Here is a 112,350-nt window from a genome sequence, read left to right as displayed (position 1 = left end):
GGTGTCGAATGGGATGTAGCCGACTTCGTCGATGACGATGAGCCCGTAGCGGCTGATCTTGCGCAGTTCGGCCTCGAGGCGGTTGGTGCGGTGGGCTTCGGCCAGGCGGGTGATCCAGCCGGTGGCCGGGGCGAACGCGACACGGTGCCCGGCGTGGGCCGCAGCGATCGCCAGCGCGGTGGCCAGATGGGTCTTGCCGGTGCCAGGTGGACCGAGTAGGACGATGTTGCGAGCTTCGGAAAGCCATCCGCCGGCTTCCAGTCGGGCGATCTGAGCGCGGTCGAGTGCGGGTTGTGCGGTGAAGTCGAAGTCGGTGATCGTCTTGATCGCCGGGAAACCGGCGTATCGGATGCGTTGGCGTGCTCCGGATTCCGCGCGGGCGTTGGATTCCACGGCCAGGACCGCGCCGAGGTAGTCCTCCAATGACCAGCCGGCGTCACGGCCCTGCTCGGCGAGCCGGTGGTAGTGCGCGGCGATGCGTGGAGCCTTGAGAAGACGTGCTTGATGGGCGATCAGCTTGTCGGCGTCACCCGGCGCTGACGGGGAGCGTTTAGCGGGCATCAGGCGACCTCCCCGGTCCCGAACCGCGCGTCATAGGCGCTCAGATCGGCTACCTCGACGTTTACCGTCAGATGCGATCCCGCGGCGGGACGAGCTCGGAACTGCTCCCGCAGCACCGCAGCGGCCCGAAGATGCTCCGGATCAGTGACGAGACCGGCTGTGCCCCAGAGTCGTTCGTGGTCGGCAACCAGCCGGTCGCCGCAGTAGGCGGTGATCCGGTCCAGACCGGTCCTTACGGTGATCATCCGGCCGATCACCTCCGGGTGCACCGAGTAGGCGTTACCGCCGCAGCTGACGTAGTAGTCGCGACCAAGCCGTGTCGCGACCGTGGTGCCCGTGGTCGGGGCCACCGGAGGCAGCGCGGTCATCGCCACCCGATCGGCGGACAGCGTTTCGGCCGGGATCAGGCCGGTGGTCGCGTGGATGCGGCAATTGGCGACCGAGTTCAGCCACGCCCACAACTGCGTGTTGAAGTCCGCCGCTGAGGCGAACGTCCGACCGGGCAGGAACGAGGTCTCCAGGTATCCGTTGGCCCGCTCGACCAGCCCCTTGGATTCGGGATCGTAGGGTCGAGTCTGGATCAGCCGGGTGGCCAGCACACCGCAGAACCCGGTGACACCCTCGGCCAGGCGGCCGCGTTGACCGATGCCGGACTCGTTGTCCCACAATAGTGTTCGCGGGACTGCGCCGACATCCTGCAGCAGGTGCCACATCCCGGCCAACAGATCCCCGGTCACCCGTGACGGGATCATCATCGCGGCGATGAACCGCGAATAGGCTGCGACCATCACCAGCACCGGGAACGACCGCAGCGCCCCGGCGTGATCGGGTACCAGCGCACCGGGGAACCACAGGTCGCACTGCACCTGCTCACCGGGCAGATGAACCAGCCGATCGCAGGGATCGGCCGGGGCGTACTCGGGGCGGATCCGTGCGACGTTCTCGGCGAACCAGGAGTGCCCGCCAGTCCAGCCGACCCGCTGGGCCAGCACCGTGGCCGGCATCGTCGGGAACTGCCCGAGCAGCGCCCGCACCGCCATCTCGATCTGCGCCCACGCTGACGTCATTGAAGGTGCGCGTTCATAGCGTGGTGGCGCCTCAGCGTTGATCGCCTTGGCCACGGTGTTGCGCGACAGAGACAACCTCCGCGCGATCGCAGCCTGCGACAGGTTCTCCGACCGATACAGCCGGCGAATCTCCGCCCAATCCTCCACAGTGATCACTCTCCAATCAGAAGGGTGCTCACTTTTCGACCGGAACTACCTGCTCACTTCTCGACCGGAGCCGACACTTTGTCTGAAACTGGCCGTCTGAGGCTGGCGCGCTGCATCGTCGATGACGGCTGGGCGTTGCGACGCGCAGCTGAACGCTTCCAGGTATCGGTGAATACAGCCTCGCGCTGGGCGAACCGCTACCGCGAGCTCGGCGCGGCGGGGATGGCCGATCGCAGCTCGCGGCCTCATCGCAGCCCGAATCGCACCCCCACGCGCACCGAGCGACGCATCATCGGCGTGCGGGTGACCCGTCGCTGGGGACCAGCCAGGATCGCCTACCTACTGCGGCTCAACGTCTCCACAGTGCACAACGTGCTGCGCCGCTACCGCATCGCCAAGTTGCGTTGGCTCGATCGCGCCACTGGGGCCGTGGTGCGGCGGATGGAGTCCGCGGCGTGCGGGGATTTGGTTCACGTCGATATCAAGAAGCTCGGCAAGATCCCCGCAGGCGGAGGCTGGCGGATGCTGGGCCGCACGGTAGGCAACCGCAACGCCCAGGCCGACAAAAGTTCGGGACAACGCTCGGCGCGCCGCCATCCGCTGCGCGGCTATCACTTCATCCACACCGCCATCGACGCCCATTCACGGCTGGTCTACTCCGAACTGCTGCCCGACGAACGCAAGGACACCGCCGCCGCCTTTTGGTTACGCGCCAACACATGGTTTCAGGAGTGCGGCATCATGGTGCGAAAAGTGTTGACCGACAACGGTTCCTGCTACCGATCACATACCTTCCGAGATGCCCTGGGTGATATCGAACATCGTCGGACTCGTCCATACCGGCCCCAGACCAACGGCAAGGTCGAGCGCTTCCATCGGACTCTGGCCGACGAATGGGCCTATGCCCGGCTTTACACCAGCGACGCGCAACGCTGCCAGGAGTACCCACGCTGGCTACACACCTACAATCACCACCGCGGCCACACCGCACTCGGCGGTCAACCACCAGCCAACCGTGTACCTAACCTCTCAGGTCAGTACAACTAGCTAGGCGGTTGTCGACTCGTGCCTGACCGGGGTAGTCCATAGCGAGTTGGGCCTGCTTTCGGCCTGAAATCGTGGCTAGCCATAAGCGCCAAGTGGGCAGGCGTGCTGACGTGCGGCAAACGGACCCATCGTCGAGCGTATCGGTAGAGCTGCTTGGTGGGATCGTGGTGCTCGCGCACTGAGACGCTAGCTCGAAGCGTTTCCGAGAAGCTGCCCGAGTCGTGCTGTCGGTAGGTGAATCCATCCTTCGCTTTGCACGCGTTCGAGTTGGTTGGCATCTGGGTGAATGGTCTGTCCAAGGGCGGTGGCTCGAGCAACGACGGATGCGACAACGGCATCGAGAGCGTGATCGCTGAACTTGCACTCTTGTTCGAACCGGCCGAAGTCGAGCAGTGGTGCTGACTCGCGGAACTGGTCGAGAAGGAGTGAGCGTGCGGGGAGTGCGTTGGCTCCCTTGTACCCCCGTGATGGGAGTGACCAGCAGGCAAGGGCAGAAGCGGGATAAACCTCGACCACGGGCCCGTTGACTCGGTCGACGACACCGAGTAGCTGCAGCAGTCCAGCGCACCTCATTGCCACGATGGCTATCTTCTCGGCTGCCACGCTTAACGGGTTCAGTCCGGTGTGGCTCTTCACGTGAAAGTCCGTAACGCGCCACAGCAGCGGACGTCGATGATCGACGGAGTCGAGTCTGGTGTCGTGAGGTTGTCCCGTTCGGTGCCGGCTGACGAAGTCCACGAAGGTACTGGGCCAACCGAACGGCGAGTCGATACCCGTCTTATCCGCCGCTGCGGTGAGATCAGCTATTCGACGATCGTCGGCTCCGACGACGAGGTCGGTGAGCGTTGCGCCGCGATCATGCCAATCGATGGTCGCGACCGCCGTTTCCTTGGGTTGTGCGGCCAAGTCGACGCCTACGGTGCGCATTGGTTTCGATTCGTCTCTTGCCTGACCTTCACTCGCGATTCCTGGAGATTGCGCTCACTCATCGCATTCACTCTTGCAGGATCGCCGCCTGATGGCGATGGGCGCGGACGCGCCCCGGTCCTCAATCGCGGGATTTGGACGTGCGTGTCGGTGACTCTCGGTATTTTGGGCAAACCTCGGCATCGAGGCAAGGGGAGGGGAACCCATGGGGGTAGCTGCTGGCTGGTACGACGATCCGTGGAGTCAGGCGGATCTGCGCTGGTGGGACGGTCGACAGTGGACGGGGCGGACGGCGACAACAAGCCGCGAGTCAGCGAGCACGGCTAATCCGGCGAACACGGTCGCAACGGGCATCGAGCATCTGATCGGTCGGGATGGCCGTATCGCGGTGATCGACGTCGAGACCACCGGTGTGTACAACAGTGACCGGATCGTCGAGATCGCAATCTTGACGCTGGACTGCGACGGCCGGGTTCACGATGAGTTCGAGACGCTCGTCCAGCCGCTGCGCGACGTCGGGCCGACATGGATCCATGGCATCGAAGCGAGCATGGTGCATCCCGCACCGACCTTCGCCGACGTCGCTCATCACGTCGCAGCGCGACTCAACGGCGCCGTAATCGCCGGACACAACGTCCGATTCGACATGCGGATGATCGGCAACGAACTTCTGGCCGCAGGCATCGACATCGAGTGGGGGATGGGCCTCGACACGCTCCGCGCGACCGGGTGCAAGCTCGGTCAAGCGTGCGAAGAGTACGGGATCGTGCTCGACGACGCACACCGCGCGATCGCCGACGCGCGCGCCACCGCGCGGTTGCTGTTCGCAACCCGCAGCCAGTACCTCGACGGGTGCTCGACGGCGACCGCCAGACCGCTGCACGTCACTCCGCTGCGTGTGCACGCCCGCGAAGGCCGTGTCGAGGTGCTCCCACCCGCGCCGTACCTGGCCGAACTCGCGCGCGGTATGCACACGAGCATCGACGTGGCTCCCTACGTCCAACTGCTGGACAGCGCGATGGCCGATTTGAAGCTGACACCCGACGAGCGGGAGGCGCTGAGCGAACTCGCGGGCGATCTCGGCCTCGACGCGCGTGGCGTCGCGCGTGCCCACCGCGAGTTCGTGAACGGTCTCATCGACGCCGCACTCGAGGACGGCGTCGTCACCGACGACGAGTACGACCAACTGTGTCGCGCGGCCGCGCTGCTGCAGGTCGACACGGAGTCGGTGATGAGCCGAATCGACCCGTTCCGGGCTGTCGTCGATCACCTCCAACTCACGCCGGGCATGACCGTGTGCTTCACCGGACAGGGACGCCTCGACGGCGAGTGCGTCAGCCGTGCGGAGCAGGAGCAGATGGCGCAGACGCACGGGTTGATCGTCGCGAAGTCGGTGACGAAAAAGGGGCCCGATGTCGTGGTCGCCGCGGATGGGGAATCGCGGTCGACGAAGGCGCGCAAGGCCCGACAGGCCGGCATTCCGATCTGCTCCTTCTCGGAGTTCGTCGCCGCACTCACCAACGGGACCGCTATGCCCTCGGCCCGAGCGGCCTCCAGTGGGGTGGCAATGGTGTGCATCAAGTGCGGAGGATCGTGGATGGCCCCGCGGCAGTCGATCGGCTCGATCTGCGTCGACTGCTCACGCGATGGTCTCCTGCAGCGCACGACAGGAGCAGCGCAACGGGTTCCGACCATCGCGGCGGTTGCCGTCGCGGCCGCCGTGGTGATGCTCGTCTGCGCCGATTGCGGGTCCGAGTGGGAGCGACCGAAGATGCGGGGTCGTAGACCGACGGTGTGCCCCGACTGCGCGCCGAAGCTGCAGACCTCGTGACGCCCGGGTATCAATCGGTCGCCGTGGTCGACGCCGCTGACGATCAGGTCGTGGTGTGGCAGGTCGACATCAGCGCGGACGCCGGGCTGACCCGCATGTGCGGGGCATGGATGATCGATTCGAGCGAGACCGACACACTGAAGAACCTGACGCAGTCGAGATATCTCGTCGCAACACCAGCGGGAGCGAAGGCCTGTGCTGGTGCTGGCGCGGAGGGCCACACAGGCGTCATCGATCTTCGACTCGTCGTTGAATCTGTCGAAGCCGAGATCCACTGTTTGCAAACAGCTTTCGATACGGCAATGGCGAAGTCGAAGTCAAAACTGATTGCACCGACATGGCCGCGGCTGCCTAACCCGATCGATTTGGGAGATCCGCCGCGAGACCGGAACGCACCCGACGACGTGGCGGCAGCGCTCGGCATCGCACGCTGGCTCGAAACCGTTGCGCTGGCGTGGGAATCGCTTGAGCAGCAGCGCCTGACCAGACGTTATCTGAGGGGCAAAGAAACGAGTCAGCGGCCGCTTCCAATACAACTCGCAAGCTGAAGGCCGCGCTGAGACGAGCGGACTGCGGATCTAAGAACCTCCGGCGTCGTCGACCAGAGACTACGGTCGCGAGCTGTAGCGCTGACTGACTGACTCGGGTGTTATCGGTCGCGGCGGCGGTTGTTGTAGCAGCCATCCGCCGATTAAATTCCGGGACCAATCGGCCACCCGCTACCCGATCGAGTCCATTGCATAGATCATGCGCGAGAATTTAAGGATGCTGCTCTCCGACTCGGCGCCGTGGTCCCGCCGAGCCCGTGAATCCCGATTTGGGTTTGCCGAGTTCCGTAGTTATCCGGAAGTTGCCGCTTTGAGCTGGCCGGATGATGTATTGGAGCAGTGGCTGTACGACCATGGCACCAATGGTTCATTCCTCGATGATTACAGCGATCTCGACCTTCGGATAATCCGGTGGGATGTCGAAGCCGTTCCTTTTGAGGCATTTCTTGATATACCGACCGGACCGTCCGATGCCGATTACATAGATGAAGTCGCATTGGACCCTGATCACTGGATTCGCGTTCGTTATCAAGGGGTCCACATCGGTGTATCGCAGTGTTGGAACGCGCACGGCACCTGGAAACGATGGCCCATCCTTCTTGACCGTCAGCTGCTGATCTCTGAGGAGCATGGTCTGCAAGTGGTAGAGGGTCGGACGCGGGTGGGGATTTTGAGGGGACGGCACCGGCTCGGGCAGCGAGTGGCTGAACACCACCTAGCTTGGGTTGGACGAAGGATCGACCGTGCTGCGTCGCGGGACCAGCAGAGCGCGTCGCTTGGATGAATCGCCCGGAAGGCGAGGTCCTCCTGCTCCGCTGGCATCCGTCGTCGCCCATCGTCTGGGCGCGGCGATTCGTGGCGCTACTAACGGTTTGGGCGTGGCGAAAGGTTGTGACGCGCGATTAGGAGACGGCCTGAGCTGGCCAGGCGGCAAACCTGCTTGCTGGCAAATGGAATTGGGGTGAATCGGTGACAGGTCCAGATGCGTTGGCGGGCAGGGCGCTTCCGCATGCGATCAAGGCGATCCGCGAGCTGGGGAAACCTGCCACTCAAGACAAGTTAGTGACTTCGCTGAAGCGCTACCTGGAGATTCCGAAGCTGACGTGGCGGCAGCGGGGCCGGCTGACAAAGGTGATCGGCAGTGAGGCTGCCGAGTACGCCTTGATGGATCAGGATCCGGTGGCGTTAGCGGCGGTGGTGGCAATAGCGCTGAGGGAGCCCGCCTCGGGACGTCCGCGGGCTGTCGCCGAGGCCCTGATCGCTGAGTATCCGGGTTGCGTCGACGGAGCTCAGCAGGCGATCGCGCTGGCCTACCAGCTGCGGTTGGTTCGCCATGCGCTCGACATGCACGGCGAGCAGCTCGACGGAATCGGCCAGACGGTGGCTGACCTCTACCAGCTCAGCGCGTCCGACCCTGGCCGGATCGACCCGGAGGTGTTGCTCAACGGGCCGCTCGATGGGCTCAAACTCCACGCCGATTACCGGCGGGTTGGCGAGCTTGCGGGCTCGGATTCTGGTGGTGCGGCCGAGTGTCTTTCGGTGATGATCGATCGGATTGAGGACGCTAATTATCCGCTCTTGACGCGGCGGTTCCGGCGCGAGCTCGCCGATCTGCTTGCTCAGGCGGGCCAGTATGAGCGTGCGGCCGACGCGTGGCTGCCGATGGTCGAGGACTCACTCTCCGGGGGATTCGGTTTCGGCCACGTCGATGCCTGCAACTCCTGGGAGGCCATGGCCACCTGCGACGGCGCCCCGGGGTGGCTTGCCTACCGGCGGGCGGTCGTGATCGTGTTGGACCACTGCATAATGGGTGACCGGTCGGCCGCCTCGGCGATTGAGGTTGCGGTCGCCGCGGCTGATGCCGGTGACCCCGCTGGGCCGGTGTGGTTGATGCATGCTGCGGAGGCCTGTCTTGCCGACGATGAGACGGCGGTCGTCGAGGAGCATCGGCAGCGGCTGCTCGCGGCCGCCGCTGCTGCAGTCGAGCCGATGGTGGCCGCGCGTCTGCGTTTGGCTGTTGCGGACGCGACGGATGATGCAGCCCTGTGGGAGCAGCTGATGGGGGGGACGGTTCCGGGCAGTGCGGGTACCCCGTCGGAGGTGGCCGCGCTGATTTTGGCGCGTCGTGGGCGAAAGTTGTTTCAGGACGGACGTCTTGATGATGCTGTCACGTCCTTTCGCATGGCGGCCGGTCGCGGCAGTCAGGTGCAGAATTGGCAGGACGCCGCGAACTGGGCCGCTTCAGCATCGGTGGCGCTCAAGCAGACCGAGGCTATTGATGTTGCCGTGTTGTCGACGCTGAGCGAGCAGCAGTCTGCGTTGCGTGACGCTGGCCCGGGAAGTCTGCTTACCGCGGGTTATGACATGCGTGGCTCGGCGACCGAGAAGCTGTTGGAGATCGCTGGTGGGAATACGAATCGTGCACGGACCGCGCGCATTCACCTGCGCCGCTACCTGAGACGGGCGATCGCGCTCGGCGAGATCAACGATGAGCTCGAAGCGCACGAGCTGCTGGCGCAGATGTACCTGCTGCTCGGCGATGCCGCGGCGGCGCTGGGGCATTCCCTGGCCGCTGGTGACGTCGCGCGTGCGGGTGAGGCCGCGGCGAAGCTGAGTACGTATTACGACTGTTTTGCCGCGGCCCAATCGCCAGTGCCCAATATTCGGGCGGCGGGCCTGCGTGCCGCCTTCAAAGAAGCCGATCTCGTTCCCGATGACCAGGTCGCGAGGTGGGCGCGGGCGGCACTCGACGATGCGCAGGCTCGCGTGACCGCGGCGATGGGGGCTGATCCGTATGTGGAGGCATACAGCACGCTGCGGGGGTTGGCCAATCGGTTTCCCGACGACCTGGTGCCCGAACTTCTCGATCTGGTGGCTGGGCGGTTGCCGGACAAATATGCGCTGCTTAGTGAGCAGATCACTCACATCTTGATCGAGCTGGGTCGCCACAGCCGGAATCACCAGGCGAGGATCGCCGGCCTGATAGCCACCACATTTGAGGACGCCGATGACATCGCGTATGACATCAGCGACGCCGCCCGATCCCTTACCGCGCCGCTGACGATGGTTGCCGACCGTCTGCGAGCACTCTTGAAGCCTGGCGAATATCGGCTGGGACGGCGTTCTGCCGCACTGACATTGGCTATCATTGGTGATAGTTCACCGCAGTTCGTCGAATACGCTGAGGCTGCGGTCGCCGAACAGCTTCCCGACCCATCCACCGGCCGGCCCGCGGGCGCCCCGGGGAATTGCGAGGATGCCGCGATCCTGGCCGCTGTGCTGCCGGCAGAGCGCCGCGCTGAGCTGGCCCGCTACTGCAGCACTCGGGTCGCCGACAGCAGCGCCGATGAGAACACTCGGATGAAGTATGCGAACGCTTGCCGGCTGGCTGTCGATGGGCTGCCTGCCGAGATCCGGGCGGAGCTGTTCGACCAGCTGTTCCCGCAGCAGGCATCCGCCGAGAGCCAGCATCCTCACGACGTGGCGCGGCGACAGCTTGAAAGCCCGTTCAGTTTCATCCGGGTGACTACCCACAGCACCGAACGGCTTCGCCGGCATATCGCAAAGGCCCTCGCGGCGCTGGCCACCGATCATGACCGTCAGGACCGTCTGTGGAAGGCGACGCAGCAGATTGCGGTGTCGGGCAGTTCAATTGATGTGAACACCGTCGGCGATGTCGGGTTCGTCCTGGCCAGGGCCGGATACGCAGCTCAATTACCGTGGGTGGCGATGACATGCAGTTCGAACGCGAACATGAGATCTCTTGCTGCAGCGCTGATTCCATACATGCCCGAGATTGATCCGGAGTTGGCGACAAATCTGGCCAATGATCCCAAACCGCCGGTACGGCGCGAGCTCGCCCAAGCTGTCGTCAACATCCGAAACAGCACTTCGGGCGGTGACGCCAGCCGACACGACGATTGGATCGGTCCGGTGGTCGAGATCCTGAGCGGTGATCCAAGCTATCGCGTGCGCCAGATAGTGAGCCGGTTGAGCGAGTAAGAACGCCTGCCGATGATCCTTGGCGATGTCGTGGCACGCCGGGGACAGCCCGTCCCGCAGCGCCGATGTCAAACCTCAGAACCACGCCAAGGTGCAATCCAGACTCGTCGAGGGCGACCGTTTGATCCCGAGTTATGACTTTGACCTGCACTTCTGCAACGAAGATTAACAATCTCTCGCGACACGCCTGCCCGAGTCTTGTCAAAGTACCCAGGCGTGTCCTGCCAATCTTCGATGCATTTCGACATCGGTAGGAGTAGTAGTGCGCATCAGTCAGTACGGGGGCAACTGGCGGCGTAGAACTAGCACCAGTGAGGTGGAACGCGGTTCTACCAATCCGAGTTTGCGCGCTCCCGATTCTGCACCCTGAGCTGGTCACACGAACGTGGCGGATGTGGCGCACGGTCTCGAGTACACGGGTGCATTTGCGGGTCGATTGGGGTCCAATGAGCGTTTTACTCTGTATACGTTGTATTGCTTTCCCGTAGTTCCCGGACGTTCCGCTCTAGAGTGCGGGCATCTTCGAGCATACGCAGCGGGATCGGCGCGCCACACCCCAGTGCGTCAACGAATTCGCGAATCGATGAGGGGAACGTTTGCATCCGCCAACCCCCTAACAGATCGGCAATGTCGCGTCGTTGCGCGTAAAACTCAGCGAGTCCTTCTAATAGTGCGAGTTCGCTGATCGTAAGCGGAACAGGCGGTTTGGTGTGGCCCCGTAGCGGAGCGAAAGGGTCCGCAGCCCGTATTCTCCAGTCCACCTGCACCGTCGCCAAACTCGACAACCCGTTATTGGGCACCACGACGAAAGGGAAAAAAGATGGGTTGGCCTCGACACCGAACGATAGGTGGTCGAGCAACAGTAAGGCGGTCGATACTAGCTGCTTGAACTTTGACTGTACGAAAGCCGACTCTGCATCGTCGTCGTAGTCGTCAACAGTCGCAAGGCCTTGCGCCAGTGTCGCGCCGAGATGATGGTTGGTTGCATCGAATAGGAAGCACGCACGTCCTGCCGGAAGGACGAAGTCGCATACTGACGGCGTTTCGCCGCGCTTCTCTGTCCACTCCTTCTGCATCTCGCCCTCCCGTACCACCCGCGTGATCTTGGCGCTGTAAGAAGCGATCTGATCTAAGGCGTCACCAACAATTCGCTCGAAGGCGTAATTCATTGCTTGGCTGAAGGATTCGGCGAGCGAGCCGGGCTCGGGAGCTCCCAGGCTGAAGAACGTCTGCCAGTACAGTTGTTCTCCGAAGAATCGGTCGATCATCCACTGATACCGCAGCACAAACAAACTGCCGTCGTCGCGGAGAAGAAATGGTCGCTCAGTGAAGACGTAGCGTTGATCGGCAACTGACCCCTGCCTGCGATCTCTCTTAAGGCGCCGGCGAAACGTCTGCGCATTCAATGCCATCTGCTGGAAGACGAACTCGACCGCTGCGGCAGTGGCGCCACCCTCGATCAAACCTTCTTTGGTGTACGCGTACTTACCGCTTAGAGTGCCTTCGGTGATGATGTGACCCACCACCATCACGTCGAGCAGCGGAACTGAATTTGCGATCGCCCACGTCGCTGCGGGAGCATCGCCGACTCGTGCGTCGCTTACTCGGTCAGGCCATGCCGTGAACCACAGGTCATACGTCGAAGCCAAGATTAGTTCAAGCTTGATTGGCGAGTTGCTCTGCAAGTTGGCGAGCTCTTGGACAACCATTTTACGATTCGCAGCTATCGACTCTTCCGGCGCTAGGGCTGCGGCATCCGCGAGGGCCTTCTCAACATCTGCCGGATCGGGATTTGCCAAAGCATCGAGAGGGTGCCCGGCGCCCAGTTGTTCAGTGGTGATCGACATTATTAGTTCGAGGATGACCGTTAACCCGATAGTGCGCGTCGCGGGTTCGGCAGGGTCTTGCTCAAGCACCTCACGCACGAGTTGGGTCATCGATCTGGGTGGAATCAGCCGATGCGTCTGTCCAACCATTGCCGTGAGTTGGGGCCCCCACGGTCCGGCTGCCTCGGCGAGCAATTCGCGCTCGAGTTGGCCCTCTGACCAGTCTGACGTGGTGGCGACGTCAATTCGAGACTGAATTGAAACCAGTTCCTGCAGAGTGGAATCCACGTCGAAAGTCGCCAGAAGCGCAGTCCGCGCCGAGCGGTCCATAGGTTCCAGATCGGCATGTCCAGAGATGACAGGGAATCTAGGTGGGTCGGGTTGTGACATCACAGGGCGGGTACTGGGCCGACGCAGCTGTCGAGCCTGTCCTTTCGACTTCTTGCGCGGCTTTCGGGTGCGCTTTGATCCTTGCCGATTCTTCTTCACAAGTAACTCGACCCCTTCCGGTCGCCCGCTCGAGCCACCGCTGTGTCCGAAAATTTCACAAGGCGATTCGCGACATATGGCACCGCCGGTGGCCCGACTTACGGCGAGCGCACTTGGCGCGGCGGCGATGTGACCTCGCTGCGACCCAAGTTTGGTTCCTCTAGTCTCAGACTCGGTTACCTCAATTTCGAGGCTAGCTAAGCTAATGCCCTCTGCCCGTCCATTCCCCTGTCGCCAGCCAAATTTCGTAGTGTAGGAGCCACTCGGCGGTCCAAGGCAATACCGTGGCCGAGAGGAGGAGGTCGGACCTCCACTGGCTCGGATAGTAGAGGCAGAGTTCATCGCCGGGGTATACGTGTGGCAGCTTCGGTTCCCCTTCGTATAAGTCCAGTGGCGGGTCGACCACAGTCACGCGGGGGTGATCTCCTGCTTGCTGCTTTATGCGGACTGTATAGACCCGGCTTGCCGTGGTTGGTTGAATTTCGATTCGGCAGTCCAGCACGCCGCGTCGCGCCGTACCAGCCGTGGGTGTTACGGCGCGCAGGGCGAGCAATTGGGTCTGCTGCACGAATAGGTGACATCTGAGTTGGCTTGCCCAGCGTGGGCAGGCTGGAAGGATGTCCCCATGGCAAGGCCCTACCCCCGCGAGTTTCGCGACGACGTCGTGCGGGTCGCGCGCAACCGCGACGACGGCGTGACGATCGAGCAGATCGCCACCGACTTCGGTGTGCACCCGATGACGCTGCACAAGTGGATGCGCCAGGCCGACATCGATGAGGGCAACAAGCCCGGCAGGAGCACCACCGAGTCCGCTGAGCTGCGCGAGGCACGGCGTCGGATCAAGCTGCTCGAGCAGGAGAACGAGGTGCTGCGCCGAGCCGCGGCCTATCTGTCACAGGCCAACCTTCCGGGAAAAGGCTCTACCCGCTCGTAAGTGAGCTCGCCGCCGACGGGATCCCCGTCGCGGTGACGTGCCGGGTACTCAAGCTCGCCCGCCAGCCCTACTATCGCTGGCTGGCCGAACCCATCACCGACGCCGAACTCGTCGAGGCCTACCGCGCCAACGCCCTGTTCGACGCCCACCGCGACGATCCGGAGTTCGGCTACCGCTACCTGGTCGAGGAGGCCCGCGACGCCGGCGAGACGATGGCCGAGCGCACCGCCTGGCGGATCTGCTCACACAATCGGCTGTGGAGCGTGTTCGGAAAGAAGCGCAGCAAGAGTGGAAGGCCGGGCCCACCGGTGCACGACGATCTGGTCGAACGCGACTTCACCGCCGGTGGCCCAAATCAGCTGTGGCTCAGCGATATCACCGAACATCGCACCGACGAAGGCAAGCTCTACCTCTGTGCCATCAAGGACGTGTTCTCCAACCGCATCGTCGGGTACTCGATCGACTCCCGGATGAAGTCCCGGCTGGCCACCACAGCGCTCAGTAGTGCGGTGGCTCGCCGCGGTGATGTTGCCGGTTGCATTCTGCACTCCGATCGTGGATCTCAATTCAGGTCAAGGAGATTCGTGCGCGCACTCGGCCGTTACGAGATGGTGGGATCGATGGGCCGCGTCGGCGCGGCCGGCGACAATGCGGCCATGGAGAGCTTCTTCGCCCTGCTCCAAAAGAACGTGCTCGATCGCCGCCGCTGGCGCACCCGAGAAGAGCTGCGGATCGCGATCGTCACCTGGATCGAACGCACCTACCATCGGCGCCGCCGACAGTCCGGTCTCGGGCGATTGACCCCGATTGAATTCGAAGCAATCATGACCACACCGGCCAGTCAGGCCGCGTGACCGAAACTGTCACCTGATCGTGCAGCAGACCCATTGGTGAGCGGCGTTAAGTACGCGTCGCTTATTCGCAACCATAGAACTGATGCTCGGGGAGGATTACGCCCGCGGAGCCCGTGCTGAGGAGGCCGCCTGTTCGCATCCGGAGTGTTCCTGTGGAGCGCTTGTCGGCGAGTTGCTCTCCAACTTTGACCGCCGCGCGCCGGCTGGGTTCGAGGCCGAAACTCTTTGCGAGACGTGCTGTGACTGTGGGTAGGCCGGCACCTCGCATGCTCGACAGGTCATCGAGGGTGTGGCAGAGGTCGGAGTGCCAGTCGAAGTACGCCCGCCTCCGCTCGGGGTAGTCGTTCCATTTGTCGGCGAAGTTCTCACCGTCAACCGCCGGGTTAAGGACGCACCACTTGCCGTCAACCTTGGTGATCTTCGAGTTCATGTCGGCGGCTGTGGCTGTAGTTGCCGTGAAGAGATCGGTCTGCCCGGAGTAGGCCCGCGAGGCGAGTGTGGTGATGAGGATGGATGGGGGGCGGAGGTCGGGGTCACTTTGGAAGTAGTACATGCAGTGCCACTTAAGAACCTGGACCAGTCGCTGAAGTGTGCTGCGGACTGCCCACTCGGGAACGTCGGCGACGTCAGCCTTTCGTGCCTGGGCTGCTTCAATCAGTCTGCGCTGCAATTCTTCTGAGCGGGTACGGAACCATCGGCCGTATCCGATGGGGTCACTGAACTGCCAGTGATGCAACTGCTTGTCGGTGAGAATGATCCCAGTTGGGGGATTGTCGGTGTCGGGTAACGCCGGCAGCACGTCGAGATGGAAGCCGAGTGCGGTGTAGAGCAGCGTCCAGCAACGGCGTCGAACCTCGATTTCGTCGGGACCGTCGTCATCGCCGCGCGCGTTCTTCCATGCGATGTACTCGCGCAGCAGCTGACCGACTTCAGCTTTAAGTTCGGCTTGGCTGACATCGTGTTTGGAGATCAGAAGGCGACACACGAGGTCGATGTCGTAGTCGAAGCCGCCCATCGGGCGGACTACGGTACCGAGGCGAAAGGAGCCCTGCGGATAGATCTCGGAGTCGTACCCGGCGTGCTCGGAGAGGTACTCGCCTACCTCTCGGTAGCGGTCGACAGCCACCTGCTGGAGGGCTGGGGAGATGTCGAGAGCCTCGACGCCGCCCCCGAGGAGCATCGACAACATTTCGTCCATCGTGTCCACGGTCATACCTCGCGAATCGGGTGACGAGGAATGTACGGAGAGGCCCTATGCTCAAGGAACTTCCGGTAGAACTCAGGTGCGCCGTCGCGACTGACGTGGCTCGCTAGTCCGATCAGGTAGTCGCTGTCGACTTTGTCGAGTTTGAGCGCACCGGTGGGAACGGCAGCGTCGATACGCAGAACGTTCTCCTTCCCAAGAAGATGTCGCGTCTGCTTTGTGACGCCGTCACTCTGCGCCCGCATCAGAACAGGTGCCGCGGCGGCTGCCCAGGCCAAACGCCCACCTCGGGTGAGCAGTCGGCTGCGCTTCGGCTTATCGGTCATCGTCCCGATGCTGCACACCTTGACGCTGTGGAGTGGCAGTCCGAGAGGTCCGACGGCTTCCGCCACCGCAACCATCGCGGGGTTGTTGGCAAGGATCCCGCCGTCGATGAGCCGGGCGCCTCGTAGCGACATCGCCGGAAAGTAGGTTGGCGCGGCGGTGGTGGCCAGTGCTACGTCGACTGCGCGCTCACGCCAGTCTCGTTTTAGGTGCGGCAGATGCGGCGTTCGGAAGAGGTATGTGTCGCTGGCGTCGAGGTTGTAGCTCGTGATGACGAGCCGTTTGGTGCTCTCGCCGAACGTGCGTTCGCCGAGCGCTTTCACGAGCGCCTCTTCGAGCGGCGAGGCGCTGTACTTCGAGCGAATCCAGTGCCGCGCACCCCGAACCCCACCGTGATCTCGAAAGATGTTGGGACCGTGGTCGATGTAGAAGTCGACAATCTCTCGTGGCGTCATCCCGAGGCCGAGTCCCATCGCGATGATGCCGCCGGTCGACGTGCCGGCGATCAGGTCGAAGTGATCGACCACGCGCGTGCCGTGGTCTTCCTCGAAATGCGCGAGGAGGGCGGCCGAGAACATCCCCCTGAGGCCACCGCCGTCCAGGGACAGGATCTGGAATGGGTTGTGCTCGGCGCCGTCGTCCGCACCTGGTGCGTGCATCGACGCTGCCTCCTCTTCCGCCTCGGGGATCGGTTCTGAATGCACTTTATATCACGACATCTATTTCCGACAGTACTTCCGCGCTTAAATGTGCGTACGATTCGGATCAACTCGACACGACCCGCGCCAAGAGATCAGCCACCGGTGCGGGTCCCGACACCAGGAGAGTTAGTTGGAGCTCTCGGCGTTCGTACCGGCCCGACTGAAGATCGCCCGCGAGCTGGTCGGTCTTAGCCAGGGACAACTTGCCGCTCGAATCGGACTCTCGGCGGCCGCCGTGAGCCAATTTGAGAGTGGAGCCGCCCGTCCGAGCGCGGAGAGTGCGACCGCTCTGAGCGAGGCTCTAGGTATCCCCCCTGGGTTCCTCCTCCAGCCAGTGAATGACACGCACGAAGGATTCTTCCGATCGTTACGAAGGACATCTGTCGCGGATAGACGTCGAGCTCGCGCGATCGCGTACGTCGCGCATGACCTCGCCCGAGGTGCCGCGAGGAATGGGATGTTCCCTTGCAGCGATGTTCCGACATTTCCGGTCGGCGGCCTCGACGCGACTAGGCCTGAGATCGAGGCGATCGCACGAAAGGTTCGGCAGCTGTGGCGAATACCGTCAGGGCCGGTCGCCGGGATGGTCGACGTTTTTGAGCGGCATGGGATCGTGGTGATACGCCTTCCTTTGGAAACCGCCGATGTTGATGCGTTTTCACTTCCTTTCGCGGACCATCCCGTTGTCGTGCTTGGAAGCGAGAAGAACGATCGAGCCAGGTCACGTTTCGACGCGGCACATGAGCTCGCACACTTAATCATTCACGGTAACCAGATCTGGGGCATCAAGGCGGTTGAAGATCAAGCACATCAGTTCGCAGCAGAGTTCTTAATGCCAGCGGATGAAATCTGTGATCAGTTACCGACGACTGTTGATTGGCCACGGCTTTTTGAGCTGAAGCAGTACTGGCAAGTATCGCTTGCAGCTCTCCTGATGCGAGCGCGCACTCTCGGACGGATGAACGAGCGCACCTATCTCACCGCGGTAAAGGCCGCTTCAGCCCGAGGATGGCGGCGTGTCGAGCCAGTACCGCTGGGGCGGCCAGAAGAACCTGCCTTACTCCTCCGCTTCCTCGAGTCAGACGTGAGCTGGCCGACTCGGAGCTCACTGCCAGCGGATTTGATTGACCGCATTCAATCGGCTGCACATGTAGCCTGAAGGCCGCGTTTCCCGGCGACCGACAAGGGTTGCGCCGCAATGATTGCCGCGGTAGGTCGACACGGTCTTGGTGGACAGGACACGCCCTGAATGTCACTTGGCATAACTCTTACACCGCACGGAAATAGACCGAGCACTCTCGCCGGTCCACTTCAGCCGCCCGTAGCGCAGCGACGAGGAAGTGACACGAACCTGAGACTGTACCCAGATGACACGAAGTGAGACTCCACGCATCGTCGCATGTCAGGGCGCCGTGATATGACACCTGAAGTGAGAACCTACAGGCACGCGGTTTGTCGATTCTCAAAATACGTGTCACTTTCTCAAACGGACTGTCATCCGTATGTCATTTTGGACATCGGAGTGAGATAAACGGACTTATCCCGCTGTGCCTGCTGCTGTTGCCTGCGGCGGATGATCGTCGAGGGTCCGGTCGGCGGTTGAAAGTGGCCGCCTTCTTCGTCGTTTCGTCGCGGGGCCCTACCGAGTTCAGTGAACGTTCTCGAAGTCCGGCATCTGATAGTTGCCGGCTTGGATCTCCTGCCCTGGCCCGTATAGGCGCAGAATCAGGTAGACGTCCTTCTCCGGAATAGGCAGGAAGTTGGGGTTGTCCTGGTTGTGGTCGACGTCGGCGCTCATCTCGATCGTGTAGGAGCCCTCGGAATCCGGTGTGAGTGTCCGGTCGCCACGGCTGTGACGGTTGATCGCATTGTGGGCCATGAGCCGGTCGTCGGTGCCGTACACGGTGAACGACCAGAACTCGCTGACGTCGGGGGGCTGGAATCGTGCGCGATATGTCCTGCCGTTCGAACCGTTGATGGGGTTTCCGTCTGAATCGGTCTCGACCTTCAGATAGATGGATTCGGCCGGCGGCAGTCCCCATTGGCCGATGTAGGTTCCCTCGGCGAACAGGTCGCGGGGATCGTCCTGCAGTTCGGCTCGGGTTCCGAGGAGTTGTGCGCTGTTGGTCATCTGCGGCGCGAGTGCGGCCAGGTGCGCCATCCCGAGCTGCTCGCCCCGGGCGGCGGCCGCGGCCTGTTCGTCAGTCAGGTCGGTCTGGCCCGGGTTCAGTCCGATGGCCCCATACCGCGCGAGCCAGTCGGCGTCGGCCTCGGCCATCGATCCGTCGGCCAGCACGAAGTTGACCCGCTGCACCCAGTTCGTGGATGCCGGATCCGGGAATCTGCGCGTGACCGGCGGCGGCCCCGCAACTTGGTTGAACGCCGAGAGTGTCTGCAGTGCCCATTGGTCTTGGTACGCCTGAGCGAGCGGGAGGTCGTCGCCGCCGGTTGTCATGATCCGTCCCATCACCTTGATGATGTTGGAATCCGAGCGCACCACCTCGTCGATCCCGTCGGGGACCGATCCGCTCCAGTGACCGGCGGCGAAAAGGAATCGTCCCCCTCTGGTCCCGCGCGTGCGCGACCCGATCATGGCGTTGGTGTAGTGCCCTAGGTCCATCGTGTGCAGGATCCAGTACCGGCCCTCATCGAAATCGGGCACGGTCACGACCACGGGCTGGGCGGCGACGTCGAACCATCCCTGCAGGTGCAAGGTGTCGTTGTTGATGGTGGGATGGTCGGTGTACGTGTCATCGGCGAGTTCGCGCAGCCGCTGAAACTCGTTGAGCGCGGTGCCCGGCTTGATGGTGGTCTCGTAGAGGAACTTGTAGGCCTCGTCTATTGAGTACCCGTAGAGGAATGCGGCCTTGGCGAGTTCATCGGACAGCGGCATACGGCAAGGCTATCGGGTGATACGACCGCAAACAGCCGAACGTGTCCCGCAGCGAAGGCCACCCGATAGTTGTTGGCGCCCTGCAGTTGTGTGCCGGTGGAGAACCGATGAGTCTAGGTTTCTCCTGGTCGGGTTGGCCGGGGCTCGACCAAAACAGCGCGGTCCCGCAGACGCCTAAATATGGTGGGGTGATGAGCCAGACGCCAGATCGGGACGGTCGGGACCATTCCACAGCTGCGCTGCAAGCCGGTGAACGTTGGCCGGGGGTAACCCGGCGTACGGCGATCAGCTCCCTGGCGGGGCTGGGGGTGGGCGGGGCGGCATCGGTGTCGCTGTTGGCGGCGTGTGACAGCGGTGGCGGGCAGGCGCCTGGGGCGGCCCCGTCGGCGCCTGCGGGGCCGCCGGGTCGTGAGCATCTACCGATGAACGATCCGCCATTCACCGGCAAGGTCGCAAAGACGTATCAGGATTCGGTCGAGGCGTGGCCGGAGCTGCCGAAACCGCCCGCCGGCGCGCCGAATGTGGTGATCGTGGTGCTTGACGACGTGGGGTTCGGCCAGACGGGCACCTTCGGTGGGCCGGTTCCCACCCCCGCGTTGGATAAGTTGGCGGCAAAAGGGTTGAAGTACAACCGGTTTCACACCACGGCAATCTGCGGCCCCTCACGAGCGGCGTTGCTGACCGGGCGTAATCATCACAACTGCGGGTCGGGGTTTCTGGCCGAGTGGGCGACCGGCTTCCCCAGCTACACCACGATGCTGCCGAAGTCGACTGCCACCATCGGCAAGATTCTGAAGGAGAACGGTTACAACACGGGATGGTTCGGCAAGAACCACAACACCCCGGATTGGGAATCGAGTGTGGTGGGTCCGTTCGACCGGTGGCCCACCGGGTTGGGGTTCGACTACTTCTACGGCTTCAATGCCGGTGAGACCAATCAGTACTACCCGGTGCTGTTCGAGAACACCGTGGCCGTGGAGCCAGACAAGTCGCCCGAAGAGGGCTATCACTTCATGACCGACATGACCGACAAGGCGATCGGTTGGATGCGCTACAGCAAGTCGGTCAACCCCGATAAGCCGGTGTTGATGTACTTCGCTCCGGGTGCGATGCACGCTCCGCATCTGGTGGCTCGGGAGTGGCGGCAGCGGTTCACCGGCCAGTTCGACCGCGGTTGGGATGTGGTGCGAGATGAGACATTCCAGCGGCAGCAGACGTTGGGGGTCATCCCGCCGGAGGCGGAGAACACGCCGCGTCCGGATTGGTGTCCGGCATGGGATTCGCTGAGTCCGGACGAGAAGCGGTTGTACGCGCGGTTCATGGAGAACTATGCCGGCTACATGGCGTTCGCCGATCAAGAGATCGGCCGGCTACTCGAGGCCGTCGACGCGCTGCCCGACGCCGACAACACGTTGATCCTTTACATCGTCGGGGACAACGGCGCCAGCTCCGAAGGCGGCGTCACGGGTACCGTCAACGAGATCATGGCGCTCAGCGGGATCGACGCGACGCTCGAGGACAACCTGGCGCTTATCGACGAGATCGGTGAGCCGGGAACTGAACCGCACTATCCGCTGGGTTGGGCGTGGGCGGGTAACGCGCCCTTCCAGTGGGTCAAGCAGGTGGCCAGCCATCTCGGGGGTTCTCGTAATCCGATGGTGGTGTCGTGGCCGGCGAAGATCAGCGAACACGGCGGTGTGCGTTCGCAGTTCACTCACCTGATCGATCTGGTGCCGACCATCCTGGAAGTGGTGGGCATCCCGGCGCCCAAGTCGGTCAACGGGATCGAACAGAAGCCGATGGACGGGGTGTCAATCGCGTCGACGTTCGGCAGCGCCGACGCCCGGCCGGTGCGGCAGCGTCAGTATTTCGAGATCTTCACCAACCGCGCGATCTATGACGACGGGTGGATCGCCTGCGCGCAACACACGCTTCCTTGGCGCCAGGATCTGGCACCGGGCCATTGGGAGAACGACCGCTGGGAGCTGTATCACCTCGATGAAGACTTCAGCGAGAACCACGACCTGGCCGGCCAGCACCCCGACAAGTTGGACCAGTTGAAGAAGTTGTTCGACGACGAGGCCGAGAAGTACGGGATCTATCCGTTCGACGACCGCGGGGCGGCCCGACTGGCGGTCCCGAAACCACCCCCGGGTGGCGGCGACCCCAACCGCCGAAACTTCACCTACTATCCGGGCGCGATTCGGCTGCCCGAAACCGCGTCACCGAACACCAAGAATCGCACGCACCGCATCACCGCCCACATCGTCGAACGCGGCGACGGCGTCCTGCTGGCCTCGGGCGGATCGTCGGCTGGATTCGTGCTGTACGTCCAGGACGGCAAACCGCACTACGAGTACAACTGGTTCGACCGCGAACGCACCACGCTGGCCGGGTCGGCACAGCTGCCGGAGCATGCGTCGACGGTGACGTTCGACTTCCTCTACGACGGCGGCGGCGGTGGTAAAGGCGGAGAAGCGATCCTGCGCGTCGACGGCGCCGAAGTGGACCGCAAACGCATCGAGCACACCGTGGCCGGGCGATTCGGCATCGATACCTTTGGTGTCGGGATGGATACCGGTGCACCGGTCAGCAAGGCCTACAAGCCGCCGTTCCCCTACACCGGCCGGATCGAGCGGATCGACATCGAGATCGGCGAACCCGGACTCGATCCCGCCGAAGAAGCCGAACTACACGCCCGCTTCACCGCCGCCAAGGAATACTAACCAGACAGGATCCGGATGTGACTGACATCGAGCTCGCCCCCCGCACGCACCTGTCCCGACGAAAGGCGTTGGGGGGCTTGGCTGCAGCGGGTGCGGCGGCCGCAGCGCTGCCTCCCCTGCTGTCCGCGTGTAACAACAACACCCCCTCCGACACCTCCACGTCGGGAACACCGCAGCAGCCCGCCGGTGAATGGCCGGATCGCACCACGCTGCCGATCGAGCCCTACCAGAAGGTCGGCAAGATCGACCGGACCGTGGCGGGATCGGATCCGATCGACTGGCCCAAGGAGATCGCGGCTCCCGAGGGGGCGCCGAACATTCTGCTGGTGATGACCGACGACGTCGGGTTCGGCGCCTCGGAGGTGTTCGGCGGCCCGATCCCGACCCCGACGTATGCGCGGCTGGCGCAACACGGCCTGCGGTACAACCGCTTTCACACCACCGCGCTGTGTTCACCGTCGCGGGCGGCGCTGCTGACCGGTCGTAACCATCATGTGGCGTCCACCGGGATCATCATGGAGTTCTCCACTCCGTTTCCCGGCTATCACAGCATCGTGTCCCGCAGTGTCGGCACTCTCGGCGAGGTGCTCACCGGAAACGGTTACGGGACAGCTTGGTTCGGCAAGAACCACAACGTGCCGGACTGGCTGACCACCCCGGCCGGGCCCTTCAACCTGTGGCCCTCGGGCCTGGGATTCGAATACTCCTACTGCTTCCTGGGCGCCGACGCGCACCAGTTCCGGCCGGCGGTCTACGAGAACAACCTGCCGGTCGATCCGTATCTGGGCCGCGAGGACACCTACCATCTGGACGCCGACCTCGCCGATCGGGCCATCCACTGGATCCGGATGCAGAAGGCCGTCAACCCGGACAAGCCTTTCCTGGCGTACTACACCCCGGGGACGGCGCATGCGCCGCATCACGCCCCGAAGGAGTGGATCGACAAGTTCAAGGGCAAGTTCGACCACGGCTGGGACCGGCAGCGGGAGATGACCTACGAGAAGCAAAGGGAACTCGGGGTCATCCCGCCGGATGCGGTGCTGAACCCGACGCCTGCGGACTACCGGCGCTGGGATTCCCTGTCGCCGGACATGAAGCGGGTGTGCGCCCGACAAATGGAATGCTACGCAGCGGCGTTGTCGCACTGCGACTTCCAGATCGGCAGGGTGGTGGACGCCCTGGCGGAGATGGGCGAGCTGGACAACACGATGATCGTGTACATCCAGGGCGATAACGGTTCCAGCGCCGAGGACCCGTCGGGTCGGGGAATGACCAGTGAGATCGTCACCCTAGGAAACGGCATCGACGACCGCGACGACTTCATGGTCGAGAACATCGACCAGTTCGGCGGCATGTGGTTCCAGAACCACTTCTCGCACGGCTGGGCCCATGCCATGAACTCGCCGTATCAGTGGGACAAGAAGATCGCCTCCCACCTGGGCGGCAGCCGCACCTCGATGGTGATCTCCTGGCCCAAGGGCATCAAGGAGCCCGGCGGGCTGCGTTCGCAGTTCACCCACATCACCGACATCGTGCCGACCATCCTGGAGGCCGCGCAGTTGCCGATGCCGAAGACCATCGACGGCATCGAACAGGTGGACCTAAACGGCACCAGCCTGGTCCCGACGTTCGACAATGCGGATGCGCCCGAGACGCACACCACGCAGTACTTCGAGGTTATCGCCAACCAGGGCATCTACCACGACGGCTGGATGGCCAACACCGCGCCCAAGCGGCTGCCCTGGCAGGGGCGCGGTCCGACCAATCCGGACCCGTTCGAGGAATACGAGTGGCAGCTCTACCACCTCGACGAGGATTTCAGCCAATCGAAGAACGTCGCCAAGGACAATCCCGACAAGCTCGAGGAGATGCGCCAGCTGTTCCTGCGCGAAGCGGAGAAGAACAAGGTCTTCCCGCTCGACGACCGCTACCTGGAGCGGTTGAGTCCAGAGAATCGGCCGCAGCACAACGCCGGCCGTACCATCTACACGTACTTCGACGGCGTCACCCGGATCACCGAGGGCATGGCACCGAACATGAAGAACACCTCGTATTCGGTCACCGCAACCGTCACCGTCCCACCCGCCGGGGCTGAAGGCATCTTGATGACGCAGGGCGGCTGGTTCGGCGGCAACGCGCTGTATCTTCTGGAGGGCAAGCCGGTATTCGCTGTTGCCGCTTCGCATTACCCCGAACACAAGTTCCGGGTCGAAGCGCCGAGCGCCCTGGCCCCCGGTAAGTACGACGTTCGGGTGGACTTCGCCTACGACGGCGGTGATCCCGGCAGCGGCGGGACGGCGACATTGTTCGTCGACAACGCCCAAGTGGCCCAGGGACGCATCGACCGCACCGTCCCGGTTCGAGTGTCCGCCGACGAAACCTTCGACGTCGGCGAAGACAGCGGCACACCGCTGAACCGGGACTATGACGTACCGTTCCGGTTCACCGGTGAACTGCACAAGCTCGTCGTCGAACTCAAACCCACCAAGCCGTGAGGCGGCTCGACTTCTACCGAGATGGGTCGAGGAGGATCCTGGCCTCGTGCGGGTTGTTGCTCAGGCGCTCAAAGGCGTCTGCGACGCCGTCGAGACCGACGGTGCCGGTGAGTAGTGGAGTGACGTCGAAATCCCCGGCGGACAGGTGGGCGAATGTGGCGGCGAACTCTTCGGCGGAGTAGAACAGCGAAAACCGGATGTCGAGCTCTTTGAGGTCAAGCCCGCAGCGCCGACGCACTCGAACGCCACTGTCGGCCGCAGCGGCAACTGGCCGAGCACCGTGCTCGGTGGCGCCATGAGCGGGGGATCTTCGGTGGCCGCGGCCGCCGTGAAAGCCTCGAACGGCGAGTCCTCGCCTGGATCGACGACGATTCGTGATTGGCCCGGCACGTCACGTTGTGACCCCACCGGTGTCATGTGACAGAACTATGGCTGACTTGGCCTGATCGGTGTGAACGATCTCGGTCGCCGGCTAGGCCGGTCACGGGGCGCCGCTGGAGGAAATGACACGAATTTGAGACGAAGCCCCGATGACACGACGTGAGATGACCGGAGACACCGCAGTTCAGAGGATCGGGGTGTGACACGCGAAATGAGAAGCTACAGCACGCCTCTCCCGATGCCTGCCGCTTTGGCGAGAGCAGCACTAGCAGTGGCCACCAACGATGTTGTTGCGTTGCCGATCTATCCACGCGCCAAGGACATTAAGCATGGCCTGACCCGTTTCAAAGGTACCGTCGGTGGGTCTCGCCGCAAGTGAGACGCCGAAGCTGCCGGTGCTGTTGGTGACAAGTGCGAGTTGGCGAACCAAGTATCCGCCGTCGGTTTCTGGTCCCCAGCCCCCCTTGGCTGCGACGTCTGCGAACGATGCCAAGCCCCATTGCTGGCTGCCACCAAGGTTTCGCATCTGGTCAACGACGGGCTGGGCGCCCGCTACGCATGGCAGTCCGAAGGCGAAGATGGCAGCTTGATCATTGGACCACTCCGTCTGCCCGTAGGGACTGTAGGGGGGACGGACTTGTTGAGATTCAACGATGACTGCGGTGTTGCCGCCCTCACTTAAGACCGACTCCACAGCCGACGCAGCCGTCTGCGGGTCGCCAAGAAGCCCCCATAACTGTTCGGCCGCGGCGTTGTCGGATTGCGAGATGGTCTGCTGCATGGCAGCTTCTGCCGCGAGCCCATCGGCAGCTAGGCCAGCTATCGACAGCGGCACCTTGATGGTCGACCAGGCGGCACCGCTGGTCCACGGACCGTACGAATTGACCTGAAGGCCGTTGAACATCGCGACGCCGACCTCCCCGGCCGGCAACGTGTTAGCCAGTACATCAAAGCTCGCGGCAAGGTTGTCAATGGCCAACGGCGCGGGCGTCGAACTGAGATCCGGCACAGGCGCCGCGGGCGTGACGATGGTGACGGATACCGAAGATGACGGCTCGGGGGAAGTGGCCGGTGTTTGTGCGTTCCTGCCGGGTGCGTCGCTGGAGCTCGATGAGCACCCCGCGAGAGCTGTTGCAACGCAGGCTATGACGAGAACACGGCGTCTAGTAGATGTGAACGACAGCATTCACTCCGCCACGGCAGGTCACCCAGTCGGCGACACCGAACGCGCTACATTCCAGAACAAATAGATTGCCTTTGCAACGAGTTGACTGTTGATTGCAGGGGACGCCTCCGGCGGCGTAGAGCGTGCGCGGTGATGCGTTCGGACCGCCGGCGTCCCAATACGCACTCAGGACGTTATCGACGAATTGGCAGCTCGTCTCGGTGCTTCCGCGCACTGCCCGGCTTGCTTGGTCAAGGTTGCCAAGCACTTCGAAACCGTCGTCGCAGCGTTGCCCCAGCCCGTCGACGCCTCTTACGGCTGGCGGCGGGGATACTGGTCGAGTTGGCGGCTGCGGGGCGAGCGTGGAAGGCCGCTGCCCTGCAGGGCGCGAAGGCCTGTCGGGTGTTGGTAGCCGAGTGAGGGACGGGCCTTGCGCGGAGGTACCGGTATCGCCTCCGTCAGATTGCCTAACTAGCAGCCCGATGGCGATGCCGCCCGCTGCGAGGAACAGTGCTACACACACCGCTATCGCGATCAGCATTGTTTTGGGCATACCTTCGCGATCACGGGCCGCGGCGGCGGGCAGGGGATCTGCTGCGGGTGGCGGTGGCGGAGCGGGCCGAGTGTGCTGCGCGGTCGGGCTGTTTACGTGGGCCGCGGCCATGGTGACATTTCGGTCAGTGACCGTTGGGGCGGACAGTGCACGTTGCGCGGCGCGGGCCAATGCACCCGCGCTCCCGTAACGGTCGTCAGGCTCCTTGGCCATGCCGCGTTCAATGACGCCGTCAAGTGGTGGCTGAACGTGGGGATTGGCCAAGCTCGGCCGTGGTGGTGGGGTGTGCAGATGCGCGTTGATGACCTGTTGCATGCTGTCGATGGCGAATGGTCTTGCGCCGGTGAGGGCTTCGTAGAGGACGCAGGCTAACGCATAGATGTCGACGGCCTTTGTGGTGGGGTCGCCGCTGAGGCGTTCGGGCGCCATGTAGGCCCAAGAGCCGATGGTCATACCGGCTTCAGTGAGACGGGCGTCGCCGACCTTCTCAGCGATGCCGAAGTCGAGAAGATGGGCGAAGTCGTCACCGGAGACGACGATATTCTCCGGCTTGACGTCGCGGTGGATCAGACCTTCTGCATGCGCAGCGTCTAGGGCGGCGGCTATCTGGGCGATGATGTGAACTGCGCGGCCGGGTTCGAGTGGTCCGCGCTCGGTCAACCTTCGAAGGTCGTTGCCCCGAACGAGCCGCATGTCGATAAACAGCTTGCCGTCGATCTCGCCCCAGTCGTGGATGGGGACGACATGCGGTTCTTGCAGACCGGCGGCTGCATTGGCCTCGCGGGTGAAGCGGCTGCGGTAGTTGGGGTCCTGGGCGTACTGGTGGAGCAAGATTTTCAGCGCAACGACGCGCCCCTTCTCGGTGTCACGCGCCTCGTAGACCTCGCCCATGCCCCCACGCCCGAGCAGCGTCATGAGCTCGTACTTACCGAAACGCCTGCCGGCTCGTGACCGGCCAGACGACGCCACCATTCTCAACACCCCCTTGGTGCGCTTTCCCCCGTTTGCCAGTGAACCACAGGCCGTCACTCGAAAGGTCTGCTCAGAGGAAAGTCAGTATTGCTGCTGACAGGCCTGCTCTGAGCCTCCGAGGCCAGCACGGAAAGCCTCAATGCGCGTGAAACCGGCAGGCACGGTCAGCCCTTCAACAGTTGCGGCAGCTAGGCCGTTTGTGAGCAGCCCTACCTCTTTGACATTCGATGTACTGCGCGGCGACACAGTATTCGGTAGCAGATAACCGAGGCGCGGCAATGTGATCGCTCAGTCGGCAGATCACTTCAGCCGGCCATGCGGAGTCAGGTGAAACACTCCTACGGTCCAGAGGCGATTGCGGGTTCTGTATAGACGTCTCCCTCGGTATAGATAATGAGCCCGCTGCGACTAATGTCGTATCGAGTGCCGTTGTTGATTACCGAGAACCCGGTTGCAGTCGGCACGACCCCAGGCAGGTCGATTCGCGCGTTGTCTTTAAGTCGCAGGCCTTTATAGGTGTAAATATTCGAGCCCTCATCACAAACAACGACTGCCGATTGAGACGTCTGAAGCGTCAGCGCTACGGCGTAAGGACAGAACATCCCCGCGTAGCTACCGGGAGTCGCCGGGAGCGCTGGCCGTGCCGGTGGCTGCCAAGTGGTTTGTGTCGATTGTGGCTCTCCGGAAGGCAGCGCGGGGCGACCTGGTGTTGGTAGCCGAGTGAGGGACGGGCCTTGCGCGGAGGTACCGGTATCGCCTCCGTCAGATTGCCTAACTAGCAGCCCGATGGCGATGCCGCCCGCTGCGAGGAACAGTGCTACACACACCGCTATCGCGATCAGCATTGTTTTGGGCATACCTTCGCGATCACGGGCCGCGGCGGCGGGCAGGGGATCTGCTGCGGGTGGCGGTGGCGGAGCGGGCCGAGTGTGCTGCGCGGTCGGGCTGTTTACGTGGGCCGCGGCCATGGTGACATTTCGGTCAGTGACCGTTGGGGCGGACAGTGCACGTTGCGCGGCGCGGGCCAATGCACCCGCGCTCCCGTAACGGTCGTCAGGCTCCTTGGCCATGCCGCGTTCAATGACGCCGTCAAGTGGTGGCTGAACGTGGGGATTGGCCAAGCTCGGCCGTGGTGGTGGGGTGTGCAGATGCGCGTTGATGACCTGTTGCATGCTGTCGATGGCGAATGGTCTTGCGCCGGTGAGGGCTTCGTAGAGGACGCAGGCTAACGCATAGATGTCGACGGCCTTTGTGGTGGGGTCGCCGCTGAGGCGTTCGGGCGCCATGTAGGCCCAAGAGCCGATGGTCATACCGGCTTCAGTGAGACGGGCGTCGCCGACCTTCTCAGCGATGCCGAAGTCGAGAAGATGGGCGAAGTCGTCACCGGAGACGACGATATTCTCCGGCTTGACGTCGCGGTGGATCAGACCTTCTGCATGCGCAGCGTCTAGGGCGGCGGCTATCTGGGCGATGATGTGAACTGCGCGGCCGGGTTCGAGTGGTCCGCGCTCGGTCAACCTTCGAAGGTCGTTGCCCCGAACGAGCCGCATGTCGATAAACAGCTTGCCGTCGATCTCGCCCCAGTCGTGGATGGGGACGACATGCGGTTCTTGCAGACCGGCGGCTGCATTGGCCTCGCGGGTGAAGCGGCTGCGGTAGTTGGGGTCCTGGGCGTACTGGTGGAGCAAGATTTTCAGCGCAACGACGCGCCCCTTCTCGGTGTCACGCGCCTCGTAGACCTCGCCCATGCCCCCACGCCCGAGCAGCGTCATGAGCTCGTACTTACCGAAACGCGTGCCGGCTGTCAGCCCGCCGAAAGACGACTCCACCCCGATACCCCCTCGGTGCACTCACGGGTTTGCTAGTGAATCACAATTTCCCCGGTTACCGACCAAGACACCTGCTTTATTACGAGTCAGTATTGCTGGTGACAGGCCTGCTCTGAGCCTCCGAGCCCAGCACGGAAAGCCTCAATGCGCGTGAAACCGGCAGGCACGGTCAGCCCTTCAACAGTTGCGGCAGCTAGGCCGTTTGTGAGCAGCCCGCCGACGGCTTCATCCATGTCGCCGGCGGCGAGCTGCAAGCTGTTCCCGCTGGGGAGCTCAATCGGCTCGGCCATCGCGGCTTGCCCCACTCCTGTCAGGCAGGCAGTCAGCAGCGCGGTGCTGGGCTCATCGAGGGGCTCACCCCGTGCGTGCTGAAGGGACAGCGCGTAACGTGAGGTCACGATCGACAGACCACTGTTGTCGCCTTGTGGCAGAGAGTAATCCGAAGTCCCAGCGGGCACGGACATGGCCTGTAGCCCGGGTAGGTCGACCACGACGGTATTGGTGCTGGGGCAATACGACGCCGGGGGACTGGCTGCCCCTTCAGGGCATGATTGGCCGTCAAAGGACAGCCCGGGAGGACTCTGCGGTGCATAGATCTGATCGAGGAGTTCCATGAGCGTCGATAGCGTGGACTCGTCGAGGGGCAGCTCGCCAGTTTGCATCTGGCCGGAGAGGTCCTGCTGCAGCAGGATGGGTAGATCACCGCGCTGCTGTTCGATCGATGCGAGGTCGATGCCGGTACAGGAGGCAGTGCCGTCAACGAAACCTTGCTGGAATGCGCGCGTGCGGTCCAGAGCAGTGCCGTGGCCTTCCTCCACCATGTCGGCTTCTTGTTCTGACCACACCGGGTCAGCCAGGCTAATTGCTCCGGCTAAGACCTTGTTGAGGCCGTCTCCAGTGCTGAGGGTGAAGCGCGGGGAGTGTCCTTCGGCGACCCAGCGGCTGTAGGCGCCGGCAAAGCAGTCCGCCTGCTGCTCTCGGACGATGGTTTCAGTGAGTGAGTCCACGATGCCGGCTTCGTGTTGCACGCCGTGGCCGTATTCGTGCGCGATCAGCGCGGCAACCGACGTGTCTCCGAAATACTGCCGCCCCGTCGGCACGAGGAATCCGCGGTCCCAGGCAATGAGGTCTTTGTCGGAGAACAAAGGAGAACACCACATCGCGTTAGGCATATCGTACGTTTCGGTGCCACAAACTTCAGGACTGGACAGGTCTAGAGAATCGTAGGAGACGAGTTCGTCAACAGGCTCGAATCCTGCGCCGAAAGTCGCGGGATATGCTTGCTGCCAAAACATCTCGACGTCATCGACTGCCGCAAGTGCCAATGCGTCAACTGGCCCGCCGTCGCTGTTCCCGGCTTCGCGGCGTGGCGGTGGAGCGTCGTCACGTAGACCGCTGGGGCCCTCGACTACCGGCAGACCTCCCACGCGGTATTCCACCTGTTCCATCGCCGGACCGGCCGGGGTGTCTGGTCCTGAAGAGCAGGCCGTGAGCATCGCTGTGGCGAGGGTGACAGCGGACAAAAAACGTCCCATGTTGTGCAAGGCACCCCCGTTCTCAACGCTCGATCGGAAATAGACGGTCAGCACGGAATCCTGAAACTGGGATCGGTGGTGTAGTCCAGCCACTTGCCGTACGCATCGCCACCGGAAGAACGCACGGCGGCGCACACCTCGGCTTGGGTGTCACCCGCCGGGCGATAGACGGCATAAATGGGGTTGCCCTCGTCAGTTGCCGCGCGCAGCGAGGGGCAGGCCTGATCGGTGCGCAGATAAGAGGCGCCGGGGTGTGCGGCCAGAAGGCGCTGTACTCCAGCGGCGTAGTGCCCCGGCGTAGTGACCGACCCGAGGACGACAATTCCCTGGCCATTGCAGCTCGGCTTGCTCATCGGTTGACCGAGCCCGAGATCGCCCGCTGGTGCGGACGGGGCTCTGGGCGCGGGCGCAGGTGCGCGGGGTGGCGTGGGTGCCATATGTGGTGGTCCACCGGGTTGAGTCACCGTAACCGGAGGTGCAGTGCGCGTGATCGTGCGTGGAGGGGCGACTGTCTCCGACCACGCTGGACGAGTCAAAGTAGGCGTCGGTGCAGCACCAGGAGATGCCGCAGGTGATTGTCCGAGTTTCGCACCAACGAAAGCGATCATGCCGACAGCTAGTAACGCCACGGCGACACCAACGGCCATCAGCGCCGTGCGGTTGTTCCCTCGCGCACGCTCTGGTGGTGTTGACGAAGCAACACGCTGCTGCGTGGCAGCGATAGCAGCAGTAGTAGGACGCGGCGCCAGTTGTGTGGGGTCGTTCGGACCCACCGCATAGGCGGTGCCGCCCACAACGTGAGCGGTGTCGCGGGCAGTGAGAGCCGCGGCGAACTCGCGGCAGGTGTGAAATCGATGGTGCGGCTCCTTGGCCATCGCTGTCGCGAGCGCCGAGTCCATCTGTCCGAGATCGTCACGCAGTTTGGATAGGGTCGGCGGCGGTGAGCTGAGGTGGTTGCCGATGACTACGGCGGGATTGGAGTTCCCGAAGGGCACTGTGCCGGTAAGAAGATGAAAAGCGGTCGCAGCCAGGGAATATTGATCGGCACGACCGTCAAGGAAGCTACCGGTGAGCTGTTCGGGTGCCGCGTAGGCCACCGACCCAACTGTCATATTGGTCGCGGTCAGACCGTTGCTGTCGTCGACGCCGCGAGCGATCCCGAAGTCCGCGAGGACGATGCGGCGCTCGCCCTTCTGTGGATCGCTGAGCAGGATGTTTGCCGGCTTAACGTCGCGATGGAGCAGAAAGCGTTCATGCGCGTAATCGAGGGCATCAGCAATGGCGGCGACAACGTCGAGGACATCCTTCGGCGGCATTCCGTGCGGATAGCGTTCGCGCACCAATCTGGCTGCGTCGGTGCCTTTGACGTAGTCCATCGTGATCCACAACTGGCCGTCATGCTCACCGCGATCGTGAATAGCGACGGTGTGCGGATGCCACAGCGACGCGGCGATGTCAGCTTCACGGGCGAACCGTTGGCGGTAGTCCGGGTCGGCGCTTATGTTCGCCGGGAGAATCTTCAGCGCCTCCTGGCGGGGCAGCCGGGGGTGCTGCACAAGATAGACCTCGCCCATCCCCCCGCTGCCCAATAAGCGCTGAATTGTGTATCCGGCAAAGACCGCCCCTTCAGCAATGGGCATGCGCGAATCTTAACCAGCACCATCGACAAAAATGGCGCTATCTGCCTGTTAGGCGATCAGCGAGAGCAGCAGCCTACCTCGATTCGCGAACTCACCACTGATTCGTTGGATTGGAGCTGCACCGGTAGACCACGAGGGATGGTTCCAGCACCTGCCGCTATCCGGTAGAAGTCGCACCGTAACCGCATTGGCCTCCGTATCGTGACGGGCATGCGTGCACGGGGGGCGGCCAAGTCCGGTGGTGTGTTTGACAATCCGTTCAACCGGCGACAGCTGCTGGCTCTCGCCGGGACGGCCGGTCTAGCCACCGCGCTAAGTGCTTGCTCGCAACCGCCCGAGATGGCGAACTCCGCCACACCAGAAAACCCTCCCGCCCCGCCGTCAGCCCCACAGACCACCATCGCTCAGGCAGCGCCACCGGAGCCACCGCCGCCGATAGAGCAGGCGGTGCCGTCGTCGACAGTCGTACCGCGCATGATTTCTCGAGACGGTTGGGGTGCTCAGCCGGCTCGACCCGGTGGCATTCCGCACACCCCCACGCGCATGACTGTTCATCACACGGGAGTGGTGCTCGGTGATAACCGCAACGCCCCCGCCCGATTACGTCAACATCAGCAGCTGCACCAAAACCAACGTGGGTGGATCGACATCGCCTACCACGTCGGCGTTGACCGCAACGGCAACATCTACCAACTACGCGACCCGTCGATTAAGGGCGACACCGCCACGGAATACGACACCACGGGCCACTTCCTGGTCCTCTGCGAAGGCAACTTCGAGGAAGAGGTCGTCACCGAAGAACAGCTACAGGGCGCTGCGATGGCGTTCGCCTGGGCCCGATCCGAATTTCCCATTGGCTTGCCCGAGGTCGAAGGACATCAGGATTACGCCGCCACCGCGTGTCCTGGTGCCGACCTGTATGCCCACGTCGAGTCGGGAGATCTCACTCGCCGTGTGGATGCATTACTCGCCGCTGGACCGTTCAGCTTGCCGTTGATCAGCGGCCCCCAAGCCGCGCAGCTTGTGGCCGCAATAGAGGCCGGGCAATAGGACGCAAATACGGATGATGAGGGCTTTCGGGCGATGGCACTGAGCGAGGGGCAGCACTTCGCGGGCTACACAATTCTCCACCAGCTCGGTAGCGGCGGGATGGGCGAGGTGTATCTCGCGCAGCATCCGCGGTTACCTCGGCGTGACGCCATCAAGTTGCTCCCTCCCGAATGGTCCGCCGACGAGGAGTACCGTGCACGATTCACTCGCGAAGCCGATCTGGCGTCAACGCTGTGGCATCCAAACATCGTTGGCGTACATGACAGAGGAGAGGCCGACGGCCAGCTGTGGATCTCGATGGATTTCGTCGACGGTCTTGACGCGGCCAAACTGGCAGCAGAGCGCTACCCCGCCGGAATGCCGGTCGACGAAGTGGCGCGCATCGTGACAGCCATCGCCAGCGCGCTCGACGCAGCCCACAAGCGAGGTCTACTTCACCGAGACGTCAAGCCTGCCAACATCATGCTGACCCATGTCGACGACGACGAAGAACAGCGTGTGCTGCTAACTGATTTCGGAATAGCCCGCAACGCAAACGACATCAGCGGACTCACTGCGACGAACATGACTGTCGGAACCGTCGCCTACTGCGCGCCCGAACAGCTCCTAGGAGAAGATGTCGATGGGCGTACCGACCAATATGCGCTCGCAGCGACCGCCTACCACCTGCTGACCGGTGCGCCGCTCTTTGCGAACTCGAACCCCGCCGTCGTCATCAGCCGCCACCTCAACAATTCGCCTCCCGCACTCGCCGACACCCGACCCGAGCTCAAGAAGCTTGATGCGGTACTGGCTACGGCACTTGCCAAGCAACCTAATGACCGCTTTCAACGATCCAGCGACTTCGCACGCGCGTTCGCCGAGCAGGCGGGTGCAGCTCGGGTACTAGCAGCTGCCACGACAACGCCGGCACCAATTCATACTCCCAAACATGATGCTGGAGAGCCGGACCGCCGGCCCACCGTCGCCAAGCGGCAACACTGGATCTTGGTAAGCAGCGCGATCGTCGCGGTTATTGCCATCCTTAGCGCCGTTCTCGTGTGGCGAACTTGGCGTTCCGAGACGCGCGCAAGCCTGCCCAGTTCTAGTTCGTCGCTGACAACAAAGGTTTCGGCTTCCGCGTCCGGATTGACCTCGTTAGTGCGTCCGCCGCCGCCCCCGCAAACCCCACCGCCCCCGCCGACCTTTTCGGCGTCAAACATCGACGCATTACTGCTTAAACCGGCGGAAATTACAGCGTTATCGGGTGGCGCGTTTACCGGAGACCCCGCCTCGACCCCAGGCCCCGTGGAACTGCTCAGCTCGTCTCAGGGCACATCGGACAACACTCGAACCGTGGACCCGCCCGAATGCGCGGGGGTGATCTACGGGGCTGAACAACAGGTCTACAAAAACTCCGGCTTCGAAGCCATCCGTAACCAGACGCTTGGAAAGACCGTCTCCGACATCGACGACCTCGTAGAACAGACCGCCGTCGTCTTTCCGACGGCTAAGGCAGCACACGCGATAGTGGTCAGCTCAACTACGCAGTGGCAGCAGTGCGCACTTGGGCATCCAACGACCTACAGCTCGGAGTCATCAGTTAGCCAAGACTTGGGGTACGAGCGTGGTTTCGGCTGGTACTTCACGAGCGTCACTGACGCCGCGGGCCTCATCACCCTGAGAATGTCTGCAGTAGATAACTTGAACGGAAGTGCGCCCGCGTGCCAGGTAGCCATGGGTAGTCGAGACAACGTCATCATCAAGGTCAAGACATGCTTCGACACTGACGCTAACCCACAGCGATCGGATCCCGCGGTGGCAGGCGACTACGCGGAACGTATTGCCATCGCCATGAGGGATCGAGTCATTACCTAGTGGCACGGCGGGTCGCATGCATTGTCACCGCCGCCCTGTTGCCGACAGTAGCGCCTGGCGTCGCGCTGGTAGTGATAGCTTCCTGACGCTCTCGGGTGTTATCGGCGGTTGTTGCGCAGCGGTCGGCCTAGCCCGCGGCGAGGTGGCGTGTTGACCGTCGAACGTATGTCACCGCGGATGACCGAGAGACGAGAACCCAAACCTTCAGACACTCCCTTCCCGTCGCGAAGAAATGATCTGAGTCGGATCCGCTGGTAGATCTGGAAGTTCATGACCTCGTGGCGCCTGTGAGAGCGACTTTCGTAGCAATTGCGCTGCCAAAATCACAGCCTCGGGCTAACGTTTTCTTGGACAGATACCACCCGGAAGAGTGATGCAGAGCCTTGGCCAAGTACGGATTCGATCACTTGATCTCAAGGCAGCCGCAAAGTGAGGCTGACTACGCCAGCCTTCGATCCGTTGATCGCACCTATTTCTCTAGACCATTCCTAATACGGCCGCCCTCGCGAGACGCTAATTATCCGGGCAGGTTCGTATACAAGGTGTTCGACGAGCCAAACATTTCGAGCGAGTCTCAATACGACGAGTGGTCGGAGTCGATCTTGGTAGATGGATCCAGGAGGCAGATAAAGCTACTTGTTTCGCGAGAAGCCGGGCAGCTCAAGGAAATCAAGATCCAGCGCATTACGAATGGGGCCGACGCTGAGGATCTGTTGGTTCTGGACCGCAACCAGTCGGCGAAGCTTGTAGAACTTATCAGGCTGGTTGGCGAGGTGCCCGTTGACGGAGATGTTCCGACAAGGATCGATGACGACTTGATCAGTGCCTTATTCAACGACCCGGGTAGCATCCGCCGCGCGTATGAGGCTAATCCGCAAGCCTTCAGAGAGATGATAACTACTGACGCTGCGTCCGCCGATGTCATCGCTCTCGCCCATAGGCGTCAGCAGATCGAAAGATTCAGAAAGCTCCTAGATGATCGCGAATATTTCGAAGCGGCAGCAGCTTCCGCCACCGGACCGGAGAACGTTTGGCAGAAGTTCCTTGAGGACAACCCGTGGATTCTAGGCGTGGGCCTGACAGGTCAACTACTGACGGCGTGGAACTCAGACAGGCTGGAGCAAACGGTTGCCGGGTTCTCAATCCGTGACGCAGGGAAGCGCGCAGACGCACTGCTCCGGACTGTGGGAGCCTTCCGTTTGATGGTGTTCGCCGAAATCAAACACCATGGAACACCTCTGGTGCGCGAGTACCGTCCGGGTGTCTGGGCGCCGTCATCGGATCTCAGTGGAGGCGTGACTCAAGTTCAGCAGACGGTCAGTCGAGCTGTTTCAGAACTCGGCGAGCGGATTGCCGATACTGACAGCGATGGTGCAGAACTAAATGAGTTCACATTTCTTATCCGACCCCGCTCATACCTGATCGCAGGGCATCTTGGATCGCTCGGGAATGATGTGGGCGGCGTCCATATTCAAAAGCTGAGGTCCTTCGAGTTGTATCGCCGAAATTTGTATGAACCTGAAGTCATCACATTTGACGAGCTTCTAGCTCGCGCCGAGTGGAGCTTGAATCTTGCTGAACAGCAGGACCAGCACTAGCAATGAGTACAAACGACTCCGTCGAGATTGCTTGCGACGAGTGAGAGGCAGAGGGCGAGAACCTGGTTAAACGGCGGCTCTCGAGTGTTCGCGCACGGCAGCACGACACGTCTCAGGACGAAGCGCGTGAGTAAATTTCGCTGTTGGAGAGCGGAGTTTGATTCTCTGGTAGGGAGCTTAAGTTCTCGTGCCTCTTGACCCGTCGGCATCTCAAAAAGACCTTAGAACTGTTCGAGCATCGGTACCCGCAATGGTTCCCGTGACGTAGCCGGATTCGTCGGACACGAGGAACAGCGCCACGGCGGCCGCTTCGTCGGCCGTACCCATTCGCACCCAAGCGGCGCCCGTGGAAGGGCGCCTTCCTCGAAGTCGCGGCGTTCATCGTGAGGCATGAAGTTCCGTAGCCCAACCTGAATTGATTGCACCCGACGTGGGGTCGAGATGTCGACGCGATCCGCGCGACAACGCTTTTGGCGATGCTTGCTGAGTGCGTTTGCAACGGGTCGGCGCCGCGCCCGCCCTTGCCGGTCCAAGGACACGCGCGAGAGTCAGTCGGCTCTCAGCTGATCCCAGATGGTGATGTCGCGTGGCCGCTCCAGCATTTCCTCTAGTGCGTGGTGCCAGGCTGCCCGGTAGCGCCGGTGCAGCTGCACGTCCACGACGTCAGTGTGGCTCTCCCAGGTCTCGTGCAACTGGAAGCAGTTCGCGTCGCTCGGATCGACGTGTAGCGCAGCGTATTCGAATGTCGACTCGTCACGCATCGCGTCGAGGACGGGGTTGAGCAGTGCTAGGAATCGGCTCCGTTCGCTCGGCCGGACGACGAAAGTGATCACGTAAGTCGTGGACAACGGATGACTCCTCGGATCGAGACGCGAGTTCAACTCAGGGTGACCGTGACGTGGCACTCCGCCACGGACTGCTCGCTGGGGTCGGTGACCGTGACGCGTGCGACGTTGTGCCGTCCGCCGCCGTGGAGAAGACGCGCCCGTGCGGTGAGCGTGCCCATGGCCGCGGGGCGCAGGTAGCTGATGCTGAGGGTCGTGGTGGCCCCGCCGGTCGGCAGCTGACGGGCGTTGGCGATCGACACCGCTACGCCGGCGGTGTCGGCCAGTGTGGCGATGACACCGCCGTGGACGACGTCGCCGTAGGTGCAGTTGCCGGTGTCGGCAGGCAAGGTGAGTCGCACCTCGGACGGCGAGAAAGCACCGACTGCTATTCCCAGCCGACTGGCAGCCGGTGCTGAGACCAGTTGCTGCACAAGCGTTTGTCGCGCCGCGTCGAGCAGGGTCACGAGCGTGCGACGTCGATGATGTCCGCCGCGAGCCGTTCAGCGTGGGTGAGCACGAGCCCGTGCGCAGCTCCGGTGTACACCCGCAGACACGACCCGGGAATGAGGTCGACGTAACGGCGGGCTGTCTCGTTCAGCGGCGCGCTGACGTCGTGGTCTCCGTGGAGGAGGGTGACGGGAACGTCGACGGTGGCCGCGTGAACCGTGAAGTCCGTGGTCATGATCGCGTGCTGGAAGTCGACCAGCGCCTGCCGGGAAGTATCCAAGGCCATGCTCGCCAGCCAACGGTTGACGGTGGGTGGAGCTTCCGGCGCGAACGAGGGGAGCGTCTCGTCGATCCAGCCTGGCAAGTCGCCGATGAGTGTCGAGATGGTGGCGTCCACAACGTCGGGCGAGACGGGCTCACCGCTGGCAGGGTCGCTCGCCGGTCGCGGTCCGGTCGCGGCCACGAGCACAACGGCTTTGACACGGTTCGAGCCGTAGCGGGCCAAGTATCCGATGATCTCGCCGGCCGCCCCGGAATGCCCTACGAGGACGGCTCCTTCGACGGCGAGCGCATCGAGAACTGTCGCGAGATCGTCGACGAGGACGTCGTAGTCGTAGCGACCTGGGTCGGTGGAACGACCGTGACCACGGCGGTCGACGGCGATCGCGCGAACGCCCGAACGCGTCAGCCGTGTCATGACCTCTGCCCAGCCGCGACTGTCCATGGCCCAGCCGGCCAAGAGCACGACGGGCTGACCGGTTCCCCAATCGCGGACGAACACCTGGTGCCCGTCGCCAATGTCGACGTACGGAGGACTCATCGTCGTGAGCTAGCGTGCTGCGTCACCGAAAGTATCTGCATGGCAACAGCATCACAAAATCCGGGACTAGCTGCGATTACCCCCGAGGTAAGGCGGGCAGGGCACCCTCAGCACTCGATGGGCCGCGCGGCGGCGAGGCCAGAATCGGACCGATCCGATGGCAGGCTCTGGCCCGACAGCAGCGCGTTGATCTTGCCGCGCTTGACGGCGAGGTCGTTCAGTTGGTCGTCGATACCGTGCAGCGTCTCGCGGATCACGCCTGCTAATTGCGGGCACATGTCCACATCGTCACCGTTGAGGCACGGCAACACTTTCCGGATGGTGTCAGAGCTGAACCCGGCATCGATGAGGGCCCGAATCCGCCGTACGGACTCCACAGCCGACTCGGGGTAGTCGCGGTACCCGTTCGCGTGCCGGCGTGATTGCAGCAGTTGCTGCTCCTCGTAGTAGCGCAACGACCGCGTGGACACGTTGCATCGTTGTGCGAGTTCGCCGATTCGCATGAACCCTCCCGGTGTGACCGCCGTCCCAAACGCTTGACCTTCACGTAGATGTGAAGGTTTAGCGTCCAGGTTATGGCAGGCCCACACCTCGTCGCAGATCCCGACGTCATCCAGATCGGATCCGGCTCGCCCCTGGTACTCGCCCACGGCGCCGGGGGTAGCGTCACCGCCAATTTCGGGCAGGTGATCGAAGCCCTGTCGTCGACCCGCACCCTCGTCGGAATGAACTACCCCGGATCGGGTGGCACGCCCGAAGACGTGGGGGCCCTGGAGCTCGGCGTCCTCGCTGACTCGTTGGTGGGGGCGGCGGTCGACGCCGGTTTCGAGAGGTTCCCGATTCTGGGGCTGTCGTTGGGGACAGCTGTGGCCGTGACGGCGGCCGCCCGCCATCCGGACCGGGTGAGTGGGCTGCTCCTCACCGTCGGGTTCGCTCGTGCCGACCAGCAATTGCGGTTGGTGGTTGACACATGGACCGCACTGGCGGCGAGCGGTGATCGTCACGCTCTTGCCGGTTACCTGGTGAGCCTGTCGTCCCCGGCGGTGCTGGGGAGTCTCGACGCTGCGGCAGCTGATGCGGCCGTGACGACGACACAGGACAACTATCCGGACGGCGGGGCGGATCAGGCCCGATTGGCTGCATCGATCGACACATATGATGCATGTCGCGAACTTGCCGTGCCCGCAGTGGTTTTCGTTGCCGGGCGAGACCGCATCGTGCTACCGGAGTCCACCCGTCGACTGGCCGCGGCCATACCGGGTGCGTCGATGATCGAATTCCCCGATGCCGGCCACATCTTCACCCGCGAGGAGGCGTCGGTGTGGATCGACGACATCAGTGAATTCCTTGGCACACACGAGCTGTGACGGCGAGGAAGGCGCCCGCCCCGCTGCAGACGGCAGTATTGGCGGGGGCGCTGTTCGTGTATCTCACGGCCGAGATGTTCCCGATCGGTGTGCTGACCGATATGACGCGGGATCTGCATACCACCGAGTCCGGTGGCGGTCTGATGCTCACCGTGTACGCACTGGTTGCCGGCGCTGCGATCTTGCCAACGGTGGCGCTGACTCGGCACGTCGACCGCCGTGCCGTGCTCGTCGGAGCACTGATCGTGCTCGCGGTGTCGCAGGCAGCGCTTGCGCTAGCGCCGAACCTGCCCGCGGCGTTGGCGGCGAGGGCGGTCGCCGCGATACCCCACGGACTTCTGTGGTCGACCGTACCGATCGTCGCAGTGTCGCTGGCGCCTGAGGACCGGCAGGGGCGGGCCACCGCGCAGGTCTTCCTCGGGGGTTCTGCCGCGCTGGTGGGGGGCGCACCACTGATGACCGGACTTGCGTCGTGGATCGAATGGCGCGCCGCGGCCGGCGTGGTGGCGGTGGGGGCTCTCGCGCTGGCCGTTCTGTCGTGGGTGAGCCTGCCCGCGTTGTCGCCGGATTCGAGGACCTCCCAGAGGACGCCTCGGGAGCCGTCCTGGCTACCGCGCGTCGTAAAGGTCTGCGTGCTCACGGTATTGATGGTGACTGCGACCTACGCTCCGTACACGTTCTTCGCGCTCATGGCGCAGCCGTACGGTTTCCGCGCGTGGTCCCTCGGCGGTCTGCAAATCGCCTTCGGCGTAGCGGGGTTGATTGCCGTTGCCATGATCGGCAAGCAGATCGATCGCAGTCTCGATGTCGCCGTGGCGCTGACCATGGTGGGACTGATGGTGGCGTTCGGTGTGATCGCTCTGTCACCGCCCGCACCCGTGTTCGTCGTCGGCGTGATCCTCTGGGGCGCGGCGCAGGCGTGCGTGGCCCCGACGATGCAGAGCGCGGCGCTGCGTGGCGGTCCGGGCGCCCGGGTGATGGCGTCGGCGCTGTATGTCCTGGCGTTCCAGATCGGGATCAGCGCAGGCTCGTCGCTGGGTGGCGTGGTGTTGGACCGCGCAGGGCTCCAGTGGCTACCGGTGTGCGCGCTGCTCGGGCTCATGCCCGTCGTGGCAGCGCCTGTGGCGCAGGGTATTCGGTCGCGACCGTTGCTTCAGTGACGAGGGGGGTTTGACCCAAGACGTGCTCGTCGAGCAGTCAGTGCGGTGTCGAGATCCCGGCGAGCAGGACATCGGCGACGTGGTCGGCGACGGTGCTGGGGTCGAGCGTGGGATCAGAGTGCAGATAGTCCAGCATGGAGTCGACCATCCCCTGGTAGGTGACCGCCAGGAGGTGTGGATCGAGGCCGGGGCGCAGATGTCCGTCGGCTTGTCCCCGCGCGATGAGCGCAGCCTGACGGGCGTGTAGCTCGCGATATTCGTTGGCGCGCAGTGTCGTTTCGGGCACGTGCGGACGCAGACCGATGGCGATGTGCCGGATGGCCTGAAGTTCAGCGGGGTGGGTGGCAGGCAACGTCGCGGCGCGGTGAATGGCTGATCGGAACAGTGCGGTCACGTCCGCGTCCATGTCGGTATCGGAGGCGACGGCCGCCTCCAGCGTCGCCAATGCCCGCCGTCCGGCGCTGAGCAACAGATCCTCGAGGTCGTTGTAGTACCGCCAGAGCAGCCCCTTGGACACACCCGCAGCACGCGCGATCGACTCGGCAGTGGCCGCGGACAGCCCGTCCTGGCCGATGATCTGGATCGTCGCGCTCTCCAGCTGCTGGCGCCTCACATCGGCGCTGAGTCGTTGTCGCGGTGCAGAACTCATCGCTCTGTCAGAGCCGCTCGCGGATGACCAGAGCGATGACACCCAACATCAGCGCGGCGATGACCCACATCTCGCCCCGCATCCACATCGGGACGAAGCCAGGCCAGAGCGCCTCGACCACATTGACCAGAAACACGGCGGCAGCGATCAGACCGACCGCCCTCAACGCGGCGACGCTACCGCGACTGGCCGACCGCAGTCGCATCGGCAGCAGGGCGGCGAAACCGGCGACGATCACCGCATGCACCCATGCTGTCTGCGGCGCGGCCACCGGATCGACCAGTGACAACACCAGCAGCGCGACGAGTGTCAGCACGGCAAGTACCAGATACAACCGCAGCAAGGTGGCGATGCCCGCCAGGTTGTTCGCAGGAAACCGATCGGTGAGCGACATGCCCACCACGCTAATGACCAATCGGTCATTAAGCAAGTCGACGCGATAAGACCTTCACCGAACAAGACGAATTGGGCTTGCAATCAATCTGATTGGGGACTCGGAAAACTCCGCTGTCCGGATCGGGCGCGGGACATAGGATCGATGAAAGCATCCGCACCGCCGGTCACAGCGTGCCGTCCGGGGCGGAGCCGCGGTTGTTGTGATGGGAGGTTCGGATGGGCCCGTTCGACGTGTTGGTCGGCGATGAGCGCACGCAGCTCGACGCGTTCGTCGAGGAGTATCGCCGCGCTATCGAGGCCACTGTCGGCGGCCTCACGGAGGAGCAGGTGCGCATCCGGCTCGTGCCGTCGGCGACGACACTGCTCGGCTTGCTCAAGCACGTCACCTGGATGCAGCGAGTGTGGTTCGAGCAGTGCGTCGGTGGCACCTCGCGGCGGGAGCTCGGCCTGGTTCAGAGTGTGGATGAGTCGTTCAGTCTCGCCGACGACGACACGATTGCCACTGTGACCGCGGCTTTCCGCCAGGCCTGCGCTACGGCCCGAGAAGCGGTTGCCGGCCTCCCACTGGACGCTGTTGTGACGGGTCACGAGGCTGGCCAACGCACAGTGCGCTGGGTGTATCTGCAGGTTCTCCGCGAACTCGCTCACCACTGCGGTCACGCCGATTCTGCGCGAACAAATTCTGGCTGGCGCACACGCACGATCATGACCTAGCTAGCGACACCAATTCATCTGCCCGATGGCTGCTTTCGCGTCCTACGTCGGCGTTTGGAATCCGCCGATCTGCTGTTCGAGCAGTTCTGCCAGCCTCAACGGTGTGCGGTCCTCGAACATCGGACCGATGAGCTGCACCCCGACCGGCAATCCCTCGGCGGATCGCCCTGCAGGTATGGCGGTTGCAGGTAGGCCGGGCATCGTGGCCAGACCGGCCCACACCAGTTGGTCGAAGAACGCATAGTCGATGCCGTCGATGTCGATCCGGCATCCCAGTAGATCCGGGTTGTGGTCGTGCGGGAACGCGGGAGTCGGGGTGATCGGACACACCACGGCATCGAACGCCGCGAACAGCTGTCGCCAACGGTGCCGATGGAGGTCGCGACTGTGGGTGGCTTCCATCCACTCGCGATGGCTCAGCACCATTCCGCGCAGCCGCGCCGCGTTCAGACTGAGGTCCTCCGGTCTCAGGCGCGCCACGCGGATGCGCAGGAGTTCCTGATCGTCGACGGGAAAACGCGCCACCGCACCGGAGAAGAGCAGGAGCGTGTAGAGCGAGGCGGCGTCGGCCAGATCGGGGAGCAGCGGGCTGTGCCGTTCCACTCGGGCGCCACTGGAGACGAGTGCACGGGCCACTCGATCGACGCCGGCACGCACCGCGGATCCGGTGGCGATACACGGATGGTCCTCGAGAACGAGTACTCGGAAGTCGCCGAGCCTCTCGTGACGCGGGGGAGGCAGCGAGACCGTGTGTGCCACGCCGTGCGTCAGTGGGTCGGATCCGACCATCACGTCGAGCAGAAGCGTCAGGTCACCGGCGGTGCGAGCCATCGGACCGACGACGGCGAGGTCGGAGTCGGTCGGTAATGCCGGCGTCCGCGGCGGGGTCATGCCACGCGTGGCCGCCAGCCCGAGTGTCGGCTTGTGCCCGTATACACCGCAGAAGTGCGCGGGCGTGCGCAGTGAACCGGCGAGGTCGGATCCGATGGACAGCGCACCGAACCCGGACGCCAGGGCAGCCGCCGATCCGCCCGACGATCCGCCCGCCGTACGACTGTGGTCCCACGGATTGGTGGTCACGCCGTACAGCTCGTTGAAGCTCTGCAGACCCTGTAGACCCGCCGGCACGTTCGTCTTGCCGAGCACCACCGCGCCGGCGGCCTTGAGCCGCGCCACCTGGACCGCGTCGTCGGACGGCACGAACCCCCGGTGCTCCGGCAAGCCCCAGGTCGTGGGCAGTCCGGCGACGTTGTAGGACTCCTTGACCGTCACCGGAATGCCCAGCAGCGCCCGATCTTCACCACGTGCACGGGCCTCATCGGCGCGACGCGCAGCCTCCTGCGCCCGCTCGAAGTCCCGCACGCAGATCGCGTTGATCGCCCCATCGCAGCGCTCGATTCGGGCGATCGTCGCCTCGGTCACCTCGGCCGAGGACACCTCCCCTGCGCGCAACGCGACCGTCAACTCTGCGGCTGATCGAAAGTCCACTTCCACGAATCGGACGCTAACGACTCGCCTCGTAGGCCATAAAATGTTGCTTCACGCAACCCAGACATCATGGATGACAACAGGTCTCGGACCAGCGCGGGGTCCTGACGGAGGTGGTGTCGCAGCGCGAGTCCGATCCGGATAACGGGTTGTCCCACGGTGGCGCGATGTGTCAGGCTGCGGCGGTGCACATGCGCCACCATCAGCTGACCGTGTCACCGCTCCCCATCGTCGACGCCGTGGTCGCCCTCGCATGAGCCGCATCTTCGAAGTCGCCATCGATGGCGGGCCGTATGCGTTGGCTGCCGGCCGCGACGGCGCGATGTGGGTGACGCTGGTCCATCGCGGCGCGATCGCGCGGGTGGGTGCGGGCGGAGACCTCGAGGTGTATCCGGTGGCCGAGGGAAGCAAGCCCTCGATCATCACCGCCGGACCCGACGGCGCGCTGTGGTTCACCCGCGCGGGCGACGACCGGATCGGCCGGATCTCCACGGACGGTCTACAGACCGACTACCAATTGCCAAGCGGCAGTGCGCCCTTCGGTATCACCGCCGGACCCGACGGCGCGCTGTGGTTCACGGCCATGGGAACCGGTGTCATCGGCCGCGTCGACGTCGACGGTGACCTCAGCGAGCAGGCCGCCCCGGGCGGCATGCCGTCGTCGATCATCACCGGACCGGACAACGCCCTCTGGTTCACGTTGAACCAGGCCAACGCCATCGGCCGCCTCCATCGCGGCCAACTCGAGGTGCGGACGCTGCCGACCCCCAACGCCGGTCCAGTGGGCATCGCACAGACCCACGACGACGCGGTGTGGTTCACGGAGGTGCTCGCCGACAAGGTGGGCCGTATCCCGCTCAACGAGGCGATCCAGGAGCTCGACCTGCCGGGAAAGCCGCACGCAGTGGTCGCCGACCCCTCCGGTGGGGTGTGGGTCAGCCTGTGGGGCGCCGATCAGATCGCCCACGTCAGCGCTGACGGTGAGGTCGACACGATCGACCTGCCCGCGGGCAGCGAGCCGCACGGGTTGGCCATCGGACCGGACGGTGCGCTGTGGGTGGCGCTGGAGGCGGGCTTCGTGATGCGGTTACCCACGGCCTGACCAATCAGCCGAAAAGAACTCCGGGCGGTCATAGTCCGGTTCAGCGAAGTTTGCCGAACGGCAGCGTATGCCAAGTTATGATCTGGGCTCGTGAAAGAGACGCGGTGAAGACGGCGCCGCTACAGCTCAATATGTGGGGGGCGCGCATGTCGCACACCGAATTCCCGGTACCCGGGAACGAAGACCAGCGGATGAAGGTGCTCGCCGACTACCACATCCTGGACTCGCTGCCGGAGCAGGCATACGACGATTTCGCCAAGCTTGCGTCGGCGATCTGCGGCACGCCGATCGCGCTCGTCACGCTGGTGGATGACGATCGCCAGTGGTTCAAGGCGAACGTGGGCCTGGACGTCGATGAAACACCCCGCTCGCAAGCCTTCTGTGCACACGCGATCATGGATCCCGGAAGCGTGATGACGGTCGAGGACGCCACCACGGATCAGCGCTTTGCCGCCAATCCCCTCGTGACCGGTGATCCCGGTATCCGCTTCTACGCGGGCGCACCGCTGGTGGCACCGACGGGCGAGGCGCTGGGCACGATCTGTGTGATCGACCGTGAGCCGCGCAGTCTCAGCGAGACGCAGCGAGAGGCGCTCGAAATCCTTTCCCGCGAGATCATCGTGCAACTCGAGCTTCGTCGAAGTATCGCGACACTCGAACAGGCCGTCTTGGATCAGGAGAAGTACGTCGAACTCCTGCAGGAGTACCAGCGTGACATCGAAAAGGTGAGGGTGCACCTGGAGTCACAATCGGTCACCGACGTGCTGACGGGCGTGAAGAACCGTCGTTCTTTCGATCTCACGATCGAAGAGGACTTCACGCGGGCACGAGCGAGACGCACGACCCTGTCGCTGCTCATGATCGACGTCGACCACTTCAAATCCTTCAATGACGACTTCGGCCATCCCGCCGGTGACGAGGTGCTCCGATCGGTCGCGCAGCTCTTGCAATCGGAAATGCGGGAGTCGGACAGCCTGTTCCGCTACGGCGGTGAGGAATTCGCGGTCGTTCTGCCCGAGACCACCTGTAAAGGCGCGTTCGTGCTCGCCGAGAGGTTCCGGCGCACCGTGCAGAGGGCGCCCTGGCCGAAGCGTGCGATCACGATCAGCATCGGGGTGGCGGCGGTCGATGCCGATACTGGCTCGCCGCGGGACCTTCTCCAATCCGCCGACCAAGCGCTCTACAGCGCCAAGCAGATCGGCCGCAACCGAGTGACGATGGCGCCCAGCGGAACGTGAGTGCCCGCGTGCTCCCTCCCAGGCGGTGGGCACTGCGGAACGTCTGAGAAGCTGCTCGGTAGCGATTGACCGAGGAGAACGATGTCGACACCGCAGGACGCCGCGCGGCACACCGAGGCCGCGCACTCACCGACGCGCGCCTGGGGCGCCGTTGTGGTGCTCGCGCTGGTCGGCACCCTCAATTACGTCGACAGGTTCTTACCCGGTGTACTGGCGGAGCCGATCAAACAGGATCTTGCGTTGTCCGACAGGGCAATCGGTGTCATCAACGGCTTCGGCTTCCTCGTCGTGTACGCCGTCGTGGGCATTCTGATCGCACGTGTCGCCGACCGCGGTGCCTTCGGTGCGGTGATCGCCGGCTGCCTGACGCTGTGGGGCGCGATGACCATGCTCGGTGGTGCTGTCCAGTCCGGTCTCCAGCTGGCATTGACGCGCGTCGGGGTGGCCGTCGGCGAGGCCGGTAGTACGCCGGCGGCGCATGCCTACGTGGCGCGCAACTTTCTCCCGGACAAGCGGTCGGCTCCGCTGGCGGTGATCACCATGGCGATCCCGCTGGCCAGTGCGGCCAGCCTGCTCGGCGGCGGACTGCTCGCCGAAAGCATGGGCTGGCGGGCAGCTTTCGTGACGATGGGAGCCATCAGCGTGCTGTTGGCGCCGGTGGTGCTGTGGGTTGTCGGGTTCCGCCAGAGCCTGCCGACTCCACCGCCGCGGCAGGACAGCGACGCGCTGAAGTGGTGGGATCTGCTGCGCAAGACCAGCTTTCTGGCCATGGTGGCCGGTACCGCGCTGGTGTCCGCAGCGGGCTATTCGTTGACGACGTTCGCGCCTGCCTTTCTGATGCGGACCCGGGGAATGACACTGGGCGAGGTCGGTGTCGAATACGGCCTGGCCACCGGCGCATTGGGGGTCCTCGGATTGCTCGTCGTCGGACGAATCGCAGACCGGCTGGCCGCTCGAGACGCACGCTGGTTGCTGTGGATCGTCGTCATCTTGATCGCGGCGCTCCTGCCTGCATCTGCGTTGGCGTTTGTCGTGGAGAGTCGTCTGTGGAGCGTCTGGCTCCTGGCGCTGGCCTATCTGATCGGCGTCGCCTATCTGGCGCCGTCCATCGCGGCGATCCAGCGCCTGGTCCTTCCCGAGCATCGCGCGACGGCGTCGGCCGTGTTCTTGTTCTTCAATGCGACGCTGGGCGCGGTCGGCCCGTTCCTGACCGGCGTGGTCAGCGATTCACTGACTGGCGCCCTGGGCTCCCAGTCACTGGGAAGGGCACTGCTGATTCTCGTGCCGACGATGCAGTTGGTGGCGATCGGGTGTTATGCGCTTGCTGCGCAATGGTATCAGCGCGACATCGTCGTGGAGCGCTGACCGGAGGCCAGTCAGCCACCCCAGGGGTTGTCTCCGGCGTCCCAACGCTTCTGCAGCCCAGGATAGAGGGTCTGCAGGTGCACCGGGATCGTGCGCTTGGCCTCACGGGTGTGCTCGTCGGTGAGAACCTCCGGCTGCCCGGCGCGCACCGCGTCGAGTGTCTGCGCGGCGACCTCTGCCGGATCGATCTTGGCCTCGCTCACGGTGGCGGTCATGTCGGTGTCGATGAATCCCGGATGCACACCGACCACCAGCGTGCCCGCTGCATGCATCTCCAGGCGCAGTGCGTTGGTCAGGGACCACTCGGCGGCTTTCGACGCACAGTAGGACGCGTTGAAGGGCAGGGAATAGAAACTCGCCACCGACAGCACATTGACCAGTGCCCCACCACCGTTGGCCGCCAGCACCGGGGCGAAGGCGCGCGCCATCCTCAAGGTGCCGAAGTAGTTGGTCTCCATTTCTTTGCGTGCGGCTTCCGGGTCCATCGCGGACAGGAACGGTGACTCGAGCATCGCGCCCGCGTTGTTGACGACCACTGTCGCGTCGGCGGCCAACGCCGAGACTGACGAGACTGCGCCGGCGTCGGTGATGTCGAGGCCCACCGCGATGACTCGTGGGTCGTCGGCCACGATCGAATCGGGGTTACGCGCTCCGGCATACACCCGAGCGGCGCCACGCTCGAGCAGTGCAGTCACGTACGCGCGACCGAGTCCGCGGTTGGCTCCGGTCACCACTGCCACCGCACCCGCGATGGGCACGCCGGTTTCGTATGGCATGGGGCTCATGTCACTCTCCTCTTTCATCGGTATGGCTGTCGATCAGAACCGGCGGGCTGCCGGAGTCGGGCGTAGCCCGATGCCGGCGTCGACGTCGGTCACTGGTGAATTCCCCTGTCTCGCAGGGATATGTGTGGAACGCATCAGGCGCCGCCGATCGAGCCGCCACCATCGGCGCGCAGAATGTGCCCGGTGATGAACGCCGCGTCGTCGGACAGCAGGAATGCCACGGCGGCCGAGATCTCGCGGGGTGTCGCGAACCGACGCATCGGCACCTTCACCAGGTAACGCGCCTCGCCGTCGGATCCGGGTGCGTTGTTGGCCCGAAACAGTTCGGTCTCGGTCGGGCCGGGAGCCACCGCGTTCACTGTCACACCGGTCCCGGCCAGCTCGGCTGCCCATGCCCGCGTGCAGAATTCGAGCGCGGCCTTGGCGGAGCCGTACGCTGTGCGCTCCGCCATGCCGACCGTGACAAGGCTGGTGATGTTGACGATTCGTCCCCACCCGGTCGCGAGCATTCCGGGCAGCACTGCCTGCACCGCTTGGACGGCGACCCGGACGTTGACGTCGAAGACCGCAGCGAGATCGTCGAGGTCGACCTCCCCCAGTGTCGCCGGGCGGACCAATCCAACGTTGTTCACAAGGGCGTCGACCGGACCAGCGTCGAGGATCTCGGCGAGTGCGTCCGCCGTCTGGTGACGGTCGCTCAGGTCGGCGGCGACGAATGTGCCGGGGAATGCCTTGGGTGCGGTACGTGCTATGCCGACCGGATGGTCGCCGGCGTCGGCGAGAAGGCCCGCCAATGCGAGACCGATTCCTTTCGATGCGCCTGTGATGACGACGCGGGCGCCGGTCATCGGCGGTAGGCGAGGTCGGCTGCAGTGAGGCCTTCGAGAGCCATCCCGAACGGGACGCCCTCGACGATTCGGCGCAGCAGATGTTGGCTCAACGTCTGCTTCTGTAACGACCGGTACGCCGCAGGCTTGGCCGCCAACATGCGGGCGAGCTCCAGGCCGCGGGCGTATACCCGGTCGTGCTCGACGATTTCGTTGACGACCCCCCATCGTTCGGCGGTGGCGGCGTCGATCGACTCGCCGGTCCATAGCAGCCACTTCGCCCGCGCGGGGCCGGCGATCTCCTCCCAGACCACCTGCAGCCCGTCACCGGCGGTGATACCGAAGGCGGGGTGCGGGGAGTCTCCGTATGTCGCGCGGTCGGAAGCGACGTGAATGTCTGTGAGTAGTAGGTATTCCGAGTGCACTGTGGCGGGGCCGTTGGCAACGCCGACCACCGGAATCGGCAGGCTCAGGAGGCGTTGCAGAACTGCCAGTCCCTCTCGCCGGATCTTCTCCCAGACGAGGGGTTTGAAGATCTCGCCGAGGCTGTCGCCGTCGATGCTGTCCATAAAAGTGTCGCCAGTCCCGGTGAGAACCATCGCGCGGTTGTCGGTGTCCAAGGCGATGTCCTCGAGCGCCCGGGGGAGGTCTTCGTGCGTTTGTCCGGTGAAGGTGACCGGTCCGCCGTCGGTGTGGAACCGCATCGTCAGGACACCGTCGTCGGTGCGCTCGAAAGCGAGATTCTCATAGCGAGTGAAGTACGTGGGTGTGGACATGAGTAGTGGTCCTTCCTTCGACACACACGACCCAACGCGTCCTGGCCGCGCGTTGCCCCCGTCGACCCATTGCGATCGGGAAGGTCGACATAGGACGCACTTATGGCTGCAGGTGATGTGATGGATCCGTGGAGCTTCGAGAGATGCGCATGTTCATCGCCGTGGTGGAGGAGGGCAGCGTCACGGCAGCGGCGCGCCGCCTGCACATCAGCCAGCCGGCGCTCTCCCAGGCAATGGTGGCTCTCGAACGCCGGCTCGGACTGGACCTCCTCGTGCGACATCGCACCGGCATCACGCTCACCGACGCAGGGACGACCCTGCTTGCCGAATCGCGGGCGGTGCTGGCGCGATATGACCAAGCCCTGGCAGCGCTGTCACGGCACGACCCACCCGACAACGTCCTCCGACTCGGAATACCCCTGGAGCTACCGCCCGACCTGCTCCCCGGGCCGTTGGCACAACTGGGTGCTGAGTATCCCGAGACCCGTGTTCAGGCGCGGCACGCGACGACAGCACAGCAACTCGAGGGCCTCCGCAACGGCGAGATCGACGTCGGGCTCGTGCGAGAACGGCCGGCCGGAAGCGATCTCGATGCGACTCTGGTGTGCCAAGAGCAGCTGGGCGTCTTGTTGGCCCGGCACCGGGCTGACGCTGTGGCCACCGCTCGTGGTGTGCGGCTGGATGGACTCGCGGGACTCGAATGGGTGGGCTTTCCGCGTTCCGGTAGTCCGGCCTGGTTCGACGAACTCACCGCCATCCTGCGCAGCCACGGCGTGAGCCCGGGTGACGATGTCCGCGGTGGCGACCCCCTGATCGCGGAGGTGAAGATGGCGGCAGTCACGACCGGACACGCCTTCGCCTTGGCGCCGCCGCACTGGTCTCAACCGATGCCTGATGAGGTGAACTTGTACCCGTTGATCGGCAGCCCCCTGGTGCGGCGTACCTGGGCGGCCTGGCGGGCCGACTCCCGGCGGCGGGATCTCGCTCTCTTCGTCGGCGCCCTCGAGGCGACGGCTGACCAGTTGCGCTGAGTCCCGGAGACACCGTCACATCAGTGGCTCGGGCGTGAAGGTGACGTCCACTTCGCCCACGGTCATCGTCACCTGACCCTCGATCACCATCACCTGCGCCGTCACCCGTCGATCGACTGTCTGAGCCAGCTGTTGTACCGGCTGGTGTGGTATCTGGATCACCGACAAATTCTGCAGCCCAGCCACTTTCGGGCCAACGGTGCGCCACCAGGTGGCCACCCCGGCGGCGAACGGGAACAGCACAACCTGGCCGGACTGGCTGGCCGCTTTGCTCAGGACACGTTCGTCGGGCTGGCCGACGACGATCCACTCCAGAATTCGCCCCGTGTAGTCGGCGAGTCGCACGTCCGGCACGCCAGGGGTGGACAGGCCCGGTCCGAACTCCAACTCACCGTCGACGTCGCTGAGCCGGTGTGCGCGCAGGCCAAAGGCCAACAATCGCACCACCATCCGCTCATCGGTCTCACTGGGGTGGCGAGCCACGGTCAGAGTGTGATCGGCGTAGTAGCCATGGTCGACATCGGAGACACCGAATTCGACTTTGAACACCGTTGCAGAAAGAGCCACACCATAGTGTCCACCGTTGCGCTGGCCGCTCCACGCCCCAGACCGTCATCCATCATTGTCCGAGGACGCAGATTGTCGGTGGTCGAATGTATGTTCGAAGTATGTCGGAGGTGCAGCAGGCGGTCGCGGGGCTACGCGCCGCTGTCGATGCTGTGCTGGCCTGCAGCCTGGATCGGTCCACCGCTGGCGAGGTGGTGGAGCTGCTCGACGAGCTCGAAAACGCGGGCTGCCGGCTGCCCGCGGCGCAGCATCGGGCGTTGGCGCGGTTGCAGGTCGAGACGTCTGCGGTGCAGATGGGGGCGAAGAACTGGAAAGACGTGCTGGCGATCCGCTACCGGATCAGCGGGTCGGAGGCTCACCGCCGGTTGACCGAGGCCGCATTTCTCGCCCCGCGGCAGTCGATGACCGGAGAACCCCTACCGCCGGTGCTGCCCGCGACCGCAGCCGCCCAAGCCGAGGGGCGGATCACCCCCGAGCATGTCGACGTCATTCGTAAAGCGGTCAAGAAACTTCCCGCGTTCGTCGACGCTGCGACCGCTGAGCAGTTCGAGGCTGAGGTGGTCCGTATCGCCCGTGGTGCCGGTCCGAAGGCCACCGACGATGCCGCAGAACTGGAGTTGTTCCTGCTCGATCAGGACGGGCCCGAACCCGACGACGCCGAACGCACCCGCAAACGGGGGTTGACCAAGAGCCCGCAACGTCGCGACGGCATGACGCAGTGGCGGGCCGACCTGACCCCGGAAGCGGCAGCCGTGTGGGAGGCGATCTTCGCCAAATATGCCGCCCCGGGCATGTGCAACCCCGACGACGACGAGCCGTGCACCTCCGGCACACCGACGCAGGCGCAGATCGACAACGACCACCGCAGCCTCGCCCAACGCCAGCATGATGCGCTGGTGACGGTCGGACGCATCGCCCTGATGAGCGGCGAGTTGGGTCAGCTGAATGGATTACCCGTCACCGTTATTGTGCGTACCACCCTGCAGGACTTGGAGTCGCGGGCGGGGATCGGGACGACGGGCGGCGGCACTCGGCTGCCCATCAGAGACGTGATCCGCATGGGGGCGCACGCCAGCCACTACCTGGCGGTGTTCGACCGCGCCACCGGCTCCGCCCTGGACCTGTTCCGCACGAGGCGAGTGGCCTCGGCCGCGCAAAGAATCATGCTGATCGCCCGCGACGGCGGCTGCACCAAACCCGGCTGCCCCGTCGGCGCCTACGGCTGCCAGGTCCACCACGTCACCCAAGATTGGGCCGACGGCGGGCTGACCAACATCGACGACCTCGGCCTGGCCTGCCCACCCGACAACCGCTCCGTCGCACCCGGCGGGTGGAGCACGTCGATGAGCCCCCGCCACGACGTCGAATGGACCCCACCACCCAACCTCGACACCGGCCAAACCCGGATCAACACCCACCACACCCCCGAACGCTTGCTGCGTCCACCTGACGAGGACGAGGGGAATGACGCCGCCGCGCAAACACATCCGATTGGTGACGCCACCGAGGCTCGATCACCCTCGACCAGCGACCCGTCACAGCCCGGCGGACCCGCACCACCCGACAACGAAGCCGCCTGAGAGCGGGGCCTCAGTCTGCGCGGGCGCTCGATGCCTCAGAACTGACTGACACCACCGTCGACATACACCTCTGACCCGGTCATGTAGGAACTGGCATCGGAGGCCAGGAAGGCGACAACAGCGCCGATCTCCTCGGCGCGGGCACGACGCTTGATGGGCACGGTCGCGGTCAGGTCAGACAATGCGCTGTCCGATCCCGCGAAAAGGTATGCGAGGCCAGGTGTTTCGGTGAGTCCTGGGGCGACGACGTTGACGCGAATCTTGCGATCCAGGAGTTCCGCGGCCCATGTGCGACCGAGCGAGCGGATCGCAGCCTTAGACGCGGCGTAGACACTTGCACCGGGGGCGGACTTCACGTCGGCGTTGGAACCACACAGGATGATCGACGCGCCATCGCGCAAGAACGGAAGCGCAGCTTGAACAGCGAAGATCACCCCGCCGACGTTGGTGTCGAAGATCCTCCTGTGGTGCTCCCAGGTAAGAGCTCCCAATGTCGCGAATTCGTTGATGCCCGCATTGGCGAACACGACGTCCAACGGGCGCCCCGAGGCCTCGATGATGGCTGCCAGCCGGTCAAGATCTGCGGGCGCGGTGACATCAGCGCGTACTGACGTCGCCTGCGCTGCACCGATTGTCGCGACAGCCTGGTCGAGTGCGTCCTGGCGGCGGCCGACCAGCAACACGTGGGCACCCTCGTTCGCCAGAGCACGTGCTGCAGCCAGCCCGATTCCGGATGTCGCTCCGGTGACGAGAGCGGTCTTCCCAGCGAGATTGGGCACGATTCCTCCAGTTTTGTACCGATCGGTCAAAAACGACCATACCAGTTTGGTACCGATCGGTAAAAAACCACAGTCCTCGGACTAGAATCGGTTGCATGAGCGCAGATCAACGGCACGCGGGAGGCCGCCCGCGAACCTTTGACGAGAAGCACGCGCTCGATGCGGCCATCGATGTGTTCTGGCGTCTCGGCTACGAAGGCGCGTCGCTGACCGAGCTCACCCAGGCGATGGGAATCAACAAGCCCAGTTTGTATGCGGTGTACGGCAGCAAGGAAGAACTCTTCGTTCGCGCGCTGGAACGTTACCGTCAGCGCTACCACGGACATCTGAATCAACTGCTGGCACAACCCACCGCCTACGACGTGCTGGAGGCGTATCTCCGCGACACCGCCCAGGCTGTGCGGACCGGCAGCGCGCCCGGATGCTTGTCCATCCAGGGCGGCATCTCCTGCGGGCCGAACAACGCTCACGTGCCGCAGATTCTCGCCGAGTACCGCCGCGGGATCGAGGATGCGATCGCGAAAGCGCTTGCAGCGACTGAAGATGCATCCGGAACCGATGCCGTCTCACTTGCGGGGTATGCCGTCACGATCGGGCAGGGTCTCGCGGTCGACGCCGCCGCGGGCGTACCGCAGAGCCGGCTCGATGCCGCCGTCGACGTGGCACTCACCGGACTCGCGGCAACACTCACTCGCGATCAGAAGTCGCTCGACGGCAAGCGCTAGTCCGGGAAGTCGGCACTACGGGAGAGCTCCTCGTTGGACCGGATGTCGGCCAGCGCACCCTCGAGCGTGTCGACCACCGCATCGAAGCCACCGTTGCCGAGCACAAGTCGCCGGGGAGGCGAGTCCTGGGCCATGGCCGCGAGCACCGCACGGGCCCCTCGTCGCGGATCGCCGGGCTGCACGCCGTCCATCTCGACGAACGTCGCCTTGACCTGTTCGAGCATGTCGCGATACTCCGGAATCGGCTCCGCTACAGGTTCATCCGCGAAGCCGGCGTATGCGTTGGTGCGGAACGCTCCCGGCTCGACCGTCAACACGGAAATACCCTGCCCGGCCACTTCCTCACGCAGCGTCTCGGTGACGGCTTCGATGGCGAACTTCGTCGCGCTGTAGTAGCCGAACCCGGTCGCTGCCACCAGACCCGCCACCGACGACACGTTGACGATCCACCCGCTGCCGCGTGCCCGCATTCCCGGCAGCACCGCACGCGCCACCGACAACACCGCAAAGAAGTTCAGCTCGAACATGGCGCGCACAGTCGACTCCGCCATCCCCTCGATCGAGCCGAACCATCCACGGCCGGCGTTGTTGACCACCACGTCGATGCCGCCAAACTCATCCTCGACTGTCTGCACCGCGTGTCGAACCTGGGCGGCGTCGGTGACATCGAGCGGCACGACGAGAACGCGGTCGCCGTACTCGTGAGCCCACGCGGCGAGCTCTTGTGGCCGCCGCGAGGTGAGCGCCACACGGTCGCCCGTCTCGAGCGCCGCCTCGGCGAACGCCACCCCGAGCCCGCCGTGCGTACCCCCTGTGATGAACCACCGCCGCGTCATGGCTCGATCACCAACCGGGCGATCAGTGCGCCGTCCAGCGTGAACCGGTAGTGCAGGTCGGCTACTCCGCCGGGGAAGTTGCCTTCGAGGTGTTGTCCTACGACGATGGTGCTTTCGGTGATCGTCACGCCAGTCAACTCGGTGGTGTAGGTGTACTCGCTGGCCGCGGTCGCGATCCACGCCCCGATCTCGTCATGGCCCGTGAGGTCGTGGCCCTCGTCGGTCACCACGGCATCGGTGGTAAGAGTGGCCAGCGCATGATCCACCTGACGGGCATCGAGTGCCGTCATGAAAGTTCTGATCGTTTCGGGGAGCTCATCCCATGCTGTTGTCATGACACGACGGTGGGCCTTCCCCGTGGGGCAAGGTCAAGCCGCCGATCCGATGTTGACCTTGCCCCTACGGGAAACTGCACAATCGTCTCAACTGAATGCAAGACCAAACGCAAGACCATGAGGGGGACGCGATGGGCGTGCAGGTGTCGATCGGCGACTTCTCGTTGATGACCAGCCTCACCAGAAAGGCGCTGCGGCACTACCACGACCTCGGCATCCTCGAGCCCGTCCACATCGACCCGCACACCGGCTACCGCTTCTACGACAGCAGTCAGGTCGATCACGCCCACATCATCCGGCGGTTCCGCTCGCTCGGTATGTCCATCCCCGACATCAAGGCGTTGCTGAGTACCGAGGACTCCGCGGCACGTACCGAGATCATCACGACGCACCTCGCGCAGATGGAGCAGCAGCTACAGCAGACGCGCGACACCGTCAGCGCGCTGCGTGAGTTGCTCGCTCCCGTGCACACCGCAGCAGTGGAATTGCGCCAGGAGCCTGCTCTCGCGGTGTGGTCGATCACCGCGACCATCGACGTCGACGAGATCGACACCTGGTTCGTTGCGACGCTTTCGACACTCGGTGAGGCGTTGTCCGCGGCTGCAAGTGCACCCGACGCTGCCGTCTACGGCGGCCTCTACGACCGAGCGCTGTTCAGTGAATCCCGCGGAGAGGCAACACTCTTCGTCCCTGCGCCGCAATCCACGATGGTGCCGCAGGGAATTCGGGCCCATGTCCTGCCTCAAGCCGACTACGCGGTACTCACACATTCGGGCAATCACGAGGGCATAGACCGCAGCTACGCGGCGCTGGGGAAGTACGCCAACGAACAGTTGATCAGCGACCAAGGTCCGACCCGCGAGCACTATCTTGGCGGCTCGCTGTTCGAGCCGACGCACTTCACTGCGACCGAGATCTGCTGGCCCATCTTTCGCACCGCGTCACCAACCGGGTGAGATACCTCGGGCGGTCGGACCGCTATCGTCAGCCCCGATGAGTACCCGAGCATTCTTCGCGTTGCAGACAGAGGCCGGCGGGCGTGAACACTTCGCGCCCACGCACTGGGCTCGAGGTCCGTGGGGTGACACCATCAGCGGCAACTATCTCGGTGGATTGCTGGGTCTCATCGGAGAGCGCGACCTTACGGAACGCACTGCCGGGATGCAGCCGGCCCGTTTCACCGTCGACCTGATGCGGCCCGCGGCGATGACGCCGGTGTCGGTGAGCACCGAGATCGTCCGCGCGGGGCGCCGGCTCCTGCTGGCCGACGTCGTGATGACCCAGGATGGCAGACCGGTCGCCCGGGCCAGCCTGCTGTATCTGCGACCGGGTGAGCAGCCTGTGGCCCCGCGCTGGTCTGCCGATGTGGTCATGCCACCGCTACCGGTGGTACCCGAGACGTATCCTGACGACGCGCCGATGCTGATGTTCACCGCGGGCCGCGAGGATGCAGCTCCCAGCGACGGTCTGGCAGCGTGGGCGCACAGCGGTCCCAAGTTCGTCTGGGTGCATGATGTGCTGCCGCTCGTCGATGCGCTGCCGCGGACACCGTTCGGATCCGCCGCGATGGCAGGCGATGTGGCGAGTTCGCTCACGGGCTTCGGCGAGGACGGCCTGCCGTTCATCAACGCCGACTACACGGTCTCGCTCAGCCGCCTTCCCGCCGGAGAATTCATCGGCCTCGCCGCCCTCACGCATCACAGTCATGGTGGGATCTCGACGGGCACAGCCATTCTCGTCGACGAGGCGGGTCCGATCGGGACGGCATCTGCCACGGCGCTGGTCAACCCTGGCTTCGAACCTCCGAACCTGCCGCTGTCCTGAGGCGAATGAGACACCTACTGCCTGAGTAGTGGGGCGCTGCGATAACTCCACATCCCTATGGAGCTGAACGCATCGCGATAGATGGAGAGCAGCTCATCGGGAGTCGCGGTGGCGAGTTCGGCAAGCGGCTTGTCGGCACTACCGCTACCCGAGAAGGGAAAGTCTCTGCCCAGGGTGTCGGCGGCGGCCAGTTGGAACAGCGTCAACGCACGGCGAATGTGGCTGGCCGAACTGATGATCAACGCGTGCGAGGCGCGCAGGCTTGCCAGCACCTCCACGCCGTAAGAGGCGTTCTCGACCGTCGAGCGCGCGAAGTTCTCGTCGTGAATGCGTTGGGCTGCAACGCCGTTGTTGACGAGCCATTCCTTCATCGACTCGCCTTCGGTGCGCCCGGATTGCTCCACCCCGCCCGTGACCACGATCGGTGTGCTCGGCCAGCGCTGCGCGGCAGCCTTGGTCTGCTGGAGGCGAGCGATCAGGATGTCGTCCATCGATCCGTCGTCCTTCAGTGCATAACCCAGAGTCACGATCGCGAGCCCCGGCTCTGGCAGCGCCGGCAGTGCATCGGTCAGCGGCGTCGAGACCTTCTGGTCGATCGTGGCGAACATGGCCTCCAACTGCTCTGCGCGTGCGGGGTCCAGGGCGCGGATCTGATCGACGTAGTTCTCCGATTCGGTCCGTCGGCCGAGATGACGGGACCAGCCGGCCAGATACGACTGCGCATCAACGTCATTGGGCGCTGTGGCGAGCGCAGTCTTGTAGAGCGCGAGCGCGGCGTCGACGTCCTTGCGGGCGATCTGCGCGGACGCAGCGCTGAAGAGAAGGTCGTTGCGGTACGGAGCGAGCTCGTGCGCCTGCATCAACCGGTCAGCGACGATCGACATGTTGTCGACTGTCTTGTCGGTGTTGCCGGCCGACGATGTTCTCGCCGGCGCGTCGAACGCTTCCTCCGCCTCGTCCAGCAACTTCTCGACCTGATCGTGCGTGCTCCCGCCTGCTGCCGAGCTCCTCTGCGAGGTCGAGGCCGAGGTGTCTGTGCGGTCGTTGGTGCAGGCGGCGCCGCCGAGGACGAGTGCTGCGGCGACGGGAATGATCAGCGCTTGGCGCGCGCATGAGTGGTTCATGAAACGGTGCCCCCTGGCGATCGGCTGTGAACTCCACCGTAGGCGACGAAGAACGCGGGCCGTGCCGAACGAGCTCGGTCAGCGGCCCGTCAACCAGTCCTCGAGGCGCGTCGTGCCCAGTTCGGCGTCGTCGTCTGTGACGAGCGTCGTGAAGTCGATGGACAACCCGCTGTAGGTCGCTGACGGATCGTCGATGACGTCGAGCGTGCGGCCCTGGTGTCGTAGGACGGTGCGGGCCATGTCGGCGAAGGACATCTTCTGTGGTCCGCCGACGTGATGGATGGCGTTGAGCGGGGGACCGACAGCGATCCTGGCCAGGACCGTCGTCACCTCAGCGGAGTCGACAGTCTGGATCAGTGCCACCGGTGCGCGCACCACGTCCTCAGTGATGAGGGACTCGGTGATGGGTGCGGCCAGTTCGTGAAACTGAGTGGCACGCAGCACCGTCCACGGCACACCCGAGTTCTCCGCTGCAGCCTCCTGCGCCAACTTGCCTCGGATGTAACCGGAATGGGTCGCCATACGATCCGCTCCGACGATCGAGAGGACGACATAGTGTCCGACGCCGGTCCTCGCTGCGGCCGCGGACAAGTGGGCCGACGTGTGCTCGAAGAATGCCTCGGCGGAATCGTCCGGTGTGGTGGAGTTGATCACATCGACGACGACGTCCGCGCCGGCCAGGGCGTCATCGAGGCCGTCGCCGGTGAGCAGATCGACACCCGACGCGCGGGAGGCCGCTGTGACGTCGAGGCCGCGGCCGCTGAGGAGGGTGAGGAGTTGACGGCCGATCAGGCCGGTGGCTCCTACCACGGTGATCTTCTGCGGGGTACTGGTCAGCACAGATCCCACGGTGGCATCGGCAATGGGTGTGTGCGCCCTGGAAACCCCGTGGTATCCCAACACCGTTGACATGCAAGTAGTGGCTTGCCTATGGTGCGGGAGGTGGGTGATGTTTTCAAAGCTCTGGCTGATCCCACGCGACGGACGATCCTCGACGAGCTGACCGAGCGGAGCGGGCAGACGCTGTTCGAGATCTGCGCACGGCTGGCGTCCAAGCACGGCCTCGGATCGTCTCGGCAGGCGATCTCGCAGCACCTCGACGTCCTCGAAGCCGCCGGCCTCGTGACCACCCGGCGGGAGGGCCGCTTCAAGTTCCACGACATCGACACCACGCCACTGGAACCGATCGTCGAGCGGTGGCTGAAGCGCAAGAACGTCGACCACGGAGAGGAATCACCATGAGGATCAGCCTGACGAGCGTGTTCGTCAACGACCAAGAGAAGGCGTTGACGTTCTACACCGAAGTGCTTGGCTTCCAGGCGAAGCATGACATCCCGATGGGTGAGCACCGGTGGATCACCGTCGTGTCACCGGAGGATCCCGGCGGTACCGAGGTGGTGCTCGAACCCGACGCCCACCCTGCGGTGAGACCGTTCAAGGAAGCGCTCGTCGCCGACGGCATCCCGTTCACCGCGTTCGCTGTCGAAGACGTTCGCGCGGAGTACGAGCGGCTCCGCGCGCTCGGGGTCTACTTCACGCAGGAGCCGACGAGCATGGGACCGGTCACCACGGCCGTACTCGACGACACCTGCGGCAATCTCGTCCAGATCCAGCAGATGGATTAGGCCCGTCATGGCCATTGCGATCGACGGGCTCTTCCCGAACAGTTGACGTATCGACGAGAAGGGATGACCGATGACCACCAACTCTGAAGCCCCGAGCCGCGAGCCCCGTCCCGACGAGGCCGAAGACAACGCGTTCTTCCCGTCGCCGTATTCGCTGACTCAGTACGTTCCACCGCGCAGCGACTTCGACGGGGTCGAGCACGAAGGTGCCTACACCGAGGGCTGCTGGAAGATCCTGGCGATCGCGACGGAGGAACGGTATCTGTTGTGCCGGAACGGAAAGATGTTTTCGACCGGCAACCATCCCGTGGAAACCCTCCTGCCGCTGATCCACCTGATGAAGGCGGGTTTCGAGGTCGAAATCGCCACCGTCGCGGGTTACCCGGCCAAGCTCGAGTGGTGGGCGATGCCTGGCGAGGATGAGGCCGTCCGGCAGGCATACGAATCCCTGAAGCCGAAGTTCAAGGAGCCGAAGAAGCTGTCCGATGTCGTCGCCGGTGAGCTCGGGGACGACTCCGACTACCTGGCAGTCTTCATCCCCGGTGGGCACGGAGCACTTCTCGGGCTGCCGGACGCTGAAGCGGTGGCGCACACCCTGGACTGGGCCATGGACCGCGACAAGTACATCATCACGTTGTGCCACGGGCCGGCTGCGTTGTTGGCAGTCGGCCGCGGCGGTCGTCAGTCACCCTTCGAGGGCTATTCGATGTGTGTGTTCCCCGATGCGCTCGACGAGGGCGCCAACGTCGACATGGGCTACATTCCCGGACATCTGCCGTGGCTCTTGGCCGAAGCGCTGCAGGCACAGGGCATCACGGTGCTCAACGACGACATGACCGGTCGAGTCCATCGAGATCGCACGCTACTCAGCGGCGACAGCCCGCTCGCGGCCAACAACCTCGGACTGCTCGCCGCCGACGTCTTGGTGCAAGCAGTGACACCTCAGAGCTAGAGGTCCATGCGGTCGATCGTCCAGTCGATGTTGTCGAAGTCCGGCATTTCGCGGCCGTCGTCGAGCCCGATCTCGTGTGTGATGAGCGCTTCCAGTTTCGCGCTGGAGGCCATCACCAGATCAGCGTGGTCCCCCTTATTTGCCGCGAGATTCGTCATCTCCGCCGGATCGGTCTGCAGATCGAACAGCTCGACGTCGTTGAAGCGGTAGAGCTCCTCGATGTCGCGCGGAACGTTGCGCTGGGTCGGCGCGAAGTATCGCGTGAATTTGTACCGCCCGTCGAACATGGTGCGTAGGCTGCCTCGCTTGCTCAGGTCTGGCTTGTAGCCGGCTATCGCCATGGCCTGCTTGGGATCCTGGTTCGCAGCTTTGGCATCCGCGACGATCCGAATCACCTCGCTGTCATTGGTCGCGAGCCCGCTGTAGGTGAACAGCACTGCGTCTCGCACCGAGTGTTCATCGGCACCCGCGGGGTCGCTCAGTACAGGGCTGAGGTCCTTTCCAGGAAGGTCCCGCCCGGCGATCTCGCCGACGGCGCCGGTCGGCACGCCGGCGAGAGCGAGAAGGCTCGGTGCCAGGTCGATGTGTCCTGTCAACGACGTGACCTGTTGTCCGCCAGACACATCGGGATGCTTGATGTAGAGCGGAAGGTGGATGGCTTCCTGGTAGGCGAAGGGGCCCTTGCCGCGCAAACCGTGCGCTCCGCCCATCTCTCCGTGGTCGCTGGTGAACACGACCATTGTGTCGTCCGCGAGCTTCAACGCATCGAGTTCGTCCAGAAGCAGCGTCACCTGCTGATCGACACTGCGAATGCTGTTGAGATAGAAATCGGAGAACCGGTTCCAGCGTTCCTGCTCGGGCGGGATCGTTCCGAGGGTATAACCCCATGCCTTCAGGTACTCGCCATGGGCAGCAGGACGTCCTGGCTCGGTCATCGACTGCGTGAGACTGGCGGGAAGCCCTACATCCCAGTGCTTTTCGTACAGCGCATTCTTCGGCGCGCGCGCTGCGTGCATCAGCAGACGGCCGTTGTCCTGCACCTGCTCACCGGGTGCATCGGTGTTGAAATACATGATGTCGTGAGGATTGACCAGGCTGACGAACAATGCCCAGGGCTTGTTGTCGTCGGCCAGTGAACGCCCCTGGTCGCGTAGCCACGACACGACGCTGCCGCCGATCATGTTGTCGTAGGTGTAACCGCCGAGAGTGTGTGTGAGCACGTCGCCGGGCCACACATAGTCGGAGAAACCGTAGGCTTCCATCTCCTTGGTGAACAGGTGGTCGGGCTGGGCGGTCTCGAAATCGCTGTTGAGATGCCACTTTCCCTTGTAGGCCGTGTAGTAACCCGCTGTGCGCAACATGTCGCCGACGGTCGGGATCTCGGTGCTCATGGACTTGACGTAGGGCAGGTCGACGTTCTCGAACATGCCGTTGTCCGCTGTCTGGAGACCGGTGAGGATGACCGACCGGGAACTCGTACACATCACGGCCGGGCAGTAGTGGTTGGTGAACTCGACGCCGTCGGCGTGGAGGCGCTCCCGGCCCGGCAGGGACATCCCGCTCGGCCACTGGGCGAAGTGGCGCTCCTGGTCGGTGAAGACGAACACGATGTTGTGTTTCGACGCCGAAGGCAACCCGGTCCTGCTCGGCGCGGGGGTAGGTGCGGACGAAGGTTTGGCCGAGCACGCCGCCGCGGTGGCTGCGATCGAGAGTCCCGTCATCGCCAGGAACCGTCGACGGCTTGGTGTCGAGAAGTCTTCGCCGGACATTGCATGAACCATCCCATCCTTGATGTAGCGATCCCTACAATAAGGAGTATTGCATGATCGTGGGGCAGGGGAGGAGTGGTCATGCCCACCAAAAAGCAGAATTCGGGCGCGCAGCGCCGCACTCGGGCCAACGGAGACATCTCGCGTCAACGGATTCTCGACGCAGCGACGGCGGTGGCAGCGGAGCGCGGATACGACGCGACCACCATCTCGGCGGTCAGTGAGCTCAGCGGGCTGCCGCCGACATCGATCTACTGGCACTTCGCCGACAAGGACGATCTGATCGCCGCCGTGATCGACCGTAGTTTCGAGACGTGGTCGCAGGCCTTGCGCCTGCCGGAGCACGGCACTGCCGGCGAGCGCGCGCGCGAGATCGGCGCTCAGGTCGCCGCAGCGCTGCGAGAGACCCCTGATTTTCTGAGGCTGGGGCTCAAGCTGGCGCTGGACCGCCGCCCCGTGGAGCTACAGGCCAAGACCAGGTTCCTGCACAGCCGCAATACCGCGTTCGACCGGTTCGCCGACGCCATTCGAGCCGTCGCGCCCGGGCTTGCTGCCGACAAGGTCGAGCTACTGACCACCTATCTGATCGCCGGGGCCGACGGACTCTTCATCGCCAACGAGATCGACGACAACTCAGAGCGTTTCGCGCAGCTCTTCCAGTTGCACGCACGCTTGGTTTTCGAAGAGGCCGCTGCCATGGAGCGCTGAGGGGCCGTGTCCGCTTCTCATGCGCGCGCCGCCTCACGGCGGAAGTCCCGAGGGTTGACGCCCCGCACCCGCTTGAACGCGGCACTGAACGCGAACGGATCGGTGTAGCCGACCGCGCGCCCCACCTGGGCGATGGACAAGGCGGGGTGATCGGTCAACAGGTCCATCGCGAGCGTCATCCGCCAGTGCGTGAGGTAGGTGAGAGGGGCTTCGTCCATCAGCTCGGTGAAGCGTTTGGCCAGCGTCGATCGGGACACCCCGACCCGTTCGGCCAGGGTCGCCACTGTCCACGGTGCCGCAGGATCGTCGTGCAGCAGGCGTAGTGCATCGCCGACCACCGGATCGCGCTGCGCCACCCACCAGGTCGGTGGCTCACCGCCGGGCCGGTCGAACCATCCGCGGATGGTGCACACGAGCATCCAATCGAGGAGCCGGTCGAGCACCACCTGCTGCCCCGGCACGTCGACGGCGACCTCCTCGGCGAGATGATCGAGGACGGCGTCTCCTGTGCCGCCGGCGCCGACGTGCATGACGACCGGCAGGGTCTCGAGCAGTCGTCGGCTGATCTCGCCTTTCGCGGGGTAGGAGCCCACTATCAATGTCGTTGCGCTCGAATGACTTCCAGGGTCTGCCCACCCGCGGCGGTGTCGGGTTCCCCCCTGTTCGGCGGTTGCGCAGAATTCGCCGCAGGCGATCGCCTCGGCTGCTGTGTCGAGGGCGTCGACGAATGTGAAGGTGCCCGGGCCGCGTACGACGACCGTCTCGTAGGAGTCGAGGCGTTGCGGCGCGCCGTGCTCGGGAACGATCCATCCGCCAGGCGAGGACGGCGTGCCGAGAACCGTGCACAGCGTCAGTGGCGCGCCGTCGACGAAGTGCAGCGACCACGGCGGCGTCAGCAGAGAACTGCCGAACAGCGAGCCATGTGCTCGCACGCCGCGGAACAGATCACCGAACGCGTCCATGGGCCGCAGGGTAGACGATCACACAGGTATGGCGGATTCCAGCCCATGTACTCGTCCCTGAAAGCGGGGTTAGCTGAACGGCATGAACCAGCTGACGGAGAACGATCTGCAGTTGCTGAGCCGCCCGCTCTACGGATTCCTGACCACCGCCGAGGGATCGCTGCCACCCCAGCCGAGGCCGGTGTGGTTCGAAGTGACCGAGGCCGGTAACATCCAGCTCTTCAGCGCACCGGACACCGCACGCGTACGCCGGCTTCATCGGAACCCCCGTGCGTCGCTCGTGGTGACCGCACCGGTGGGGGAGCGGGAACAGTGGGTGTCGGTGACGGGGACCGCGACGATCGCCACCGACGGCGCGCACGCCGTGCTCGAACGGCTCGCACCGCGCTACTGGGACCTCGACGATCCCCGTCGCGCAGGCGATCTCGCGGCGATGTCACGAGAGCAGTGGGTGCGCATCGTCATTCACCCGCAGACGGTCCATCGTTACGCGATGTGACCGCGGTGTCACACCGCGGTCGACGCCAACTCTTCGGCGAACAGCTGGGCGCGGGCTGCAGCGTACTGCCGACCCAACCGCGCGACGAGCTCCGCCGTGGGAACCACCTCCTGGATGGGGCCGATTCCCTGTCCGGCACCCCAGATGTCTTTCCACGCCTTGGCGTCGGTGTTTCCGCCGGAGCCGAAGTCCATCGCCGACGGATCGGACTGCGGAAGGTTGTCGGGATTGAGTCCAGCCGCCTCGATGGAACCGCGCAGATAGTTGCCGTGCACACCGGTGAAGAGATTCGAATACACGATGTCGCTGGCACCGCTGGTGGTGATCATCTGCTTGTGCGCGTCTTCGGTGCGCGCTTCGGTCGTGGCCAGGAACGCGGACCCGATGTAGGCGAGATCAGCTCCGGCGGCCTGCGCGGCCAGGATGGAGCGGCCGTGTCCGATGGCTCCGGAGAGCAGCAGCGGCCCGTCGAACCACTCTCGGATCTCCTGCACGAGTGCGAACGGCGAGATGGTGCCTGCGTGCCCACCGGCTCCGGCGGCCACGGCGATCAGGCCGTCGGCCCCCTTGTCGATGGCCTTGCGCGCGAAGGTGTTGTTGATGACGTCGTGCAGCACGATGCCGCCGTACGAGTGGATCGCGTCGTTGACATCGGCGCGCGCACCCAACGAGGTGATCACGATAGGCACCTTGAAGTCGATGCACGCCTGCACGTCCTCGCCGAGGCGCTCATTGGACCTGTGCACGATCTGGTTCACCGCGAAGGGAGCCGTCACCAGTTCGGGATGCTCGCGGCGTCGGGTGTCCAACGTGGTGGAGATCTGTTCCAACCATTCACGCAGGACCGAGGCCGGACGAGCGTTGAGCGCCGGGAAGGAGCCCACGACGCCGGCACTGCATTGCGCGATCACCAGTTCCGGACCTGAACAGAGGAACAGCGGGGACCCGACGACGGGCAGTGCGAGGTTGTCCCGCAGGATCTCGGGCAGTGTCACGGGGCCATCACTTTCGTTCGGGGGGCAGGGCTGACGTAGGGGACAGGTCGGTGCGGCCGCGGGCTCCTGGCCGCGAAGGCGCCAATTGCTCTGTGCTCTCGGCGATGTCGCGCCAGAACGCGATCGACGCCTTCTCGATCATCTGGCCCGCCCGCAACGTCGCCAAGGGATAACCCAGGTCAGGGCGATCCTGATAGCGGCGCTGCAGATCCGTGTAGTAAGCCAGTCGAGCTTTGCGTTCGACGATCTGATTCTCGGCGAGCTCACGCATGCTCGCCACGTCGGCGAGCTCACCGAAGTGGAGCTTGAGCAGCGCCTCGTCGTGCAGCTCCGAAGGCTGGGAGGTGCTGGGGTCGCGAAGCCAATGGCGAAGGGCGGCAAGCCCTTCGGTGGTGATCGTGAAGAACTGGCGCCGTCGGCCCCCCTCTTCCGTCTCGGACTGCAACAACCCGCAGTCCTCCAGGCGGCGCGGCTCCCGATACAGCGTCGCGTGCTGGAGTGGCCACAGATAGACGATCGACTCGGCGACATACTGCTTGAGCTGGTACGACGTGGTGGGACCGCGCACCGCGATCACACCCAGCACCACATAGGAGAGGTGATTGAGGCGGGAGCCTTCCGTCATGGTTCTGCACCGTATCATTGATACGGTCAGGTCAGCAGCGGAGCGGGGTCGTCTATTCTTGTGCCGTGCCTCACGATGTCGGCGCGATGCGGGATGGGTCACATGCAGGGCATGATGGCCAGCTGACCGCGGTACTCGACGGGTTGCGGAGCCTCGTCGCGTCCGACCGAACTGGGTCAGGCGAGTTGTCGCCCCGAGAGGTGCGGGCGGTGCTGTCGGAGTCCTGGTCGGCGCTGGCCGATGCCCTTGCCGGCGACACCGAGGCGGCCGCGATCCTGGCGGCGCTACAGACGCTGGCCGGCAGGGAAGCCGCCCTCGCGCAGGTGAGAGACAGGACCCGCGGACTCGCAGATGCATTGGCGCGGTTGGACGCCGCTCCGTGCGCCGTCGACGACCTGATGGAGTTGGCCCCACAACTGGTCACGCGGCTCGGGTTCGATCGGGCCATCTTCTCCCGCATTGTCGACGGTGTGTGGGTGTCGCATTCGGTCTGTGTTCCCGACGACCCGGATTGGGCCGCCGAGATCAACAGGGTGGGACAGGAGCAGCCGCAGCCTCTGGTGCGCGGACTGTTCGAGACCGAGATCGTGCGACGTCGCGAGGCCCGGGTGGTGACCGACGTGCAGCACGACGCGCGGGTACATCGACCCATCGCCGACGCATCACGCAGCAATTCCTATGTCGCCGCACCTGTGCTCGCCGGCGACCGCGTCGTCGCACTGCTTCACGCCGATCGGTACCGGCAGAATCGCGACACAGACGACATCGACTGCGAAGTGCTCACCGCTTACGCCAACGGGCTGGCGCTGGCCTTCAGCCGGGCGCGCGCGGCCGAGCGCCTGCAGGCGGTGAGTGCGGCGTTGCAGGCGGCTTCGCGTGACTGCAGCGACGCCGCGGCCGGCATCGGTGACTACACGCTCGGTTCGGCCGCCGGCGACCACGGACCGGCTGTGCCGGTACGCGCCGTCCAGCGCTCGGTGCGGGCCCTACTCACCTCGCGCGAGGCGGAGATCCTCGAGCACATGGCCAACGGCCGCACCAACGCCGCCATCGCAGCCAAACTGTTCATCGCCGAAGGCACCGTCAAGCAGCACGTCAAGCACATCCTGCGCAAACTCGGCGCCGAGAACCGCGTGGAAGCCGTCTCGATGCTCTATCGCGGTGACGACGTCTGATCTACTCGGTCTGCATCCGCTCGATCGACAGCGACTGCGTCGGACAGCTGCGCACCGCCTCCTCCACCTGCTCGAGCAGTGATTGGTCGAATCCGTCGGTGAGCGCATGAACGTGTCCGTCCTCGCCCACCTCGAGCGTGCCCGGCGCGAGCGCTTCGCACAGCCCGATGCCCGAGCAGCGGCCGGTGTCAACGGTCACGCGCCACCCGCTCACGCCGAGGCTCCCGCATCGAACGGCATGCTCAACACGCCGCGAATGAAGTTGGTACGAACCAGTTCTGGATCGCCTGTGCGGAAGTTCGGCGCCTGCGCGTAGATCTCGCGGAACAGCGAACGCAGCATGACCTTGGCGAGCTGGCTGCCCAGGCAGTAGTGGATTCCACCTCCGCCGAAAGCCATGTGCGGATTGGGACTGCGGCTGAGATCGAACGTGGTCGGATCGGTGAAGACGGCCTCGTCGCGGTTGCCGGAGGCGTACATCATCACCACCTTGTCACCGGGCAGGATCTGCTGGCCGCCCAGCTCATAGGGAGAGACGCAGGTCCGGCGGATGTTCTGGACCACCGAACCCCAGCGCAGGAACTCCTCGACCGCGAGGTTGATCCGTGAGTCGAAGTCTGCCCACAGCCATTCGCGCTGATCGGGAAAATCGTTGAGCGCCTTGGCTGCCAGGCTGGATGTGTGGCGCGTGGTGTCGTTCGCCGCGACGGAGAACAGCACCATGGTGGAGCCGATCTCGAAGTCGGAGAGCTTCTGGCCGTCCACCTCGGCGCTCACCAACGCAGACAGCAAGTCCTCCCGGGGATTCGCGCGGCGTTCGTCGATGAGTTCCTGGGTCATGTCGTGGATGCGCAACGCCGCCTCGATCTGGACCTCGGCAGGATCGCGTCCTGCGAGCAACACCGGATCGGCCCACGCCTGCGTCTCGTCGGCGGCGTGCACCACCTCGGCACGCAATTCCTCCGGGAAGCCGAACATGTCCCCGAACATCTCGGTCGGCAGGTGCCTGGCGATGTCGGTCACGAAGTCCACCGCCTCCCCGGCGCGGCTCTTGGCCACCGCCGCCGCGACGATGCGCTGCGCCCGCGAAGCGATGTCGCCCTCGATGCGCCGCACCTGGCGCGGGGTGAACACCGAACTCACCAGGCGTCGGATCTTGTGGTGCTGCGGATTGTCCATCGCGAGGAACGACATGGCCATTTCCAGGAACACCGGGGGCAGCATGTCGAACATGACGCCGTAACGGCTGACGAATACATCGCTGTGCTGGCTGATTTCGACGATGTCGGCATGTCTGACCACTGCCCAGTAGCCGGGGTCGTCGGGATCGGGGGAGACCGCCGTTTCGATGGGCGGTTGCCAACTCACGGGCCGACGGGCGCGCAGTTCGGCGAAGATCGGCTCGCGCTCGGGCAGATCCATGTCCCAGAAGGCATCGGTGGACACGTTGAGGGAATCGTAGGCGCGAGTCGCGGCGACATCATTCGTCGGTGGAACGTCGACCGTATCGTCGTCCTCGTCGAACGACAGGTCGGCACTGAAGAGTTCGTCGTCCATGGTGGTCATGTGTGGGTCCTCATTCGTCGGCGTGGCTGAGCAGGATGTCGTAGGGCTTGCTGTCGCGGCCCCCGGACAGGTCGAGGTGCACGGTCTTGACCTCGGTGTAGGCATCGAGTGCATCGGGGCCGAGCTCGCGCCCCATGCCGCTTTGTTTGAACCCGCCGAACGGCACCTGGCAGTTGATCTGATGGGCGTCGTTGATCCACACACTGCCGCTGTCGATCCGCGCGGCGAGATCCAGTGCACGCGAGTTGTCCGAGCTCCAGATGCTGGCCGCCAGACCGTAGTCGGAGTCGTTGGCGATCGAGACGGCCTCGTCGTCGTCGGAGTAGGCGATGACGACCAGGACGGGCCCGAACACCTCCTCCTGGGCGATCCGCATGCTGTTGTGCACGCCGGTGAGGATGGTGGGGGCCACCCAGTAGCCGGGTTGATCGATAGCCTGGCCGCCCAGCGCGACGGCGGCGCCCTCGGTGACGGCGCCGTGGATGTAGTCGACGATGCGGGCCTGCTGGCGGGCATCGATGACCGGACCCATGTCGGTGTCCCAGTCGCGGGTGGGTCCGAGTGCGATGGTGCTCGCCCGCGTCACCAGGCGGCCCACGAAGTCGTCGTAGAGGTGTGCGGGAACCAAGGCGCGCGTGCCGGATTCGCAGACCTGGCCGGAGTAGACGAAGCATCCGTAGAGCACCCCGTCGACGGCGAGGTCCAGATCGGCATCGTCGAGGACGATCGAGGGTCCCTTGCCGCCGAGTTCCAGCGTGACCTGCTTGACGGTGCCCGCGGCGAGCCGCATGATCTCGCGACCCACCGCTGTGGAGCCGGTGAAGGCGATCTTGCCGACATCGGGGTGGCTGGCCAGGCGCGCGCCCGCATCCGGTCCGTCGCCGGTGACGACGTTGAGCACGCCTGGAGGCAGCCCGTTCTCCTCGGCGATCCGGGCGAACGCGAGGATCGACAGAGGGGTGTGCTCGTCGGGTTTGACCACCACGCTGTTGCCGGCAGCCAGCGCCGGACCGACCTTCCACAGCGTCAGTAATAGCGGGAAGTTCCACGGCGCGATCGCGCCGACCACACCGATGGGTTCACGGTGGACGACGGCCTGACCCAGCGCCGGGAACGTCGTGATCGGGGCGGGACGCTGCCAGGCGTAGGTCTCGGCGAGATCGGCGAAGTAGCTGAAATGCGCAAGGGCATAACCGATGTGGAATCCGGTGGCCTGCCGGACGGTGGCACCGTTGGCCGAGAGCTCCAGCTCGATGAGCTCGTCGGCGACGTCGTTGGCCGCCACCACGATCCGGCGCATGACCGCGGCACGCTCCTGCGGCGTGCGATGGCGCCACACACCGGAATCGAACGCAGCGCGGGCAGCAGAGACGGCCGCGTCCACATGACCGGCATCGCCGTGCGCGACGGTCGCGACGGTCTCGCCCGTGCTGGGGTCGACGACGTTGCGGCGGCGTTCGGTGTCGACCTCCCGACCACCGATTCGCATCGGGAAGTGTTTGATGTCAACGCTTGTCACGTCAGTTCCTCGGATCCATGACGATCTTGGTGGCCTCGCGGGCCTCGAACATGCGGTACGCCTCGGCTGCCTCGGACAGGCCCATCCGGTGGGAGATGATCGAGCCGGGTCGCAGCTTGCCGGCGCAGGTGAGAGCGATGACCTCGTCCATGTATTCGGTGATGTGAGAGACACCCATCTGCAGCGTCACGCCCTTCAGATAGAGCTCGCCGAACGGCAGGGTGATGGCGTCCTCGTTGTAGACACCCGGGATCGACAGGGTGCCGCCCGCCCGGACCAGTGCGATCGACGACAGCAGCGCCGACTCGTGCCCGACCGCATCCACGACGACGTCGGCGCCGCGCCAGTCGGTGAGATCGAGCACCGCGTCGGCCGGATCGTCCTGGTCCGCGTCCACCGCGACGGCACCGAGGTTGGCGGCCTCCTTGAGCCTGGCGGCGACCTTGTCGACGACGATGACCTGCGCAGCGCCCAGGACGTCGGCGGCCATCGCCGCGCACAGGCCCACCGGCCCCGCGCCCACCACGGCGACGGTGTCGCCGGGGGTGATGGCCCGGGCCACCGCCTCATAACCGGTGGTCATGATGTCGCCGGCGAACAGGATGTCGTCGTCGCAGGCAGAAACTGTGTCCGGGATGGCGCGCGCGGTGCTGTCGGCGTTGGGCACCACGACGAATTCGGCTTGTCCGCCCGCCAGATCCCCCAGCGCCAGACCCAGGCCGAAGATGCGTGATCCGGCGCAGTTGCCGGGCTGATGCCGGCGACACTGGTGGCAGGCTCCGCAGCTGACCACACAGGAGCTGACCACCCGGTCGCCCTCGCTGAAGCGGGTCACCGCGGAACCGGCCGCGACGACGGTGCCCAGGAACTCGTGGCCGAGGACGATGTCGGCTTCGAGCTCGAGTCGACCTTCGTAGGGGTGCAGATCGGTACCGCAGATGGCGGTCTGCTCGACTCGCACGAGAATGTCGGTGGCACTGCTCATTTCGGGCCTCGGTACGTCGGCTACCTCGACCCGGTGCGGTTCGCGCAGCACCACCGCGCGCATGGTCTCAGGCATGGGTGCCGGCCTGGGCGTCCTTGGTGGCCACCTTTTCGCGGTACATCGGGAACAGCGGCTTGGTCAGCGGAACGAGCTTGAGGATCTTGTTGACCGGTCCCTTCGCTTTGACCTGGCCCTTGGCCAGGCCGATCGCGAGGTTGTACTCGCCGCGCCAGAACTGGTCGGCGGTGTCCCCGCGCATCAGCAGCGTGACATCGGCCTTTTCATCGCTGGGGCCTGCGATGACCCCGCTGTCGTCGCGGAAGACCATCGTCATCTCACAGTCGGGATCGGTGTAGATCACCCGCATGACGAGGTTGGCGCCCTTGAGCTTCGGCCCCGATTCCGGGTGGTCGAAGGCATCGCGGAAGACGCCCCCGATGTAGGTGTCGAGTTCGGCGGCATCGGTGAAAAAGCCCATGTGCTGACGCTCCGTTGTTCGGTGTTGTGATGGCCGTCACTCATGCAATCACCGGCACCGTCGCGGGGTCAGCCGTCGTTGGTGAGCCTTTCGTACCCCTTTGGGGATAGGCGCGCGAAAGATGACCACTTTTCGAAATGTGTCTACCTGCTTTGCGGTCTGTCCTATGGTGTCGGCGACCGCAGTGACGCAGTCGTCAATATCGAGGGAGTCGAATGTCGCAACTGTCAGCGTGGATGGGTGCTGGTGTGGTGGCCGCCGGGATGTCGGCGGCGATGATCGCGGGTGCGGACGCGGCCTGCGCGGATACGGGAACCGAGGCGGGCAGCACCTCCTCCTCTACCTCCGAGGCGTTGAACCGCGGCCCGCGTGTGTCGCATGTAGCCGACGCCGAGAAGGAGGTCACCAAGAAGGCGGACCGCAGGAAGACGGACCGCAAGAAGACGGACACCACCGAGACCGACGCTGACGGCGGCACCGGCAGCACCGACACCGACGTGAACGACGCGGATACCGGCGACACGGCATCCGATGGCACAGGCGCGGCCGACGATCCCGACACGGGAGCCGTCGATTCGGATGACCAGTCGGAATCGGTCGACGCGGATGCCGACGAGACGGAGGTCCGATCGGCGGCCATTCGGACGCCACGCCGCGGCGTCACCAGCAAGCCCGCACGTGCACCCATCACTGAGCTCGAATCGCCTCGCGTGACCGCGTACACGACGACGGCACAGGAACTTTCGCCGACACGTGCTGCAGCGGAGATCGCGTCCGCGCCGCAGCGCAAAAAGCTCGAGGACGTCATTCAGTCGCTGGTGACGGACATCGTCGGTGCGGCGATCCGCGTCGTGGCGGGACCGCCCGTGGTACCGCCAGGCGTGGACGTGACCGTGCGCAGCTCGAGGTTGGAGATCACAGAGGGACGGTTCGTTCGAGCGGACTGGTATTACCCCGACGGCGAAGAACTGCCGGAGCGGTTCATCTACCTACAGCACGGCTATCGCGGTGTCGGTGCGATGTACAGCTACACCGCGTCGTGGTTGGCCGAACGCACCAACAGCATTGTCGTCGTCCCCACATTGTCATCCAATCCGTATGTGCGCGACGGCTTCTGGCTCGGTGACGACCAGGTGTACCGCGCGACCGCAGAGCTGTTGCTCGGTGATCGTGACGCACTGACGGCCAGCGCGGTGGCCGCCGGCTTCGCGAAGCGTTACGGCGTGACCGCAGCCCTGCCGGATCGGTTCACACTGGTCGGGCACTCGCTGGGAGCGGGTGTTGCCGCAGGCGCGGCCGGCTACTACGCAGAGGCGGTGGCAGCCAGCGGTGGGATCAATCAGCTGGCGGGGATCCTGACCCTCGATGGAGCTCCTCCGGGAACGGTGCTGGCGGACGCGCTGGACAAGCTCGAGGGCCTGGGCACCTACATCCCGGTCTTTGAGCTCGGGGCGCCCCGGGAGGACGGGTCGCCCCGCCGGGTCGACCAGGCCCTCGACGAGCATCGGCCGGGGCATTTCAACGGGGTGGTTCTCGACAACGGTCAGCACCTGGATTCCATGCAGGGTGGCAGCAGGGCGATTCAGCTGATCTCGTATCTCAATCAGGGTTTCCCGACGGAGCAGAACAAGTCGGCCGCGCAGACGCTCATGGCGGGCTGGCTGAACGACATTTTCGCGGGCCGGATCGATCCGTCGACGGGGGCGTGTGAGGGCTCCACGTGCGCGGGAATCTACGGTGCGCCGGGGGATGCGATCACGGTTGCGACGCCGAGCGGCACCGCGACCGGGACCGTCATCGGGACGCCGGTTGCAGTGATGCAGAGAGGATTCCGACCGTCGCTGGTGACGTCGCTGCTGTCGGCGCGCTCAGCGTCGGTGCGCCTGGCGATCGCGGGCTGATCACCCCTCCCACTCCAGGTTAAGCGAGGGTACGGGGCTTGTGGCAAGACCCCGGTCGTGCGGCATGCTGGCCCGGCCCCGTACCCGACCTGGAGGTTTCCGATGTCTCGATCGGCCGAGCCCGGCCCGTTCTTCCACGGCACGATTGCGGATCTGACAGTCGGCGACCTGCTCACCGCGGGCCGGCCGTCGAACTACCGTCCGGAGATCGTGATGAACCACATCTACTTCACCTCGCGAGTGAACGGGGCCGGGCTGGCTGCCGAGATCGCCGCCGAGCTCGGCGGTGGTGCCGCCGCGCCCAGGGTCTACGAGGTCGAACCGACGGGCGGGTTCGAGGACGACCCGAACGTGACCGATAAGAAGTTCCCTGGAAATCCGACCCGGTCCTACCGCAGTACCGCTCCGTTGCGGGTGGTTGCCGAGGTCACCGAATGGGAGCGGCTGACACCGGACCAGCTGCAGATGTGGCGGGAGCGGTTGTCAGTGCTGCTCTCCGATGACGGCGGAGAGATCATCAACTAAAGCCTCGCGGACGTCGACTAGACATCGCAGAACGCACTTCGTAGCCTTGCCCGGAACGCTGATCGCCCGGCCGGGCCACTCTCGAGAACAAGGGATCGTGACTATCCGCATGCGCCACGCCTCCCGGGGAATGCTCTGCGGTGCCACGGGCATCCCGGTGGTGGCCTTGCTGGCGGCGGCGACGATCGGCTTCGCGCACGCCGAACCCGCCGACGAGGCGCTGGCCAGGCTCAACGAGCTCTCCGCACAAGCGGTGCAGAGTCGTGAGGCCGTCACCGCGGCCCAGCGTGACGTCGACGCGAAGCAGGCGGAGCTCGCCACGGCAGACGACCGTCGGCGCTCTGACCAGGGTGCGCTGGATGCCGCGACCGCACAACTGGCACCCCTTCAGGACGCGGTCGACCGCCTCTCGGCGATGACCTACATGAGTGGTGGCGACAGCCAGCTGGCGACGGTGCTCACCGCCTCGTCGCCGCAACGGCTCATCGACAGGTTGTCGCTGCAGCAGGTGATGGACGCGACGACGGCCGACCGACTCCGCGCGTATCGCCAGATGCGCGAACAGGCCGAGAGCGCTGCCCGCGCCTCCGAGCGCTCGGCCGCAGATGCCCGTGCCGCCGCCGAGCGCGCCGCAGCGATCCGCGCCGAGCTACAGGCCAAATGGCAGGATCTGCTGCGCCGGATCGCCGCCGCGGAGGCTCAGTACGCGGCGTTGACGCCGCAGCAGCAAGCCGTGATCGACGCGGCGGTTCCGCCGCCGGCCGCGCCTCCCGCCCCGCAGGATCCGGCTGTCGTCGCCATGCCCGCCCTGCCGCCCGGGGATCTGGCGCCCCCTCAGGTTCCGGATGCCCTACCCGTCGGCGTCGCCAATGAGGCTGGCCTGCAACCCAATACGGTCCTGGTCGCGCGAGCCGTCAGCGCCCAGTTCCCGCAGATCTCCACCATCGACGGGGTGCGGCCGGACTCGAAGCCCTGGCACCCGCGGGGTCTCGCGATCGACATCATGATCCCCAATCCCGATAGCTCCGAGGGCATCGCGCTCGGTGATCAGATCCGGGCGTTCGCACTGGCCAACGCGGGTCGCTTCGGTTTGCAGGACGTGATCTGGCGCGGCACGTACTCCACACCGGCCGGGCCGCAGGCGTCGGGCTACGGTCACTTCGACCACGTGCACATCACCACCACGCCGCGCGGCTGACCGAACGTCTCCGATCAGGAGGTGGCGTCGATCCCCGTGATCGTGATGGCGAAGGGGCCCTGCTGCTTGTCGAGGATGTAGACGGCCACTTCGTCGATGGTCGACGGATCGAGCAGCCGTGGCGCATCGGGTGCAGGATCCAGACGCATGCCGACCGGCTCGAAACTCTCGACGGGCAGCGCATAGCGTCGTGCGACGCCGGCGTCGGTCCGGAACCGCTGGATGTAGGACCACGGTCGCCCGGCGACCCCGGCCTTCAGCACGTAGGTCTTTCCGTCGCCGGTGGCCTGCACGTTCAGCGCCGTGGCGCCGATCGCCTTCTGCCCGATGCCGGGGTCCTGCGGGCTGCGGGCCGAGGCGAACCCGCCGTTGTTCTCCAGCGACAGGGTTCCCGAGAACTCGAGGCCGCCTCCGCTGAACGCCACGCGTGAAGTGGACTTGCCGCCCATCACGGGATCGTTGACGGTCGTCCAGCCGGCCACCGCGCCGGCATTGCCGACATCGATCAGGCTTACGAGGGGCACGCCTGTCGCGGTCGTTGGTTCGTCGGCACTGGCCTGCTGTCCGCAGGCCACCAGCATCAGGGCCGAGACCGCAATCGCGACGCCGGCGAGCCACCGTCGATTAGCAACCATGTCAGCATCCCTCCGAGCCGGCGTTCATCTCACGGCTCCGCATCGGCATGCCGTCGATCACCGAGTACACGACCTCGAGATCCGGAACCTCGTCGGTGCGCCACTTTTCACCGCCGTCCTTGCCGACCAACACCACGGTGAAGGCGTCGGGCGCGACGCGGTAGCGCTGCCTCAAGCGGTCCGACTCACCCGGGTCCGTCGCCGCGCCGTCGAGCGTGGTGCTGCCGCCGGCCACCACCACGGCGAGCACCATGTCGCGGTCGGCGAATGCGCACTGGCTGTCGTCGATTCTCCGGAGGGTCTCGGTCAGCCTCGGGTCGTTTCCTGCGGGTGAGAACACCACGAGGGGACGACGCTCCCAGATGTAGTCGCCGAGTCCGCCGGCCCACGCGGTGGCCGAGGAGAGCGCGGCGCACAGCACCGCCGAGGCGGCGACGAACGCCGACCGCACCACACTGCGCTGTCGAGCCATAGTGGCTTCCACGGTACCGACGATTCGGCAGGCGAGGCTGCGCGCAGCGAAGGGCGTCAGAACCGATCGAAGATCGAGTTGACTATGTCGTCGCCGATCCCGATGCCGGCGCCGGTCACCATCGCCTGCCCGAAGCGGCCGCCGAGGAACCGCTGCAGCGCACCGCCGCCCTGCGCGGGCTGCGCGTACTGCGAATACTGCGGAGGTTGGTACTGGGCTGGGGCGTACGCGACAGGGGGAGTGGAGTATGCCGGCTCAGGGACCGCCGCGACGTGGTTGTCGACGAGGCCGTGGATGGCCTGCAGGAGCTCGGTGGTCGTCGCCTGTTCGTCACGGATCGCCAGCGCGATCTCTTTGAGATCGAGCCCCCACTCCCGGGCATTCGCGTCTCCGGCCGCCGCTGCCGCGGACATCTTGTCGGCCAGCGTGCGGATCAGCGCACCCGTCTGATCGGCCTGCGCCTGTAGCGCCGTGAACTGACGATCTACGGTCTCGGTGTTCATCAGCAGTCCTTTCGCTCGTCTCAGACCGGAGTACTCCCGTCGGATGAGGACGAGCTGCGGATTTCCTGACAGCTTCCCGGCCCACCGTGAGCGACTCTGTCGGTGTTCCATAGGTGGTTCTGCCCATCCACGCGGGGTCACCCGAGACCCAGAACCAATTGTGCACAATTGAGCTGCGTGCGATAAAGTTTGTGCGTGCCCGGCCCCCGTCTCGACGAGCAGCTGTGTTTCGCGCTGTATTCGGCGTCGCGTGCGGTGACCGCTGCCTACCGACCGCTTCTGGAAGAACTCGAGCTGACCTACCCGCAGTACCTGGTGCTCATGGTGCTGTGGGAGGAACAGCCGTGCACGGTCGGCCATCTCGGCGACCGCCTGCATCTGGATTCGGGAACGCTGTCACCGCTGCTGAAGCGTCTGGAGTCGGCGGGCCTGGTGCGTCGCCAACGCAGTGCGACCGATGAGAGGCGTGTGGAGATCTCGCTGACCGACCGCGGGCGTGCTCTCGAGGAGCGCGCGGCGTGCATTCCGGACCGTCTGCTGGGGTCTGACGCGTCGGCCGCAGCGGATCTCGCCGCGTTGCGGGACGCTCTGCATCTGATCACCGCCGACCTCCACGCGCGCACCCCCGATGCGAAACCAATTCCGTGACAACGACGAAAGGGTCACCCGTGGCAGATCTGCCTGCGCCGCCGCCGACCACCCGCGCGCGGACCATCGCCCGCCTCGTGCTCGCCGGGGCGATGATCTTCGCGGGGCTCAGCCACTTGTTCTGGGCCCGCGAGGAATTCCAGGCGCAGGTACCGAAGTGGGTGCCGGTGGATGCCGACGGCGTCGTGATGGCCTCCGGTGGTGTCGAGATCACGCTCGGCGTGGGTCTCGCGCTGCTGAGGCGGGATCGCGTTCTGGTCGGTCGGCTGCTGGCAGCGTTCTTCGTGCTCGTCTTCCCGGGCAACATCGCCCAGTTCGTCAACCAGGCAGACGGGTTCGGGCTCAACACAGATACGAGCCGATTCGTCCGACTGCTCTTTCAGCCCGTGTTGATCGCCTGGGCACTGTGGGCTACGGGGATTCCGCGGGCGATTCCGCGCCGTCGCTGAGCATCTGCTCTACGGCAGCCACGGCGTGGAACTGTTTCCAGCCGAGAGTCGATGACAGGTATGAGAGCAATCAGCCCACAGTGGAGCGGACCGTCAGTGGAGTCCGAGAGGGGCTGACCGTAGGCGAAAAGAACTGTTGCACAGGGGAGTTCGTGCGAGGTCATGCAGAAATCCACTAACAAGCAACGATGCCAATCGATGTACTGCCCGTGGTGCGTCGAAGGTATTACTTGGCCGCGGTTGGACGTTTCCGCTTGGGCTTCGGAACCGGCGCCAGACCGTGCCGAATGAACACCTGCGCGTTGGCCACAATTGTGTCCACCGAGATGCGACGTCGATCCCACCATTCCGCGGCCCAGTTGAGCGTGCCGAGGATCAGCGCCAGCGCCAGCGCCGCGTCGAGGTCGTCGCGGATCTGTCCCTCGACCACCGCAGACTTCATCAGGCCGCGCCAGATCCGGTTGTACGCTGCTTCCTCGTTCTTCTGCCGGGTGCGCAGTCGCTCGGGTACCTGGCCCGAATTGCGGATCGATGCCCGTGCGAAGTCGGACAGCTCGAGTTCGTGCCGGAGATGCGATTCGACGGCGGCCATGATGCGGTCCATCGGTGATGCCTCCGGCGGAAGCGCGTCGAGCGCTTCTTTCACGAAGATGCGCAAATCGCTGATCCCGCTGAACATGACCTCCTCGATCAGGTCCTCCCGAGAGGGGAAGTAGTAGTAGATCGCCGGGGCCTGCAGTTCCGCGTACTCTGCGACGTCGGTGAGGCGGGTGCCCGCGTAACCCTTGACGCTCAGCACATGGGCAGCCGCATCGAGGATGCGGGCACGCGTGCGCTGCGACTTCGAGTCGCCTGCGGTAGCAGCGGACGTCTTCTTCGGCATCGTTCGATGGTAGAAGCGTCGTTGCCTTCACACCCCGAGGGCGTGCCTGTCACCCAGTGGGACGGCAGACCGATCGATCGGCTGAACGCGGAATCCGGTCACAGCGCGCGATCGTCTTCGCGCCACTCGCAGGATGGCGACGTGAGAGCTTGGTGTGACTCCCGCCGCTTCTCGTCATGTCCCCGTCAATGGTTGCGGAGCAATCGATCTCGTCTCCTGAGCTCAGGGAAGGAACCCACCGCCTTCGGCCGGGTCGACGCGGACGAACGCGCTCAACGCTGCGGACGTGTCGACATGTGCTCGCGTCAGGTCGGGCGGCCGTAGACCGCCACCACAACCGAGCGGTCGAGGCTGTTCAGTGACCAGACACCCATCTGTGTGTTGGCACAGTTCTGCATGATCGCCAGCGAGACGGGATTGTCGTACCACTGTCGGATGATTTCGATCCCGCTGATCGCCAGTGCGGGGTTGATGGCGACCGTCTGCTGGATTGTGCCCCGGTACCCGGCGGCCTCCGCTCGACTCTGCGGTGTCGAGCCGTCCGAGCCGAGGTCACCGTCCAGGGCACGATTGTTCAGGACGTCATTGGCGTGCCACTCCGCAGCGAGCTGCAACTGCGCATTGCGCGTCACATCGTTGGTGCAGCCGGCCTGGTGCTGCACTGTGTAGACGTTGGCGATCACGCTCTCGTTTAGCCGGCGGTTGTCCGCCTGAGCCGTAGCCGATGTCGCGACTGCAACACCCGCGATGGCGAGCAGAGCGCACACAACCCTGCTGCGGCGCAGGGACCGTTTGCGCATGATTGCCGTCGATGTCACCCCATCAGAGTGCGCAATCACGATCCCGTGGTCAAGAGAAGACTTCTAATAGGGATTAAGCAGTGGGTCGGCGAGTCTTTCTGGCTTTGAATCCCGCCGGCGACCGGCAGGGCGTCGGACCCGCCGCGCGCCGTACCATCGACCAATGGCCAGGCAGAATGCTCGCGCGGCGTCGACTGCGGATCAGCAGGGCGAGGCCTCGGTGTCGAAGTCCGCAGTGACGCGGTCGCGCATTCTCGATGCAGCCGCACGTGTGCTCTCGGAGAACGGCTACGCCGGCTTGCGTCTCACCGACGTCGCCGCCGCGGCGGACCTGCAGGCGCCGGCTATCTACTACTACTTCCCGTCCCGGGAGGACCTCATCGAAGAGGTGATGTGGTCAGGCATCGCCGATATGTGCGTGCACGTGACGTCCGTACTCGACGACCTGCCCGACGGCACTCCTGCACTCGACCGCCTGCTCATCGCCGCCGAGGCACACCTCCGCCACGAGCTCGAGATCTCCGACTACGCGACGGCGTCCATCCGCAACGCGGGACAGGTCCCGCAATCCATCAGACGGCGGCAGATCCTCGAAGAGGAGCGCTACGGGGAGATCTGGCGACGCCTCGTCAACGACGTCGCCCGCGAGGGACTGTTGCGGCCCGAACTCGATCTGTACATCGGCCAGATGCTCATCTTGGGTGCGCTGAACCGGGCAGTGGAATGGTGGAATCCGCGCCGAGGATCGGTGGAGGCGGTGGTCGCCAATGCGCAGTCCATCATCCGGCACGGGCTCGTCGTCCAAGCGTCCTGACTCACGTCGGATTGACCAACCACGCCAGGGCGCAGGACAGCAGCAACTCGATAGTCGAGTCGCGCTTTCATGCTCATCGCTTCCTGACGCCGTATGCGTTCAAAGCGCTACGCTGCCTGGGGGCATGAGACCGACCAGCCGAAAGCGAGTGATGCGATGATGCCGGTGCGGTGGGGAATGCGAGCAATTCCCGGCGTCAGTGGCGTCGGCAGTGGCCAATGCGTGCGCGGGTGCAGCTGATGACATCACCAGCATGTCGGCGAGCGGCCGTCCTGAGCGCGACGATGGTTGCAGCAAGCGGCCTTTCAGCCCTTCCGGTGGCCTCGGCCGTGCCCGCGCCCGAAGTCGAGTACACCTACAACGTCATCGTGCGGCGTCACTTCGATTTCCCCAACAACGATGCACTGGGGTACGGCTGGGGGCTGTGCGACAAAGTCGGCAGAGGCGTGCCCTACGCCCAGCTGATGGCCGACACCAAGCGGGACGTCTTCCCGAACGACGAACAGGCCGCCAACTATGTGGTGTCCTACGCCATCGGCATCTTGTGCCCCGCGCAGATCTGGCAGCTGCGGAACTCGGCCGCGGGCTACCGGCCGTAGGTCACCCTCCGGTCTTCTCGGCCTCGATGATGTCGTGCGGCACGACCGAGAAATGCCGACCGGTGGGCCGTAGGCCTGCGCTGACGAGCAGCTCCTCGAACTCCTCCGTCGACCTCAGCCTGCCCTCGTCGCGCTGCGTGAGGGTGTGCAGATCAAGGAGAGGGGAGAACGGATTCGGCCGGTTGCGCGGCTGGAGATACTCGACCACCAGGAGCTTGGCGCCGGCCGGCATGCTCGCCGCGACAGTCGAGAAGATCTTCGCGCAGCGTTCGTCATCCCAGTCGTGGAGGACGTCTTTGAGGATGTAGACGTCGGCGGTGGCGTCGATCGAACCGAAGATGTCTCCCTCGACACGCTCGATCCGGTCGTCGACACCCCGTTCGGCGAGGAACCGATCGGCCTCGGCGATCATCCCGGCACTGTCGACCAGGACTCCGCGCAGGTTCGCCGCGGTCTCGGACACGATCACCGAGAGCAGCGTCCCGATCCCGCCGGCCACGTCGCACACCACCGCACCGTCCGGCCACGGGTAGACGCGGGCGATGCTGCGGGCGATCATGCTGGTCGCCTGCCGCATCGTCGCGGCGAAGATCTTCTCCTCGTCGGGGTGGGCGGCATACCAATCCCACACCGACGTGCCGTGTACCAGCTCGAACGCACTCCGTCCGCTACGCACGCTCGCCGCCAGACCGCCCCAGGCGTCGACCGTCGACGGCATCCCCTTGTATCGCATCCACGCGCGCAGCGAGGCCGGGTGGTCGCTGCTCAGCACTGCACCCATGCGGGTCAGGCGGGCCGCCCCGGTGCGCCGGTCCAGGGTGCACAACCCGCAGGCCACAGCGCCGCGCAGCAGGCGGTGGGTGGCCTCGGGATCCGTGTCGAGCTGCTCGGCGATCTGACGTGCGGTCAGCGGTCCCCCTACGAGCACATCGGCGATCCCGAGCTCGGCGATGCTCGCGGCGATCTGGACGCCGGCGAGCCCCTCGCCGACATCGAGCATCGCGAACTGCGGTGGCACCAACCTGTCCGCGAACCGTTTGAGCCCGCGCCGGAGCGCGAGCGTGGCCAGCACCACGGGCAGGGGCGTCGACGGCATCCGTGCAGGTTACCTGCGGGGTACTCGCAGATCCCGCATCCAGATAGCAGCCATGGCTGCGATTCCGGCCCGGCAACAGCCTGGAACGATGTTCCGCGGTTATCGGGGGCCGAGGAGTTCGCCGCGGACGCTGCCGTGGACGGTGCGCGTCGCCACCAGACACCACGTGCCGAGCAGGCAGACATAGCCGACCACTGCGGCCACCCGCAGCGCCGGCAGTCCCGTGTGCAACGCCAGCTGCGTGGTGCCGGTGACGAAGGTGCCGACCGGGAACGTCAGGCTCCACCACGTCAACGCGAACGGCATGCCGCGGCGCAGCGTCCGGATGGTCAGCGACGTCGCCAGCACGATCCACAGCACGGCGAATCCCCACACGGGCACGCCGAAGAGCACCGCGAACACCTTCAGGGCGCCGGCGATCTGGGGGTCGACGGCCGCGGCGGCGTTGCCGCCCAGCAGCCCTGCCGCGGTGATGGACTGCCCCAGTGGGCCGAGCACGATCCACAGCGTGGCGACCCGCGCGGTGCCGGAGGTGCCGTAGTGAACGAGCCGGCTCCAGATCATCGTGATGATGATCAGCGCGGCGATCATCGACAGGCCGAACATCGCGAAGCAGGCGTAGAGCATGGTGGCCCGACCTGTCTCGCTGCCGATGTGCGGGATGAGCAGCGCCCCAGTCGCTGCCGACACCATCGGCGGCACCACCGGCATCAGCCAGCCGCCGAAGGCGGCGTCGGGGCCCACGTCGTGCCGGGTGACCATCAGGAAGGGAATGGTCGCCGCGGTGATGAGTCCGCCCGCAGTGCCGAATGTCCACAGCGCCCAGTCCAGTCGCAGCGCCGCGTCCGCACCGATCACGTCGCCACCGATCAGCAGCGCCCCGGCGCCGACGGTGAGCAGCGCCATCGGCGCCGCCCCGTAGAAGTGCGCCATCTGCGCGTTGTGGGCGTGGCTCCGGGCGACGACGGGGTGGCGCACCCAGAACGAGCCGACCAGCACGACGAGCACTGCGAGCAGCGCCGCGGCCAGCACCCAGACGACCTGGGCGAAGCCGCGCAAACCCGGCACCTGAACGGGGAGGGTCGCCGCGGCGGTGGCGACGATGCCGGTCCCCATCACCGAGGCGAACCAGTTGGGGCCCACATGGTGAAGTCCGCGCTGCGGCGGCGGGGCCACGACGGCGACGGGCTCGGGGATGAGGGTGGAGTGTTGCATGACTGTCACGCTACGAGCGGCTGGACCTGCTGAACAGTAGCCGTGTCACAATGAGAAATTGTGACCTGATCACTCACTTCGATGGCGCCGGACGGCGCTGATGTGGCTGAGCAGGTCCCGCACCGCACCGGCGGGGGGAGTACTTCCGCCCAGCCAGACCGCCCGCAACGCACGGCGGAGTTCGAGACCCGCCACGTCGACCGCGCGGAGCCGGCCGAGTTCGAGATCGTCGGCGACGGCCAGTCTGCTCAGCACTGCCGGGCCCGCCTGCGCGAGCACCGCGGCGCGCACGGCAGCAGCACTGGACAGCTCCAGGGCCGGCGGAACCTGAGGGGCATCGGTCACACGCCGGAGTGCGCTGGTCAGGAATTCTCTTGTCCCCGAACCTTTCTCGCGGGTGACCAACGCTGTGGCGGCGAGTTCGTCGGCCGGGACGGGCTGCGGACGACGGGCCCACCGGTGCGCGGGTGGCACCACCACCACCAGATCGTCGTGAGCGACGGTGCTGCTGCGCAACGGCCGCGGCACGCCGGGACTCTCGACGAAGCCCAGATCGGCCTGATCGTTGCGGATGGCCGCGATCACCTGTTCGCTGTTGGCCGCGGTGAGTATGACGTCCGGCGGCGTCGAGCGCTGCCGGGTCACGCTGTCTCGCCAACTCACCAGCCAGCGGGGGAGAAGCTGTTCTGCGACGGTCAGGCTCGCCGTGATGCGCAGTCGGGTCTTGCTGTCGTCGCGCAACGTGGCCAGGCCCGCGTCGACCTCGTGCGCCACGGTGAGCAGCCGATCGGCCCACTGCGCGGCGACCGCACCCGCCGGGGTCAGCCGAGACCCGGTCTTGCTGCGAATGACCAGGCGCACGCCGGTCTGCCGTTCGAGGGCGGCGATGCGTGCGGACACGGCCTGCTGGGTCAGCCTGCATTCGCGGCCGGCGCCGCTGAGGCTGCCGGTGCGGGCGATCGCGAGAAGGACCTCCAACGACGTGAGGTCCGGCATTCGCGCGCTCAGCTGCACGTCGACGACCTCACGTGGAACTCACGTTCACCGGGTGAGCGAGCACCGACTGATGCATGTATCCGAGCTCGTTCCACGGGGTGTGCTCGGGCTGTACGGTGCCGCGATTGTCGGTGGCCCGCACTCGCACGACGTGATCTCCCGGCGCGGCGTCCCAGCGGAACTGCCACCGTGCCCATACCCCCGAGGACCCGGGCGATGTGATGGTCGCCGGGCGCCAGGGGCCGCCGTCGATCCGGTACTCCACGGCGGTGACCCAGCCCTCGCCGGCGAAGGCCCGGCCGCGAATCACGTGCGTACCACTAGAAAGTGTTGCGGGCCAGGGGAGTTCGATCATGCTGGACAGAGCAGGCTCGGTGATCGCCGGTCCGCGCGCAGGCCCCTCTTGGGCGTGCTCTGGGCTGATCAGAACGTAATCTTCGGTATTCCACGGCGTGTACAGGTGTTGCGTGCTGACCTCGATGCGACCCAGCCACTTGATGCTCGCCGCTCCCAGCCATCCGGACACCACGAGGCGGGCGGGGAAGCCGTGATCAGCGGGCAGGGGCTCACCGTTCATCGCGATCGCGACGATCGTGTCGTCGGCGAGCGCCTTGGCCAGTGGTAGCGGCCTGCGTGCCCTGATCTCGTCGAGAGATTCCGGCATGACATCGCGGGCGTCGTCGGCGGTACCGGCCGGTGCGAGCAGGTCGCGGAGCCGGATGCCGGTCCACTCGGCAGTGCTGATCGCCCCCCGTCCCCACTGCGTGCCCTCGAAGGTGTGGTGCACCTCTTCGCCGAACAGCACCCGGCGATTGCCCGCGCACTCGAGGGTGCGGACGATCGAGATCAACGGGAAGTCGTCGCGCAGTTGGGCGTAGGAATAGCTCAGCGGTTCGCGCACGCCGTCACCGTCGATGTGCAGCGTCCACGTGTCGCCGTCGATGCGTGGCGTCGGAGCGTGGCTGCGAACGAAGAATCGGTCGTTGGGGGTGATGTCGCCCAGCATCTGGGTCGGCTTGGTGCCGTAGTCCAGTCCGGTACCGGTGTCGTCCATCAGTTCCGGCGGTGTCGGCTTCACCAGCGCAGGATCGGTCACGTCTGCACGATAGGCGCAATTCCCCCCGACATGACGTGCCTTGCCCGATCAGCAACTATCCTTGCCGATCTGAGCGTGGGTGAGCATGCTGAGCCGATGGCACCTCCTGACGATCGTGTTCGACTGCTCGCTCCTGCCGATCTCTACGAGCGCATCGGTGAACCGCTGACTGCGCAATGCATTTCACCGGCCTTCGAGATGGTGGGGGGTCTCGCAGGCGGAGCCGAGGTACTCGATGTGGCCTGCGGCCCCGGCGCGCTGAGTGTTGCCGCTGCCGAACTCGGTGCGCGCGTGACGGCTGTGGACGTCTCGGAGGACATGGTGGCGCGTGCGGCGCAACGGCTGGCTCGCTATCCGTCGTGTACGGCGACGGTGATGGATGCGCAGGTTCTCGAATTCGACGACGCCACCTTCGATGCCACGTTCTCGATGTTCGGGGTCATCAACCTGCCCGACTGGGGTGGCGCGTTGCGGGAGATGGTGCGGGTGACGAGGCCCGGTGGCCACGGGTGCGTCAGCAGCTGGACGGATCCGCGGACCGTGGCGTCGGTGGGATTGCTAGTGGAGGCGATGGCCGAGGTGTTTCCGGGGCGGGAAACCATCCCGAGACCGGCGGGTGTACTACTGGCGGCAGAGCCAGACGCGCTTCGAGAAGGACTGAAGGGTGCGGGATTTCGGGATGTCACCGTGCGCGCCGTCCAGGTCGTGTGGGAGGTCCCCTCAGTGGAGGGATTCCTCGCCCAACTGGACCAGGTCTACGGGTTCATGCCGCCCTACCTCGGCTTGACGCTCGACGAGCGTGACCGCCTGACGCCGGCGCTGCGGGCAGCGGCCTATCGGCGCGCCGGGTCCGACGGGAAGCTACGCGCCACGACGACGGCGCACCTCGCGGCGGGACGGGTGTGAGAACGCGGTCGATTCAGTCCGCCCGCATCATGGGTGCGGGCCAGTCGGCCGGTGCATCCGCCAGCGATGAGAGGTCGGGTAGCGGGAGCGCGCAGAGCGCGGCTGCCTGTTTCGCGGTGATACCGAAGGTGCGCAGCAGTCCACCGGCCACCTCGTCGACCGTGGTGTCGGCATCCCGGTCGGGCTTCTCCCTCAACAGCGTGGCCAAACCGATCAGCGCGCCGCCCGCCAGTGCGAGCCCCACGTCTGGGTCGGCGATCACGAACCGGCCGGCGTCGATGGCGGCGGCGATGTCGCGGCGGGCGCGCGGGGACAGACCGTGGTCGGAGAAGATGAGTGACCCGGCATTGGACAGCAGCAGTGCCGCCTCCTGCGGGCGATGGCGAAACAGCCTGCCTGCGAGTCGAAATCGCGTGACAAATGCTTCCGCTGGTTCGGTGATCGAGGCGGTGAAGACGTCGAGCAGGGCGCCCATCTGGTCCAGGGCATCCGTCAGGGCAGCGTCGAAGAGCTGTTCTTTGCTCTCGAAGTGGTTGTAGAACGAGCCCATTCCCACATCAGCGGCCTGGGTGATCTCCAAGATGGGCACCGCGAGCTTGCCCTCGGCGATGAATCCCTGTGCCGCCCGGACCAAGGCTGCGCGGGTGCGCATCTTGCGGCGCTGCAGCCGGTTGACGGGCTGCTCCGCACCGGCGCCCTCGGGCACGTCCATGGCCGCAGAATATCAGGCTCATCCCAGTCCTGATGATTTCGTCAGCGGGGCGAGGGCGAGGGCCGGGAATCTTTCCGGGCCGTGCTCGCTTACCAGTGGACACGAGGCCGCAGGAGATCCGGCCGACGACGAAAGAGATCGCGATGACGAGTCCCCTGTCCGGCAAACGAGCCTTGGTCACCGGCGGTTCGAGAGGCATCGGAGCGGAGATCGTGCGCCGCCTCGTCGCTGACGGCGCCGACGTGGCCCTTACCTATCAGTCGTCGCCGGAGCCTGCGCAACTGTTGGCCGACGAGCTGACCGCAGCGGGCGGCACCGTCGTCGCGCTGCAGGCCGACAGCGCCGACCCCGCCGCCGTCAGCGACGCGGTGCAGGCCGCCGTGTCGCGACTCGGCGGCCTCGACATCCTGGTGAACAACGCCGGCATCGCCTACGGAGCTCCGATCGAGGACTTCCCCCTGGAGGAGTTCGACCGTCTCATCGCGGTCAACGTGCGCGGCGTGTTCGTCGCCACCAAGGCCGCCGTCCCGCACCTCGGGCAGGGCGGACGCATCATCACGATCGGCAGTGTCAACGCCGACCGCGCACCGATGGCCGGCCTGTCCGGGTATGCGCTCACCAAGGCCGCCGTCGCCGGCTTCACCCGCGGACTCGTGCGTGAACTCGCGCCGCGCGGCATCACCGTCAACACCATCCAGCCCGGCCCGGTGGCCACCGACATGAACCCCGAACACGGCGGCGCTTTCTCCGACCAGGTTCGTCCGCTCATCGCCGTCGGTCGCTACGGACAGCCGGCCGACATCGCCAGCGCCGTTGCCTATCTCGCGTCGGCTGAGGCGAGCTACGTCACAGGCGTGACGTGGAACGTCGACGGTGGTTTCGTCATCTGATCCCGCGGCGGCCGATAGGTTGCTCCTATCCGCGGCAAGGCGTCGGCTATTGGACAGCGCTGACGGCGCGGGGAAGGCTTGGCCGCAGCCCACCGTGGAGGACGCCCGTATGACCCCAATAGGTATCGACGCCACCGGTACCCGTCAGGAGTTCGACAGCCTCGGCACCGTCGACGTGCCCGCCGATCGGTACTGGGGCGCCCAGACCCAGCGTTCGCTGCAGCATTTCTCGATAGGCACCGACCGCATGCCCATCGAGGTCTACCACGCCTACGGACTGGTGAAGAAAGCCTGCGCGCTGGTCAACGAGAAGGCAGGCCGACTGGAACCGCGGCTGGCGAAGGTGATCGTCCAGGCCGCGGAAGAGGCGATCGCCGGCGAACTCGACGAGCACTTCCCACTGTTCGTGTGGCAGACGGGATCTGGCACGCAGAGCAACATGAACGTCAACGAGGTGCTGTCCAACCGGTCCATCCAGCTGCTCGGCGGGCAGCTCGGCTCACAGCAGCCCGTCGGCCCGAACGACCACGTCAACATGGGGCAGAGCAGCAACGACACCTTCCCCACAGCCATGCACATCGCCACGCTGGACGCCATCGACGGGCATCTGGTGCCGAGAGTGAAGGCACTGCACGACGAGATCGCGACGAAGAGCGCGCAGTGGATGGACATCGTGAAGATCGGCCGCACCCATCTGGAGGATGCGGTGCCGCTCAGCGTGGGGCAGGAATGGTCGGGGTGGGCCGCCCAGCTGCAGGCGTGCCTGCAGGACATCGACCATGCGCGGGCAGGTCTGCTGGAACTGGCGGTCGGCGGCACCGCGGTCGGCACCGGGCTGAATGCGCCGGCGGGCTTCGGCCACGACGTCGCCACGACGCTGGCCGGCCTCACCGGAAAGCCGTACGTCACCGCGCCGAACAAATTCGCCGCGCTCGGGTCGCTGGACCCGATCGTGCGCGCCCATGCGGCAGTGCGTGGGTTGGCAGTCGCCCTGATGAAGATCGCCAACGACATGCGGTGGCTGGCTTCCGGCCCCCGCTGCGGGCTCGGCGAACTGGTGCTGCCCGCCAACGAGCCGGGGTCGTCGATCATGCCCGGCAAGGTGAACCCGACGCAGTGCGAGGCCCTGGTGATGATCGCGATCCAGGTGATGGGTAACGACGCCGCGGTGGCATTGGCGGGCTCGCAAGGCAACTTCGAGCTCAACGCGATGCGGCCCGTCATCATCAACAATGTCCTGCACTCAATCCGCATCCTGGCCGACGGGTGCGGCAAATTCCTCGAATTCTCGGTCGCAGGAACCACACTGAACGAGGAGCGGATCACCCGCTATGTGAGCACCAGCGCGATGCTGGTGACCGCACTGAGCCCCGTCATCGGCTACCAGAACGCCGCGCACATCGCCGAGGACGCCGTGGCCCGCGACATCACGCTGCGCGAGGCGGCGCTCGCGTCAGGCAAGGTGACCGGCGAGCAGTTCGACGCCATCGTCGACCCCCACGAGATGATCGGCCGCGGCGTGGCCGGTGCCTAGCGAATCGGACGGTCGCGCAGGCGCACTCGCAACGATCCTGCGCGCCGCCGTCCTGCTGCACGAGAGTGGTCAATCGACGGCCATGACACTGACCGCTGTGCGGCGACTGTCGCACGGACTGGGCCAGCCTGCCGAGGTCACTCCCGGGTGGTCGACGCTGACCGTCTATGACCCACGCGCCGGCGGTGCCGACGCGCTGACCGCGCAGACGCGGCCCATCGCGGTCAACATGCGCCGGGTGGCCGCGTTGATGCGAACCGTCGACGATGCCGCTCGCCGCCCGGTGGACCGTACCGAGGTGGAGCGGGCACTGGAGGAGGCCGCACGCCTCAAGCCGTCCTCGACCGCGGCCTTCGTCGTGGCCTGCGGCTTCGGCGCCGCGGCGTTGTCTGTCGTCTTCGGGGTGACCGACATCCGGGCCGTCGCGTTGATCGCCGGTGCCGCGGCACTGGGAGGCCTGCTGCGCCGACTGCTGGCCACCGTCACCTCGGACGTGCTGCTGCCGATCTTCGGTGCCGCGCTGATCGCCGGAGCGGCCGGCGCTCTCGCGGGGGCGGTCGGAATGCAGGTGCCGGGTGGTCTGGTCGCGCTGTGCCCGGCCATGGTCATGGTGCCCGGTCCGCAGATCCTCATCGGCGCCATGGATCTGCTGGCAGTCCGCATACCGCTCGCACTCGCCCGGCTCGGTTATGCACTCCTGGTGCTCGCGGTGATCGCCGTCGGCCTCATGGTGGGGTTGCGTATGGGCGGGCAGGCGCTGCCACTGACGTCGCCACCGGCAGAGGTGCCCTTCGTCCTCGACGTCCTGGCCGCAGGTGTCGCAGCCGCCTGCTATCCGGTGTTCTTCTCCATGCCGTACCGCCTGTTGGGTTGGCCGGTCGTCGTCGGCATGGCGGCGCACGCCCTCCATTGGCTGGCGACGGCGTACTGGCATGCCAGCCTTCCCGTTGCCGCACTGCTGGCATGCCTGCTGGCGGGCGCGGTGTTGACCCCGGTGGCCTATCTGAAAGGCATCCCCTTCGCCGCAGTGGGTTTCGCGGCCGTGGTGGCGATGGTGCCGGGCATGTATGTGTTCAGGGCTGTCGCCGGCGCCGCCGAGCTCGCCACGCACGCCACCGACCCTGTCCTGCTCGCCGTGGTCAGCGACGGCATCACAGCCACGCTCACGGTGGCCGGGATGGCGGTCGGGTTGGCGGTGCCCTCACGGGTGCGGGACTGGGTGCTCGATCGCCGGCACCGCGCCTGACGTCCGCGGCTTCGATCCTTCGACCACAATCGTTTCCGCCCGCAGGGGCTAGGGCGCCGCAGGTGTGCCGGCCAGATTGGCCCACAATTCGAGAAAGGCCCTCAGCGGGGCCGGCGCAGTGAGGTCATTGCGCCAGATGAGAACCTTGTCGAAGCCGATCTGTGGGCTGACGTGCCGAATGGTGAGCCCGGTTTCGCGCAGCGCGGGATCCGAGCGCACACTCAGCGCCACGCCCAACCCCTGAGCAGCGAACGCCACCTGCAACCGGGCGTCGTTGGCGGCGACGTTGGCCGACAAGACGACCCCGGCCTCGGTGGCGACCCGCTCGACAGCGCCACGTAGCGCACTGGTCTGCGGATAGGTGATCACCGGGTGAGACACGATGTCGCGCAACGGAATCGGATCGGCGTCGCCGAGGGGGTAGACCGTCGGGTCGTACACCGCCACGATCTCGTCGGTGAACATCGGCGAGGCGCTGATCGTCGCAGGCAACCCCGCAGCGGGCCGAGCTATCACCGCGGCGTGCAACCGACTCTGCAGCACCATGTCGAGCAGCGGTGCGCTCGTCGCCTCGGCGACCTCGACGTCGATGCCCGGATACTTCTGTCGCAGCTCACCCAGCAGCGCGGGGATGGTGGTGTGTTCGACCCCGCCGCCCGTCCCGATTCGGAGCTGGCCCCGCAGCAGACCCGCGCGAGCGGAGAACTCCGCCTTCGCGTCGCTGGCTGCGCGCACGCACTCCCGCGCGTACGGCAGCAGCACTCGACCGCCGTCGGTCAGCACCGTGGTGCGCTGGGTGCGATCGAACAGCGACTCGCCGAGTTCACGCTCCAGCCCCTGGATCTGGGCGCTGATCGAGGGTTGGGTGACGAAGCACTTCTGCGCGGCCCGGGTGAACGATTCCTCCTCGGCCACGGCGAGGAAGTACTCCAGAGTGCGCAGTTCCATACCCTGAACAATGCCCGATCACCTGCCCGATCTCAGGGGCCGGCGGCTCTACTCGACGATGCGAATGAGCTTCTTGTTCACGAACTCGTCCATCCCGAACCGGCCGAGTTCGCGTCCGAAGCCCGAGCGCTTCACACCACCGAAGGGCAACTCGGCGCCCTCGGCTCCGACGGCGTTCACGAACACCATGCCGGCCTCGATCTTGTCGGCAACCCGCTTGGCCTGTTCGCCGTCGGTGGTGAAGACGTAGGAACCCAACCCGAACGGGGTGTCGTTGGCCAGCTCGACCGCTTCCTGCTCGTCGGCCACCTTGTACACCGATGCGACGGGCCCGAACAGCTCCTCGCGGTAGTCGCGCGGCATGTCGGTGAGCACCCCCGGCGGGAAATGGGCGCCGTTGCGCTCACCACCGCTGGTCAGGTTGGCGCCGGCGTCGACGGCCCGCTTGACCTGATCCTCGAGGCGCTCGGCGGCGGCCACCGACGACAGCGGGGCCAGGCCCTCGGCCTTGCCCAGCACCTTCTCGGTGAACTTGCCGAGGAACTCGTCGTAGACGTTCTCGGCGACGATGATGCGCTTGGCCGCGTTGCACGCCTGGCCGGTGTTCTCGAACCGCCCGTCGACCGCGGCCTCCACGGTGGCGTCCAGATCGTCGGTCGACAGCACGATGAACGGATCAGAACCACCGAGCTCGAGCACGACCTTTTTGAGGTTGCGGCCCGCGATCTCGGCGACAGCGGCGCCGGCCCGCTCCGAGCCGGTCAGCGACACACCCTGCACACGGGGGTCGGCGATCGCGTCGGCGATCTGCTCGTTGGTGGCGTACACGTTGACGTAGGCGCCCTCGGGGAAGCCCGCGTCGGTGAAGATCTTCTGCAGGGCTTCCGCCGATTCCGGACACTGCGGCGCGTGCTTGAGCACGATCGTGTTGCCGATGGTCAGGTTCGGTCCGGCGAAGCGGGCCACCTGGTAGTACGGGTAGTTCCACGGCATGATGCCGAGCAGCACGCCCACCGAGCTCCGTCGGATCAGCGCTGACCCGTCCCCTTCGAGCAGATCGATCGGCTCGTCGGCGAGGAACTTCTCGGCGTTGTCGGCGTAGTAGGTGTAGATCGCTGCGCTGAACTCCACTTCGCCGATCGACTGGTCGAGCGGCTTGCCCATCTCACGCTGGATGATGCGGGCGAGCTCCTCTTTGCGCTCCTCGTGCAACTCGGCGACCCGGCGGATCAGGGCCGCGCGATCGGCGACGGACGAGGTCTTCGACCACTCACGGTGCGCCGCGTCGGCGGCGGCGATCGCCTGCTCGATCTGCTCGTCGGTGGCCGTCGGGTATTCCTTGACCAACTCGCCGGTGGACGGGTCGACCACTGCGTACATAGACGTGCTCATCGAGAGTTCGCTCCTTGAAGATCGGGCTCGGTACGGGCACCGCACGAGTGGGTGCGCCGCCAGTCTAGGTCGCCGTCTTCGGGGGCGTGTCGACTTCGTCAGCGTCGGGGATCGCTTCGCCCATGTTGACCGACAGAGGGCGGCGGAAGAAGCGCGTAAGCCACAGCAGCACAACGATTCCGATGGTGAACCAGATGATCCCGTAGCGCGTCGACTCGGGCGACAGGTAGAGCCACAGCAACACCGTGGCCAAGACGCCGATGCCGGGCAGGACGATGTTGCGGAAGATCTGTCCCGCCCCGCTGACCTCGCGGCGGCGATACGCGAAGTAGATGATGACGGTCAGGTTCACCATGGTGAACGCGATCAGCGCACCGAAGTTGATCAGCGACGCGACGAAATCCAGGTTGAACGAAATCGCCAACAGCGACACGACACCCACGAAAATGATCGCGTAGAACGGGGTCTGGAAGCTCGGGTGTAGGTAGCCGAAGAACCGGCCGACCGGCCCGCGCCCGTTACGCCCCATCACGAACAGCAAACGCGACACCGATGCGTGCGACGCGAGGCTCGAGGCCACCGTGGCTGCGAACGCAGCTGCGGTCAGCAGGATCTTGAACAGATGCCCACCGACATTGAACGCGATTTCCGGCAGCGCACTGTTCTCCAACGACTCCTGGCTGAAGTTCGACACGTCCGGGAACAACGACTGGGTGAAGAACGCGGCAACGAAGAAAATGGCGCCGCCGATCAACAGCGCCAGCACGATCGCCTTCGGCACCGTGGCGGCGTCTTTGGCTTCCTCGGTGTACATGGTGATCGCGTCGAACCCGATGAACGAGAACGCGACGATCGTCGCCCCGGTGATCACCAGATCCAGATGCACGCCCTCGTGCCACAGGGGCTCCGCCGAGAACAACGTGCCGTTGCCCATCCCGCCCATCAGCGACTTGGCGGCCAGGATCAGGAACACCCCGATCAGCACGACCTCGAACACGACCAGCAGCATGTTCACCCGGGAGGTGTTGGTCATGCTGAACAGGCACATCCCGGTGATCGCGGCGACGTAGACGACCACGAACAGCCACTGCGGTGCATCGGGGAAGAACGAGTACAGGTAGCTGCGGATGATCAGCGCATTCACCAGCGGCAGCAGGAGATAGTCGAGCAGGGCCGCCCACCCGATCAGGAAGCCGAAGTTGGGGCTGATCGTCGCCGAGGTGTACGTGTATGCCGAACCCGCGGACGGGAACACGGTCGTCATCCGGCCGTAGCTGACCGCGGTGAACGCCATGACCACCAGCGCGAAAACGTAGGCCGTCGGTACCACTCCGCCGGTCTCGTCGGAGACGATGCCGAACGTGTCGAACACGACCGTCGGTGTCATGTAGCCGAGGCCGAGGAAGACGATCGCCCACAGACCCAAGGTGCGGGCCAGCGTGGGAGAACCCGTGGAGCCGGAGGCTGACTGAGTCATGGTGGCACCGCCATCTCGCTGGTGGAAAAAGGTACTCACGGGGCTTACCACAACCTCGGCGGTTCTGTACCGTGACCAGCCATGCGATATGTCGTCGGGTACGGTCCGCGTCAGCGCGGGGTCGACGGAGTCAACGTCGCGGCCACCCTGGCGCGTTCGTCGGGAGCGACGCTCGATCTCGTATCGGTGCTGCCCAGCGACGCACCGACGTTCCAGCGGTACTCGCCCGACCAGGCCTTCAACGCCGAGCTCGACGAGCAGGCCCGAGAATGGTTGCGCGACGGACTGTCTCGGGTTCCTGACGACGTGACCGCCGACAGCGTGGTGCAGCGCGCCGACTCGATCACCCAGGGTCTACTCGATGCGGCCACCGACCCGGACCGCGGTGAGGCGGCACTGATCGTGGTCGGTACCTACCACCGCGTCCGTAGCGGCCGCTTCGGGCTGGGCAGCCTCGCTGACGCGCTGCTGCACGCCTCACCCGTACCGGTCGCGCTCGCGCCGGCGCAGTACCAGGCGCAGCCGGGGGTCTCGCGAATCACCTGCGCCGTCGGGCTGCGGCCCGGCAACGAGGCGCTGTTCGACAACGCCGTCCGGCTGGCAGGTGAGTGGCGGGTTCCGCTGCGACTGATGTCGCTGGTGGCACTCGACGAGGACGCGACCATCGACGGCAGTGACTGGGTGCGCGCCGCCGAAGAGCACGCCGCCGCGCTGGTGGATTCGGCTGCGCAGCGACTGCCGGCGGAGTGCTCCGTCAGCAGCATCATCGGCCGGGGTGAATCGCTTGAGGATGCGGTCGAAGGCGTCGAGTTCGCCGACAGTGAGGTCGCGCTGGTGGGCTCGAGCCGGCTGGCCGCGCCACGCCGGCTGTTCCTCGGCCGGTCGGCCACCAAGATCCTGCGGGCGCTGCCCGTGCCGCTGATCGTCTGGCCGAGGGACTGACACGCCGAATTTGCCGGCGAAATCCCCCCTGAGCGCTCATGCTGTTTATTGACGCTCAAGCAAAGGGTGGCAATGGTGGTCGATCGTCGCTGGGTGGCGTACTTCGTCGCATTTCCGATCGCCTACACCCTGGCAATTGTGGCAGGACGTGCCACCCGGCTCGGCGGGGACGAGATCTCGCTGGTGTGGCCCGCCGCCGCGGTGGCGACGGTCTGGCTCCTCGCTACCCGTGACTGTCCACTGCAGAGGCGTCTGGCGCACGTCGCGCTGCTGCTGGTCCTCACCTTCGCGGTGAATCTGACCACTGGTGCGTCGGTCCCGCTCGCGTTGTGGTTCGTGGTGGTGAATGGTTTGCTGGCGGCGGTGACGGCGGCCGTCCTGACTCGCGGGGGACGTGCGCCGACACTGCGCGATCCGGCCGACCTCGCCCACCTGGTCGTGGCCGTGGTCGTCGGGACAAGCACTGCGGCGGTCCTGGCAGCCGGATACTTCTGGGTGGTCGAGCGCGATGGCTTCGGCGAGAACTTCGCGCTGTTCGCCGTCCGCAACGGCGCCTCGACGCTGTTGGGAGTCTCTGTCTGGCTGCGCGCTCGAGAGATCACCCCCCGGCGTCCCCGGATCACCACCCGCGGTCTCGCCGAAGCGCTTGCCGCGACCGCAACGGCGGTGGTGGCCTTCGTCTACGCGTTCTGGCTGAACACCGGTGTGCCCATTGCTTTCATCGTGCTCGTGCCTGCCGTCTGGTTGGCTCTGCGATACAGCACGATGGTGTCGACCACGTTCCTACTCGTCGCCGGCGCCTGGATCGTCGGCGCCACCCTGCGGGAACGCGGCGCGCTGATCGTTCCCGACGTCGAGATGCGCGCGCTGCTCGCGCAGGCGATGGTCTGCAGTCTGACCATCGTCGTGTTGACTTTGGCGCTCTACCGCGACTCGCGCGCTCGGCTGATCGATCAGCTCTCGTCCGCGCGGGACTCCGCTGCTCGTACTTCTGAGCTGCTGGGCGCTGTCCTCGACAGCATCCACGACAGCGTTCTGCTCACCGACGCCGACGGCGTCGCCGTACTCCAGAACGCTCAGGCCACGTCGTCAGGCTGCGTCGACGATGTCGTGCGCGCGGCGAACGAGACCTCGTCATCAGGGGTATCCGGTGCCCAGCGGCGAGACCTCGAGCTGCCCGAGCAGGACCGGGTTGTCGAGCTGACCACCACCCCGCTGACCCGTCAGTCGGCGTTCACCGTCGCCGCGTTCCGCGACGTCACCGAGGAACGGCGCCACGCCGAGCAGCTGCGCGCGGCGCATGACCTGTTCGCCGGCGTCCTGCAGGCGGCGTCCGAACAGGCCATCATCGGCACCGACGCGAACGGGCTCATCACCGTGTTCAACAACGGGGCGGAACGCCTGCTGGGTTGGTCGGCTGACGAGATGATCGGACGCACGCCCATCGAGTTCCACGACCCGCTCGAAGTCCGGGCCAGGGCGGCCGAACTCGGCATCTCGCCCGCGTTCCATGTGTTCGTCCACGACGTCACACCGCACAACGCCGACGTCCGCGAATGGACCTACGTGCGGCGCGACGGCAACCGTGTGGCGGTCAGTCTGGCCGTCTCGCAGATGACCGATCACGACGGCACGTGTGTGGGATACATCGGCGTGGCCACCGACATCACCGAGCGCAAAGCATTCGAGGCCGAACTACAGCACCTGGCGACACATGATCCACTGACCGGGCTGGCCAACCGCGCCCTGTTCATGAACAGCCTCGAGGCTGCGTTGGCCGGCGCCCACCAGGTCGGATCGCGTGGAGTGGGGCTGATCTTCCTCGATCTCGACGGTTTCAAGGCAGTCAACGACACCCTGGGGCACGCGCAGGGCGACGAGGTGCTGAAAATCGTTGCGCGACGGCTGCAATCGGTGATCGCGGCAGACTGTATCGCAGCGCGTCTGGGCGGTGACGAGTTCGCAGTGCTCTGCACCGACGTTGGCGCTGCGGACGACCTGCACCATGCCGCAGAACGCATCAGAGCCGAGCTGCGCCGCCCGGTGAGGCTGGGCATGGGGCGCATGTACGACCGGTTGTCGGTCAGTGTCGGCATGGTGCTCTCCGAGCCGGGGTGCGGGGGCGAGACTCTGCTGCAGCGCGCCGACAGCCTCATGTACTCCGCGAAGCGCAACGGCAAGGATTGCGTCGCCACGGGCGGTGATGCGCTCCGGGCGACCGTCCGCCGTCATGAGGTTCAGCTGCGTTCGGAGATCTCCCGTGCCCTGGATCGGGACGAGTTCACCGTCCACTATCAGCCCATCGTCGCACTCGAGACAACGAAAACCGTTGCAGCCGAGGCGTTGTTACGGTGGGAGCATCCTCGTCGCGGTCTGCTGCTGCCGGGCGAGTTCCTGACCGTGGCCGAGGCGTCGGCATTCATGCCGGCCATCGGCCGCCGAGTGCTCAACGAAGCTTGCCGGAACGCCGCCTCATGGATCGCGCCCTGGTCTGCCTCGGCTGTTCACGTCAACGTCTCGGGGCGTCAGCTGGAACGAGGCGATCTACGCGGCGACGTCGTCGGTGCGCTCGAGATGACCGGTCTGGATCCGCGCCGGCTCGTGCTCGAACTGACCGAGACGCACGCGGGCGGGATCGCGGGCTCCACGCCCGACGACCTGGAGTGGCTGCGCGGGCTGGGAGTGCGGATCGCCATCGACGACGTCGGCACGGGCTTCAACGGTCTGCAGAAGATGGTCGACTTGCCCGTCGACATCATCAAGATCAGTCGAGAGTTCATCGCCGGGATGCTCGACGACGACCGATGCGCGACGTTCACCCGGGCGATCGTGGATCTCGGACCTCGCGTCGGCATGACCGTGATCGCCGAGGGCATCGAGCGCCCCGAACAACGCGACCGCCTCCTCGAGTGGGGATGCACCCTCGGCCAGGGCTTCCTGTTCGGACACGCCCGGTCCGACCTCGATGGAATCAAATCGCCAGTGGTGCTGTTTGACCCTGCATAGGCGGTATCACCCGCCAGCGGAGACGACAAGAGGCGAGAGCGATGAAGAAGTTCGGGTTGATGAGCATGGTCGCCGGCGCGATGACCGCCGCGGTGATCGGTTTCGCTGGTCCGGCGCAGGCTGACCAGAGCGGCTTCGGTTTCGGCGGCTACGGATACGGCCACCACGGCTACGGATACAGCAACGACTACTACCCGTGGTACGACCAGCTGTTCCCCCACGTGCACGTGCCGCACGTGGACACCACCGTCCACAACTGATCGACTCACACGAAGGGCGCCCGCCATTGTGCGGGCGCCCTTCGTGTTGTCAGAGCCGAGTCACTGCGCGTCAGCGCCACCGTCGAGATGATCGACGACGAAGGCCGCCGCCTGGTCGGCCATCCCATTGCTCTTGTAGGCGCTGTGAGCGGCACGATCGAAGGCGCCCGGTTGGCACACCGGATCACCTGGGGCGCAGAGTTGCAGCGTCTTGTCGGCGTAGAGCGGCCCGACCGTCAACGACGGTGCAGTGCGATCGACGAGGTTCAGGAAGAACGGGTCCGGCGTGCCGAACAGCACGACCGCCGCGACATGAGACGCGATCGAATCAGGCATGGGCCCGCTGATGTTGGGCGGCAGAATGAAACCCGGCGGTACGTGGTCGAACGTGGTGTAGGCCGCGACCGCCGCGCCTTGCGAGTAACCGCCCAGCACGATCTGTGTCTGTGGACAGCTCTGCGCCACAGACTGAATGTGATTGGCGGCGTCGGCGACACCGCTCACGGCGGTGGCGAAATCCAGCGAGGCTGGATAGTTCACCCCGTAGGTGGCGACCGGCGTTCCCAGGCGCGAGTCGAGCGAGTTGACCAGTGCCTGACCGGTGTCGCCGATTCCGGGTGCCTCCAGCGTGCCGCGGGCGAACACCACCTCGACGTTCGGGCAGGCCGGGGCCGGCTGGGCAGATGCGAGCCCTGCTTGCGGGCCGACACCCGCGGCGACGATGGCTGCGGCGGCGCAGACGAAACGGCGCACCCGCCTGGGCGTAGGGCTGATCGTCATGATGGTCCTTCCGAGGCCGATACCGAATGTGTCTGGCGAAGAACGAAGTACGCGCTCGCGTCCAACAGTGCGATCGCGGGCAGGGGATCACGGACCGACGACCGACCTGGGCACGCCAGAAATTCCCCCCTCACCTTCGGCACCCTAGCTGCTGAGGGCGCCACGCGCCGCGTAGGGAAGTGGGCGTGATCGATCCTGTGTCCGGACCGTCGTGTGGGAGACGAAAAACCGTTCAAGCCCAGGAGAATCGGATCATCGCCGCGCACTCACCTCTGCTGCGCCCGCCACTTGTCCAGTAGTCGGCGGTCCCGCTTCGTCGGGCGGCCCGCACCTCGGTCCCGCACGGCAACAGGTGTCGCGACGGCCGGCGGTGGCGGTGGGGTGCGGTCCAGGTAGCAGGTCGAGGCATCCGCGGCGCCGACCCGCTTCTGAATGACCCGCACGACTTCGACGATTCGGACACGGTCCCCGACGAGTGCGCGGACCGTGTCGCCGGGACCGACCATCGTCGACGGCTTGGCGGGCCGGTCGTTGACGCGCACATGACCGCCGCGGCAGGCCTCAGCGGCGTCCGGGCGGGTCTTGGTCAACCGCACCGCCCACAGCCAGCGATCCACGCGCGTCGCGTACATGGCTGCCATCACGCACCAGCGTCGGGGTGCGGAGCATCGACCCGGATGTCGACGAGCTTAGCCGCCTGGCTGCTGCGCTCACTCAGGAATCCGACCAATTCTGTTGCGGCCGTGGTTAAGTCGTCATCTCCGGCACTCTCCGTTCCGAGCAGCGCGGTGACAGCTGTGCTCAGTACCTGCAGTGGGTCGGCCGTCGGTAGGGGATCGCCTGCCCCGGAGACCAGCGACAGCGCGATGCCGGTGATCAGGCCGTGCAGAGCAAAGGCCTGATCGGCGAGGTCCCAGTCGGTGCGGGCCAATCCGTGGCGCCGCCACACCGGCAGAACCGCACCGACGACCGCACTCGGCCCGAGAGTCTGGTGCAGTGCGACGGAGCGAGGATGGTCGGCCAACATTCCCAGGAGGTCGCCGTCCTGGCGTTGCATCGCGGCGATCAGAGGGTGGTTCGCGGCTGCCTCGAGCATCATCGGGCAGAAGCGGGACGGACGTGCCAGCTCAGCGTCGGTGCGGATGCGGGTGATCAGGTCGTCGAGAAGGCCGAGAAAACCCCGGCCCACCAGACCGAGAAGAAGGTCTTCCTTGGTGGGCCAGTACAGGTAGACGGTGCCCTTTCCGACATGGGCGCGCGCGGCGACGTCGGCCACCGTGAAACCGCGCGCTCCCCGCTTCAGGAGCAGCTCTCCGGCTGCGGTCAACAAGCGCGCGGCTTTGGCTGACTGCTGCTCGGGCAGGGCAGCCGACACGGAACTCACCCGCCGACTATAGCGGCGGGCGAGGCTCCAGTGAAGAAACTGACCATTTCGGTACTCTAGTCAGTTGGTGGGTTACCCTGAGCCCATGGATCTCCTCTCCCTTGTCGACCGGGCGAAGCGTGTGGCTGCCCTGGAGTCGGCGATCTTCTCGGTCGCGGACCGGATCGAGCCTGTGGTGGCGCGGTCTCGCATCTACGTCGATGGGCTCGAGCACCTGCCGCGCGACGGTCGTTTCCTGCTGGTCGGGAACCACACGACGGCGGGATGGCCGGAGATCGTGATGATTCCGTATTTCGTTCACGCCGAACTGGGTGTGCGGGTACGTGGACTGGCTACGCGGCAGCTCGCCGACATGACTGGCCTCGGTCGTGAGATCGCCGAAGCTGCTGGTGCGGTGGTCGGCGACCCTGCCAACGCAGCGGAGCTGATGCGACAGGGCGAGACCGTGCTCGTGTTCCCCGGCGGAGGACGCGACATGCTCAAGTTCAAGGGCGAGGAGTATCGCCTTCTGTGGCAGGGCCGCAGCGGTTTCGCTCGGCTTGCGATCTCCCACGACTATCCGATCGTGCCTGTCGGGCTGGTGGGCGGTGACGACGTGTTCCACATCCTGACCGAGCGCGACGGCGCGTGGGAGCGGTTGACCCGGGGGATCGGCGAGCGGCTGCACGGCGTGCGCGGCGTCGGGATTCCTCTTGTCCGCGGTGTGGGGCCGACGATGGCGCCACGGCCGCAACGGATGTACCTGCGATTCGGCGCACCGATCGCAACCGCGCGGCCCAGTGACACCACGACGCAGATATGGGAGTCGGCCGTCAAAGAAGCCACCGAGAGAGCCCTGCGCTCGATCCTCGATGAGCTGCAGTCGCTTCGCGACGACGACCCGTTTCGCCGGCTCAACCCGCTTGCCTGGCGGCGCGCGGTCCAGCCGTCGGCTCAGACTGCGTAACGCGTACGGCCCCGGCCGGACGCCTTCGCGTTGTACATCGCCTCGTCGGCGGCGCGCAGCAGCTCGAGGGCGTCCCGCATGTCGTTCAAGCCCACCAACGTCACCCCGATGCTGGCCGTGACGGTGATCTCGAAATCGTGATAAGGGATGGGATCGGTTGCGGCGCGGTGCAATCGGTCGATCAACCGATCCAGGTCCTCCTGTTCGATGCCTTGCATCAGCAGCACCACGAACTCGTCCCCGGCCAGCCGGGCGATGAGATCGGATTCCCGCAGCGCGTCCTTCATCCGGGCGGAGGCGGTGACGAGTACCGCGTCGCCCGCGTCATGGCCGAACGAATCGTTGACCGACTTCAGGTCGTCGAGATCGATGAACAGCACCGCGCTCAGACGCTGGACCGCATCCGGACGCAGCGATGCCGCAATGCGCGCGAAGGCCCCCGACCGGTTCAGCAGTCCCGTGAGTACGTCGTGAGCGGCTTCGTGCTCGGCACGTTCGTGGGCCATCTTCTGCGCGGTGATGTCGACGAACGTCGCCACGACCGGCGACCGCAACGGATCGTCGGGACTGAGCATCCGCGTGCTCATCGACAGCCACACCCGGCTGCCGTCCTCACAGTCGACGCCCACCACGCGGTCGACCTGCGGGTCGCCGGAATGCGCCACCTGCCAGACCGGTTGCTCGGTCACCGGCAACGCGCGTCCATCGGCGTCGACCAGCGGAATGTTCGAGGCGAACGGCGCATCGACGGGTCGGACGGTGGCCAGGATGCGCTGCGCGGCCGGGTTCGCCGACATCGCCGAACCGTCCGGATGGAACACCACCACCCCCGCGTCCAGCGCGGTCACCACGGCCTCGAAGTGCCGTTCGGCGCGGCGAAGAGCGGTCATGTCGGCGCAGATCAGCACGTAGCCCGAAGCCGTCCGTGCCGCCGTGAGTCGGATGGAGCGCGGCGAGCCGTCGGCAGCGACGTGCGTCGCGTGCAGTACACCGAGTGTGTCGATCAGCCGGTCGGCGTCGACGTCCGCGCCCACCGCCTCGTGCACGGGTCGCCCGCGCACCTCCTGCGCCGTGCGGCCGTAGATCTTCTCGGCTGCAGCGTTCCACGTGCTGACCGTGCCTTCGGGTGACAGCCCGACGACACCGTCGCTGACATGGTCGAGAAGGGCCGCCTGATAGCGCAGAAGATCCGCCGCCCGACTCTTGGTAAGGTCTCGGAAATAGGTGACGACGGCGGGCCGGCCGTGCCAGTGGATTCGGGTCGAGGTCGCTTCGACGTCGCGCATCGCACCCCGGGATCGACTCATCGACACCTCGGTCGGCGGAGCGTTGTCGCCGTCGTGGTGCAGGCCGCTCAGTCGGCTCTCCACCTTGCCCAGGATGTCGGCCGGAATGAAATCCGCCACTCGTCGACCGATCAGATCCTCGCTGCCCGGCACCCCCATCCACCGCACCGCCGTGGCGTTCGCGAACACGATGGCGCCGTCCTGGTGGACACAGATCCCGTCACTGGACAGATCGAACAACTCCCGGAAGCGCTGCTCAACGGCCGCAACGCTCTCCACCGACGCCCCCGCGGCATCGGTGTCGTCTCCCTGCATATCCGCCCCCGCCGGCCCGATCCCTCTGAGCGAGGCTAGCGTGTCGGCGGGTGCTTTCGATGAGAAACGGGTATCGACGGTGCCATGGGTAATGAGCGTCCGAGGGTCGTGATCATCGGCGGAGGATTCGGCGGCCTGTTCTGTGCCCGGCGGTTCCGCGGAGTCGACGTCGACGTGACCCTGCTCGATCGAGCGGCATGCCACGTCTTCCAGCCCCTGCTCTACCAGTGCGCCACCGGCACACTCAGCATCGGCCAGATCAGCCGATCCCTGCGCGAGGAACTCGAGCACCATCCGAACGTCCAGACCCTGCTCGGTGAGGCCATTCGCCTGGATTCCACCGCCCGGCGAGTGACCGCGCGACGGCCCGACGACACCACCTTCGACGTCGACTACGACTACCTGGTGATCGCGGCCGGGATGCGTCAGTCCTACTTCGGGCATGAGGAATTCGCTGCGTGGGCGCCCGGCATGAAAACGCTCGACGACGCCTTGAGCATCCGCCGGCGGGTGTTCGCTGCATTCGAGATCGCCGAGACCCTGCCGCCGGGTCCCGACCGTGACCAGTGGTTGACCTTCGCCGTCGCCGGTGGTGGCCCCACCGGCGTCGAGTTGGCCGGTCAGATCAGAGAACTCGCGACTCGGGCGCTGGCCAACGAATTCCACAGCATCCAGCCGCGCGAGGCACGGGTGCTGCTGTTCGACGGCGGCGATCGGGTGTTGAAGAGCTTCGCCCCGGCTCTGGCCGGCCGGGCGCAGGAGACGCTGGTGAATCTCGGGGTCGAACTGCATTTCGGCGTGCACGTCACCGATGTCCGGCGTGATGGCATCACGGTGAGCCCGAAAGGCGCCGGGGAGAAACAGGATTACGCGACCCGGACCGTGTTGTGGACCGCCGGGGTGGAAGCGGTGCCCTTCGCCCGCCATGCCGCCGAGGTGCTCGGCGCCCAGACGGATCGATCCGGCCGCATCACCGTCGACCCCGACCTGTCCGTGCCTGGGCATCGAGAGGTCTTCGTCATCGGTGACCTGGCGGGTCGCGACGGATTACCCGGGGTCGCGGAGAACGCCATGCAAGGCGGGTTGCATGCGGCCGCGTGCATCCGTCGTGACGTGGGTGGCAAGCGCCGCAAGAACTATCGCTATCGCGACCTGGGCTCGGCGGCCTACATCAGCCGCGGCAACGCACTGCTGCAAGCGGGGCCTGTGAAGCTGGCCGGGGTTGGGGGTTGGCTGGGCTGGGGCTTCATCCACATCGCCTTCCTGACCGGGGTGCGTAACCGGTTCAGCACCGTCGGCACCTGGATGGCGACGATCGCCCGGGCCAACCGCAGCGACCGCACGTTCATCCTGGGTGGGTCCGGGCATCCCGAAGAGCCCTACACGTGGGAATCGCCTGTGCACCAGAGCTACAACGCAGGCCCGGACAAGTCAGCGTAGGGGCGCGTCGGCTCGTCCGATCACGAGCGGGCCGACGATCGGCGGCATCCCGCGCCAGGTCGCGTGCTCGACCTCCGGGGTGAGACCGCAGGCCGCCATCGCCCCGAGAGTGTCTCTGTTGCAGACACATCCGCCCGCGAAGGCACGCCACGGCCGCACCAACAGGTTCTGCCAGCCGGCCAACCACCGTGATCGGGCCCGAACATGCTCGATGAACAACAGCTGCCCGCCGGGCGCCAGCACGCGGGCGATCTCGCGGAGCGCACGCTCGGGATCGGCGACGGTGCACAGGACCAGCGTCGAGACAACGGTGTCCACCGACGCATCGGGCAGCGGAAGGCGCTCGGCCGGCGCCTCGATGATCTCGGCCACCCGGCCGAGACGCTGCGACCGACGAGCCAGCCTGCCGCGCATACCCGGTTCCGGCTCGGCCAGGATCAGCTCGTCGACCGTGGCGGGATAGGAGGGCAGATTCAGACCCGTTCCCGCGCCGATCTCGAGGACGCGGCCTGACGCCCGCGCCACCAGCTCACGTCGGCGTCGACGCATTCCCGCGACCTCGCCGAGCCACAGGAACGGGTCGTAGAGCAGCGCCATCACCCGCAACCATGCCTGGTTCATGCGCCGAATGTAGGTGGGTGTGGCGCAGCGCCGCATCGCCTGAATCGGCCATCGTGCTCGGATGGCCGATTTCGGTGATCTAGAGAAGGCCGCGGCGTGACGCTTCTGCGACGGCTGCGGTGCGCGACGGGCAGCCCAGTTTGTCCCGGATGTTCGCGACATGGCGGTGCACGGTGTGCGGGCTGATGGCCAGCTGTTCGGCGATCTCGCGGTCGCTCAGTCCGCGCGCCACGCAGCCCAGGACGTCCCGTTCACGCGCCGAGAGAAGTGCTGCGTGCGGCGGAGGCGTATCGCGCGTGGGAGCCGCGAGCCCGCCCCGGCAGGCTCGGACGACAGCGTCCACATCGCCGTGCCACGGAAAATGCGAATCACCCTGCAGTGGAACGAGAATGGCTCCGGGAATGGCTGCCGCCACGTCCCGACCGAGCCGGAACGGGACCGCGCGATCATCGCGGCGATGCACCACGGTCGTCGGCACCCGCACCCTCGGCAGGTGGGCGCTGACATCGAGCTCGTAGACCATGCCGAGCAGTGCGGCGGCCGTCTCGGCCGTGGCCGATTCGCGCTGCAGCCGCGCGAATCGCTCGTGCGCGGCGGTGTCGGCGCTGCCGAGGAAGATGTCGCTGAGCATGCGGGCACCCAGGCCCCAGTGCGCGTCGATCGCCGAGACGATGGCCTGGCCGACCTCCGGTGGAGTGAGCTGGTCGCCGCGCGCGTAGGCCCCGTAGAGCACCAGCCGATCGACGCGCTCGGGATACTTTGCGGCATAGGTGATTGCCGTCGCACTGCCTGAGGATCCGCCCAGAAGTGAGACCCGGTCGAGCTCCAGTTCATCGCAGAGCGCCCGCAGCGTGTCGACCTCGGCCTCGAGTGTCAGGTCGACGTCACGCACCTCCCGGTCGGACATCCCCACGCCCAGGCGGTCATAGCGGATCAGCGTGCGATCGTCGGCGATTCCCGTCCAGAACTGCTGCACACCGGGCTGCTGCCAGTCGAGCTCGAGATGGCTGACCCACCAGGCGGGAGCGATCAGCGGCGGCAGGGCACCGCGAAGCGGCCCGCGTACCTCGTACGCCAGCCGGCGGTCACCGATGCGCAGGAATTGCATCGCCTCGACGTGCCTGCCTCACGAGCTGAGAACGTACACCCGGAGATGGTCTACGTGACGAGGATTCCGACCTCGTCGCCGATACCGACGATCCCGCCGGTGACGACGTCGGCGTAGAGGCCCGCGCAGGGGAGGACTCCGAATTCGCCCGCCTGGACGCGGTTGTGTTCGAGCGTGTGACGAACGGCCTGTGCGGACCTCGGAAGCGAACCGTGCTCGAGCGTGGGCACCGAGCATCGCGGCGTGGGAAGTGTCCCGCGCACCTGGACCTCCCCACCGAGGCCGAACGTGACACCGACCCAGTCGTTCTCCACGAACGGCGGGCAGTCGGGCGGTGTCTCGATCACGATGTTCGGTCGATAGCGCACGGCGTCAGCGCGGTCCAGTCCGATGGCATCGAGAGCGGCGGTGGTGATCAGGTGGACGGGGGAGTGGTCGACGAAGGCGCCCCCAGGTGTGCCCTGCGCGATCTCGAGGATCTCGGCCTCCATGTCGGCGTCGACGCCGTGGGTCAAGACGTCGACCGGATCGGAGCGCTCGACGGTGGCCCCCGCGCTGCGTTCGTCAGCCAGATGCACGCGCCGCCCCACCATCTCCGACACCGCATCGGCTGACTGCTCGAGCTTCACGGCGCGGCCGTCGGGCAGGGTGAGTCCGACACCGCTGTCCCCGGTGGCTGCCGAGCAGTGCAGCAGCCGACGCCACAGGCGAGGGTTCTTCGCCGTGGCCACCCGCCCCGTCTCGTCGTCGACGAACGCAAACCGGCGGTCGCCGGCGACACCCAGGGGGCCGAGCTCGACGCGGGCGCACTCCTCGCCGAGTACGGACTTCACGGGATAGCGGCGCAGGGCGGCCACCCGGCCGCTCGGAACGGTGATCATCGTCTGCGCCAGCGTACGGGGCACGACGTGTCGTCAGCGGGCATGCGCGATGGCGAACAACCCGACGACGCCGACGACGTAGATGACGAGGACCGCCAGCGAGTCGATGCCCATCCGCGCGATGCGGCGTTGCGGGCGGAAGAGCAGACCGGTCGCGTAGCCCAGCGTCAGCACGATCGCCAGGGCGGTGAGGTAGATGTCGGTGCGCTGCGCCTGGGGTAGGACGGCGTCACCCGACAGCAGTGTCGCCATCAGGAACAGCACGGGCAGAAAGGCGTTCCCGCCGAAGATGTCGGACACCGCGAGCTGGTAGTCGCCGTTGCGCACGGATGCCAGACCCGTCGACAGCTCAGGCAACGACGTCGCGGCAGCCAGAATCGTCGCACCGAAGAGCACTCCGGACAGACCGATACCGTCGGCGATCGCGTCGCCGCTGCGCTCGAGGACGACGCCGGCGACGAGAGTCACCGCCGCGGCCAGGCCGAAGACCAGCGCCGATTTCGCCGTGCTGATGCCGCGAGAGGTCGCCTCGCGCTCATTGCTGGCGGTGCTGTGGCCGCGGGGTTTGTCCTGACCGTCGGGAGGTTGGCCCGATTCGTGCCACGGGAGTGACTGCCCGGCCCGGCGCAGCAGCAACAGCCCGCCCACCCAGACCACAAGGATGAGCAGTGCGGCCGGTGTCACGCGCCAGGCGATCAATGTGCCCGGCAGTTGGGTTCCTGCGATGACGATCGCCAGGACCGCCACCACCAACGCGGCTTCGAGCACCAGCACCAGGGAGGCCGCGCGGTAGGTCAGAGGCCGCGGTCCCCTCACCCCGAACGCGTCCAGCGCGACCAGGACCACGGTCTGGATGGCGATACCGCCGAGAATGTTGCCGACCGCGACTCCGAGATTGCCTGACAGCGAGGCGCTGGCGACGATCGCGATCTCGGGCAGATTGGTGGCGATGGCCAGCAGGATCAGGCCACCCAGCGCTGACCCGAGATGGAGTCGGGTGGACAGCACGTCAGTCTGATTCGACAGTGAGATGCCGGCGACCCAGATCGCCCCGGCCGCCGCGGCGAAGATCACCAGCAACGCCCACATCGGCCAACCGGACACAGGTGCTTCCTCTCGGGTTGCGGTGGTGGGGCAGGCGTACCCGGTCCGTCGGCGAGAAACCTGTCAAGTTCCTGAAAGCCCGGTGGCCGTGAGGATTCGGGCGAACGCCGGCGACGCCGCGGCCCGATGTTGTGCGGTACGGTCCCGTGTCGTACCGTCAACGAAGTTGATTAGTGATCCTAGCGATCTCCGGACGGTCCGCGCCTGGTCGCCGCTCCTGAAAGGCCAACGCATGCAGCGGGATTCGTTCGCTCGGCGGCTCGGGCGACGGTGGCCGTGGATCGTCGCGGTCGTCGTGGTCGCGGTGGCCGGGTTCACGGTGTACCGGCTGCACGGGATCTTCGCCTCGGGCGATGTCACGGCGACGCCCAGCGGATCGGACAGCCAGATCGTGCCGTTCAACCCCAAACACGTGGTCCTCGACGTCTTCGGTCCACCCGGAACCACCGCCACGGTCACCTACCTCGACGTGCACGCCCAGCCGCAGAAAGCACTCGGCGTGGCCCTGCCCTGGTCCTACGACGCCATCACCACCGACCCCGCCGTCTTCGTCAACGTCGCCGCCCAAGGTGACAGCGACTCCATCGGCTGCCGCATCACGATCGACGGCGAGGTCAAAGACGAGAAGCAGGTGAACACGCTGAACGCCTACACCTTCTGCCTGGACAAGTCCGGATGAGCACTCCGATGTCCTGGCGGTCCGTTCCGGATCTGATCCGGCGCTTCTCCGTGCTGATCGCGCTGTTCTGGCTCGTGACGGCCGTCGTCACCAACGTGTTCGTCCCCCAGCTGGAGACGGTCGCCGAAGCCCACAACGTGTCGCTGAGTCCCAAGGATGCGCCGTCGCTGCAAGCCAGCAAGCGCATCGGCAAAGACTTCGGCGAATACGACTCCGACAGCTCCGCGATGATCGTGCTGGAAGGCGACCAACCCCTCGGGGCCGACGCGCACCGCTACTACGACGGGCTCGTCGCCAAGCTCCAGCAGGACACCACCCACGTCCAGCACATCCAGAACTTCTGGGGCGACCCGCTCACCGCGGCGGGTTCGCAGAGCTCGGACGGCAAAGCCGCCCTCGTGCAGGTGTTCCTGGCCGGAAACCAAGGCGAGTCACTGGCCAACGAGTCCGTCGACTCGGTGCGCGAGATCGTCGACAACACACCGGCCCCGCCCGGCGTCAAGGCGTATGTGACGGGTCCGGCACCACTGATCACCGATCAGTTCGAGGTCGGGCGGCAGGGCACGCTGAAGACCACGCTGATCACGATCGGCGTCATCGCGATCATGCTGATGGTCTACTTCCGGCGCCTCACCACGGTGTTCTTCGTCATCTTCACGGTGATGATCGAATTGACCGCGTCCCGCGGCGTGGTCGCGGTGCTGGCCAACGCCGGCATCATCGAGCTGTCCACCTACTCGACCAATCTGCTGACCCTGCTCGTCATCGCGGCCGGCACCGACTACGCGATCTTCATCCTCGGCCGCTTCCACGAGGCGCGCTACAGCGGGCAGGACCGCGTCGCGGCGTTCACGAGCATGTACCACGGCACCGCACACATCATCCTG

General features: G+C 65.4%; 108 protein-coding genes and 1 pseudogene (2 of these 109 cut by a window edge). 49 read left to right on the top strand and 60 right to left on the bottom strand.

Going from position 1 to position 112,350, the window contains the following annotated elements; genetic code table 11:
* Both istB and istA read right to left on the bottom strand, forming a co-directional pair.
* Positions 1–561, bottom strand: the 5' portion of a protein-coding gene (gene istB, locus ACZ50N_RS26925) for an IS21-like element helper ATPase IstB (RefSeq protein ID WP_464474236.1). The gene continues 255 nt to the left of window position 1, outside the view; only the first 561 of its 816 coding nucleotides appear in the window; its start codon is at positions 559–561; its stop codon lies beyond the left edge, outside the window.
* The gene (gene istA / locus ACZ50N_RS26920; RefSeq protein WP_464475736.1) at positions 561–1,775 is read right to left on the bottom strand and encodes an IS21 family transposase; all 1,215 of its coding nucleotides are present in this window, start codon (positions 1,773–1,775) and stop codon (positions 561–563) included. The genes istB and istA overlap by 1 nt, the downstream gene beginning before the upstream one ends.
* A gap of 78 nt (positions 1,776–1,853) precedes the next feature.
* Here istA and ACZ50N_RS26915 point away from each other — a divergent pair, with 78 nt between their 5' ends.
* Positions 1,854–2,822 (top strand): IS481 family transposase, encoded by a 969-nt coding sequence (locus ACZ50N_RS26915; RefSeq protein ID WP_464475735.1) that lies wholly within the window; start codon positions 1,854–1,856, stop codon positions 2,820–2,822.
* 186 nt (positions 2,823–3,008) lie between these two features.
* Here ACZ50N_RS26915 and ACZ50N_RS26910 read toward each other — a convergent pair whose 3' ends face one another.
* On the bottom strand, positions 3,009–3,749 hold the full coding sequence (locus ACZ50N_RS26910) for a DUF429 domain-containing protein (RefSeq protein WP_464474235.1): 741 nt from the start codon (positions 3,747–3,749) through the stop codon (positions 3,009–3,011).
* A 205-nt stretch (positions 3,750–3,954) separates the two neighbouring features.
* Here ACZ50N_RS26910 and ACZ50N_RS26905 point away from each other — a divergent pair, with 205 nt between their 5' ends.
* The 4 genes from ACZ50N_RS26905 (at position 3,955) to ACZ50N_RS26890 (ending at position 10,130) form a co-directional block, all read left to right on the top strand.
* Positions 3,955–5,580, top strand: a complete 1,626-nt coding sequence (locus ACZ50N_RS26905; RefSeq protein WP_464474234.1) for an exonuclease domain-containing protein — start codon at positions 3,955–3,957, stop codon at positions 5,578–5,580.
* On the top strand, positions 5,577–6,128 hold the full coding sequence (locus ACZ50N_RS26900; RefSeq protein WP_464474233.1) for a hypothetical protein: 552 nt from the start codon (positions 5,577–5,579) through the stop codon (positions 6,126–6,128). The genes ACZ50N_RS26905 and ACZ50N_RS26900 overlap by 4 nt, the downstream gene beginning before the upstream one ends.
* A 217-nt stretch (positions 6,129–6,345) precedes the next feature.
* Positions 6,346–6,912 carry a hypothetical protein gene (locus ACZ50N_RS26895; RefSeq protein WP_464474232.1) on the top strand — a complete coding sequence of 189 codons (567 nt, stop codon included), beginning with the start codon at positions 6,346–6,348 and terminating at the stop codon, positions 6,910–6,912.
* A gap of 185 nt (positions 6,913–7,097) precedes the next feature.
* Positions 7,098–10,130, top strand: coding sequence for a hypothetical protein (locus tag ACZ50N_RS26890; protein ID WP_464474231.1), 3,033 nt, complete (start codon positions 7,098–7,100; stop codon positions 10,128–10,130).
* A 455-nt stretch (positions 10,131–10,585) separates the two neighbouring features.
* On the opposite strand, the gene ACZ50N_RS26885 is transcribed toward ACZ50N_RS26890, so the two are convergent.
* Positions 10,586–12,244, bottom strand: a complete 1,659-nt coding sequence (locus tag ACZ50N_RS26885) for a hypothetical protein (RefSeq protein ID WP_464474230.1) — start codon at positions 12,242–12,244, stop codon at positions 10,586–10,588.
* Positions 12,245–12,647: 403 nt separating this feature from the next.
* Complete coding sequence (locus ACZ50N_RS26880) at positions 12,648–13,013, bottom strand: type II CBASS E2 protein (protein WP_464474229.1); 366 nt, start codon at positions 13,011–13,013, stop codon at positions 12,648–12,650.
* Between the two features lie 57 nt (positions 13,014–13,070).
* Here ACZ50N_RS26880 and ACZ50N_RS26875 point away from each other — a divergent pair.
* Positions 13,071–14,233, top strand: a protein-coding gene (locus ACZ50N_RS26875) for an IS3 family transposase (protein ID WP_110802607.1) whose coding sequence is annotated in 2 segments (ribosomal slippage) — positions 13,071–13,355 and positions 13,358–14,233 — 1,161 coding nt in all. Because the reading frame shifts where the segments join, the coding sequence is not laid out codon by codon here.
* A gap of 61 nt (positions 14,234–14,294) precedes the next feature.
* Here ACZ50N_RS26875 and ACZ50N_RS26870 read toward each other — a convergent pair.
* Together ACZ50N_RS26870 and ACZ50N_RS26865 are read right to left on the bottom strand one after the other, a co-directional pair.
* Positions 14,295–15,431 (bottom strand): nucleotidyltransferase domain-containing protein, encoded by a 1,137-nt coding sequence (locus ACZ50N_RS26870; RefSeq protein ID WP_464475734.1) that lies wholly within the window; start codon positions 15,429–15,431, stop codon positions 14,295–14,297.
* A gap of 11 nt (positions 15,432–15,442) precedes the next feature.
* A complete protein-coding gene (locus ACZ50N_RS26865; protein WP_464474228.1) occupies positions 15,443–16,420 on the bottom strand; it encodes a CBASS cGAMP-activated phospholipase in 978 nt (325 codons plus the stop codon).
* A gap of 172 nt (positions 16,421–16,592) precedes the next feature.
* On the opposite strand from ACZ50N_RS26865, the pseudogene ACZ50N_RS26860 reads away from it, so the two are divergent.
* Positions 16,593–16,775 (top strand): annotated as a pseudogene (locus tag ACZ50N_RS26860) (helix-turn-helix domain-containing protein); the annotation flags it as partial.
* Between the two features lie 270 nt (positions 16,776–17,045).
* Positions 17,046–17,621 (top strand): ImmA/IrrE family metallo-endopeptidase, encoded by a 576-nt coding sequence (locus ACZ50N_RS26855; protein WP_464475733.1) that lies wholly within the window; start codon positions 17,046–17,048, stop codon positions 17,619–17,621.
* Positions 17,622–18,110: 489 nt separating this feature from the next.
* Here ACZ50N_RS26855 and ACZ50N_RS26850 read toward each other — a convergent pair whose 3' ends face one another.
* Positions 18,111–19,355 carry a DUF1254 domain-containing protein gene (locus ACZ50N_RS26850; protein WP_464474227.1) on the bottom strand — a complete coding sequence of 415 codons (1,245 nt, stop codon included), beginning with the start codon at positions 19,353–19,355 and terminating at the stop codon, positions 18,111–18,113.
* A 107-nt stretch (positions 19,356–19,462) separates the two neighbouring features.
* On the opposite strand from ACZ50N_RS26850, the gene ACZ50N_RS26845 reads away from it, so the two are divergent.
* Positions 19,463–22,081, top strand: a complete 2,619-nt coding sequence (locus ACZ50N_RS26845) for an arylsulfatase (RefSeq protein ID WP_464474226.1) — start codon at positions 19,463–19,465, stop codon at positions 22,079–22,081.
* A 17-nt stretch (positions 22,082–22,098) separates the two neighbouring features.
* Positions 22,099–24,576, top strand: a complete 2,478-nt coding sequence (locus ACZ50N_RS26840) for an arylsulfatase (RefSeq protein WP_464474225.1) — start codon at positions 22,099–22,101, stop codon at positions 24,574–24,576.
* Positions 24,577–24,589: 13 nt separating this feature from the next.
* Here the strand turns inward: ACZ50N_RS26840 and ACZ50N_RS26835 are convergent, their stop codons facing one another.
* From ACZ50N_RS26835 to ACZ50N_RS26810, 6 genes are all read right to left on the bottom strand, one after another.
* Positions 24,590–24,814, bottom strand: coding sequence for a hypothetical protein (locus ACZ50N_RS26835; RefSeq protein WP_464474224.1), 225 nt, complete (start codon positions 24,812–24,814; stop codon positions 24,590–24,592).
* Between the two features lie 408 nt (positions 24,815–25,222).
* A complete protein-coding gene (locus ACZ50N_RS26830) occupies positions 25,223–25,966 on the bottom strand; it encodes a hypothetical protein (protein WP_464474223.1) in 744 nt (247 codons plus the stop codon).
* Positions 25,967–26,120: 154 nt separating this feature from the next.
* Positions 26,121–27,590 carry a serine/threonine-protein kinase gene (locus ACZ50N_RS26825; RefSeq protein ID WP_464474222.1) on the bottom strand — a complete coding sequence of 490 codons (1,470 nt, stop codon included), beginning with the start codon at positions 27,588–27,590 and terminating at the stop codon, positions 26,121–26,123.
* A 395-nt stretch (positions 27,591–27,985) separates the two neighbouring features.
* Positions 27,986–29,419, bottom strand: coding sequence for a serine/threonine-protein kinase (locus ACZ50N_RS26820; protein WP_464474221.1), 1,434 nt, complete (start codon positions 29,417–29,419; stop codon positions 27,986–27,988).
* Positions 29,420–29,562: 143 nt separating this feature from the next.
* Positions 29,563–31,011: a neutral zinc metallopeptidase gene (locus ACZ50N_RS26815; protein ID WP_464475732.1), complete on the bottom strand. Its 1,449-nt coding sequence runs from the start codon at positions 31,009–31,011 to the stop codon at positions 29,563–29,565.
* Positions 31,012–31,058: 47 nt separating this feature from the next.
* Complete coding sequence (locus ACZ50N_RS26810; RefSeq protein ID WP_464474220.1) at positions 31,059–32,651, bottom strand: serine/threonine-protein kinase; 1,593 nt, start codon at positions 32,649–32,651, stop codon at positions 31,059–31,061.
* Between the two features lie 543 nt (positions 32,652–33,194).
* Between ACZ50N_RS26810 and ACZ50N_RS26805 the strand changes: the two genes are divergently transcribed.
* The 3 genes from ACZ50N_RS26805 to ACZ50N_RS26795 all read left to right on the top strand — a co-directional run bounded on the left by ACZ50N_RS26805 (position 33,195) and on the right by ACZ50N_RS26795 (position 37,156).
* Positions 33,195–33,701, top strand: a complete 507-nt coding sequence (locus tag ACZ50N_RS26805) for a peptidoglycan recognition protein family protein (RefSeq protein WP_133412687.1) — start codon at positions 33,195–33,197, stop codon at positions 33,699–33,701.
* 33 nt (positions 33,702–33,734) lie between these two features.
* Positions 33,735–35,558: a serine/threonine-protein kinase PknH/PknJ gene (locus ACZ50N_RS26800; RefSeq protein WP_464474219.1), complete on the top strand. Its 1,824-nt coding sequence runs from the start codon at positions 33,735–33,737 to the stop codon at positions 35,556–35,558.
* Positions 35,559–36,100: 542 nt separating this feature from the next.
* The gene (locus ACZ50N_RS26795) at positions 36,101–37,156 is read left to right on the top strand and encodes a Shedu immune nuclease family protein (protein ID WP_464474218.1); all 1,056 of its coding nucleotides are present in this window, start codon (positions 36,101–36,103) and stop codon (positions 37,154–37,156) included.
* A 548-nt stretch (positions 37,157–37,704) separates the two neighbouring features.
* On the opposite strand, the gene ACZ50N_RS26790 is transcribed toward ACZ50N_RS26795, so the two are convergent.
* From ACZ50N_RS26790 to ACZ50N_RS26775, 4 genes are all read right to left on the bottom strand, one after another.
* Positions 37,705–38,004 (bottom strand): putative quinol monooxygenase, encoded by a 300-nt coding sequence (locus tag ACZ50N_RS26790; protein ID WP_464474217.1) that lies wholly within the window; start codon positions 38,002–38,004, stop codon positions 37,705–37,707.
* A 29-nt stretch (positions 38,005–38,033) separates the two neighbouring features.
* Positions 38,034–38,414 carry a PaaI family thioesterase gene (locus ACZ50N_RS26785; protein WP_073683490.1) on the bottom strand — a complete coding sequence of 127 codons (381 nt, stop codon included), beginning with the start codon at positions 38,412–38,414 and terminating at the stop codon, positions 38,034–38,036.
* A 29-nt stretch (positions 38,415–38,443) separates the two neighbouring features.
* Positions 38,444–39,250: an alpha/beta fold hydrolase gene (locus ACZ50N_RS26780; protein WP_464474216.1), complete on the bottom strand. Its 807-nt coding sequence runs from the start codon at positions 39,248–39,250 to the stop codon at positions 38,444–38,446.
* A 107-nt stretch (positions 39,251–39,357) separates the two neighbouring features.
* Positions 39,358–39,753, bottom strand: coding sequence for a MerR family transcriptional regulator (locus ACZ50N_RS26775; protein ID WP_464474215.1), 396 nt, complete (start codon positions 39,751–39,753; stop codon positions 39,358–39,360).
* A gap of 72 nt (positions 39,754–39,825) precedes the next feature.
* Here ACZ50N_RS26775 and ACZ50N_RS26770 point away from each other — a divergent pair, with 72 nt between their 5' ends.
* Together ACZ50N_RS26770 and ACZ50N_RS26765 are read left to right on the top strand one after the other, a co-directional pair.
* Positions 39,826–40,617, top strand: a complete 792-nt coding sequence (locus ACZ50N_RS26770) for an alpha/beta fold hydrolase (RefSeq protein WP_464474214.1) — start codon at positions 39,826–39,828, stop codon at positions 40,615–40,617.
* On the top strand, positions 40,614–41,777 hold the full coding sequence (locus ACZ50N_RS26765) for an MFS transporter (RefSeq protein WP_464474213.1): 1,164 nt from the start codon (positions 40,614–40,616) through the stop codon (positions 41,775–41,777). Before ACZ50N_RS26770 ends, ACZ50N_RS26765 begins: the two co-directional genes overlap by 4 nt.
* A 37-nt stretch (positions 41,778–41,814) precedes the next feature.
* Here ACZ50N_RS26765 and ACZ50N_RS26760 read toward each other — a convergent pair whose 3' ends face one another.
* Both ACZ50N_RS26760 and ACZ50N_RS26755 read right to left on the bottom strand, forming a co-directional pair.
* On the bottom strand, positions 41,815–42,390 hold the full coding sequence (locus ACZ50N_RS26760) for a TetR/AcrR family transcriptional regulator (RefSeq protein ID WP_464474212.1): 576 nt from the start codon (positions 42,388–42,390) through the stop codon (positions 41,815–41,817).
* Between the two features lie 43 nt (positions 42,391–42,433).
* On the bottom strand, positions 42,434–42,820 hold the full coding sequence (locus ACZ50N_RS26755; RefSeq protein WP_142240035.1) for a hypothetical protein: 387 nt from the start codon (positions 42,818–42,820) through the stop codon (positions 42,434–42,436).
* A gap of 218 nt (positions 42,821–43,038) precedes the next feature.
* Between ACZ50N_RS26755 and ACZ50N_RS26750 the strand changes: the two genes are divergently transcribed.
* Positions 43,039–43,536: a DinB family protein gene (locus ACZ50N_RS26750; protein WP_464474211.1), complete on the top strand. Its 498-nt coding sequence runs from the start codon at positions 43,039–43,041 to the stop codon at positions 43,534–43,536.
* Positions 43,537–43,578: 42 nt separating this feature from the next.
* On the opposite strand, the gene ACZ50N_RS26745 is transcribed toward ACZ50N_RS26750, so the two are convergent.
* Complete coding sequence (locus tag ACZ50N_RS26745) at positions 43,579–45,030, bottom strand: amidase (protein WP_464474210.1); 1,452 nt, start codon at positions 45,028–45,030, stop codon at positions 43,579–43,581.
* A 110-nt stretch (positions 45,031–45,140) separates the two neighbouring features.
* Here ACZ50N_RS26745 and ACZ50N_RS26740 point away from each other — a divergent pair, with 110 nt between their 5' ends.
* From ACZ50N_RS26740 to ACZ50N_RS26725, 4 genes are all read left to right on the top strand, one after another.
* The gene (locus tag ACZ50N_RS26740) at positions 45,141–45,281 is read left to right on the top strand and encodes a hypothetical protein (protein ID WP_172835611.1); all 141 of its coding nucleotides are present in this window, start codon (positions 45,141–45,143) and stop codon (positions 45,279–45,281) included.
* Positions 45,278–46,126 carry a virginiamycin B lyase family protein gene (locus ACZ50N_RS26735; RefSeq protein WP_073683481.1) on the top strand — a complete coding sequence of 283 codons (849 nt, stop codon included), beginning with the start codon at positions 45,278–45,280 and terminating at the stop codon, positions 46,124–46,126. Before ACZ50N_RS26740 ends, ACZ50N_RS26735 begins: the two co-directional genes overlap by 4 nt.
* A gap of 104 nt (positions 46,127–46,230) precedes the next feature.
* Entirely contained in the window at positions 46,231–47,364 is a 1,134-nt protein-coding gene (locus ACZ50N_RS26730) for a sensor domain-containing diguanylate cyclase (protein WP_464474209.1), read from the top strand.
* Between the two features lie 81 nt (positions 47,365–47,445).
* Positions 47,446–48,729: a spinster family MFS transporter gene (locus tag ACZ50N_RS26725; protein ID WP_464474208.1), complete on the top strand. Its 1,284-nt coding sequence runs from the start codon at positions 47,446–47,448 to the stop codon at positions 48,727–48,729.
* A gap of 11 nt (positions 48,730–48,740) precedes the next feature.
* Here ACZ50N_RS26725 and ACZ50N_RS26720 read toward each other — a convergent pair whose 3' ends face one another.
* The 3 genes from ACZ50N_RS26720 to ACZ50N_RS26710 all read right to left on the bottom strand — a co-directional run bounded on the left by ACZ50N_RS26720 (position 48,741) and on the right by ACZ50N_RS26710 (position 51,117).
* Positions 48,741–49,514, bottom strand: coding sequence for an SDR family oxidoreductase (locus tag ACZ50N_RS26720; RefSeq protein WP_236728355.1), 774 nt, complete (start codon positions 49,512–49,514; stop codon positions 48,741–48,743).
* Between the two features lie 134 nt (positions 49,515–49,648).
* Complete coding sequence (locus ACZ50N_RS26715; RefSeq protein ID WP_046364124.1) at positions 49,649–50,362, bottom strand: SDR family oxidoreductase; 714 nt, start codon at positions 50,360–50,362, stop codon at positions 49,649–49,651.
* Positions 50,359–51,117, bottom strand: a complete 759-nt coding sequence (locus tag ACZ50N_RS26710; protein ID WP_046364123.1) for an enoyl-CoA hydratase/isomerase family protein — start codon at positions 51,115–51,117, stop codon at positions 50,359–50,361. The genes ACZ50N_RS26715 and ACZ50N_RS26710 overlap by 4 nt, the downstream gene beginning before the upstream one ends.
* Before the next feature lie 128 nt (positions 51,118–51,245).
* Between ACZ50N_RS26710 and ACZ50N_RS26705 the strand changes: the two genes are divergently transcribed.
* A complete protein-coding gene (locus tag ACZ50N_RS26705; protein WP_046364122.1) occupies positions 51,246–52,148 on the top strand; it encodes a LysR family transcriptional regulator in 903 nt (300 codons plus the stop codon).
* Positions 52,149–52,163: 15 nt separating this feature from the next.
* Here ACZ50N_RS26705 and ACZ50N_RS26700 read toward each other — a convergent pair whose 3' ends face one another.
* On the bottom strand, positions 52,164–52,715 hold the full coding sequence (locus tag ACZ50N_RS26700) for a YaeQ family protein (RefSeq protein ID WP_046364121.1): 552 nt from the start codon (positions 52,713–52,715) through the stop codon (positions 52,164–52,166).
* A gap of 86 nt (positions 52,716–52,801) precedes the next feature.
* On the opposite strand from ACZ50N_RS26700, the gene ACZ50N_RS26695 reads away from it, so the two are divergent.
* Positions 52,802–54,295 carry an HNH endonuclease signature motif containing protein gene (locus ACZ50N_RS26695; protein ID WP_464474207.1) on the top strand — a complete coding sequence of 498 codons (1,494 nt, stop codon included), beginning with the start codon at positions 52,802–52,804 and terminating at the stop codon, positions 54,293–54,295.
* Positions 54,296–54,330: 35 nt separating this feature from the next.
* Here ACZ50N_RS26695 and ACZ50N_RS26690 read toward each other — a convergent pair whose 3' ends face one another.
* On the bottom strand, positions 54,331–55,074 hold the full coding sequence (locus ACZ50N_RS26690) for an SDR family NAD(P)-dependent oxidoreductase (RefSeq protein ID WP_046361498.1): 744 nt from the start codon (positions 55,072–55,074) through the stop codon (positions 54,331–54,333).
* Positions 55,075–55,169: 95 nt separating this feature from the next.
* Between ACZ50N_RS26690 and ACZ50N_RS26685 the strand changes: the two genes are divergently transcribed.
* Positions 55,170–55,799: a TetR/AcrR family transcriptional regulator gene (locus ACZ50N_RS26685; RefSeq protein WP_046361497.1), complete on the top strand. Its 630-nt coding sequence runs from the start codon at positions 55,170–55,172 to the stop codon at positions 55,797–55,799.
* On the opposite strand, the gene ACZ50N_RS26680 is transcribed toward ACZ50N_RS26685, so the two are convergent.
* Both ACZ50N_RS26680 and ACZ50N_RS26675 read right to left on the bottom strand, forming a co-directional pair.
* Positions 55,796–56,635 (bottom strand): SDR family NAD(P)-dependent oxidoreductase, encoded by an 840-nt coding sequence (locus ACZ50N_RS26680; protein ID WP_464474206.1) that lies wholly within the window; start codon positions 56,633–56,635, stop codon positions 55,796–55,798. The two genes, ACZ50N_RS26685 and ACZ50N_RS26680, sit on opposite strands and share 4 nt — an antisense overlap.
* Entirely contained in the window at positions 56,632–56,970 is a 339-nt protein-coding gene (locus tag ACZ50N_RS26675) for a nuclear transport factor 2 family protein (RefSeq protein WP_046361495.1), read from the bottom strand. Before ACZ50N_RS26675 ends, ACZ50N_RS26680 begins: the two co-directional genes overlap by 4 nt.
* Positions 56,971–57,101: 131 nt before the next feature.
* Here ACZ50N_RS26675 and ACZ50N_RS26670 point away from each other — a divergent pair, with 131 nt between their 5' ends.
* A complete protein-coding gene (locus ACZ50N_RS26670; protein ID WP_133413118.1) occupies positions 57,102–57,926 on the top strand; it encodes a MerR family transcriptional regulator in 825 nt (274 codons plus the stop codon).
* Between the two features lie 37 nt (positions 57,927–57,963).
* Positions 57,964–58,794: an acyl-CoA thioesterase domain-containing protein gene (locus ACZ50N_RS26665; RefSeq protein WP_048423219.1), complete on the top strand. Its 831-nt coding sequence runs from the start codon at positions 57,964–57,966 to the stop codon at positions 58,792–58,794.
* A 14-nt stretch (positions 58,795–58,808) separates the two neighbouring features.
* On the opposite strand, the gene ACZ50N_RS26660 is transcribed toward ACZ50N_RS26665, so the two are convergent.
* A complete protein-coding gene (locus tag ACZ50N_RS26660; RefSeq protein ID WP_464474205.1) occupies positions 58,809–59,918 on the bottom strand; it encodes an ElyC/SanA/YdcF family protein in 1,110 nt (369 codons plus the stop codon).
* 78 nt (positions 59,919–59,996) lie between these two features.
* Complete coding sequence (locus ACZ50N_RS26655) at positions 59,997–60,755, bottom strand: SDR family oxidoreductase (RefSeq protein ID WP_464475731.1); 759 nt, start codon at positions 60,753–60,755, stop codon at positions 59,997–59,999.
* A 93-nt stretch (positions 60,756–60,848) separates the two neighbouring features.
* Between ACZ50N_RS26655 and ACZ50N_RS26650 the strand changes: the two genes are divergently transcribed.
* The 3 genes from ACZ50N_RS26650 (at position 60,849) to hchA (ending at position 62,495) form a co-directional block, all read left to right on the top strand.
* Complete coding sequence (locus ACZ50N_RS26650; RefSeq protein WP_464474204.1) at positions 60,849–61,160, top strand: ArsR/SmtB family transcription factor; 312 nt, start codon at positions 60,849–60,851, stop codon at positions 61,158–61,160.
* The gene (locus ACZ50N_RS26645) at positions 61,157–61,543 is read left to right on the top strand and encodes a VOC family protein (protein WP_464474203.1); all 387 of its coding nucleotides are present in this window, start codon (positions 61,157–61,159) and stop codon (positions 61,541–61,543) included. Before ACZ50N_RS26650 ends, ACZ50N_RS26645 begins: the two co-directional genes overlap by 4 nt.
* Positions 61,544–61,613: 70 nt before the next feature.
* Complete coding sequence (hchA, locus tag ACZ50N_RS26640; protein WP_464474202.1) at positions 61,614–62,495, top strand: glyoxalase III HchA; 882 nt, start codon at positions 61,614–61,616, stop codon at positions 62,493–62,495.
* Here the strand turns inward: hchA and ACZ50N_RS26635 are convergent.
* On the bottom strand, positions 62,492–64,264 hold the full coding sequence (locus tag ACZ50N_RS26635) for a sulfatase family protein (protein WP_464474201.1): 1,773 nt from the start codon (positions 64,262–64,264) through the stop codon (positions 62,492–62,494). The two genes, hchA and ACZ50N_RS26635, sit on opposite strands and share 4 nt — an antisense overlap.
* An 81-nt stretch (positions 64,265–64,345) precedes the next feature.
* On the opposite strand from ACZ50N_RS26635, the gene ACZ50N_RS26630 reads away from it, so the two are divergent.
* Positions 64,346–64,972, top strand: a complete 627-nt coding sequence (locus ACZ50N_RS26630) for a TetR/AcrR family transcriptional regulator (protein ID WP_464474200.1) — start codon at positions 64,346–64,348, stop codon at positions 64,970–64,972.
* 17 nt (positions 64,973–64,989) lie between these two features.
* On the opposite strand, the gene ACZ50N_RS26625 is transcribed toward ACZ50N_RS26630, so the two are convergent.
* Positions 64,990–65,934 carry an AraC family transcriptional regulator gene (locus tag ACZ50N_RS26625; RefSeq protein ID WP_464474199.1) on the bottom strand — a complete coding sequence of 315 codons (945 nt, stop codon included), beginning with the start codon at positions 65,932–65,934 and terminating at the stop codon, positions 64,990–64,992.
* 82 nt (positions 65,935–66,016) lie between these two features.
* On the opposite strand from ACZ50N_RS26625, the gene ACZ50N_RS26620 reads away from it, so the two are divergent.
* Entirely contained in the window at positions 66,017–66,433 is a 417-nt protein-coding gene (locus ACZ50N_RS26620) for a pyridoxamine 5'-phosphate oxidase family protein (RefSeq protein ID WP_464474198.1), read from the top strand.
* An 8-nt stretch (positions 66,434–66,441) separates the two neighbouring features.
* Here ACZ50N_RS26620 and ACZ50N_RS26615 read toward each other — a convergent pair whose 3' ends face one another.
* On the bottom strand, positions 66,442–67,428 hold the full coding sequence (locus ACZ50N_RS26615; RefSeq protein WP_464474197.1) for an NAD(P)H-dependent flavin oxidoreductase: 987 nt from the start codon (positions 67,426–67,428) through the stop codon (positions 66,442–66,444).
* A gap of 7 nt (positions 67,429–67,435) precedes the next feature.
* Positions 67,436–68,053, bottom strand: a complete 618-nt coding sequence (locus tag ACZ50N_RS26610; RefSeq protein WP_464474196.1) for a PadR family transcriptional regulator — start codon at positions 68,051–68,053, stop codon at positions 67,436–67,438.
* Positions 68,054–68,118: 65 nt separating this feature from the next.
* On the opposite strand from ACZ50N_RS26610, the gene ACZ50N_RS26605 reads away from it, so the two are divergent.
* The gene (locus ACZ50N_RS26605) at positions 68,119–69,228 is read left to right on the top strand and encodes a LuxR C-terminal-related transcriptional regulator (RefSeq protein WP_464474195.1); all 1,110 of its coding nucleotides are present in this window, start codon (positions 68,119–68,121) and stop codon (positions 69,226–69,228) included.
* Position 69,229: 1 nt separating this feature from the next.
* Here ACZ50N_RS26605 and ACZ50N_RS26600 read toward each other — a convergent pair whose 3' ends face one another.
* Genes ACZ50N_RS26600 through ACZ50N_RS26580 form a run of 5 tightly spaced genes read right to left on the bottom strand, consistent with a single transcriptional unit; the run spans position 69,230 to position 73,776 of the window.
* On the bottom strand, positions 69,230–69,427 hold the full coding sequence (locus tag ACZ50N_RS26600; RefSeq protein ID WP_082133122.1) for a ferredoxin: 198 nt from the start codon (positions 69,425–69,427) through the stop codon (positions 69,230–69,232).
* 11 nt (positions 69,428–69,438) lie between these two features.
* Positions 69,439–70,794, bottom strand: a complete 1,356-nt coding sequence (locus ACZ50N_RS26595) for a cytochrome P450 (RefSeq protein WP_464474194.1) — start codon at positions 70,792–70,794, stop codon at positions 69,439–69,441.
* A gap of 10 nt (positions 70,795–70,804) precedes the next feature.
* A complete protein-coding gene (locus ACZ50N_RS26590; protein WP_464475730.1) occupies positions 70,805–72,283 on the bottom strand; it encodes an aldehyde dehydrogenase family protein in 1,479 nt (492 codons plus the stop codon).
* A 31-nt stretch (positions 72,284–72,314) separates the two neighbouring features.
* Entirely contained in the window at positions 72,315–73,373 is a 1,059-nt protein-coding gene (locus tag ACZ50N_RS26585; RefSeq protein WP_464474193.1) for an alcohol dehydrogenase catalytic domain-containing protein, read from the bottom strand.
* Complete coding sequence (locus ACZ50N_RS26580; RefSeq protein WP_464474192.1) at positions 73,366–73,776, bottom strand: SCP2 sterol-binding domain-containing protein; 411 nt, start codon at positions 73,774–73,776, stop codon at positions 73,366–73,368. The genes ACZ50N_RS26585 and ACZ50N_RS26580 overlap by 8 nt, the downstream gene beginning before the upstream one ends.
* 215 nt (positions 73,777–73,991) lie before the next feature.
* On the opposite strand from ACZ50N_RS26580, the gene ACZ50N_RS26575 reads away from it, so the two are divergent.
* The 3 genes from ACZ50N_RS26575 (at position 73,992) to ACZ50N_RS26565 (ending at position 77,400) form a co-directional block, all read left to right on the top strand.
* Positions 73,992–75,677 (top strand): hypothetical protein, encoded by a 1,686-nt coding sequence (locus ACZ50N_RS26575; RefSeq protein WP_464474191.1) that lies wholly within the window; start codon positions 73,992–73,994, stop codon positions 75,675–75,677.
* 102 nt (positions 75,678–75,779) lie between these two features.
* A complete protein-coding gene (gene arr, locus ACZ50N_RS26570; RefSeq protein ID WP_048423212.1) occupies positions 75,780–76,202 on the top strand; it encodes an NAD(+)--rifampin ADP-ribosyltransferase in 423 nt (140 codons plus the stop codon).
* A 109-nt stretch (positions 76,203–76,311) separates the two neighbouring features.
* The gene (locus ACZ50N_RS26565) at positions 76,312–77,400 is read left to right on the top strand and encodes a coiled-coil domain-containing protein (RefSeq protein ID WP_464475729.1); all 1,089 of its coding nucleotides are present in this window, start codon (positions 76,312–76,314) and stop codon (positions 77,398–77,400) included.
* A gap of 14 nt (positions 77,401–77,414) precedes the next feature.
* On the opposite strand, the gene ACZ50N_RS26560 is transcribed toward ACZ50N_RS26565, so the two are convergent.
* The 3 genes from ACZ50N_RS26560 to ACZ50N_RS26550 are packed head-to-tail and all read right to left on the bottom strand — an operon-like array spanning position 77,415 to position 79,010.
* Positions 77,415–78,035 carry a CIA30 family protein gene (locus ACZ50N_RS26560; RefSeq protein WP_073684959.1) on the bottom strand — a complete coding sequence of 207 codons (621 nt, stop codon included), beginning with the start codon at positions 78,033–78,035 and terminating at the stop codon, positions 77,415–77,417.
* Between the two features lies 1 nt (position 78,036).
* Positions 78,037–78,507, bottom strand: a complete 471-nt coding sequence (locus tag ACZ50N_RS26555) for a DUF4174 domain-containing protein (RefSeq protein WP_464474190.1) — start codon at positions 78,505–78,507, stop codon at positions 78,037–78,039.
* 56 nt (positions 78,508–78,563) lie between these two features.
* A complete protein-coding gene (locus ACZ50N_RS26550) occupies positions 78,564–79,010 on the bottom strand; it encodes a hypothetical protein (protein ID WP_073684957.1) in 447 nt (148 codons plus the stop codon).
* A gap of 195 nt (positions 79,011–79,205) precedes the next feature.
* On the opposite strand from ACZ50N_RS26550, the gene ACZ50N_RS26545 reads away from it, so the two are divergent.
* Both ACZ50N_RS26545 and ACZ50N_RS26540 read left to right on the top strand, forming a co-directional pair.
* Complete coding sequence (locus tag ACZ50N_RS26545) at positions 79,206–79,658, top strand: MarR family winged helix-turn-helix transcriptional regulator (RefSeq protein WP_046361473.1); 453 nt, start codon at positions 79,206–79,208, stop codon at positions 79,656–79,658.
* A gap of 92 nt (positions 79,659–79,750) precedes the next feature.
* On the top strand, positions 79,751–80,107 hold the full coding sequence (locus ACZ50N_RS26540; RefSeq protein ID WP_464475728.1) for a DoxX family protein: 357 nt from the start codon (positions 79,751–79,753) through the stop codon (positions 80,105–80,107).
* Between the two features lie 226 nt (positions 80,108–80,333).
* Here ACZ50N_RS26540 and ACZ50N_RS26535 read toward each other — a convergent pair whose 3' ends face one another.
* Together ACZ50N_RS26535 and ACZ50N_RS26530 are read right to left on the bottom strand one after the other, a co-directional pair.
* Positions 80,334–80,990, bottom strand: a complete 657-nt coding sequence (locus tag ACZ50N_RS26535) for a TetR/AcrR family transcriptional regulator (protein WP_464474189.1) — start codon at positions 80,988–80,990, stop codon at positions 80,334–80,336.
* 305 nt (positions 80,991–81,295) lie between these two features.
* Positions 81,296–81,790, bottom strand: coding sequence for a CAP domain-containing protein (locus ACZ50N_RS26530; RefSeq protein WP_464475727.1), 495 nt, complete (start codon positions 81,788–81,790; stop codon positions 81,296–81,298).
* Between the two features lie 163 nt (positions 81,791–81,953).
* On the opposite strand from ACZ50N_RS26530, the gene ACZ50N_RS26525 reads away from it, so the two are divergent.
* On the top strand, positions 81,954–82,604 hold the full coding sequence (locus ACZ50N_RS26525; protein WP_464474188.1) for a TetR/AcrR family transcriptional regulator: 651 nt from the start codon (positions 81,954–81,956) through the stop codon (positions 82,602–82,604).
* A gap of 329 nt (positions 82,605–82,933) precedes the next feature.
* On the top strand, positions 82,934–83,203 hold the full coding sequence (locus tag ACZ50N_RS26520; RefSeq protein WP_464474187.1) for a DUF732 domain-containing protein: 270 nt from the start codon (positions 82,934–82,936) through the stop codon (positions 83,201–83,203).
* A gap of 1 nt (position 83,204) precedes the next feature.
* Here ACZ50N_RS26520 and ACZ50N_RS26515 read toward each other — a convergent pair whose 3' ends face one another.
* The 4 genes from ACZ50N_RS26515 to ACZ50N_RS26500 form a co-directional block, all read right to left on the bottom strand.
* Complete coding sequence (locus tag ACZ50N_RS26515; protein ID WP_464474186.1) at positions 83,205–84,299, bottom strand: methyltransferase; 1,095 nt, start codon at positions 84,297–84,299, stop codon at positions 83,205–83,207.
* A gap of 99 nt (positions 84,300–84,398) precedes the next feature.
* The gene (locus tag ACZ50N_RS26510; protein ID WP_464474185.1) at positions 84,399–85,514 is read right to left on the bottom strand and encodes a TDT family transporter; all 1,116 of its coding nucleotides are present in this window, start codon (positions 85,512–85,514) and stop codon (positions 84,399–84,401) included.
* A gap of 69 nt (positions 85,515–85,583) precedes the next feature.
* Positions 85,584–86,528 (bottom strand): LysR family transcriptional regulator, encoded by a 945-nt coding sequence (locus ACZ50N_RS26505; protein WP_464474184.1) that lies wholly within the window; start codon positions 86,526–86,528, stop codon positions 85,584–85,586.
* Between the two features lie 10 nt (positions 86,529–86,538).
* Complete coding sequence (locus ACZ50N_RS26500) at positions 86,539–87,606, bottom strand: sulfite oxidase (RefSeq protein WP_464474183.1); 1,068 nt, start codon at positions 87,604–87,606, stop codon at positions 86,539–86,541.
* Positions 87,607–87,702: 96 nt separating this feature from the next.
* On the opposite strand from ACZ50N_RS26500, the gene ACZ50N_RS26495 reads away from it, so the two are divergent.
* Positions 87,703–88,512 carry a class I SAM-dependent methyltransferase gene (locus ACZ50N_RS26495; protein WP_464474182.1) on the top strand — a complete coding sequence of 270 codons (810 nt, stop codon included), beginning with the start codon at positions 87,703–87,705 and terminating at the stop codon, positions 88,510–88,512.
* A gap of 13 nt (positions 88,513–88,525) precedes the next feature.
* Here the strand turns inward: ACZ50N_RS26495 and ACZ50N_RS26490 are convergent, their stop codons facing one another.
* Complete coding sequence (locus tag ACZ50N_RS26490; RefSeq protein ID WP_073682142.1) at positions 88,526–89,224, bottom strand: TetR/AcrR family transcriptional regulator; 699 nt, start codon at positions 89,222–89,224, stop codon at positions 88,526–88,528.
* 143 nt (positions 89,225–89,367) lie between these two features.
* Between ACZ50N_RS26490 and ACZ50N_RS26485 the strand changes: the two genes are divergently transcribed.
* From ACZ50N_RS26485 to ACZ50N_RS26475, 3 genes are all read left to right on the top strand, one after another.
* A complete protein-coding gene (locus ACZ50N_RS26485; protein WP_464469208.1) occupies positions 89,368–90,114 on the top strand; it encodes a 3-oxoacyl-ACP reductase family protein in 747 nt (248 codons plus the stop codon).
* A gap of 109 nt (positions 90,115–90,223) precedes the next feature.
* Positions 90,224–91,648, top strand: coding sequence for a class II fumarate hydratase (gene fumC / locus ACZ50N_RS26480; protein ID WP_464474181.1), 1,425 nt, complete (start codon positions 90,224–90,226; stop codon positions 91,646–91,648).
* Positions 91,641–92,894, top strand: a complete 1,254-nt coding sequence (locus ACZ50N_RS26475; protein WP_464474180.1) for a threonine/serine exporter family protein — start codon at positions 91,641–91,643, stop codon at positions 92,892–92,894. Before fumC ends, ACZ50N_RS26475 begins: the two co-directional genes overlap by 8 nt.
* Before the next feature lie 48 nt (positions 92,895–92,942).
* Here the strand turns inward: ACZ50N_RS26475 and ACZ50N_RS26470 are convergent, their stop codons facing one another.
* The 3 genes from ACZ50N_RS26470 to ACZ50N_RS26460 form a co-directional block, all read right to left on the bottom strand.
* Entirely contained in the window at positions 92,943–93,842 is a 900-nt protein-coding gene (locus ACZ50N_RS26470; protein ID WP_046364891.1) for a LysR family transcriptional regulator, read from the bottom strand.
* Between the two features lie 48 nt (positions 93,843–93,890).
* Entirely contained in the window at positions 93,891–95,234 is a 1,344-nt protein-coding gene (locus ACZ50N_RS26465) for an NAD-dependent succinate-semialdehyde dehydrogenase (RefSeq protein ID WP_046364890.1), read from the bottom strand.
* Positions 95,235–95,298: 64 nt separating this feature from the next.
* Entirely contained in the window at positions 95,299–96,711 is a 1,413-nt protein-coding gene (locus ACZ50N_RS26460; protein WP_110798028.1) for an APC family permease, read from the bottom strand.
* 81 nt (positions 96,712–96,792) lie between these two features.
* Between ACZ50N_RS26460 and ACZ50N_RS26455 the strand changes: the two genes are divergently transcribed.
* The 3 genes from ACZ50N_RS26455 (at position 96,793) to ACZ50N_RS26445 (ending at position 100,919) form a co-directional block, all read left to right on the top strand.
* A complete protein-coding gene (locus ACZ50N_RS26455) occupies positions 96,793–97,653 on the top strand; it encodes a universal stress protein (protein WP_464474179.1) in 861 nt (286 codons plus the stop codon).
* A 72-nt stretch (positions 97,654–97,725) separates the two neighbouring features.
* Positions 97,726–100,659 carry a bifunctional diguanylate cyclase/phosphodiesterase gene (locus tag ACZ50N_RS26450; protein ID WP_073682145.1) on the top strand — a complete coding sequence of 978 codons (2,934 nt, stop codon included), beginning with the start codon at positions 97,726–97,728 and terminating at the stop codon, positions 100,657–100,659.
* Positions 100,660–100,700: 41 nt separating this feature from the next.
* Positions 100,701–100,919: a hypothetical protein gene (locus tag ACZ50N_RS26445; protein WP_046364887.1), complete on the top strand. Its 219-nt coding sequence runs from the start codon at positions 100,701–100,703 to the stop codon at positions 100,917–100,919.
* Positions 100,920–100,979: 60 nt separating this feature from the next.
* On the opposite strand, the gene ACZ50N_RS26440 is transcribed toward ACZ50N_RS26445, so the two are convergent.
* The 3 genes from ACZ50N_RS26440 to ACZ50N_RS26430 form a co-directional block, all read right to left on the bottom strand.
* Positions 100,980–101,699, bottom strand: coding sequence for a cutinase family protein (locus ACZ50N_RS26440; protein WP_073682146.1), 720 nt, complete (start codon positions 101,697–101,699; stop codon positions 100,980–100,982).
* A 266-nt stretch (positions 101,700–101,965) separates the two neighbouring features.
* Positions 101,966–102,331: an Hsp15 family ribosome-associated heat shock protein gene (locus ACZ50N_RS26435; RefSeq protein WP_046366503.1), complete on the bottom strand. Its 366-nt coding sequence runs from the start codon at positions 102,329–102,331 to the stop codon at positions 101,966–101,968.
* Between the two features lie 8 nt (positions 102,332–102,339).
* Positions 102,340–103,083 (bottom strand): TetR/AcrR family transcriptional regulator, encoded by a 744-nt coding sequence (locus ACZ50N_RS26430; RefSeq protein WP_464474178.1) that lies wholly within the window; start codon positions 103,081–103,083, stop codon positions 102,340–102,342.
* Between the two features lie 85 nt (positions 103,084–103,168).
* Between ACZ50N_RS26430 and ACZ50N_RS26425 the strand changes: the two genes are divergently transcribed.
* Positions 103,169–104,029, top strand: coding sequence for a lysophospholipid acyltransferase family protein (locus ACZ50N_RS26425; RefSeq protein ID WP_048424979.1), 861 nt, complete (start codon positions 103,169–103,171; stop codon positions 104,027–104,029).
* Here the strand turns inward: ACZ50N_RS26425 and ACZ50N_RS26420 are convergent.
* Positions 104,017–105,630, bottom strand: a complete 1,614-nt coding sequence (locus tag ACZ50N_RS26420) for a sensor domain-containing protein (RefSeq protein ID WP_464474177.1) — start codon at positions 105,628–105,630, stop codon at positions 104,017–104,019. The genes ACZ50N_RS26425 and ACZ50N_RS26420 overlap by 13 nt on opposite strands.
* Positions 105,631–105,714: 84 nt before the next feature.
* Here ACZ50N_RS26420 and ACZ50N_RS26415 point away from each other — a divergent pair, with 84 nt between their 5' ends.
* A complete protein-coding gene (locus tag ACZ50N_RS26415) occupies positions 105,715–107,070 on the top strand; it encodes an NAD(P)/FAD-dependent oxidoreductase (protein ID WP_464474176.1) in 1,356 nt (451 codons plus the stop codon).
* Here ACZ50N_RS26415 and ACZ50N_RS26410 read toward each other — a convergent pair.
* The 4 genes from ACZ50N_RS26410 to ACZ50N_RS26395 form a co-directional block, all read right to left on the bottom strand.
* A complete protein-coding gene (locus tag ACZ50N_RS26410) occupies positions 107,062–107,691 on the bottom strand; it encodes a class I SAM-dependent methyltransferase (protein ID WP_053079489.1) in 630 nt (209 codons plus the stop codon). The genes ACZ50N_RS26415 and ACZ50N_RS26410 overlap by 9 nt on opposite strands.
* Positions 107,692–107,770: 79 nt before the next feature.
* Positions 107,771–108,799, bottom strand: coding sequence for an alpha/beta fold hydrolase (locus tag ACZ50N_RS26405; RefSeq protein WP_464474175.1), 1,029 nt, complete (start codon positions 108,797–108,799; stop codon positions 107,771–107,773).
* A 50-nt stretch (positions 108,800–108,849) separates the two neighbouring features.
* Positions 108,850–109,680: an MOSC domain-containing protein gene (locus tag ACZ50N_RS26400; protein WP_464475726.1), complete on the bottom strand. Its 831-nt coding sequence runs from the start codon at positions 109,678–109,680 to the stop codon at positions 108,850–108,852.
* A 33-nt stretch (positions 109,681–109,713) separates the two neighbouring features.
* On the bottom strand, positions 109,714–110,784 hold the full coding sequence (locus ACZ50N_RS26395) for a sodium:calcium antiporter (protein ID WP_464474174.1): 1,071 nt from the start codon (positions 110,782–110,784) through the stop codon (positions 109,714–109,716).
* A 232-nt stretch (positions 110,785–111,016) separates the two neighbouring features.
* Here ACZ50N_RS26395 and ACZ50N_RS26390 point away from each other — a divergent pair, with 232 nt between their 5' ends.
* Positions 111,017–111,463: an MmpS family transport accessory protein gene (locus ACZ50N_RS26390; RefSeq protein WP_046365372.1), complete on the top strand. Its 447-nt coding sequence runs from the start codon at positions 111,017–111,019 to the stop codon at positions 111,461–111,463.
* Positions 111,460–112,350, top strand: partial view of an MMPL/RND family transporter gene (locus ACZ50N_RS26385; protein ID WP_236728492.1) — the 5' portion only. Its footprint extends 2,001 nt past the window's final position; the window shows 891 of its 2,892 coding nt (coding positions 1–891); it begins with the start codon at positions 111,460–111,462; its stop codon lies off the right edge, out of view. The genes ACZ50N_RS26390 and ACZ50N_RS26385 overlap by 4 nt, the downstream gene beginning before the upstream one ends.

It is taken from the genome of Mycolicibacterium obuense, assembly GCF_055397605.1.
This window is presented reverse-complemented; position numbering and strand designations above follow the sequence as displayed.

Excerpts from the sequence above, each read along its gene's own strand:
- ACZ50N_RS26910 (WP_464474235.1), bottom strand. The coding sequence starts at position 3,749 with ATGCGCACCGTAGGCGTCGACTTGGCCGCACAACCCAAGGAAACGGCG.
- ACZ50N_RS26905 (WP_464474234.1), top strand. The coding sequence starts at position 3,955 with ATGGGGGTAGCTGCTGGCTGGTACGACGATCCGTGGAGTCAGGCGGAT.
- ACZ50N_RS26895 (WP_464474232.1), top strand. The coding sequence starts at position 6,346 with ATGCTGCTCTCCGACTCGGCGCCGTGGTCCCGCCGAGCCCGTGAATCC.
- ACZ50N_RS26870 (WP_464475734.1), bottom strand. The coding sequence starts at position 15,431 with ATGGACGAAATGTTGTCGATGCTCCTCGGGGGCGGCGTCGAGGCTCTC.
- ACZ50N_RS26865 (WP_464474228.1), bottom strand. The coding sequence starts at position 16,420 with ATGCACGCACCAGGTGCGGACGACGGCGCCGAGCACAACCCATTCCAG.
- ACZ50N_RS26855 (WP_464475733.1), top strand. The coding sequence starts at position 17,046 with ATGGTCGACGTTTTTGAGCGGCATGGGATCGTGGTGATACGCCTTCCT.
- ACZ50N_RS26850 (WP_464474227.1), bottom strand. The coding sequence starts at position 19,355 with ATGCCGCTGTCCGATGAACTCGCCAAGGCCGCATTCCTCTACGGGTAC.
- ACZ50N_RS26845 (WP_464474226.1), top strand. The coding sequence starts at position 19,463 with ATGAGTCTAGGTTTCTCCTGGTCGGGTTGGCCGGGGCTCGACCAAAAC.
- ACZ50N_RS26825 (WP_464474222.1), bottom strand. The coding sequence starts at position 27,590 with ATGACGCTGCTCGGGCGTGGGGGCATGGGCGAGGTCTACGAGGCGCGT.
- ACZ50N_RS26820 (WP_464474221.1), bottom strand. The coding sequence starts at position 29,419 with ATGACGCTGCTCGGGCGTGGGGGCATGGGCGAGGTCTACGAGGCGCGT.
- ACZ50N_RS26815 (WP_464475732.1), bottom strand. The coding sequence starts at position 31,011 with ATGGGACGTTTTTTGTCCGCTGTCACCCTCGCCACAGCGATGCTCACG.
- ACZ50N_RS26810 (WP_464474220.1), bottom strand. The coding sequence starts at position 32,651 with ATGCCCATTGCTGAAGGGGCGGTCTTTGCCGGATACACAATTCAGCGC.
- ACZ50N_RS26805 (WP_133412687.1), top strand. The coding sequence starts at position 33,195 with ATGACTGTTCATCACACGGGAGTGGTGCTCGGTGATAACCGCAACGCC.
- ACZ50N_RS26800 (WP_464474219.1), top strand. The coding sequence starts at position 33,735 with ATGGCACTGAGCGAGGGGCAGCACTTCGCGGGCTACACAATTCTCCAC.
- ACZ50N_RS26780 (WP_464474216.1), bottom strand. The coding sequence starts at position 39,250 with ATGAGTCCTCCGTACGTCGACATTGGCGACGGGCACCAGGTGTTCGTC.
- ACZ50N_RS26775 (WP_464474215.1), bottom strand. The coding sequence starts at position 39,753 with ATGCGAATCGGCGAACTCGCACAACGATGCAACGTGTCCACGCGGTCG.
- ACZ50N_RS26770 (WP_464474214.1), top strand. The coding sequence starts at position 39,826 with ATGGCAGGCCCACACCTCGTCGCAGATCCCGACGTCATCCAGATCGGA.
- ACZ50N_RS26755 (WP_142240035.1), bottom strand. The coding sequence starts at position 42,820 with ATGTCGCTCACCGATCGGTTTCCTGCGAACAACCTGGCGGGCATCGCC.
- ACZ50N_RS26750 (WP_464474211.1), top strand. The coding sequence starts at position 43,039 with ATGGGCCCGTTCGACGTGTTGGTCGGCGATGAGCGCACGCAGCTCGAC.
- ACZ50N_RS26735 (WP_073683481.1), top strand. The coding sequence starts at position 45,278 with ATGAGCCGCATCTTCGAAGTCGCCATCGATGGCGGGCCGTATGCGTTG.
- ACZ50N_RS26725 (WP_464474208.1), top strand. The coding sequence starts at position 47,446 with ATGTCGACACCGCAGGACGCCGCGCGGCACACCGAGGCCGCGCACTCA.
- ACZ50N_RS26720 (WP_236728355.1), bottom strand. The coding sequence starts at position 49,514 with ATGAGCCCCATGCCATACGAAACCGGCGTGCCCATCGCGGGTGCGGTG.
- ACZ50N_RS26715 (WP_046364124.1), bottom strand. The coding sequence starts at position 50,362 with ATGACCGGCGCCCGCGTCGTCATCACAGGCGCATCGAAAGGAATCGGT.
- ACZ50N_RS26710 (WP_046364123.1), bottom strand. The coding sequence starts at position 51,117 with ATGTCCACACCCACGTACTTCACTCGCTATGAGAATCTCGCTTTCGAG.
- ACZ50N_RS26695 (WP_464474207.1), top strand. The coding sequence starts at position 52,802 with ATGTATGTTCGAAGTATGTCGGAGGTGCAGCAGGCGGTCGCGGGGCTA.
- ACZ50N_RS26685 (WP_046361497.1), top strand. The coding sequence starts at position 55,170 with ATGAGCGCAGATCAACGGCACGCGGGAGGCCGCCCGCGAACCTTTGAC.
- ACZ50N_RS26680 (WP_464474206.1), bottom strand. The coding sequence starts at position 56,635 with ATGACGCGGCGGTGGTTCATCACAGGGGGTACGCACGGCGGGCTCGGG.
- ACZ50N_RS26675 (WP_046361495.1), bottom strand. The coding sequence starts at position 56,970 with ATGACAACAGCATGGGATGAGCTCCCCGAAACGATCAGAACTTTCATG.
- ACZ50N_RS26670 (WP_133413118.1), top strand. The coding sequence starts at position 57,102 with ATGGGCGTGCAGGTGTCGATCGGCGACTTCTCGTTGATGACCAGCCTC.
- ACZ50N_RS26665 (WP_048423219.1), top strand. The coding sequence starts at position 57,964 with ATGAGTACCCGAGCATTCTTCGCGTTGCAGACAGAGGCCGGCGGGCGT.
- ACZ50N_RS26660 (WP_464474205.1), bottom strand. The coding sequence starts at position 59,918 with ATGAACCACTCATGCGCGCGCCAAGCGCTGATCATTCCCGTCGCCGCA.
- ACZ50N_RS26650 (WP_464474204.1), top strand. The coding sequence starts at position 60,849 with ATGGTGCGGGAGGTGGGTGATGTTTTCAAAGCTCTGGCTGATCCCACG.
- ACZ50N_RS26645 (WP_464474203.1), top strand. The coding sequence starts at position 61,157 with ATGAGGATCAGCCTGACGAGCGTGTTCGTCAACGACCAAGAGAAGGCG.
- hchA (WP_464474202.1), top strand. The coding sequence starts at position 61,614 with ATGACCACCAACTCTGAAGCCCCGAGCCGCGAGCCCCGTCCCGACGAG.
- ACZ50N_RS26635 (WP_464474201.1), bottom strand. The coding sequence starts at position 64,264 with ATGTCCGGCGAAGACTTCTCGACACCAAGCCGTCGACGGTTCCTGGCG.
- ACZ50N_RS26630 (WP_464474200.1), top strand. The coding sequence starts at position 64,346 with ATGCCCACCAAAAAGCAGAATTCGGGCGCGCAGCGCCGCACTCGGGCC.
- ACZ50N_RS26625 (WP_464474199.1), bottom strand. The coding sequence starts at position 65,934 with ATGGACGCGTTCGGTGATCTGTTCCGCGGCGTGCGAGCACATGGCTCG.
- ACZ50N_RS26620 (WP_464474198.1), top strand. The coding sequence starts at position 66,017 with ATGAACCAGCTGACGGAGAACGATCTGCAGTTGCTGAGCCGCCCGCTC.
- ACZ50N_RS26610 (WP_464474196.1), bottom strand. The coding sequence starts at position 68,053 with ATGACGGAAGGCTCCCGCCTCAATCACCTCTCCTATGTGGTGCTGGGT.
- ACZ50N_RS26595 (WP_464474194.1), bottom strand. The coding sequence starts at position 70,794 with ATGACCACCATGGACGACGAACTCTTCAGTGCCGACCTGTCGTTCGAC.
- ACZ50N_RS26590 (WP_464475730.1), bottom strand. The coding sequence starts at position 72,283 with ATGCGAATCGGTGGTCGGGAGGTCGACACCGAACGCCGCCGCAACGTC.
- ACZ50N_RS26585 (WP_464474193.1), bottom strand. The coding sequence starts at position 73,373 with ATGCCTGAGACCATGCGCGCGGTGGTGCTGCGCGAACCGCACCGGGTC.
- ACZ50N_RS26580 (WP_464474192.1), bottom strand. The coding sequence starts at position 73,776 with ATGGGCTTTTTCACCGATGCCGCCGAACTCGACACCTACATCGGGGGC.
- ACZ50N_RS26575 (WP_464474191.1), top strand. The coding sequence starts at position 73,992 with ATGTCGCAACTGTCAGCGTGGATGGGTGCTGGTGTGGTGGCCGCCGGG.
- arr (WP_048423212.1), top strand. The coding sequence starts at position 75,780 with ATGTCTCGATCGGCCGAGCCCGGCCCGTTCTTCCACGGCACGATTGCG.
- ACZ50N_RS26565 (WP_464475729.1), top strand. The coding sequence starts at position 76,312 with ATGCGCCACGCCTCCCGGGGAATGCTCTGCGGTGCCACGGGCATCCCG.
- ACZ50N_RS26560 (WP_073684959.1), bottom strand. The coding sequence starts at position 78,035 with ATGGTTGCTAATCGACGGTGGCTCGCCGGCGTCGCGATTGCGGTCTCG.
- ACZ50N_RS26555 (WP_464474190.1), bottom strand. The coding sequence starts at position 78,507 with ATGGCTCGACAGCGCAGTGTGGTGCGGTCGGCGTTCGTCGCCGCCTCG.
- ACZ50N_RS26550 (WP_073684957.1), bottom strand. The coding sequence starts at position 79,010 with ATGAACACCGAGACCGTAGATCGTCAGTTCACGGCGCTACAGGCGCAG.
- ACZ50N_RS26540 (WP_464475728.1), top strand. The coding sequence starts at position 79,751 with ATGATCTTCGCGGGGCTCAGCCACTTGTTCTGGGCCCGCGAGGAATTC.
- ACZ50N_RS26535 (WP_464474189.1), bottom strand. The coding sequence starts at position 80,990 with ATGCCGAAGAAGACGTCCGCTGCTACCGCAGGCGACTCGAAGTCGCAG.
- ACZ50N_RS26530 (WP_464475727.1), bottom strand. The coding sequence starts at position 81,790 with ATGCGCAAACGGTCCCTGCGCCGCAGCAGGGTTGTGTGCGCTCTGCTC.
- ACZ50N_RS26525 (WP_464474188.1), top strand. The coding sequence starts at position 81,954 with ATGGCCAGGCAGAATGCTCGCGCGGCGTCGACTGCGGATCAGCAGGGC.
- ACZ50N_RS26515 (WP_464474186.1), bottom strand. The coding sequence starts at position 84,299 with ATGCCGTCGACGCCCCTGCCCGTGGTGCTGGCCACGCTCGCGCTCCGG.
- ACZ50N_RS26510 (WP_464474185.1), bottom strand. The coding sequence starts at position 85,514 with ATGCAACACTCCACCCTCATCCCCGAGCCCGTCGCCGTCGTGGCCCCG.
- ACZ50N_RS26495 (WP_464474182.1), top strand. The coding sequence starts at position 87,703 with ATGGCACCTCCTGACGATCGTGTTCGACTGCTCGCTCCTGCCGATCTC.
- ACZ50N_RS26490 (WP_073682142.1), bottom strand. The coding sequence starts at position 89,224 with ATGGACGTGCCCGAGGGCGCCGGTGCGGAGCAGCCCGTCAACCGGCTG.
- ACZ50N_RS26485 (WP_464469208.1), top strand. The coding sequence starts at position 89,368 with ATGACGAGTCCCCTGTCCGGCAAACGAGCCTTGGTCACCGGCGGTTCG.
- fumC (WP_464474181.1), top strand. The coding sequence starts at position 90,224 with ATGACCCCAATAGGTATCGACGCCACCGGTACCCGTCAGGAGTTCGAC.
- ACZ50N_RS26470 (WP_046364891.1), bottom strand. The coding sequence starts at position 93,842 with ATGGAACTGCGCACTCTGGAGTACTTCCTCGCCGTGGCCGAGGAGGAA.
- ACZ50N_RS26465 (WP_046364890.1), bottom strand. The coding sequence starts at position 95,234 with ATGAGCACGTCTATGTACGCAGTGGTCGACCCGTCCACCGGCGAGTTG.
- ACZ50N_RS26460 (WP_110798028.1), bottom strand. The coding sequence starts at position 96,711 with ATGACTCAGTCAGCCTCCGGCTCCACGGGTTCTCCCACGCTGGCCCGC.
- ACZ50N_RS26455 (WP_464474179.1), top strand. The coding sequence starts at position 96,793 with ATGCGATATGTCGTCGGGTACGGTCCGCGTCAGCGCGGGGTCGACGGA.
- ACZ50N_RS26450 (WP_073682145.1), top strand. The coding sequence starts at position 97,726 with ATGGTGGTCGATCGTCGCTGGGTGGCGTACTTCGTCGCATTTCCGATC.
- ACZ50N_RS26445 (WP_046364887.1), top strand. The coding sequence starts at position 100,701 with ATGAAGAAGTTCGGGTTGATGAGCATGGTCGCCGGCGCGATGACCGCC.
- ACZ50N_RS26440 (WP_073682146.1), bottom strand. The coding sequence starts at position 101,699 with ATGACGATCAGCCCTACGCCCAGGCGGGTGCGCCGTTTCGTCTGCGCC.
- ACZ50N_RS26435 (WP_046366503.1), bottom strand. The coding sequence starts at position 102,331 with ATGTACGCGACGCGCGTGGATCGCTGGCTGTGGGCGGTGCGGTTGACC.
- ACZ50N_RS26425 (WP_048424979.1), top strand. The coding sequence starts at position 103,169 with ATGGATCTCCTCTCCCTTGTCGACCGGGCGAAGCGTGTGGCTGCCCTG.
- ACZ50N_RS26420 (WP_464474177.1), bottom strand. The coding sequence starts at position 105,630 with ATGCAGGGAGACGACACCGATGCCGCGGGGGCGTCGGTGGAGAGCGTT.
- ACZ50N_RS26415 (WP_464474176.1), top strand. The coding sequence starts at position 105,715 with ATGGGTAATGAGCGTCCGAGGGTCGTGATCATCGGCGGAGGATTCGGC.
- ACZ50N_RS26410 (WP_053079489.1), bottom strand. The coding sequence starts at position 107,691 with ATGAACCAGGCATGGTTGCGGGTGATGGCGCTGCTCTACGACCCGTTC.
- ACZ50N_RS26405 (WP_464474175.1), bottom strand. The coding sequence starts at position 108,799 with ATGCAATTCCTGCGCATCGGTGACCGCCGGCTGGCGTACGAGGTACGC.
- ACZ50N_RS26400 (WP_464475726.1), bottom strand. The coding sequence starts at position 109,680 with ATGATCACCGTTCCGAGCGGCCGGGTGGCCGCCCTGCGCCGCTATCCC.
- ACZ50N_RS26390 (WP_046365372.1), top strand. The coding sequence starts at position 111,017 with ATGCAGCGGGATTCGTTCGCTCGGCGGCTCGGGCGACGGTGGCCGTGG.